The sequence below is a fragment of the Nocardioides aquiterrae genome, assembly GCF_039526625.1.
Taxonomy (GTDB): domain Bacteria; phylum Actinomycetota; class Actinomycetes; order Propionibacteriales; family Nocardioidaceae; genus Nocardioides; species Nocardioides aquiterrae.
The window spans coordinates 1-84,995 of record NZ_BAAAJE010000012.1 but is presented as its reverse complement, the minus strand read 5'-3'; the positions used below and the strand labels follow the sequence as shown (position 1 = coordinate 84,995).

Here is an 84,995-nt window from a genome sequence, read left to right as displayed (position 1 = left end):
GGGGCTCTCACCCATTCAAGCCGACGCGCCCGCTACCAACGTCCTGGCTGGGTACACCTAGGCGGCGGCGTCCTTGCGGCCGCCGACCAGCACCACCCCCTCGACCACGCGCACGTCGTACGCGGGCACCGAGACGTGGTCGTCCTCCAGGCACCTGCCGCTGCGCAGGTCGAACGCGTGCCGGTGCGCGGGCGAGGCCACGAACGGGATCCCGTCGCGGACGCCCACGATCCCGCGGGCCAGCACCGACGCCTTCGCGAACGGGTCGTGGTTCCCGAGCGCGTAGACCCGGTCGTCCTGGGTGCGGAAGATCGCGACCGCCTGTCCGTGCACGAGCGCGGTCGCGCCGCGCTCGACCTCGAGCTCGGCCAGGCGGCACACCGGTTGCCACATGCCCGGAAACCTAGGCGCGCGGTGTGACGGGGCTGTTTCGCCGTGTGACGGCCGTGAAAAACTCGCCGGGTGCCCGCCGCCGTCGTGATCCTCGCCGCGGGCGCCGGCCAGCGGGTCGGCGCCGGCTCCAACAAGGTGCTGCTGCCGCTCGGCGACCGCCCGGTCCTGGCCTGGTCGGTGCAGGACGCGCTCGCGCTCGACGGCGTCCGCCGGGTGCTGGTCGTGGTCCGTCCCGGCGAGCACGACCAGGTCGCCGACGCGCTGGCGCCGTACCTCGGCGACGCGGCGGTCGGCGTGGTCGAGGGCGGCGCGAGCCGGCACGCCTCGGAGTGGAACGCGCTGGTCGCACTGCGCCCCGAGATCGAGGACGGGTCGGTCGACGTCGTGGCGATCCACGACGGGGCGCGGCCGCTCGCGGGCCGGGATTTGTTCGCGGCGACGGTCGACGCGGCCCGCGGGCGCGGTGGGGCGATCCCCTGCGTGCGGCTGCCGGGGCTGCTCGCCCTCGACGGCCGCGAGCTGCCCGCCGAGCTGGACGGCGTGCAGACGCCGCAGGCGTTCCGGGCGGCCGAGCTGCTCGCGGCGTACTCGCGGGCCGAGGCGGACGGCTTCGAGGGCACCGACACCGCGGCCTGCTGGGCGCGCTACACGGACCTGCCGGTGGTGGCGGTGCCGAGCAGCCCGCGCAACCTGAAGATCACGTTCCCGGAGGACCTGGAGCTGGCGCTCAGGCTCGCGTGAGCCCGCCGCGCGCCGGCCGTCACGACACGGACGAGATCCGCCAGATCTCGTCCCTCGCGTCGCGGACCATGGTGAAGGTGGTGGTGGCGCCCGTGCTCGCAGCGCGGTAGCGACACGACCACGCGAAGCGCCAGGGCTCGACGGTCAGGCTGCGGCAACCCGGTGGGGCCAGCACGAGGTCGAGCACCGTGCCGTCCGCCGGCAGCTGCGGATCGCCCTGCCACAACGCGGCCGCTGCTTCGCGATGCCCGAAGTTGACGTCGTCGATGTAGGCCTCGGCGGTCTTCCAGGCGACGTCGCCGGGGACGACCGACGCCGCAGAAGGGAACCCGGCCCGCAGCACGAGGCGGTCGATGATGCCCTGCGCCTCCTCGTCGAGGACCACCTCGTCGTCGCCGTAGCGGGGGACGCCGCACTCGGCCTCGACGATGACGCGGTCGCCCCAGGCGTTCACGCCGGCGAGCTCCCAGCTCGGAGTCACAGGTGAGCAACCCGGACCCTTCGAGGCCGGGTGGTGGGGGTCGGCAGCCCAGGAGACGAGCAGTGCGTCCAGGTCGTCGGCCGGCACCTCGACGCTCGTCTCCCCACTACCCGGCTCCCCGTAGCCCACGCACAGCCGGGCGGCGACGATCTGACCGGGCTCGCCGAGCGGGCTGGTCCCGCCGCCGAACCGGGGACAGGTCGGGGCCGCCACCGGCGCGTCGGGCGGCGCGGTGGTCCGCCGCTGCGCCCGGATGGCGGCAAGGAACGCCTCGTAGGGCCGGTCCGGCCTCCCGAAGGTCGCGCGGCCGATCGTCACCGTCCCGCACGCGGACATGTCGAGGCCGACGTGACGGACCGTGCCGTCGGGGTACCCGACCAGCATCGTGTAGCGGCTGCCCAGGCCACCGATGCACACCGTCGCGGCCGGCAGGTCACGCAGTGAGCCCAGCACGCGGGCGATCCCGCTGGTGAGCACGTCGGTGGGCGCGGGCGCGCCGTGCATCCCGGGCTCGTCGCAGAGGCGTATCGCGACAGCTCCGTCCGGCGGGACTCCGCCACCGCCCCCACGGTTCGAGCGACCGCAGGTCAGGTCTGGCCCGGCACCGGACGTCTGCGCGCCCGTGGGGGACGGGGTCGTCGGACCGCCCTCGTCCGCGGGCGGGCGCAGCGCGAGAGGCACCACCGTCGCCAGCACCACGAGCACCGCACCCGCGACGGTCAGGGCCGTCGTGCGGCGTACCTGCCGTCGGCGGCGGTCTCGGGCGCTCGCCGCCCGACCCGGGACGGACGGGGCATCGGGGACGGCGGCTGCCAGCCGCTCGCGCAGCCAGTGCTCGTCACGCTGGTCGGTCATCACCGGGCTCCTTCGGGTCCAGGAGGCTGCGGAGGGACCTCAGTGCGCGTGCGGACTGGCTCTTCACCGTGCCGACGCTGACGCCGAGGGTCTGCGCGGCCTGGGCCTCGGTGAGGTCCTCGAACCACCGCAGCACGACGACGGCGCGCTGTCCCTTCGGCAGCTGCGCCAGGGCGGCGACCAGGTCGCGGCGGCCGTCGAGATCCGCGACCTCGGCGGAGCGCTCGGGCAGCTCGGCCGTCGGCCGCTCGCCGTTCCACCGACGGCGCCACCACGCGGCGTAGGTCGTGAACATGACCCGGCGCACGTACGCCTCGAAACCCGGACCGGTGCGGTCGAAGTGGGGCCACGCCTTGGCCAGCGCCGCCTGGACGAGGTCCTCGGCCAGGTGGCCGTCGCCGGTGAGCAGCCAGGCGCTGCGCCAGAGGGCGTCCCCGCGCGAGGCGACGAACTCCTCGAACGACGGGGTCCCCGGCGTGCTCACGCCGACATCAGACACCACTGCTGGCACCGCTCGCTTCCTTCCGGTCCCCGCCCCCGCTCGGGAAAGGGGCTGGGCCGGGCGAAAGGTTGTCGCGCAGCGCTCAGGCTCGCGTGAGCGCCTCCAGCACGCGCACGTCCTCCTCGGACCCGACCCGGCGCGCGGCCGGGGGCGCGTCGACCAGCTCGACCGGGTGACGGCGCCGCAGCTCGGCGACCAGCGCCGCGAAGTCGGTGGTCGGGAGCCCGTCGAGCGCCGCGACCACGGCGGGCGGCAGCACCACCGGCGAGACGACCGCGACCAGCCGGCCGCGGTCGAGCGTCTCGCCGACGAGTCCGTCCTCGACGACCTTGACCGTGTCGGTGACGGGGCGGACGCCGACGACGACGCAGTCCTTCTCGGCCGCCTCCTCGACGCAGGCGGCGATGAAGTCGGGCGGGGTCATCGGGCACAGCGGGTCGTGGAGGACGACCGGCTCTCCGGCGGCGACCAGCGCCGCCCACGTCGTACCGGTGTCGACCGGCGTGACACCGGCCTCGCCGAGCGCCCAGGCGGCCGCGGCGACCAGCGCCTCGCCGTGGATGAGCGCGAACGGCAGGTGGCCGCGGTCCTGCTCGAGGACGGTGCCGAGCGCTGGGGTCTCCACGCCCCGACCCTACAAATGCACGCTGCCAGAAAGACGCGAGGCCCCCGGATCGCTCCGGGGGCCTCGTCGACGGTTCGAACGGTGGATCAGGAGGCGAGAACCTCGTCGAGGAGGGCCTCGGCCTTGTCCTCGTTGGTGTGCTCGGCCAGGGCCAGCTCGGAGACGAGGATCTGCCGCGCCTTCGCCAGCATCCGCTTCTCGCCGGCGGACAGGCCGCGGTCGCGCTCCCGGCGCCACAGGTCACGCACGACCTCGGCGACCTTCATGACGTCGCCGCTGTGCAGCTTCTCGAGGTTGGCCTTGTAGCGCCGCGACCAGTTGGTCGGCTCCTCGACCTGGGCCGCACGGAGGACGTCGAACACGCGGTCCAGGCCCTCCTTGTCCACGACGTCGCGAACGCCCACCAGATCGAGGTTGCAGGCCGGGACGCGCACCACCAGGTCCTGCTGGGCGACGATGCGGAGTACCAGGTACTGCCGGTCCTCTCCCTTGATCGTCCGGGTCTCGATGTCCTCGATGACCGCGGCTCCGTGATTCGGGTAAACAACCGTCTCGCCGACAGTGAAAGTCATATGTCAGGTACCCCTTCCTAGGCGTCCAGTTTAACACGCGTTCGAAGGTGCTCCCGGAGCGTTTGCGCAGGTCAGGGGCACAATCCAGGCTTGACAGAACCGTGGTTCGTGTGGTGGCGGCCCTCGCGGCACGGCGTTTCCCGCGCAGTTGACCGGGTCTGAGGGATCTGCGGGTGATACTGCGGGGTATGACGACCGAGCCTCTCGCCCGGCGGGAGCGGCGGCGCGCACTCGCGCACACGACCCCCGTGCTGCTGCTCCGCGCCGCCCACCCGCGCCAGGCGGTGATCACGGCGGGCGGGCTCGCAATCGCCGCCGCGATCAGCGGGCGCCCCGGGCGCGAGGTGGCGCTGGTGCTCGCGACCGTGCTCGTCGGCCAGGCGGTCCTCGGCTGGCACAACGACCTCGTGGACCGGCGCCGCGACGCGTCCCGGCTGCCCAGCGGCAAGCCGCTCGCCGACGGCTACCTCGACCCGGGCACGGCCTGGTTCGCGCTGATCTGCGGCGTGCTCCTCGTCGTACCCCTCTCCATCCAGAACGGCGTGACGGCCGGGGCGGCGTACCTCGCCTCGGTCGGGGTCGGCCTGGTCGGCAACGTGGTGCTGCGCAACGGCTGGCTCTCGTGGCTGCCGTGGGCCGCGGCGTTCGCGCTGTACCCGTTCTTCCTCTCGTACGGCGGCTGGGGCGGCGCCGCCACCGGCGAGCCGCCCGAGCCGGTCCTCGTGGCGCTCGCGGCGCTGCTCGGCGTCGGCGTGCACGTGCTGTGCGCGCTCCCGGGGCTGGTGGCCGACCACGAGGACGGCCGCCGGCACCTGCCGCTGCGGATCGCGCTGCGCATCGGAGCGACCCCGCTGCTGGTGCTGGCGCTGGCGTGGACGGTGCTGGCCGTGGCCGCGATGCTGGTGGTCGGCAACAGCGTCGGGCTGGCTCAGTAGGCCCGTTCCCCGACCGCTAGGCTGTCGCCGCACCCGTCGAGTCGACCCGTGAAGGCCCTGAAGATGCAGCTCCGCATGTCCGCCCGCGTGCTCGCCGCCGCGGGAGCGCTCGCGCTCGCCACCGTCCTCACCTCGTGTGGCTTCGACTACCCGACCGACCGGGTCTACACCCCCGGCGCGGGCACGAACGACCGCGACGCCCAGGTCGACGTCCTCGGCGCGGTGGTCGTGTCCGCGCAGGCCGGCTCCGGCACCTTCATCGCGTCGTTCGCGAACAACGACTCGAAGAACACCGCCACGGTCTCGTCGATCGCCGGCACCGGTGACGACGCCGACCTCCAGGTCACCGACTTCCAGCCGATCCAGGTCGACGCCGGCGGGCTGGTCAACCTGGCCACCGACGGCGGCGTGGTGCTCGAGGGCGACCGGGTCGCCACGGGCGCGTTCCTGGACCTCGAGATCGGCTTCGGCGACGGCTCGAACGTGCAGCTCCACGTGCCGGTCTACCCGCCGTGCCACGAGTACGAGGGCCTGGACACGTCCGGCGACGGCACCGCCACGTCGGACGAGTGCACCGCCGAGTCGCCCGACACCGCCGAGCACTGATCGGAGCCACCCCGATGACCCACACGCTCGTCCTGCTCCGCCACGGCGAGAGCGAGTGGAACGCCAAGAATCTCTTCACCGGCTGGGTCGACGTCCCGCTCAACGAGAAGGGGCGCGGCGAGGCGGTCCGGGGCGGTGAGCTGATCCGCGAGTCCGGCCTGCTGCCGGACGTCGTGCACACCTCGCTGCTGCGGCGGGCGATCAACACCGCGGCGATCTCGCTGGACGTCGCGGACCGGCACTGGATCCCGGTCCGGCGGTCGTGGCGGCTCAACGAGCGGCACTACGGCGCGCTGCAGGGGAAGAACAAGAAGCAGACGCTCGAGGAGTACGGCGAGGAGCAGTTCATGCTCTGGCGCCGGTCCTTCGACGTCCCGCCCCCGCCGATCGAGCCCGGCAGCGAGTGGTCGCAGGACGGCGACCCGCGGTACGCCGACCTCGGCGACGAGATGCCGCGCACCGAGTGCCTCAAGGACGTGATCGAGCGGTTCCTGCCGTACTGGGAGTCCGCGATCGTCCCCGACCTCCGCGCCGGCCTGGTCACGCTGGTGGCCGCGCACGGCAACAGCCTGCGGGCGCTGGTCAAGCACCTCGACGGCATCAGCGACGAGGACATCGCCGGCCTCAACATCCCCACCGGCATGCCGCTGGTCTACGAGCTCGACGACGACCTGGAGCCGACCGTCCCCGGGGGCCGCTACCTCGACCCCGACGCCGCCGCGGCCGCTGCCGCCGCCGTCGCCAACCAGGGTCGCTGAGCAGCGTCGAGCGACGAAGTCGCTCGACGCGTGGGCTCAGCGAGATTGAGCAAGCCCCGCGACCGACGGAGGAGGTCGCGACGGGCGCGTCGAAATCGCTCGGGACTGCAACTGGGACTGCGACTGGGACTGCGACTGGGTCTCGACACGCCGGTCGCGACCTCGTTCCTCGGTCGCGCGGCTCGCTCGACCACCATCAGCGGATCCGCTGACGCGTCTCCGCTCAGGCGCCGACCGAGGCCGGGTTCTCGCCGGTGACGACGAAGACCACCCGGTGGGCGACCGAGACGGCGTGGTCGGCGATCCGCTCGTAGTAGCGGCCGAGCAGGGCCACGTCGATCGCGGCCTCGACGCCGTGCGGCCAGTCCGCGGAGAGCATCTCGGCGAACGTGGTGCGGCGCAGCCGGTCCATCTCCTCGTCGGCGTGCGCCAGCGCGAGCGCCTCCTCGACGTCGCGGTCGGTGATCACCTTCGAGACCCGGCGCACCATCTCCTCGGCGACCTCGGCCATCCGCTCGATGGTCGGTCGCATCGGGGCCGGTACGGCGACGTTCGGCACGCGCAGCCGGGCGATCTTCGCGACGTGCACGGACAGGTCGCCCATCCGCTCCAGGTCGCTCACCATGCGCAGCGCGGCGACCACCGTGCGCAGGTCGCTGGCGACCGGCTGCTGCAGCGAGAGCAGGAGGAACGCGGAGGCCTCGATGTTCTCCCGGGTCCGGTCGATGTCGACGTCGCCGCTGATGACCCGCTCGGCGATGCCGGCGTCGCCGCGGAGCAACGCCTCGGTGGCGAGCCGTACCGACGTCTCGACGTCGCCGCACATGGCGGCGAGGTCGCGGAAGATCCGGTCGAGCTGTTCGTGGAATGCCTCTCGCATGCTCCGCAGCCTAGGTCGGTCAGGTGTCCAGCCCGGGCCGCAGCATGAACGCGGAGTGAACATCTGGTAGGTGCGGGCTCGACGGCGAACTCGGGATGAATTGGCTCGTACGATTGAGAGGTGGATCCGACGACGCAGGCGTTCCTCGCCGCGCTCATCGGAGCCGTTGTCGCCGGCGGCGCCGTGCTCGCGTGGCACGTCAGCGACCGGCAGCAGCACGCGGTCACGCCCGTCGAGGAGCCGGCGGTCCCCGTCGGCGTCGCGACCGTGCTCTCCGTGCTGCGCAGCAGCGCCGTCCTCGTCGACGACAGCGACGTGGTGCTCAAGGCCTCCGCGCCGGCGTACGCGATGGGGCTGGTGCGCGGCACCTCGCTGGCGTCCGCGGAGCTCGCCGAGCTGGTCCGCCAGGTGCGCCGCGACGGCCAGATCCGCGAGACCGAGCTGCTGATGGGACGCTCCGGCGCCCCCGCCCGGCACGTGACCGCCCGGGTCGCCCCGCTCGGCGCGCGGCTGGTGCTGGCGCTGGTGGAGGACCGGACCCGCGAGCGCCGGGTCGAGGCGGTACGCCGCGACTTCGTCGCGAACGTCAGCCACGAGCTCAAGACCCCGGTCGGCGCGATCCGGCTGCTCGCCGAGGCCGTGCACGACGCCGCCGACGACCCCGAGGCCGTGAAGCGCTTCTCCGACCGGATGCTCACCGAGAGCGACCGGCTCTCGCGGCTCGTGCAGCAGGTCATCGAGCTGTCGCGGCTGCAGGGCGACGAGCCGCTGGACGCGCCGATCCCGGTGGACATCGACGAGGTCATCAAGATCGCGGTCGACACCAGCGCGATCGACGCCGACGCCAAGCGGATCTCCGTCGTGACCGGTGGCACGCCCCACCTCGAGGTCTTCGGCAACGAGGAGCAGGTGACCGCCGCCGTCGCCAACCTGGTGGCCAACGCGGTCTCCTACTCCGACTGCGACGCCACCGTGCTGGTCTCCACGAAGGCCGACGACGACATGGTCGAGATCTCGGTCGTCGACCAGGGCATCGGCATCCCGGCGGGCGAGATCGACCGCATCTTCGAGCGGTTCTACCGGGTCGACCCGGCCCGGCACCGCTCCACCGGTGGCACCGGCCTCGGCCTGTCCATCGTCAAGCACGTAGCGGCCACCCACGGCGGAGACGTCCGGGTGTGGTCGGTCGAGGGGCAGGGGTCGACGTTCACGCTGACCCTGCCCCGCCACAGCTCGGCCCCGAGAACACAGGAGGCAGGCCGATGACCCGCGTACTCGTCGTCGAGGACGAAGAGAGCTACAGCGACGCTCTCGCCTACATGCTGCGCAAGGAGGGCTACGAGGTCGCGATCGCGGCGGACGGCAACTCCGCGCTGACCGAGTTCGAGCGCAACGGCGCGGACATCGTGCTGCTCGACCTGATGCTGCCCGGCCTGCCCGGCACCGAGGTGTGCCGGCAGATCCGGCAGACGTCGAGCGTGCCGGTGATCATGGTGAGCGCCAAGGACGACGAGGTCGACAAGGTGGTGGGCCTCGAGCTGGGCGCCGACGACTACGTCACCAAGCCGTACTCGCCGCGCGAGCTGGTCGCCCGGATCCGCGCCGTGCTGCGCCGCGGCCAGGAGCCCGACCTCGCGCCCGCGACCCTCGAGGCCGGCCCGGTGCGGATGGACGTCGAGCGGCACGTCGTGACCGTCGACGGGCAGCAGCAGCGGCTGCCGCTCAAGGAGTTCGAGCTGCTGGAGATGTTCCTCCGCAACCCGGGCCGGGTGCTCACCCGCGGCCAGCTCATCGACCGCGTGTGGGGCTCGGACTACGTCGGCGACACCAAGACGCTCGACGTCCACGTGAAGCGGCTGCGCGCCAAGATCGAGCCGGACCCGAGCGAGCCGAAGTACCTCGTCACGGTCCGCGGGCTGGGCTACAAACTGGATCTCTGAGCCGACTGGCGGCGGATCGCGCATAGACGTCCGAAATCCGCGTGTCGGGCGTCGGTGGCCGTCCCTACGCTTGCCGGGTGACGAGTACGACGACCACGCCCACCGCGCAGACCGCGGCACCCCCGGCCTGGCTGCCGGTCGCGGCCGTGGCGGTGACGCTGGTGTTCTGGGCGTCGGCGTTCGTCGCGATCCGCCACCTCGGCCGCGACTTCTCGCCGGGCTCGTTGACGCTCGGCCGGCTGGTGGTCGGCGCACTCTGCCTGGGCGTCGCCGCGCTGAGCCGCGGCCTGCCCCGCCCGACCGGCCGGCAGTGGCTCTCGATCGTCAGCATCGGCGTGCTGTGGTTCGGCGTCTACAACGTCGCGCTCAACGCCGGCGAGCGCCGGGTCGACGCCGGCACCGCCGCGATGCTGATCCAGGTCTCGCCGGTGCTGATCGCGCTGCTGGCAGCGGTGTTCCTCGACGAGCGGTTCACGCTCTACCTCGGGCTGGGCCTCGCGCTGGCGTTCGGGGGCGTCGGGCTGATCAGCCTGTCGATGTCCCAAGGGTCGGGAGAGGGCGGTGACAACGACGTGGTCGGCGTGCTGCTCTGCCTGCTGTCGGCGGTGGTCTACTCGGTCAGCCTGATCCTCCAGAAGCCGCTGGTCGCCAAGCTCCCCGCGATCCACGTGGTCTGGCTCGCGTGCACGGTGGGCGCGATCGGGTGCCTGCCGTTCGCGCCGACGCTTCTCCACGAGGCGGCCGACGCGCCGGCGTCCTCGAATCTCTGGATCGTCTACCTCGGCGTCTTCCCGACCGCGCTCGCGTTCACCACCTACGCCTACGCGCTGCGGCACATGAGCGCCAGCAGCCTCGGCGTGACCACCTACCTGGTCCCGCCGATCACCATCGTGATGGGCCTGGTCTTCCTCGACGAGGCGCCGCCCGCGATGGCGTACGTCGGCGGCGCGCTCGCCCTGGTCGGCGTGGCCGTCGCCCGCCGCAAGCCGCGCACGGTCGCCGAAGAGGTCAGCCCGCCGGCCTAGGTGGGCGCCCGGCCGCGTCCGGGGCCGGGTCCTCGCCGGCCTCCAGCCAGCCGCGGAACGCGTCGAGGTTCCTGGTCGGCTCGCCGCGCAGGGTGCGCCACTCCCACTCCTTGCGGATGGACGAGGCGAAGCCGAGCTCGAGGATCGAGTTGAACGACTCGTCGGCGTAGGTCAGCACCGAGCCGAGCAGCCGGTCCAGCTCCTCGGGGGTGACGGCCGCGAGCGGCAGCCGGCCGTCGAGGTAGATGTCGCCGAGCGCGTCGAGCGCGAACGCGACGCCGTACATCCGCAGGTTCCGCTCGAGCAGCCAGCGGTAGACCCGCTCGTGGTTCTCGTCGGGCTTGCGGCAGACGAACGCGTGCACGCCGAGGGCGTGCGGCCCGACGTCGAGCCGGACGGCGGTCTGCAGCTTCCGCTCCCCGGGCAGCGAGAACGAGAAGACGCCGTCGGCGACCTCGTCGTACTCCAGCTCGTTCGCCGTGAGGTGGTCGCGGATCACCTGTCGCGGATCCGTCACACCGCCTCCTTGAGGTCGACCTGAGCCTGACCGTAGACGGCGAGGACCCGCTCCGCGGTCCGGTCCCACGAGAACTGCCGCGCCTGCTGGAGTGCGCCGGCCTCGAGCCGGACCCGCAGCGCGTCGTCCACGACCACCCGGCGCAGCGCCTCCGCCCACGCGCCCGGGTCGTGCCCGTCGACCAGCAGCCCGCTGTGGCCGTCGCGGACGGCGGTGGTCAGGCCGCCGACCGCGGCCGCGACGACCGGCGTCCCGGTGGCCTGGGCCTCGACGGCGACCAGGCCGAACGACTCGTTGTACGACGGCACCGCGACCAGGGTCGCCGCGGAGCACCAGCGGGCGAGCTCGTCCTGGGCGACCGGCGGCACGAAGCGGACGACGTCCTCGAGGCGGAGGTCGCTCGCCAGCTGGGCCAGTGACTCGGGGTGCTCGAGCCCGGTGCCCGAGGGTCCTCCGACGATCGGCACCACGAGGCGCGAGCGGAGGGCGGGGTCGCGGTCGAGCAGCTCGGCCACCGCGCGCAGCAGCACGTCGGGCGCCTTGAGCGGCTGGATCCGGCCCGCGAACATCAGCACGGCCGCCTCCGCGGGGAGGCCGAGCTCGCGGCGGACGACCGCCTTGTCGTGCGGACGGAACACGTCGAGGTCGACGCCGGGGTGGACGACCTCGACGCGCGCCGGCTCGGCGTCGTACAGGTTGATCAGCTGCTTGGCCTCGAGGTCGGTGTTCGCGACCAGCATGTCGGCCGCCTCGACGACCTGCTCCTCGCCGATGATCCGGGCCAGCGGCTCGGGGGTGTCGCCGAGCGCGAGCGCCTCGTTCTTGACCTTGGCCATGGTGTGCATCGAGTGCACCAGCGGCACGCCCCAGCGGTCCCGGGCCAGCGCGCCGACCTGCCCGGAGAGCCAGTAGTGGGAGTGCACGACGTCGTAGTGGCCCTCGGGCTGGGCGGCCTCGGCGCGCAGCACCTCGCGCGCGAACGCGCACAGCTGGCCGGGCAGCTCGCCCTTGGTCAGACCCTCGAACGGGCCGGCGTGGACGTGCCGGACGGTCACGCCGTCGAACGCGGGTACGACGGGGTCGGCCGCGGAGCTGGTGGCGCGCGTGAACACGTCCACCTCGATGCCGCGGGCCGCCAGCCGGCGGGACAGCTCGATGACGTAGACGTTCATCCCGCCGGCGTCGCCGGTGCCCGGCTGGTCCAGCGGGGAGGTGTGGAGGCTGATCATCGCCACACGCCGGATCGGGTCCACGTCCACCTCGGGTTCGCTCGCAGTTCTGGTCCAACTACGAAGAACAGGTTCCCGCCCGTGTTGATTCCCAGTCGGCTCAGGCGGCGTGGGAGCCGCGCCGCGCCGGCGGGCGCTCGGGGCGCCGGGCCAGCGCGAGCGCGGCGGCCACGAACGCGACCGCACCGGCCGCCGGGAGCACCGCCCGGTCGTCGAGGCCGTCCCGCAGCACCTGCAGCACCGACGCGACCAGCGCGAGGAAGCAGACCGCGACGAGGACGCGCAGCCAGACGGCGCTCCGGCTGACCAGGCCGGCGCCGGTGCCGAGCACGGCCAGGGCGAGCAGCACCGCGCCGGGCCAGGCCAGGGCGTCCACCCAGAGGACCCCGACCCAGCAGAGCCCGCCGAGCAGTCCGGCCACGGCCGCCACAGCGCGCATCGCACCCACCTCTCCGAGAACGACAGGTCAGTGTGCCACGGCCGCCGGGAGGCGACCAGAATGGCGCCATGGACCAGACCCGCACCGCCGTCGTCACCGGCGCGAGCAGCGGCATCGGCGCCGCGACCGCCCGCCACCTCGCCCGCGAGGGGTTCCACGTGTACTGCGCCGCCCGACGCGCGGACCGGATCGAGGCCCTCGCCGCCGAGATCGGGGGTACGCCGGTCGCGTGCGACGTGACCGACGAGGACTCGGTCGCCGGCCTGGCGAGCGCGGTCGGCGACCGGCTCGACGTACTCGTCAACAACGCCGGCGGCGCGTTCGGCGCCAGCCCGGTCGCCGAGGCGGACAGCGACGACTGGCGGCGGATGTTCGAGGTCAACGTGATCGGCCTGATGCAGGTGACCCGGGCGCTGCTGCCCGCGCTGGTCGCCAGCAGGGACGGCGTGATCCTCAACGTCGGCTCGACCGCGGGCCGGATCGCCTACGAGGGCGGCGCCGGCTACACCGCCGCCAAGCACGGGACCCAGGTCGTCAACGAGACGCTGCGCCTGGAGCTCTACGACCAGCCGGTCCGGGTCATGGAGATCGCGCCCGGGATGGTGAAGACCGAGGAGTTCGGGCTGGTCCGGTTCGGCGGCGACGAGGAGAAGGCGCAGGCGGTGTACGCCGGCGTCGCCGAGCCGCTGGTCGCCGACGACGTCGCCGACGCCATCACCTGGATGGTCACCCGGCCCGCCCACGTCAGCATCGACGAGCTGGTGATCCGTCCCAAGGCGCAAGCCGCCCAGCACAAGGTCCACCGCCAGGGCTGAGCGGAGCGAAGCCCTGACGCGGTGGAGGTCGAGCGAGCGGCACGGCTGAGCTTGCGAGGCCGTGGTCCGCGTGTCGAGACCCACCCGGGTTCTCTGAGAGAGTGGCCCGCATGCAGACCATCGGACTCGTCGGCGGGATGAGCTGGGAGAGCAGCGCGGCCTACTACGAGGCCCTCAACCAGGGGGTCGAGGCGCGGGTCGGCGGGCTGTCGTCGGCGAAGACCGTGCTCGCGTCGGTGGACTTCGCGGAGGTGACCGCCCTCCAGGAGGAGGAGCGCTGGGACGAGGTCGCGGAGATCCTCGCGCGCGCGGCGCGCGGGGTGGAGGCGGCCGGGGCCGACTTCCTGATGCTGTGCACGACGACGTTCCACCGCGTCGCCGACCAGGTCGCGGACGCCGTGCAGATCCCGCTGCTGCACCTCGCCGACGTGGTCGCGGACGCCTGCCGGGCACAGGGCGTGCAGGAGGTCGGGTTCCTCGGCACGACGTTCGCGATGTCGCGGTCGTTCTTCACCGACCGGATCGCCTCGCACGGGCTCACCGTGCACGTGCCGGACGAGCGGCACCACGCGGTCGTGAACCGCGTCATCTACGACGAGCTGGTCCACGGCAAGGTGCTCGACTCCTCGCGCCGCACGATGGTGGGCCTGATCGACGAGCTCTGGGACGCCGGCGCCGGCGGCGTCATCCTCGGCTGCACCGAGCTCGAGCTGCTCGTCCGCCAGGCCGACGCCGACATCCCGGTGTTCCCCTGCACCACCCTCCACGTCGCGGCCGCACTCGACCGGGCGCTCGCCTGAGCGGTAGTCCCTGACCTTCTCGGGGTGTGGGAGCGTTCCCAGACCACATTTTCGTCAGGGACTATCCCTCAGAGCAGCAGCTCGGCGATCCGCGCCAGGTCGGGGGTGAGGTGCTGCTCGGGGACCCGGCAGCGACTTCCGCAGAGGTCGAACTCGTAGACGTAGCGGTCCGGCTGGGGGTCGCCGGCGGACAGGGCCGCGACGTCGACCCGGTCGACCAGGGCGGCCAGCTCGGAGGCCCGCGGGTCGTCGCCGTCGAGGTCCGCCTCGCCGCTGGCCCGCAGGCCCGCGAACCCGCCGGTGCGGCGCACGGCCACCCGCCGGCCGGCGCCGGTGTCGACCGGGACGCCGACGGCCGACCACGCCCGGCGTACGGCGTCCGCGTGCTCGCCGGCCACCGCGACCGTCGCGGCGGCGAAGCCCGCGAAGTCGGTGTCCGCGCGGACCGCGCCGCCGGTGAGCGCGTCGTACCAGACCCGGCCGGCGCCGTCCCACGTCGTGCCGCCGATGCCGGTGGCGGCGAGCTGGAAGGCCCGGTTCGGGATGCCGGAGTTGATGTGCACGCCGCCGTTGTCGTCCTCGGTCTCGACGTAGTCGGCGAGGGTGCCGACCTGCGGGTCGCGGCCCAGGGCCGGGTCGTCGTACGCCGTCCCGGGGTGGGCCATGTCGCGCAGCGCCCGCGCCCGGACGCCGGGCAGGAAGATGCCCTCGCCGATCAGCCAGTCCGCCTCCTCCGCGGACTGGCCCAGCAGCCGCTGCTTGAGGCAGGCGGCGAACACGTCGGAGACCGACTCGTTGAGCGCCCCCGGCTGGTCCTGGTAGCGCAGCCCCGCGGTGTGCTCGGTGACCGCGTGGGTGAGCTCGTGGCCGAGCACGTCCACCGGCGCGGTGAACCGGCCGAAGACCTTGCCGTCCCCGTCGCCGAAGACCAGCTGGGTGCCGTTCCAGAAGGCGTTGTCGTAGTCGCGGCCGTAGTGGACGGTCAGCACGACGCGCGCCCCGCGGCCGTCGTACGACGCGCGGCCGTAGACGTCCGCGAACAGCGCGAGCGCCCCGGTGATGCCGTTCGCGGCCTCGTCGACCGCGACGTCGCCCGTGGCGGGGTCGCCTGCCGAGCGGACGACGGCGCCGGGCAGCGTGGTGTCACCGTCGGCGGTGTGCACCACCCACGCGGGCCCGCCGACGGCGACCAGCGCCCGGCCCTCGAGCTGCAGGGCGGTCCGGCGTCGCCGGTGCGCCTCGTCGACGAGCAGGGTCTCGGGCGCGATCCGGCTGAGCAGGTACGGCGGCACGAACCGGCAGGTCATGCCTCCAGCATGTCACCAGAGGCGGGCTACGGGCCGGGCCGGCTGGTTGACCCGGATCGAGTCGGTCACCGGCGTGCCGGTGCCGTCGAACTGCACGTACACCGACCAAGCCAGCGGCAGCCCCGGGATCGAATTGAGCCGCCAGGGGTAGGTGCAGGTGCCGGACACGGGCACGGACGTCGCTCCGGACATATCCGCGTTGTTGGAGATCAGCAGCGTCGCGGTGCCGGCCGGCGCGTGCACCGACAGCTGGACGTCGGGGCTGACGGTCTCCGCCGCGCCCCCGTTGATCAGGACCCCGACCGGTCCGTTGCACGCGCCGCCACCGACCGGCGCGGACCGCGCCGCGCCCCTGCTCGCGGTGGCGTTCGCCGCCACCACCAGGCAGCGCAGCGTCGTTCCCTGGTCGGCGGCCACCACGACGTGGGTGGCGCCGGGCGCGATCGTCTCCCCGTCCCGCTGCCAGATGGTGGTGAACGTGATCGTCGGGTCGCCGGTCCAGGTGCCGACGTCGCAGGTGAGCGTCTGCCCGAGCGCCGCGGTGCCCGTGATCGCGGGGGCGGTCGCGGGCGTGGGCGCGCCGGTCACGGACGTCGGCACCACCCGCGACGACGTCGACGCGGAGGTGCTGCCGGCGGAGCTGCGCGCGGTCACCGCGCACGACAGCGCGGCGCCCTGGTCCTCCGACAGCACGACGTACCGGTCCGACCCCGTGTCCGCGACCGGGACGCCGTTGCGGACCCAGGCGTAACGGAAGGTGAGGTTCGTGCCGGTCCAGGCGCCCTTCTCGCAGGTGAGCGCGGTGCCGACCGCCCCCGAACCGGTGAGCGACGGCGAGCCGGTGTTCGTCGGCGGGTTGAGGTCCGCGACCACGACCGCGGGCGAGTTCGCGGCGCCGTTGCCGACCGCGTTGGTCGCGATCACCGTGCACACCAGGCTGGCGCCGGCGTCCGCCCCGGCGACGACGTACGTCGTGGTGGTCACGCCGGTGGGCCCGCCGTTGCGTCGCCACAGGTAGGCGAACGTCGGGCTGCCGGTCCACACGCCGGGGTTGCAGGTCAGGGTCTGCCCGACCGTCGGCGTGCCCGTGATCGACGGGGGCGTGGCGTTGGCCGGGGCGACCGGCGGCAGGGCGGGAACGGCGAACGCCGCGCTGGTGACGACGGTGCTGCCGGCGGTGGACGTGGCGGTGACCGTGCAGGTGAGCGACGTGCCCGCGTCGTCGGCCACGAGCGTGTACGTCGGCCCGACGCCCACCGCGGTGGAGCCGCGCTTCCACACGTAGGTGTAGCTGATCCCGGTGCCGGTCCAGGTGCCCGGGTTGCAGGTCAGCACCTGACCGGGGGCCGCGGTGCCGGTGATCGACGGCAGCACCGTGTTGACCGGGCCGGTGCCCGCCGCGCCCACCGTGACGGCGGCGGAGGTCACCGTCCGGTTGCCGGAGGAGTTCGTGGCGGTGACCGCGCAGGTGAGCGCCCGGCCGCTGTCGGCGGCGACCACGGTGTACGTCGGGGAGGTCGCGCCGCCGATCGCCGCTCCGTCGCGCTGCCACTGGTAGCCGTAGCCGATCCCGGTGCCGGTCCAGGTGCCGGCGTTGCAGGTGAGCACCTGGCCGACCGTGGGGGTACCGGTGATCGTCGGCGGGGCGGAGTTCGTCGGCCCCGATCCGCCACCGCCGCCGCCGATGGTGACCGGGTCCGAGCTCTTCTCGGTCGTGCCGTCGGCGTTGGTGGCCCGGACCACGCAGGTGAGGTCGGTCCCGGCGTCGTCGGCCGTCACGACGTACGACGGCGTGGTCGCACCCGTGATCGCGGTGCCGTCGCGCAGCCACCGGTAGGCGTAGAGGACGAGGTTGCCGCCCTCGTCCCACGTGCCCTTGTTGCAGATCAGTCGCTCGCCGACGGCCGGCGTACCGGTGATGCTGGGCGGGGTGATGTTGGCCGGGCCCTCGCCGGTGCCACCGCCACCGCCGCCGCCACCGCCGCCGCCACCGCCGCCGCCACCCCCGCCGCCACCGCCGCCACCGCCGCCGCCACCACCGCCGCCGGAGCCCGGGTGCACGCCCTTGCTCCAGAACGTGTAGCCGGCGGTGTCCCAGCGCTGGACGCGGTTGTTGTCGGTGTCGGCGATGAAGAGGTTGCCGGCGAGGCCGCCGCCGTCCTGCTCGTGCTGGGCGATCGCGGTGGGGTTGTCGAGCCGGCCGGCCGCGCGGCTGGCCCGCGGCGGGTGGCCGAGGGTGCGGTAGAGCGAGAAGTCGTGGTTGGCGTCCAGGAGGTACAGCGCGTTGTTCGCCATGTCGCTGACGGCCAGCTGGCCGTACTTGTCGACGGCGACCCCGCCGGGCACCGGCTTCTTGCCGCCCGCCGGCCTCTTGAGCGTGTAGGTGTGCGCCGGCCTCGACGAGCTCCGCAGCGACGACGCCTTGAACGAGAGGACCTTGCCCTGGTCCGGGAGGGCGACGTACACGAACGCCGGGCGGCCGGCCTGCGGGCCGCCGTACGAGATCCCCCGGGGCCGGCCGGGCAGCTTCACGGTGGCCGTCAGGTCGCCGTTGCGGGCGTAGACCGAGATGCTGTCGTGGCAGCGGTTGGCGATGTAGATCCGGTTGCCGTTGGCGGTGATGCCGCCGTACCGGGAGGCCGGCGTGCTGCTGTCGCACGTCCGGACGGGGTCGTGGTCGTGGTGCGCCTTGACCTTGCCCGTCGGGCCGAGCAGCGAGAACCCGGTCTCGTAGTCGACCCAGACGTCCCCGCGATCGGTGGCGTACAGACCGTCGACGGCCTCGTCCTGGTCGAGCGCGAGGCCACCCTTGAGCTTGCCGCCCGCCGAGATCCGCACCAGCTTGCCGCCGGTCGAGAACCCGACGTACGTCGTGCCGTTCGGCGCGACCGCGATCGCGGTCGGGCTGTCGGAGGTGGCCGCGGCGGCCACCTCCGGGGTCGCCAAGGAGACGGTCCCGAGCCCCGCCACGATCATGGCCATGCCCACGAGGCGGCCCAGGGGGGCTTGGGCGCGCACGTGTCGAGCCTAACCGGACGATCGCCCTCCGCCCGGCGCTCTAGCCCGGCCGCTCTAGTCCGGTACGCGGTCCGCCGGGAACCCGCCGGTGGCGACCGGGCCCCAGCGGTCGACGGTGATCCGGACCAGCGACTTGCCCTGCCGCCGCATCGCCTGGCGGTACTCGTCCCAGTCGGGGTGCTCGCCGGAGATGCACCGGAAGTACTCGACCAGGCCGTCCTCGGCCTCGGGGCTCGGCATGTCCAGCACCTCGGCGGTGCCGTCGACCTGCACCCAGGCGTCGTCCCACTCGTCGGAGAGCACCAGCACGCTGGCGGCCGGGTTGCGGCGCAGGTTGGTCGCCTTGGCGCGGTCGGGGTACGTCGAGATGACGATCCGCCCCTCGGCGTCCACCCCGCCGGTCACCGGCGAGACCTGCGGCCGTCCGTCCGCGCGGGTGGTCACCAGCACCAGGTGGTGCCGGGTGCGGACGAAGTCCAGGAGCTGGTCGCGGTCGACGCGGTCGTTGGTGGCGATCCGGGGCATGGCGCCCAACCTACGTCGGACGTGGGCGTGACCGGATCGTTCAATTGAACGCCCAGCCTCCGTTACTCGCCGGTAGCGGGAGGGTGGTCGTTCAATTGCGCAGGAACGGCGCCTCAGGAGCGCCCTACCGGCGCGGCCGGACCGCCTTCGAGCTCGCGTGGTCGGACCCGGAGGGGTTGGTGCCGGTGACCAGGCAGGTGAGCTGGTGGTGGAGGTCGTCGCCGAGCACCTCGTACCGGTCCTGCTCCGAGCCACCGATCGGGGCGCCGTCGCGCCGCCACACGTAGGTGAAGACCGGTGCGTTGCGCCACCGCCCGGGGTCGCAGTAGAGGACCGAGCCGAGCTTCGCCTTCCCGACGACCCGCGGCCGCGCGGTGTTGCGCGGCGGGCCGACGTGGGAACCACCGCCGCCGTCGTCCACCTCGACCGGGTCGCTGAGCGCGACCTTGCCGGTGCCGTTGCGGTTCACGGCCGCCACCCGGCAGGTCAGCTCGTGGTAGCGGTCGTTGTCGGTGACGAGGTACTCCGGGGCGTTGGTCCCCGGGAGCAGCTGCCCGTCGCGCAGCCAGCCGCGCAGGTAGGACGTCGGGTGCTTGCCGGTCCACGTCCCGTTGCTGCACCGCAGCACCGACCCCGACCGGGCGGTGCCGCGGATCACCGGTCGCTCCAGGACGTAGGGCGGGGAGTGCGGCCCGGGGATCGGGAAGACCTCGCTGGAGATCGGGGCCGAGGCGGCGCCGTCGGCGGCGTGCGCGGTCACCGTGCAGGACAGCTCGGTCGCCACGTCGCGCGAGGTCACCGTGTACTCGAGCTCGTGGGCGCCGGGGATCGGCAGCCCGTCGCGCAGCCAGGCCACGTCGTACGACGCCGGCGCGGCGTCCCACGTCCCGGGGTCGCAGGTGAGGAGCCGGCCGGCGTACGGCGGGCCGCTGATCCGCGGCAGCTGCGAGCTGACCGGCGCACCCGAGTCGCCGGGCGGCACGGCGTCCGCCATCCAGTCGGTGGTGCCGAGGTAGTCCCAGTGCTGGACCCGGCCGTTGCCGGTGTCGGCGATCCAGAAGCCCTGCTTGAAGCTGCCGCGGGCGTAGTCGAACGCCGCCGGCCGGTCGAGGAAGCCGCGGTCGGACGCCGGCTCCGGCGGGTGGCCGAGGGTCCGGTAGTACCAGTACCTCTGGGGGCCGTTGTAGAAGTGCACGGCGTTGTTGGCGACGTCGACGACGGCGAGCTGGCCCTTCTCGTCGGCCGCGAGCGGGCCCGGGGCGGGCCGGTGGTAGCCGAAGAACCGCTTGATCGCCAGCGTCTTCACCGGGCTCGGGTGCGCCGACCGGAGGGCGGAGGTGTTGTAGGCGAAGACCTTGCCGGTGTCCGGTTGCGACACGTAGGTCCGTCCGGGCAGGTCCTTGGCGGCGGGCGCGACCGCGACGTCGCCGGGGTACGCCGAGCCGGGCAGGTCGACGCTGGCCACCAGGTCCCCGTCGTGCCGGTAGATCCCGAGGGTCGCGACGCAGCGGCCGGCGACGTAGACCGCGTCGTCGGTCACCTCGAGGCCGCCGTAGCGCGCGGGGTCGTGGGCGCGGTCCAGCGGGCAGCCGGCGCCCGACCGGACCCCGAAGTGCTCGAGCACGGTCCCGTCCGGCGCGAGCTCGGACACGCTGTCGCCGTAGAAGACCCAGACGTGCTCGTCGGGTCCGACGTCGAGGGCGGTGACCGGCCCGGGCCGGTCCAGCAGCACCGAGCCGACGACGGTGCCGCCGGCGTCCAGGCGGAGCAGCCGGTCGCCGGCGGCGTACCCGACGTACGACGTGCCGTCGCCGGCAGCAGCGACCGCGATCGGCCGCCCGGTGCTCACCGCGGCGGCGGGCCGGGCGGGCAGCGCAGCGAGGCCCCCGACGAGCAGCGTCGTCGCGAGGCCCCCCGTCAACGCACGCCGAAGCGCTCCCCCCACGCCATCGAGGGTAGCCGCGGCTCACTCGTGCGGGTGGTGGTTTGCGCAAGGTCGCGACACGTCGGGTTTCACCGGCTGACCGGAGAAAGCCGACCGACACGCCGCGGAGGCACGGCGTGTCGGTCGGCTTTCGCACGACAAGTCCGGGACCGGCGGCCCGGTTGGTGTCCACAGACCACGCCCCCTGCACGTTCGTCCACAGGTGCGGCTCGGCCCAGCAGAAGCGATGGCCGAACGCGGAATGCGATCGGCCATGATGAAGTCACCCAAGATCGTCCTTCGCGACGACAACCTGATGACCACCGGCGACCTGCTGGCGATGGGCTACCACGACAAGGCGATCACCCGGCTGGTGAAGCGCGGCGAACTCGTGCGGATCCGCCAGGGCGCCTACGTGTTCGCCGAGGCCTGGCGGCGACTCGACGAGGAGGAGCGGCACATCCTGCTCTGCCGTGCGGTGCTCCGGCGAGCACGCAAGCCGACGCTGCTCACCGGCCCGTCGGCAGCGCGCGCCCTGGCGGTTCCGGTGTGGGACCTCGGCGACGACGTCCACGTCAACAGCCTCGATCGCAAGGCAGACCGGCGCAACGCCGGCCGCCGACCGCACCGGGGTGACCTCCTCGTCGAGGACACCACGATCAGGAACGGCCTGCCCATCACCGCGGGCACCCGCACCGCGCTCGAGATCATCGAGATGACCGACGAGGAGCATGCACTCGTGGTGGTCGACGGACTCCTGCACACGCGCGAGACCACGATCCCGTTGCTCGAACGGCGAGCGGCGGGCATGGCTCACGACCCCGGATCGCTCAACGTGCCCGTCGTCCTGATGCATGCCGACGGGCGCCACGAGTCCGCCGGGGAGACCCGCACGTCCTGGATGCTCCGGCGGGCGCTTCTCCCCCGCCCGGAACCGCAGTACGAGATCCGTGACCGGTCCGGCCGGGTTGTGCACCGCGTCGACTTCGCATGGCCGGAACTGCGCGTCTTCCTCGAGTTCGACGGCAAGGAGAAGTACCTCAAGTACCGACGGAAGGGCGAGAGCGTCGCCGACTGCGTGCTGCGCGAGAAGCGTCGCGAGGAGCTCGTCTGTGGCCTGACCGGCTGGCGCTGCATCCGGATCGTCTGGGCCGATCTCTACCGCCCCGAGCTGATCGTCGCCCGGATCGTCGCGACGATGCGTGGCGAGACCTGGGCGGCGTGACGCCGACTTGTCCGCCGAAACCCGACCGACACGCCGACGGCTCACGGCGTGTCGGTCGGGTTTCACCGGCTGACCGGAGAAAACCGACGTGTCGTCAGCCACCCTCGCGACGATGAGGGCGCGACGCGCGGCAACAACTAGACTCGATCCTCGTGCCTACCACCGCTCGAACCGACCTCCGCAACGTGGCGATCGTCGCCCACGTCGACCACGGCAAGACCACCCTGGTCGACGCGATGCTCCGCCAGGCGGGTGCCTTCACCGAGCACCAGGCGGAGAGCGTCGCCGACCGGGTGATGGACTCCGGCGACCTCGAGCGCGAGAAGGGCATCACGATCCTCGCGAAGAACACCGCGATCCACTACACCGGCCCGTCCGCGCGCGAGGCCGGCGTCGACAGCATGACGATCAACATCATCGACACCCCGGGCCACGCGGACTTCGGTGGCGAGGTCGAGCGCGGCCTGTCGATGGTGGACGGGATCGTCCTGCTGGTCGACGCGAGCGAGGGCCCGCTGCCGCAGACCCGCTTCGTGCTGCGCAAGGCGCTGAACGCCGACATGCCGGTCGTGCTCGTCGTCAACAAGGTCGACCGCAGCGACGCCCGCATCGAGGAGGTCGTCGACGAGACCTACGAGCTCTTCATGGACCTGCTCGACGAGCACCACAGCCAGGACGCGCTGGACTTCCCCGTCGTCTACGCCTCCGGCAAGGCCGGCATCGCGTCGCTGGAGCAGCCCGCGAACGGCGAGCTGCCGGACGGCACCGACCTCGAGCCGCTGTTCCGGACGATCCTCGAGACCATCCCGGCGCCGACGTACGACGAGGGCGCGCCGCTGCAGGCGCACGTCACCAACCTCGACGCGTCGCCGTTCCTGGGCCGGCTCGCGCTGCTGCGCATCAAGCAGGGCACGCTGCGCAAGGGCCAGACCGTCGCGTGGATCCGCCGCGACGGCGAGAAGAAGAACGTGCGCATCACCGAGCTGCTGATCACCGAGGGCCTGGAGCGCAAGCCCGGTGAGGAGGCCGGCCCGGGCGACATCGTCGCCGTCGCCGGCATCCCGGACATCACGATCGGCGAGACGCTCGCGGACGCCGAGAACCCGATCGCGCTGCCGCTGATCCACGTCGACGAGCCGGCGATCTCGATGACGATCGGGACCAACACCTCGCCGCTGGTCGGGCGCCTGAAGGGCTCGAAGGTCACCGCCCGGCTGGTCAAGGACCGCCTGGACGCCGAGCTGGTCGGGAACGTGTCGCTGCGGATCCTCCCGACCGAGCGTCCGGACGCGTGGGAGGTGCAGGGCCGCGGCGAGCTGGCGCTCGCGATCCTGGTCGAGCAGATGCGCCGTGAGGGCTACGAGCTGACCGTCGGCAAGCCGCAGGTGGTCACCAAGGAGATCGACGGGAAGGTGCACGAGCCGGTCGAGCGGCTCACGATCGACGCGCCGGAGGAGTACCTCGGCACGATCACCGAGCTGCTCGCCACCCGCAAGGGCCGGATGGAGCAGATGACCAACCACGGCACCGGCTGGGTGCGGATGGAGTTCCTGGTCCCGGCCCGCGGCCTGATCGGGTTCCGGACCGAGTTCCTCACCGACACCCGCGGCACCGGCATCGCCCACCACATCTCCGAGGGCTACGAGCCGTGGGCCGGCGAGATCCGCTCGCGCGCCTCGGGCTCGCTGGTGGCCGACCGGGCGGGTGCGGCGACGGCGTACGCGATGACCTCGCTGCAGGAGCGCGGCGTGATGTTCGTCGAGCCGGCGACCGAGGTCTACGAGGGCATGATCGTCGGCGAGAACTCCCGCGCCGACGACATGGACGTCAACATCACCAAGGAGAAGCAGCAGACCAACATCCGGTCCGCGACCTCCGACAACTTCGAGAAGCTGGTGCCGCCGCGCAAGCTCTCGCTCGAGCAGTGCCTGGAGTTCTGCCGCGAGGACGAGTGCGTCGAGGTCACCCCGGAGACGGTCCGGATCCGCAAGGTCGTGCTCGACCAGAACGAGCGGGCCAAGATCGCCAGCCGGGCGCGCAAGGCGAGCAAGTAGGGCTCAGCCCGCGAGCAACCGCTCCCGCTCGGCCCGCAGGGCGGCCTGCCGGTCGGCGAGCTCGCGCTGACGGCGGTCGAGGCGGACGCGCAGGTCGTGGACGGCCTGCGCGGCCTCGGCGGTACGGCGGGCCGCGTCGCTGATCCGGTTCTTCACCGACCAGTCGGTGAAGATGTTGTCGAACCACACGTCGAAGGCCTGGGTCAGCCCGTCGACGGAGAGCCCCTGGACGGTCGCCTGCAGGCCTACGTCGGCGAGCTCGTGCGCGAACCGGCGCAGGGCCAGGTCGGCGTCGTGCAGCAGCCGCTGCGCCTGGTCCATCCGGTCGTACTTCATCGCGTCGGTGAACATCCCGCCGCCGAGGAACGTGTCGTACGACGCCCAGTCGCCGGCCTTCCCGAGCAGCTCGTCGGCCCGCGCCAGGCAGGTCGCGGCGATCTCCCCGGCTGCGGCGGCCTCCGCGACCTCCGCCGCCTCAGCGTCGGCCGTGCCGAGCTCGCCGGCGATCCGGGTGAGCTCCGCTGCCACCGGGCCGCCGGCCCCGACCAGCGAGTCCTCCTTGGCCTGCAGCGCCCGGTCGCGCCGGCCGGCGACGTCGCCGAGGGCGGCCAGCCCGGTCTCGGCGCGACGCACCTCGTCGCGGGCTGCCTGCAGCACCGCGTCGGCGCGCGCCACGGCGTACTCGGCCGCCTGCTTCTCGGCCTGCTCCCGGTCGAGGTCGGCGTCGCGGCTGCCGCGCAGGGCCGCCCAGACCCGGGTCGGGCTGAACGACTCCAGGGCCTCGACGTCGGCCGTCTCCTCGGCGAGCCGCCCGCGTGCCTGCGACGACGCGGCCGCCGCCTCGGTCTCCGCCGCTCGCGCCCGCTCCAGCCGTGCGGTCAGCCGCGCGTGCTCGGCGACGGCCGCGAGGGCCGCCGCGAGCTCCTCGTGCACGTGGTCGTCCCGATCCCCCGTGGTCATCTGCCGAGCCTAGATGCGGGTAGGGTCGCGAACCGTGAGCCACCCCACCTACGACCAGCTGGCCGCCCTGCCGGCGTACGCCGAGCAGCCGGTGCCGATCGCGTTCGAGGACGTCAACGGGCACCTCAACGTGCGGCACTACACCGGCATCGCGAGCGAAGGCCTCGACGAGGCCCTGGTGCCGCTGGGGATCCCGCAGAACTGGCCGGCCCACGGCCACGCCTGCTTCTCGGCCGAGCACCACGTCACCTACGTGGCCGAGCTGCGCACCGGCGACCGGATGTCGACGCGGGTGCGGCTGCTGGGCCGCTCGGAGCGGGCGGCGCACGCGCTGGTGTACCTGCTCGACGAGACCCACCAGCAGCTCAGCTGCGTGATGGAGGAGATCTTCCTCCACATCGACATGAACACCCGGCGCACTGCTCCGTGGCCGGAGGACGTCGCGGCCGCGCTCGACGGCCGGATCGCCGAGGACGCGGCGCTGCCCTGGGCCCCCGAGACCAAGGGCTGCCTGTCGCTGCGCTGACAGCGCGAGCGGGGTTCCCGAGCGGCTAGGTTGCTCGGGTGCTTCTCGACGTCCAGCTCGACGCGCGGCCTCACGCCGCCGCCGACCGCGCCCGCGAGCTCGTCGGCGCCGGGGTCGCCGGGCTGTTCACGTTCGAGGGGCCGCACGACGTGTTCCTCCCGCTGGCCGCGGCGGCGGGCGCGGTCGAGACCGACCTGCTGACCAACGTCGCGATCGCGATCCCCCGCAGCCCGATGCACCTCGCGCACTCGGCGTACGACCTGCAGCTGCTGTCGCACGGACGCTTCCGCCTGGGCCTGGGCTCGCAGGTCCGGCCGCACATCGAGCACCGGTACGGCGCCACGTGGAGCCGCCCCGCCGCGCGGATGCGCGAGACCGTGCTCGCGGTCAAGGCGATCCTGCGGTCCTGGCAGGACGGCACCCTGCTGGACTTCCGCGGCGAGTTCACGCGGCACACGCTGATGCCGCCGGCGTTCGTGCCCGGCCCGAACCCGTACGGCGTCCCGCCGGTGCTGCTCGGCGCCCTCGGGCCGCTGATGACGCGGACCGCCGCCGAGGTCGCCGACGGCCTGCTGGTGATGCCGTTCCACAGCCACCGGCACTTCCGCGAGCGCACCCTGCCCGCGGTGGACGCCGGCCTGGCGGCGGCCGGCCGCAGCCGCGACGGGTTCGCGATCGTGCCGCAGGCGATCGTCGCGATGGGGCGCACCGGCGACGAGCTGGCCGCCGCGACCACCGGCGTCCGCGGGCTGCTCGCGTTCTACGGCTCGACCCCGGCGTACCGCCCGGTCCTCGAGGTCGAGGGCTGGGCGCACGTCCAGCCCGAGCTCAACCGGCTCGCCAAGGCCGGCGACCGGAGCGCGATGCTCGGCCTGGTCACCGACGAGATGCTCGCGACCCTCGCCGTCCGCGGCACGCCGGAGGAGTGCGCGGCCGAGATCCGGCGCCGGTTCGGCGACGTGGCCGACCGGGTCTGCGCCTACTTCCCGGGGTACGACGCGCCGCTGGACCAGGTGCGCGACCTGGCCCGTGCGCTCAGCTGAGGCGCTGTCGGTTCTGCGGCGAGGTGGCGTGGATGGCGACGCCGGCGAACCCGAGCACCAGCAGCAGCACGGTCGCCTTGGAGAGGTACTCCGGCAGCAGGCCCGAGATCGGGAAGGTCAGCGCGTGGGCGATCAGCGCGATCGGCACCCACCGCGGCACCGTCGCGGCCCGCAGCAGCGCGATCGCGAGCAGCAGCTCGCCCACGTAGAGGCCCGCGATCCACGCGTAGAGGAAGATCGCCAGCCCGGCGTCGGTGGCGACGTCGTCGAGGCCCTGGCTCTTGATCGTCTGGGTGTTCACCAGGGCCCGGAAGAAGCCCATCAGCATCGCGAAGCCGGCGGTGCCGATGAACCCGACCTCGAGCACCACCGCCGCGATCACCCCGACCGTCCAGCCGCGCCGCTGGAACAGCGTCATCACCGCCGGGAGCCCGAGCGAGAGGCAGATGGAGGCGATGAAGAGGACGACGGCCGCCGCCATCCACTGGCCGCCCTGCTCCTGGACGATCCGCAGCGACTCGGCGGAGCTGTCGGACTGGGGCAGCAGGAAGCCGCCGAGGCAGAGCGCGAGCGCCCCGGTCAGCAGCAGTGCCGCCGAGACAGGCAGCCAGTCCATCCTCACCTGCGAAGAGTAGGGCTCCACATGCGTCAGTGACCCGTAAACCCCCCGGTCAATCCATCAGGAGCTCCGCGATCCGGTGGACCTGGTCGACGCCGGAGCTCGTCGGGATCAGCTGGACCTCGTCCGCGCCGAGGTCCGCGACCTGCCGGAGGACGCCGGCCAGCTGCGCGGGCGTCCCCGCGAACCCCGCCGTGGCGGCGAGCGCGTCGACGTACTCGGCCGGGATCCAGTTCATGTAGTGGCGCAGGTGCCGGTGCACCTGGGCGCGCGCCCGGTCCGGCTCGCCGAGCGCGAACCAGAACGACGTGGTCAGCCGCGGCGCCGGGCGGCCGGCCTCCCGCCAGGCGTCGCGGGTCAGCTCGAAGACCTTCGCCATTTCGGCGAGGTCGAGGTCGAGCGACATCCCGGCGAGCCCGTCGGCCCAGGCGGCCGCGGCCCGGATGGTGCGCGGCCCGAGGGTGCCGACCAGCAGCTCGGGTCCGCCCGGCTGCACCGGCGGCGGACCGACCGGGCGGACGGCGTCGGCGACCCGCTCGCCCGCCCAGACCCGGCGCATCGCGGCGACCCGCTCGGCCAGCCCCACGATCGTCCGCGTGCCGAGGTCGGCGTCGGCGGCGCGGTAGTCCTCGTCCCGTCCGCCGTCGCCGAGGCCGACCGTCAGGCGGCCGCCGCTGAGCCGGTCGCCGGTCGCCAGCGCCTTCGCGAGCGGCACCGGGGCGTGCAGCTGCGGTACGACGACCGTCGTCACCAGGCGGACCCGGCTGGTCCACGCGGCGACCGCCCCGAGCAGGGTCAGCGTGTCCGGGTTGTCGAAGGCCATCCGCTCGCCGAAGCAGAGCGACGACCAGGGGCCCTCGTCGACCGCGCGCGACCAGCGCTCGAGCGTGTCGGTCTCGGCCCACAGGTCCGGCTCCATGACGGGCAGCGTCATCCCCACGTCCACCTGCACAGTCTGGCGGTTGGGAGCCGCTAGCGTCGGACCATGTCGTCACGCGTCGGGGGCGTCCTGGTCGCCCTGCTCGCCGTGCTGGTCGTGGTGGCGACGGCCGCGATGTGGGTGGACTTCCGGCACGAGGTGGACCGGACGGCGTCGCGGATCGCGCGGGAGCCCGCCCTGTCCGACCCGCCGAGCCCCACCGCCTCCCCAAGCGAGCGGGCCGGGGTGCGGTCGGTGTGGATCGGCGACGGCTACACCGCCCGGTCGTGCGACGCCGCGACCGCGCTGGGGTGGGAGTGCGCGGTCGACGCCCAGCAGGGCACCGGCTTCCTCAGCGACGGCACGGCGTTCGACCCGGACAACCGGGTGCTCGGCGGTCGCCTCGACGACCTGCCCGCGCAGGAGCCGGACGTCGTGGTGGTCGACGCGGGGCGCAACGACCTCGGGGTGTACGCGACGCCGGCGATCCTCGACGCGATCGAGGTCTACCTGGGGCGGCTGCGGGAGCGGTACCCCGACGCCGTCCTCGTGCAGATCGTGCCGTGGACCCGCGCCGACCCGGACCCCGACCCCGCCGTCGCGCGCGAGATCGCCCGGCTGATGAGGAAGTACGACGGCCACGCCCTCGACCCCGCCGGCCAGATCCTGGACGGCACCACCCTCGCCGACGCGATCCGGGCCCTCGACCTCCCCGTACCTGTGGAAAAGGGATAGTCCCTGACGATCGTGTGGTCAGAACGGCGTTCCGACGACATTTTCGTCAGGGACTATCCCTGTGAAGCGACTGCTACTTGATCGCGAACGGCTTGTCGTTGACGTCGAAGAAGTAGTTGTCGACGGCCAGGATCGCGATCCGTGCCTTCGCGGCCTTCATCGTCGGCATCTTGACGGTGGCCTTGCCGTCGTTCGGAGTCGCGTCCTTCAGGACGGTCGTCCAGGCGTGGCCGTTGTCGGTCGACAGCACGATCCGCACGTTGGGCGCGAGCTTGTGCGTGCCCTTGACCTGCCAGGTGAACGTGGCCGGCTTCCCGCCCTTGACGGACTGCCCCTTCTTGCCGAACGACGTGACCAGGAACGGCCCGGCCGTCGGGTCGACGGTCAGCGTGACGTCGTCGTAGCTGACGCCGCCACCGCCGGGCACCCGGTCCCGCGCGGTGAGCCGGAAGTGCATGGCGTGCGCGGCCATGCCGGGCGTGCCCAGGTAGGCCTCGGTCGGCAGGAACTCCGAGTAGCAGTCCAGCGGCGCCGGCTTCACCGGCACGTACGGGTCCGTGACCTGCTTGACCTCGGCGCAACTGCCGGACTTGGCGTTGGTGTGACCCGCCAGGATCTGCGCCATGTCCGGGAAGGTCCGGGTCCGGGTCTCCTCGGACGCGAGGTTCTCGCCCGGGGAGTTGTACTGGAGGGACGCCGCGTCGGAGACGTCCGCGACCGTCCCGAAGACCCGGAACAGGGGACCGTAGATCTTCTTGTTGCTGATCAGCGCGGTGCCCTTGCGGCCGTGCGCGTCGTCGTTCTGCTCCCACAGGTAGACCAGCGGGTCGCCGTCGGAGTCGGTGCCCGAGCCGGTCAGCGTGAACGGCGTGCGCGCCGGGATCGTCATGTCCGCGGGTGCGGTGACCACCGGGTTGTGGTTGGTCGTGGTGTTCACAGCGAACCCGGTGTTGCTCGTGGGTCCGCCCTTCACCGTCTCACCGACGTGGATGTAGCCGACGTCGCTGGAGGTCACCTGGAGCTCCGGCTCGTCGACGTGGTCGCTGAGCTTGCTGTAGGGCCGCGCGTTGCCGGCGAAGATCACCTGGAAGCCACCGGGCCCGACGCCGGTCAGGGGCGCCGGGAACTCCCCGGTGCTGTAGATCGCCGAGTACGGGTCGTAGCCCCAGCCGGTGACCGTGAGGTCCTTGCCGGTGAGCGCCTCGAGCTGGGTCTCGACGTTCTCCCGCGTGTACGCCGTGTCACCGGTGCTGCCGCGAGTGAAGGTCGCCGAGGCACCCCCACCGGCGTAGCGGACCCGGATCGAGTCGCCGGCGCGGAACCCGTCGGTCGCGACGTCCTGGACCTCGACCATGTCGGGAGCCGGGCTGGCCGTGTAGGCGTTGACCTCGTCCTGCGTCCGCTGGGAGAAGTACGGGTCGGTGTGGAGCTGGAGGTTGTCCTGCCGGCAGATGCCGGCGTAGGCCATCACCGACGACCCGGATCCCGGCTCGACCGAGGCGCCCGGCATCCGGTTGCCCGGGCCGCAGTTCCACTGGGTCCCGTTGAAGGTGTGGGAGCCGTCGAACTGGTGGCCCATCTCGTGGGCGACGTAGTCGATCGCCATGAAGTCGCCGGTGGGGTCGGCCAGGCCGGTGCATCCCCACGCCTTCTGGGTGTTGCCGACCGCCTGCAGCTGGGCGATGCCGCCGCCGTTGACGCCGAGCATGATGTGGCCGATGTCGTAGTTGGAGGCGCCGACGAGCTGGCCGAGCACGATCTGGTTGCGCTCGAGCGTGCCCACGTCGCAGTACGCGATCTGGCCCTGGACGTAGCCGCCGTTGGTGTCGCCGGGGTTCGGCTCGTTGACCCAGCACGGGTTGGCACCGCACGGGCCGCTCGGCTCGACGGCGTCCTCCCAGGTGTTGAACTGGACGTCGGCGGTCAGCTGCAAGTTGATCGCCAGGTCGTCGTTGTAGATCTGGTTGACCCGGTTCATCAGCGTGACCTTCTCGGCCGCCACGTTGGCCGCGCCGAAGTACTCGGCGTACGTCGGGTCGGTGACCAGCGCCAGCCGGTACACCTTCTGCTGGACGACGGCGTCGGGCGCGGGCCCCGAGAAGCGGGACCGCGCGAGCTTCGTGACGACCGGCATGTCGCGCTCGGCGAACTGCACGGCCTGCTTGGCCAGGTCGCCGCCGTAGTAGCTCAGGTGCGTGGTGGTGCCGCGGATGTTGTACGCCGGGTCGACGTACCAGGCGCCCTGGCCGCCGGCCGGCCGGACGCTCGCGTGGAAGCCCATCGGCGTGACGTCGAGGGCGATGCTCGTGCCCTCGTGGTCGGTGGAGTCACCGGCCCAGGTCGAGATCTCCGGGTGGGCGGCGGCGAGCTCCGGCGACAGGATGCTGGTGCGCTGCACCGCGAAGTGCTCGACGCCGCCGTCGGGCGTCGGGATCGCGATCTCGGTGCTGCCGGCGGCGCCGGCGCGCGGCGCGTCGGCGAGGGTCGAGCGGACCTGCGCGATGTCGACGCGGAACGCCCGGTAGTGGTCGGGGCTGACCCGCACGTGCGGGCCGGATGGCCGGAAGCCGTCCAGCGAACGGAACATCGCACCGTCGGGTGCGGCGTTCGCCGTCGTGCCCGCCGGCAGCACCGCGGCGGCGAGTGCGGCGGCGGCCAGGGCGGCCAGTGACCTGAGATGGCGCGGCATGTCTCTCCCTCATGGGCCGGACCCGACCGAGCGGACGGGACTCGCACTCTATCCGTGGCGGTCTTCTCAAACACCCCTTCTTTGGGAGGAGATCGTCCAGCGTCCGAGCAGCGTGCCCTCGGCCTCGAGCAGCAGGTGCAGCCGCAGCGGTACGTCGACCGGCGGGCCCTGCGTGATGCGCGGGTGCTCGCCGCCCACCAGCCGCGGCACGATCGTCGCGCACAGCTCGTCGGCCACGCCGGCCGCGACCAGGTCGCGCAGCAGGTGCGGCCCGCCCTCGCAGAGCAGCTGGGTGAGCCCGCGGGCGACGAGCGCGTCCTTGAGCGCGGCCAGGTCGACCGTGTCCGCGCCGAGGACCAGGACGTGCTCGTCGCCGAGCAGTGCGCGCGCCTCGTCGAGCAGCTCGGCGCCGGCGCAGGTGGCGAGCAGCACGGCGCCCGGCGTACCGCCGCGGAGCAGGTCGGGCACCTGCCCGCGCCGGCTGACGACCACGGTCGGCCGGTCGACCGGTGCGTAGCCCTCGATGCGCGCGGTGCCCGCGCCGACCACGATCGCGTCGGCGAGCGCGCGCAGCTGGTGGTAGACGACCTTGTCGACGGCGTTGTTGATCGACCCGCTGCGGCCGGACTCGCCGGTGGCGGCGCCGTCGAGGGTCTCGACCATGTTCACCCGCAGCCACGGGTCGGCCGGCGCGGCGTACAGCGTCGCGAGGTCGGCCTCCGGGTCCAGGTCGGGCCCGACGAGGACCCTCACCACTCCCACCGCACGACCCAGTACTGGACGCCGTAGGGGTCGTCCTCGTAGTTGACCGTGCACGCACAGCCCGGCGGCAGCACCCCGTCGAGCCGCGCGATCGCCTCGGTGTCGGCCCACAGTTCGCGCGCCAGCGAGGCGTCGATGCCCGACAGCTCCCCGGTGCGCAGCCGGGTGCCGAGGTCCGCGTCGAACGGGATCGCCCGCTCGTCGACGTAGCCGGGCGAGGTGTCGCGGCGCCGGGCCGAGCCGTTGCCCACGACGAGGTACGACGCGCCGTCGACCCGCGTCGGTCGAGCCTCGACCTCCGTTGGTCGAGCTTGTCGAGACCCCAGCAGGCTCTCCGCCGTTGGTCGAGCTTGTCGAGACCCCAGGAGGCTCTCCGCCGTTGGTCGAGCTTGTCGAGACCCCAGGAGGCTCTCCGCGACCTTGCGCCCCTGCGGTCCGGCCAGCACGGTGACGTCCGCGCCCAGCCAGCCGACCGCGTCGAGGCAGGCGGCCCGCAGCTCGGCGACCGGGTCCTCGAGGCCGGCGTACTCGGGCAGCAGCGCGAGCACGCCCGGCACCAGCACCGCCCTCATGCCAGCCCCCGGATCGCGCGCAGCGGCGGCCGGCGGCCGGCGATCGACCAGGCCATGTCGACCAGGTGCCGGGTCTCGCGGACCTGGTGGACCCGGTGGATGCGGGCCCCGGCCATCGCGGTGATCGCGGTCGCGGCGTAGGTGCCGTGCATCCGCTCACCGGCGGGCAGGCCGAGGGTCTCGCCGACGAAGTCCTTGTTGGAGACCGAGACCAGCACCGGGTAGCCGGTGTCCACCATCTCCCCGATCCGGCGGGTGAGCTCGAGGGAGTGGAAGGTGTTCTTCGCGAAGTCGTGCGCGGGGTCGATCACCACGCTGTGCGGGTCGACGCCCGCCGCGACGGCCCGCTCGGCGAGCCCGACCGTGGTCTCGATGCAGGCGGCGACCACGTCGTCGTACTCCTGCCGGAAGGGGTCGGTGCGCGGGCTCAGACCGCCGGCGTGGGTGCAGATCACCGCGGCGTCGTACTCGGCGGCGACCGCGACCAGGTCGGGGTCGTGCCCGCCCCAGGCGTCGTTGATGACGTCGGCGCCCTGCTCGAGCACGGCCCGGGCGACCTCGGCACGCCAGGTGTCGACGCTGATCACCAGGTCCGGGTACGCCGCGCGCACCCGCCCGACGAAGCCCGCCACCCGCTCGATCTCCTCGGCGGCGTCGACCTCGGGGCCGTAGCCGGCACGGACGCCGCCGATGTCGACGATGTCCGCGCCCTCCTCGACGACCGCCCGGACCCGCTGCCACGCCTTGTCCTCGGCGTAGGTCGCACCCTGGTCGAAGAAGGAGTCCGGGGTCCGGTTGACGATCGCCATCACCAGCGGGAGCCCGTCGGTGTAGGTCCGGTGCCCGAGCTTGAGGGGCTGCCACATGGACTGGACATTAGCGATCGTGGCCACACAGTCCGGATTTGTGAGGTTCAATCAGCCATGGCCACCTCACAGGCGGAGCCGCGAAGGGGCCGGGGGCGACCGCGCACGCCCGGTGCCGAGAAGCGGATCATCGACGCCGCGCTCGAGGAGTACGGCGAGCACGGCTGGTCCGGCTTCACGATGGACGGGGTCGCGCGCCGGGCCGGGGTCGGCAAGTCGACGGTGTACCTGCGCTGGCAGGACAAGGACACGCTGCTCAGTGACGCGGTCGGCAGCAGCACCGCCCAGGTCGCCGCGGTGGACACCGGCTCGCTGCGCGGTGACCTGCACCAGGTGGCGACGAACCTGTTCGAGTACTTCCGCGACCCGGCCGGCTGGGCCACGCTGCGGATCACCATCGACACCGCCGGTGCCCAGCAGCGGCTGGGCCGCTTCACCGAGTCGGTCGCCGACGTCCAGGTGGAGCACGTCGACAACATCCTCCAGCGCGCGGTCACCCGCGGCGAGGCCATCGAGGGCATCTCCCCCAACGCCGTCGCCGAGTGCATCTACGGCCCGGTCATCATGCAGACCCTGGGCCTGCGCCTCGACTCCCGCGCGCTCGGCCCCGACGACATCGACGCCCGCGCGACCGAGCTGGTCGACATCGTCCTGAACGGCGTGCTCAGCGGCCCGGCGTACGCGGACCGCTCGAAGCCCTGACCCGTCCCGCCGAGGTCCCGAGCCGGCGGCTCACTGCAGGGCGTTGACCGCGTCGCGCGACCCGGAGGGCGCTACGACGGCAGGTCGATCGCATAGCTGATCAGCGTCTGCCCGCCGGCGACGCTGTTGGTGATGATCACCTGCCGGTCGCCCCGGGTGAGCACCCGCACCGGCGGCGGGTTCCCGCGGCCCGCGGGCTTCGCGTCCCAGCCGGCACCGACCAGCAGCGCCACCGCCTTCGCGACCGCCGCGGGCCGGGACGCGTCGGTGAGGATCGCGACCGCGTAGCCCGGGTCCTTCGGGCCACCCTTCTCCACCGATGCCACGTCGCCCTTGATCAGCGGCACCTCGTCGCGGGGGAAGTCGGCCGGCAGGCCGTCCGCGGCGACCGTCGACAGCGGCGAGCCGGGCCGCGCCGTCGGCTGCGGGTCGGCGGAGCCGCCGTCACTGCCCGAGCACCCGGCCAGAAGCGCGACGCAGAGCACCGAGACAGCCAGCGCTCGTCGCGCGTCCACGCATCTACGGTACTGGCTGGAGGAACCGGCGTACGGCGTCTGCGAGAGCTGCCGCGTACTTCTGGCGCCCCTGCGGGCTGGTCATCCGGTGCGCGTCCGAGGCGTCGCGCATGTTGCCGAGCTCGACCATCACGGTCGGGACGTCGGAGAGGTTCAGCGTGCCGAGGTCGGAGCGGAAGTCGAGGCCGTCGCCGCCGGCGATGTAGTTCGCGACCCGCAGCCCCTTGGCCTTCAGGGCGGCGCGCGTGTCGACGGCCAGCCGCTTCGACGTGCGGTAGATGTCGTGGGTCCACGGCCGACGGTCGGTCGGCGCGATGACGTGGAAGCCGCGGGCGCCGGCGGTGTAGGAGCCGTCACCGTGCACGGAGATCTTGGCGTCGGCGTGCACCTTGTTGCCGGCCCGGCCGCGCTCGTCGACGCACGGGCCCCAGTGCCGCTGGCTGTTGGTAGTGCGGGTCAGCTTCACCGTCGCACCGAGGCGCTCCAGGCGCGCTGCGAGGACCTTCGACACCCGCCAGGCCAGCGTCGCCTCGGGGTAGCCGCCGTTCGTGGCGGTGCCCGTCGTGTTGCACGGCTTGCGGAACCCGCCGGCCGGGACCGGCCGGTTGATCTTGCGCGGGAAGTTGTGGTTGCCGAGCTGGTGCCCGGGGTCGATCACCACGACCCGGCCCGACAACGGTGGTCGAGCTTGTCGAGACCCCCCGGCCTCGACCTGGGCGCCTTGCGCGGGCGACACCGCGCCGCCGGTGGCCACGATGCCGGCGAGCGCGAGCGCTGCGACTGCATACCTCACTCGTAGCCCAGGATCTCCTGGCGCTTCTCGCCCCAGGCCAGCGCGGAGGCGATGGCGTCCTCGAGGGACAGCTCGGTGCGCCAGTCGAGCAGGCGGACCGAGCGGTCGACGTTCGCGAACGCCCCCACCGCGTCGCCCGGTCGCGGCGGCGCCTCCCGGGTCGGCACCTCCTGGCCGTACACGTTCTCGAACGCCGTGAGCAGCTCGCGCACCGTCACGCCCGACCCGGCGCCGACGTTGATCACCACGCTCGGCTCGCCGGCCGCGGCGAGGACCTCATCGAACCGCTCGACGGCCCGCACGTGCGCCCGGGCGAGGTCCCACACGTGGATGTAGTCACGGATGCCGGTGCCGTCGCGGGTCGGCAGGTCGGTGCCGGTGATCGTGAACGCGTCCTTCTGGCCGCGCGCCGCCATCACCAGCTGCCCGAGCACGTGCGACGGCTCCTTGGCGTAGATGCCGCTCTCGAGGTCCGGGTCGGAGCCGATCGGGTTGAAGTAGCGCAGGATGATCGCGCGCAGGCCGGTGGCGACCGCCATGTCCTGGAGGACCTCCTCCATCATCCGCTTGGTACGGGCGTACGGCGAGTTCGGCGCCAGCGGGTCGCTCTCGGTGACCTCGAAGTCGTCCTTGAGGGCGTACAGCGAGGCCGAGGACGAGAACAGCACCCGGCTCTTGCCGAGCGAGTCGAGCTCGTCGAAGAGCTCGAGCGACTTGGCGACGTTGTCGCGGTAGTACTCGTAGGGCAGCTCCACCGACTCCGGCACGACGATCCGCGCGGCCATGTGGATGGTTGCCTCGATGTCGGGGTGCTCGTCGACGATCCGGCGCAGCAGCGCCCGGTCGGCGATGTCGCCCTCGTAGAAGATCCGGTCGCGGACGAAGGCCAGCGGCCCGGTCAGCAGGGAGTCCAGGATCACGGGCGTGTGGCCCGCCTCCTCGAGCGCCTTGGCGGTGACCGACCCGATGTAGCCGGCGCCGCCGGTGACCAGAACCTTCATGCCGGCCACCCTAACCAGTCCGCACTGGTCTGTACCGGTGGGCCTCCGGGCTCAAGTTCCGCCGGCCGCCACCGATGCTCCCGGCATGAAGCGCTCCATTCTCGGGTCGTGGATGTCCGGCCTGTACCGCCAGCCGGTCCACGCCGACGTCCTCGAACCCGCCCGTGGCTGGGAGCCGCTGCCCGACGACGTCTTGGAGTGGATGGGCGCCAGGCCCTACCCGCTCGAGGAGAGCGCGTAGTCAGCGACTGACCCGGAACGTGCGGCTGGTGACCTGGTCGCGCACGTCCGGGCTGCCGCTCACGAAGCGGGCCTGCAGCACGTACTTGCCCGCCTGACCGACCCGGCGGGTGACCAGCACGACGTCCTCGCCGTTCCAGGACTTCGTCTGCCGCGCGGTGTAGCTGCCCGACATCCGCTGCACGACCAGCCGCACCTCACCGCTCGCGGCACCCTCGGGTGGCGCCGGGACGTGGACCTTGACGTGCGGGCGATCCCCCACGGCCACGGGCCGCACCGTCGCGGTCATCGTCGACGGCACGCCGGCATCGGCGCCGGCCGTGCCTCCACACACCGCGAGCGCCAGGGCGACTCCCCCCACGCCGTGCCTGATCATCCCGGTCAGCATAGGCCGGTCGTCGGCCCCCCGGGGCGCGATTGCGAACCTCCGCCGAGGTCCACGGGCCGCTGCTGCTCAGGCCCGGAGCAACCCGGCCGATGGAGCCACCATGCGCAAGACGCTGCCCCTGCTCGCGATCCTCGCGACGCTCGCCTGCACCCTGGTCGCCCCCGCGGCCGGGGCGAGCACCGAGCCGTCGTGGCGGAGTCCGGCGCCGCGGCTGGCGGACACGGGGTGCGGGCAGTCCGCCTGGTCCCAGCTCAACCCCAACGGGTACCCGCTCCCGATGACGTTCGACGGCTGGGGCTGGTGCCCCTCCAGCTCCGGGGCGCTGTGGTGGGCGCGCTGGTCCTACCCGGACTACCCGATCAACCTGGTCCCCGCGGACAGCCCGGAGCCGGCCTTCCAATTCATCTGGGTCACGAACGCGGACGCGCCGAAAACCCCGCTCATCGACTCCTCCCCTGCCCAGGTTCGCAACCAGGTACGCCGGGCGGTCAGCGCGATCGCGGCCAGCAACAACCGCGGCGTGGTCACCGCGGCCGATGCCCAGCGCACGTCGGCGCCGCGGATCGTGTCCTTCCTCGGCACCGGCGCGGACGGCCGGCCCCAGGTGCAGCCGGTCTTCGACAAGGTGAGCGTGCCGCAGGCGGTGCTCCGGCGCGAGCCGTACCAGAACTGGGTCAACCCGGCGACCGGCCAGCTCGAGCAGGGCCTGTGGCCGTACCTCGAGGGCCACGGGTACCCACCGCGAGCGAACCGGCGGTACATCACGGTCACCGACTACTCCGGGGTGTGGAACTACCTGGGCGGCGCCACCGTGGTCCCGTGCTCCGGCAACGGGTACGGCCCGGCCGACACCCAGCCCGGCCCGCAGAACTGCAACAACAGGGGCGGGACCTGGATGACGATCAGCCTCGCCGGCAACGCCTCGCGGGACCTCTCACCGCAGCAGTCCCTCTCGTTCGGGGAGAAGCTGGCGCACGAGTTCGCGCACGCGATGGGCGGGGTCCTACCCGGCAGCCCGCACTACAACACGGACCACCCGTTGCACCCGACCGACTGCGCCGACCTGCTCTGCCTGAACTCCTACGACCAGTCCGGCCAGCACTACACGGCGTGCGGCGGTGGCACGACGGACACGTTCGCGGCGTACACCGGCGGTCTCCTGTCCTCGCCGAGCACCTCGCGACAGGCGTACCGCGCCGACTGCAACCGCGACGACTACTTCGCGCTCAAGCTGGTCGACGGCAAGGTGGTCGAGCAGGACTGGGCCCGGACCCGGTGGGCCGGGGAGAACAACCAGTTCTTCTGGGGCGGCGTGCAGCCGGCCGCCGCGCTCAGCCCGTTCCGCAGCGACCGGTACCCGATCGCGCCGGAGTGCACGTACAACCCCGCCGGATGGTGTCCGCCCGGGGTGCAGCGGACCACCGGCTAGGGCCTCTGGCATCGGTCGCCGAGGGTCGTTGCGGGCGGTCACTGGCACAATCCGTCCATGCCGACCGCGCTCATCACCGGGATCACCGGACAGGACGGGCTGTACCTGGCCGAGCTCCTGCTCGCCAAGGGGTACGACGTGCACGGGGTGATCCGTGGGCAGAACAACCCCAAGCTGGACCTGGTCCAGCGGCTGCTCCCCGACGTGCGCCTCCACAACGGCGACCTGACCGACATGTCCAGCCTGATCCGCGCGCTGCGCGACTCCAGCCCGGACGAGGTCTACAACCTGGGCGCGGTGTCGTTCGTGGCGTACTCGTGGGAGAACGCGCAGCTGACCACCGACGTCACCGCCAAGGGCGTGCTCAACATGCTCGAGGCGGTGCGCCTGCACACCGGCGACCGGCCGGAGGACATCCGCTTCTACCAGGCGTCGAGCTCGGAGATGTTCGGCAAGGTGCAGGAGGCGCCCCAGCACGAGCGCACGCTGCTGTGGCCGCGCTCGCCGTACGGCGTGAGCAAGGTGTTCGGCCACTACATGACGATCAACTACCGCGAGTCGTACGGCATGCACGCCTCCTCCGGCATCCTCTTCAACCACGAGTCGCCGCGCCGCGGGCCCGAGTTCGTGACCCGCAAGATCAGCGAGGCGGTCGCCCGGATCAAGCTCGGACTCCAGGAGGAGCTGGTGCTGGGCAACCTCGACGCCGAGCGGGACTGGGGCTTCGCCGGTGACTACGTCGAGGCGATGTGGCTGATGCTCCAGCAGCCGTACGGCGACGACTACGTGATCGCCACCGGCGAGACGCACTCGATCCGCGACTTCCTGGACGCGGCGTTCCGCCACGTCGGCATCGACGACTGGACGCCGTACGTGCGGCAGGACCCGCGGTTCATGCGGCCGGCCGAGGTCGACCACCTGGTCGGCGACGCGAGCAAGGCCCGCGAGGTGCTGGGCTGGAAGCCCAAGGTGTCGTTCCACGAGCTGGTCGCGCTGATGGTCGACGCGGACCTCGCGGCGACCCGCGGTGGCTGGTGAGATGCGGGCCTTCGTCACCGGGATCAGTGGCCAGGACGGCAGCTACCTCGCGGAGCGGCTGCTCGCCGAGGACGTCGAGGTGCACGCGCTCGCGCACGACGCCGAGCCGCTGCCCGACGTGCCGGACGTGGAGCTGCACCGCGGTGACCTCACCGCGGTGGACGAGGTGCGTGCCCTGCTCGTCGACCTCGCACCCGACGAGGTCTACAACCTCGCCGCGCTGAGCTCGGTGGCGCGGTCGTGGGAGGAGCCCGACCTGACGGCACGCGTGAACGGCGTCGCCGCGGCCGGGCTGCTGGAGTCGGCGCTGCTGGTGCAGGAGAAGCAGGGCCGGCCGGTGCGGTTCGTGCAGGCGTCCAGCGCGGAGATCTTCGGCCAGCCCGACCGTAGCCCGCAGGACGAGTCGACGCCGGTCCGCCCGGTGAACCCGTACGGCGCGGCCAAGGCCTACGCCCACCTGATGGTCGACGTCTACCGTCGCCGCGAGCTGCACGCGGTCAGCGCGATCCTCTACAACCACGAGTCGCCGCGCCGACCCGACCAGTTCGTCACCCGCAAGATCACGTCGACGGTGGCCGCCATCGCGCGGGGCCGCGCCGGCGTGCTGGCGCTGGGCAACCTCGACGCCCGCCGCGACTGGGGCTGGGCACCCGACTACGTCGACGCCATGGTCCGGGCCGCCCGCGCCGACGTCGCCCGCGACTACGTGGTGGCGACCGGCGTCGGCCGCTCGGTGCGCGAGTTCGTCGCGGCGGCGTTCGCCCGCGCCGGGATCAGCGACTGGGAGCCGCTGGTCGTGGTCGACCCGGAGTTCGTGCGGCCGGCCGACCCGACCGAGCTGGTCGGGGACGCGACGCTGGCGCGGACGGAGCTGGGCTGGTCACCGACCGTCGAGTTCGACGAACTGGTCGGACGGATGGTCGACGCGGACCTGGCCGGCCAGTGATTCCAGCGCCGCGCGCACGTCGTCGGCGGCGCCCTGGGTCGGCAGGCCGAGCACCTCGTCGTCGGTGAGCGGCGGCACCGGCACGTGCGAGACCAGCGGGTGGCGGGGCCGGATGTCGCGCGGCTCGTCGTCGGCGAACAGGTCCTCGTGCATCTTCTCGCCCTCGCGCAGGCCGGTGAACTCGATGCGGACCGGCGTCCCGGCCTGCTCCATCAACTGGCGGGCGACGTCGACGATCTTCACGGGCTCACCCATGTCGAGGACGAGCGCCTCGCCCGGCGCGCCGATCGCGGCGGCCTGGATGACCAGCTGGCAGGCCTCCTCGATCGTCATGAAGAACCGGGTGACGTCCGGGTGGGTCACGGTCAGCGGTCCACCCTCGGCGATCTGGCGGGCGAACGACGCGAGCACCGACCCGCGGCTGCCGAGCACGTTGCCGAACCGAACCGACAGATAGACACCGTCGGCGTCCCGCGCACGGTCGGCCGTCATCCGCTCGGCGACGCGCTTGGACCAGCCGAGCACGCTGCAGGGGTTCGCGGCCTTGTCGGTCGAGATGTTCACGAAGCGGTCGACCCCCACCAGGTCGGCGGCCTCGAGCACGATGCGGGTGCCGATCACGTTGGTCTTCACCGCCTCGGCTGGGTACTGCTCCAGCATCGGCAGGTGCTTGAGGGCCGCCGCGTGGAAGACGACGTCCGGTCGCCGGGTCGCGAAGACCCGCCGCACGGCGGTCTCGTCGCGGATGTCGCAGAGGATGACGTCGTCGGAGTCGAGCAGCGCGCGGCCGTGGATCGAGAGCTGGACGGCGTGCAGCGCAGACTCGTCGCGGTCGAGCATCATCAGCTCGGCGGGCCCGTACCGGTGGATCTGCCGGCACAGCTCCGAGCCGATCGACCCGCCGGCGCCGGTCACCAGCACCTTGCGGCCGGCGAGGTAGCTGGCGATCGCCGCCACGTCGGTGTCGAGCTGGTTGCGGCCCAGCACGTCGGTGATGTTGATGTCGCGCAGGTCGCGGATCCCGACCGTGTCGTGGAGCAGCTGGGTCGACGACGGCAGCACCTTGACCGGCACGTCGGCGCGCAGCGCCTCGAGCCGCAGCCGGTTGATCACCTCGGCCGACGCGCTCGGGATCGCGATCACCACGACCTCGGCGTCGAGCCGGGCCACCTGCTTCGCGAGGTCGCGCGTGGTGCCGACGACCGGGACATGGCGGATCCGCAGGTGCCGCTTGCGCGGGTCGTCGTCCAGGAGCGCGATCGGCCGATAGTGACGCTGCGGGTCGCGCAGCATCGAGTTGATCAGTTCCCGGGCGGCCTCGCCAGCGCCGACGACCAGTGCACGCGCGGCGTCGTCACCGGCGCGCTCGTCCCGCTCCTGGAGCATCCGCCAGGTGGCGCGGCCCCAGGCCGCGATCACCAGCGCCCCGAAGGTCGCACCCGCCGGCAGGCTGCGGGGGATCCACTGGATGTAGAGGTTGGCGACGAAGACCGCGAGGCCCGCACCACCCATGAGCGAGCCGAGCAGCACGGCCTCCTCGAGGCTCGCGGTGCGGGCCCGGCCCTGGTGCAGGCGCAACGGCGCCGCGACCGCGACGTACAGGCCGGCGGTCGCCGCGGCGACCGCGAGCAGCTCGCTCCACGGCACCTGGGAGGCGTCGTTGCCGAGCCGCAGCCAGGCGAAGAAGGCGTACGCGAACAGCCACGCACCGACGTCGAAGGCGATCGCCATCGGCGCTCGGTGACGCCTCATACGCGCGACCAGGTCGCTCACAATCCATCCCCCGGACTGTCGGTTGTGCCCACCCCGGCCGTCATCCTGACTCTGCCATGGGGACCCTGTCTGCGGATCCGCGCATGGTCCAGACCAGAACTCGGGCACCGGGCTCGCTCTTGCACGCTAACCCCAACGACCTGTCGTGGGCATGGGTCATAAGGGTGAGATCCGTGGCAGTCTGCCGTTAGTGGCGCAGGGCCTCGGTGCGGCCGTAGTCGTCCTCGAGCCGGCAGATGTCGTCCTCGCCGGTGTAGGAGCCACGCTGCACCTCGATGATCACGAGGTCCTCCTCGTGCAGGTTGCTGATCCGATGGGCGGCGCCGATCGCCACCTCGACCGTCTCGCCTGGCAGCGCGACGATCGTCTCGCCGTCCAGCACGCAGGTGGCGACCCCGGACACCACGATCCAGTGCTCGGAGCGGTGCGCGTGCGTCTGGTACGACAGCCGCTGGCCGGCACGGACCTCGATCCGCTTCACCTTGTACCCGTCGCCCTCGTCGAGCACGTGCCACGTGCCCCACGGGCGAACCTCGAAGTCACCCATCATGGTCAGTCTCCCCCCATGAACGGGGAATGTCACCCGTCCGTACCTCACGGTAGCGGGACTACTCGGCAAACGGAGCGGGAACGCTGGATACTGTTCGCGAAGGCGTCACATGGGGGGCGCCGAGGACGACGGGACTCACGTGGAGCTCAAGGACTACTGGCTGGCAGTTCGACACCGGTGGCGCGTCGTGGTGGCGAGCGTCGCCGTCGCCGTCGCCGTCGCCGCAGCGCTGACCTGGCAGGCGACACCGCAGTACGCCTCAACGGCGAGCATCTTCGTCTCCACGAGCCCGTCGGACGCCGCCGACGCCTACACGGGCAACCTGTTCGCCACCCAGCGGGTGAGCTCGTACGCGGAGCTGGTGGGCAAGCGCAAGCTCGCCGAGCGGGTCGCCGACAACCTCGGCGGCGGGATCGACCCGGCCGAGCTGCAGTCGCAGGTGTCGACCAGCGTCAACCCGGACACGGTGATCCTCGAGATCACCGCGACCGACCCCGACCCGGTCCAGGCGCGCGAGATCGCGCAGGCCTATGCCCAGGCACTCAGTGACGAAGTCGCTGTGCTCGAGACGCCGCAGGGCAAGAACGACGCCCTGGTGCAGGCCTCGATCGTCGACAACGCCCAGGTAACCGACACCCCGGTCAGCCCGCGGCCCGTGCGCAACCTGGGTCTCGCGCTCGTGCTGGGTCTCTTGGTCGGCCTCGGTCTTGCCGTTCTTCGGGAACTCCTCGACACCACCTTGAAGTCCACCGAAGACGTCGCCGCGGTCACCCCGGCACCGATCCTCGGGCGCATCAACGCCGACTCCACGGCGGTCCGCCGCCCACCGGCCGAGGTGCTGGCCTCGGCGACGCCGTGGTCGGAGTCGTTCCGGGTGCTGCGCACCAACATGCAGTACGTCGAGGTCGACCACGACCAGAAGGTCTTCGTGGTCACCAGCGCGCTGCCCGCAGAGGGCAAGTCCACGACCGCGGTGAACCTCGCCGTCACGCTCGCCCAGGCGAACCAGCGGGTCGCGCTCATCGAGTGCGACCTGCGCCGGCCGCTGATCGCGGAGCGGCTGGGCCTGGACGCGGGCGTCGGCACCACCAGCGTGCTGATCGGCAAGGTGCACCTGCGGGACGCTCTCCAGAAGTACGCCGACACCGACCTCTGGGTGCTCGCGAGCGGCCCGATCCCCCCGAACCCGTCGGAGCTGCTCCAGTCGAACGCGATGGAGAAGCTGATCGGCGAGCTGCGCGACGACTTCGACATCGTGATCCTCGACGCCCCGCCGCTGCTGCCGGTCACCGACGCGGCACTGCTCGCGGCTCGCGCTGACGGCGCTCTCATCGTCATCCGGCACGGCAAGACCACCAAGGACCAGCTCACCCACGCGATCGAGCGGGTCGAGGCCGTCGACGCCAAGGTGGTCGGCGTGGTCGTCAACCTCGCCCCTGCCCGGAAGGCGGGTCGCTCCTACGGCTACGGGTACGGGTACGGGTACTACGCGTACGGCTACCCGAGCCGGCCGGCTAGCGACGGGTCAGGGAAGCCAGCGCGGGACGGACGTCGGCGAGGTAGACGAAAGCCGCGATCGTGAACGCCAGGTTCACCAGCCCGATCGGCCCGCCGAAGACCACCTGAGCGACGAGCCCCAGGCCGAGGATGATCGTCCACGCGGCCTTGGTGAGTTTGTTGGCCGCGTGGTAGGCCTCCGCGGAGTACGTCAGCGAGCTGATGAACGCGACGAGCTTCACCACGATCAGCGCGAGCTCGACGACCATCATCACGGTCATCTCCGCCTGGAACACCTGCAGCACGCGCCCAGCCTACGGCCCCGACGGTGGTTGAGGAGGTTGCGCAGCAACCCTCTCGAAACCACCACCCCGGCGGTTGAGGAAGGCACCCGGCTGTCTTGAGGCCCCGGTGCTTGAGGAGGTTGCGCAGCAACCGTCTCGAAGCCACCCCGTTGGTCGAGCCTGTCGAGACCCCCGCACCCAACAAGCCACCCCGTTGGTCGAGCCCGTCGAGACCCCTCCGCTGGTCGAGCCCGTCGAGACCCCTCCGTCGGTCGAGCCTGTCGAGACCCCCGCACCCGACAAGCCACCTCGGGACACACGTCGGGCCCGGGGCTCCGCCCCGGACCCGACACGATGCTGCTCCGTGATGGTCAGAACAGCGTCAGCTGCTCGTCTCTTCAGTCGCCGACCTTCTCGGCGGCGTCGGTGGCCGCGGACGCCGCGTTGGTCGCGGTCTTCTTCGCCGCGGTGGCGGTCGCCTTCGCGCTGCTCTTCGGCGCGGTCGACGACTTCTTCGCGGTGGTGGAGGCCTTCTTGGCGGTCTTCTTGGCCGTGGTCTTCGTGGCCTCGGTCGCCTGGGTCTTCGTGGTCTTCGCCTTCGTCGAGGTCGTCTTGGCCGACCTCACGGTGGCCTTCGTCGACTGCTGGTTGCGGATCCGCTCGACCAGGGTCTCGCCGCGCTTGGCGAGGTCGGCGTAGGCGTCACCCACGGAGGAGACGTTCTCGTTCAGCGCCTTCTGGAGCTCCGCGACCCGCTCCTCGACGGCCGCCCGGCGGGCCTTGGCGTCCTTGGTCAGCGCGTCGACGCGCGCGTTCACGACCGTGGTGGCCTGCTCGCGCAGCACCTTGGGCTCGAGCTCGAAGTCGCTGAACCGCGCCTGCACGTCCTTCTGAACGCCGGCGAAGCGCTTCTGCACATCCGCGACGTACTCGCGCACCAGCTCGACGGCGAGGTCGGTGACGCCGACCCCGGCGTAGAGCGGACGGGTCGCCTCGGTCCTGATGTCGATCTTGGCCTTGGCCATTGTCCTGCTCCTTCTCTTCGGGGGTGGGTCAGTCGCTGCCCTTGTTGAGGGCGAGGAACGACGCGTACACGTCCAGCAGGGACTGCTTCTGCCGCTCGGTGAGCTGGGAGTCGCCGAGGATCGCCAGCTCCACGGAGCCGCCGACCCCGTCCTCGGGGTGGACGATCCCGGCGCGCTGGTAGAGCTGCTCTGCGGAAATCCGCAGCGCCTTGGCGATCTGCTGCAGCACCTCGGCCGACGGTCGGCGCAGTCCACGCTCGATCTGGCTCAGGTACGGGTTGGAGACGCCGGCCTGCTCGGCGAGCTGACGCAGCGTCAGGTGGGCTGCCACCCGCTGCTCCCTCAGGTACTCGCCGAGGGACTCGACGGTCTTGCCGACCTTGCCCTTTGCCATACCCCCATCGTTGCTCGCGTTGCTAGCAATAGCAAGCAAGACGACCTGTGCAACGGTTCACAAGGCAAGAATTTACCTTGAATTCAAAGGGTTTTGCGCCGCTAGCAGAGCAATCAGAGGAGCGCACGAACCTCCCCGACCGGACGTCCGCCACCGAGCAGGACCGCCTCGCCGGTACGCCGCAGCGCGGCGCGATCGACCCCCGGAAGGGCGTCCACGCCGGCGCGCCGCAGGGCGGCGGCCATCAGCACCGGCCGCGCGCGGGCGGCGCCGTCGTCGACCTTCAGCGCGAACGCCCGACCGTCCGGCAGGGCCACGGCGTAGCAAGCCTCGGCGCCGGCCTTGCCGATGGCGTCCGGGATGGCCTCGAGCAGGGCCCGCTCGTCCCGACGGGTCCCGGACACCCACTCCGGGTGCCGACGGATCGCGTCCGCCACGCGGTGCTCCGGGCCGTCCTCCGCGAGCGCCAGGGCGCGGAAGGCACGCGCCAGCCCCAGGAGGGAGGTCGACAGCAGGGGGGCGCCGCAGCCGTCGACGGCGACGACCTCGGCGCGCTCGCCGGTGAGCTCCTCGAAGGTCGCGCGGATGCCCAGCTGCAGGGGGTGGTCCGGCGCCAGGTAGCCGCCGGTGTCCCAGCCGTTGACCACGCACGTCGCCAGCATCGCCGCGTGCTTGCCCGAGCAGTTCATCTGCAGCGCCGTGGGGCCGCCGCCCGCACGGAGCACGGCGTCGCGCTCCTCGTCGTCCAGCGGGTAGTCCGGCGGCGTCTGCAGCGCCGACTCGTCCAGGCCGGCCGAGGACAGGATCTCCCGGACGCCCTCGAGGTGGAACGGCTCACCGGAGTGCGAGGCACAGGCGAGCGCCAGCAGGGTAGGCGGCAGGTCGAGTCCGAGCCGGACCATGCCGAGCGCCTGGATCGGCTTGTTGCACGACCGCGGCAGCATCTGGCGGTCGACCGGGCCGACCGACCAGTCGACCTCCCCGTCGGCGCCGAACGCGACGACCGACCCGTAGTGGTGCCCCTCGACGAAACCGGACCGGACCAGCTCTGCGACGGCGGGGATCGACATGCGTGCAGAGTAACTTCACTGGGATGGCACGATTACTCTGTGCCGATGCCCCCCGTCCCGCAGCACTGTCCGTCGCCGCGCGAGCTCGACGATCTCGAGCTCCTGGTGACGGGTGCGCTGGTGCCGACGGTGGTGTTCAACGAGCCGGGCAGCCCGGTAACGCTCGAGCTCCCACCCGAGGTCGCCGAGGCGGCTCGGGCCGCCGGCGCGGTCGAGCTGGTCGACCCGGAGGGACTGCCGCTGGCGCAGGTCGACGTCCCGGGCGGGACCATCGAGCCGCTCACGCACGCGCAGTTCGGCCCGTTCCGTGACCACTACCTGACGCCGGTCCAGACCCGGGAGCGGTATGCCGGGCGCACCTTCGTGCCGCTCGTCGACGCGCTCACCCAGCCGCAGCTCACGGCGTTGGCGACCGTCGGTCCGGTGGTCCTGTTGCCGCTCGTCGGGCACGGCACCCCCGACCTCTCCCCGGTCGCGCTGATCCGAGCCACGCTCGCGGCCGCCTCCCACCTCGCCGACGCCGTGGTCGTGGCGGTGCCGCTGGCCTCCCACGGCGACCCGGACGTCGACCACGACCTCGGTGTCCAGGTCGTCGCCAACTACGCCGGCGACGACCCCGTCGTCGGGGTCACCGACGACCCGTCCGGCGCCTTCACGCCCGAGATCGCGGCGATCGTCGCCAGCGACCGGCCGGCTCCGGAGGAGCAGGGCCTGGTGCTGTTCTTCACCGGGCTCTCGGGGAGCGGCAAGTCCACGCTCGCCCGGGCCCTGATGGACCGACTGCTCGAGCACGGCGGGCGGACCCTGACCAGCCTCGACGGCGACGTCGTGCGCAGGAACCTCTCCGCCGGCCTCACCTTCTCCAAGGAGGACCGGGAGACGAACATCCGCCGGATCGGCTGGGTCGCCGCCGAGATCTCCCGCCACGGCGGCGTCGCAGTGTGCAGCCCGATCGCGCCGTTCGACGCGACCCGCCAGCAGGTCCGGGCCATGGTCGAGCAGGCCGGCGGCGCGTTCTTCCTCGTGCACGTGGCCACCCCGCTCGAGGAGTGCGAGCGCCGCGACCGCAAGGGCCTCTACGCCAAGGCGCGTCGCGGCGAGATCCCCGAGTTCACCGGCATCTCCTCGCCGTACGAGGAGCCCCAGGACGCCGACGTCCGCGTCGACACGACCGGTCGCACCATCGAGGAAGCGCTCGACGACGTCCTGGTCGCCCTGCGCGACTCCGGCCACCTCGACCTCCTGACCGACCCCACTCCGGTGGTTGAGGAGGTTGCGCAGCAACCGTCATCTCCGGTGGTTGAGGAGGTTGCGCAGCAACCGTCTCGAAACCACCCCGCCCCGGTGGTCGAGGTGCGAGGAGCGCCAGCGACGACCGACCCGGTGGTTGAGGTGCGAGGAGCGCCAGCGACGAGCCTCGAAACCACCCCGGCCGCCGACCCGGTGGTTGAGGAGGTTGCGCAGCAACCGTCTCGAAACCACCCCACCCCGGTGGACGAGCCTGTCGAGACCCCCGCCACCCCGGTGGTCGAGCCTGTCGAGACCCCCGCACCGGCCCACCCGGACCAGCCCGCCGACTCCGGCCTCGACACCCTCGCGGGTCAGGAGCGACAGGAAGAGCAGCCGCAGCCAGTCGAGAAGCCCTCGGCCGGCTTCCAGCCCCGCCTGCGCCCGACTCCCCCGCCGCCCGCACGGACCACCGCCGGCGGCGCCGAGCCCCCCGTGCGCGTCCTCTACATCTGCACGGCGAACATCTGCCGCTCCCCCTTCATGGAGCTCTACTCCCGCCACGTCGCCGGCCCCCATGCCGGGGCCACGTTCGCGAGCGCGGGCACCCGCGGCTTCGACTCCCGGCCGATGCCCCCGGAGATGGCCGCGACGCTGACCGCGCGAGGGGTTCCCGGTGTGGTCCAGTTCCGCAGCCGCGCCTTCGCGAGCGACATGATCGCCCATGCCGACCTGGTGCTGTGCGCCGAGACCGCGCACCGGCAGTTCATCCTCGACGACCACCCGGCGACGTTCCGCAAGGTCTTCACCCTTGGCCAGTTCGCCGAGGCGGTCCGGTCCGCGCCCCCGATGCTGTGGGGCCGGCCCCTGCTCGAGGCGGTGGCCGAGCGGCGCGGCACCGCGAACCCCGACCTCGACGTCCCCGACCCGTTCGGCCAGGGTCCCGAGGCCGCCGGGGCGGCCGCGGCCAAGCTCGAGGAGCTGCTGCGCGTCGCCCTGCCCGCCCTGACCGGATCGAGGAAGATCACCTCATGAGTGACCTGATCACCACCACGTTCTTCTCGATCCTCGCCGCCGGGTTCTTCGTCGGCGTGGTCGTGGGGCTGACGGGGATGGGAGGCGGCGCGCTGATGACGCCGGCGCTGATCTTCCTCGGCGTCGGCGACGCCGCCACGGTGGTCACGGCCGACCTGACGGCCGCTGCCATCTACAAGACCGGCGGCGCGATCGTGCACTCCCGGGAGGGATCGCCCAACTTCTCGCTCGCGAAGTGGCTGGTCCTGGGCTCGGTCCCGCTGGCCCTCCTGGGGCCCTGGCTGGTCCACCAGCTCGCGGGCGAGGAGCCCGAGTCGATCGACACGCTCCTGAAGGAGTGCATCGGCTTCGCCCTGCTGCTCGCGGCCTCGACGTACGCGCTGCGCCTCTGGATCAATCTGCGCCGGGTCCGCAGCGGGGTCGGCGACGCCGACCCGAACCCACGGATCCGGCCGATCGCCACACTGCTCGTCGGCGCCCTGGGCGGCCTCCTGGTCGGTATCACGAGCGTCGGGTCCGGCTCGGTCATCATGATCGCCCTGCTGATGCTCTACCCCGGCCTGGCGGCGGTGAAGCTGGTCGGCACCGACCTGGTCCAGGCCGTCCCGCTCGTGCTCGCCGCAGCCATCTCGAACATCGCCATCAACGGCCTGGACTGGTCGATCCTGATCCCGCTGGTCATCGGCTCGGTCCCCGGCACCCTCCTGGGCAGCCGGATCGCGCCGCGGGTGCCGCAGTCGATCATCCGTCGCGGCATCGTGATCGTGCTGACCATGTCCGGCGTCGCGCTGCTCGACAAGGCCGGCTGGGCGCCGCTCGGCAAGGAGGAGACCCACCCCGGCCTGATCGCCGGCATCGGCATCGCGATGCTGGTGCTGCTGCCGCTGGTGTGGGGCCTGATCCGCAAGACCCAGGGCCTGCCGATGTTCGGCTCCCCCACCGTCGCGGAGCTCGAGGGCGAGGCGCCCCGCACCGACCACAGGACAAGACGGGAAGCGCCGCGGACCTGAGCCCGGCGTACCGTCGGACCCGCGAAGTGAACCACATCACTCCACTTCGCCGGCGCTTCGTGCCCGGAGCAGCCCGACGGCTACGATGACGGCTGCTGTCCCGACGAGAGGTCCTCAAGGCTGTCATGACCGAAACCCACGCCGACTACCGGCTGAGTCAGCTCGACCAGCTGGAGGCGGAGTCGATCCACATCTTCCGTGAGGTCGCCGCCGAGTTCGAGAAGCCCGTCCTGATGTTCTCGGGCGGCAAGGACTCCATCGTGATGATGCGGCTCGCGGAGAAGGCCTTCTACCCGGCCAAGATCCCGTTCCCCGTCCTCCAGGTGGACACCGGCTACGACTTCCCCGAGGTCCTCGCCTGCCGCGACAACTGGGTCAACCGGCTCGGCGCCCGCCTGATCGTGGCGAGCGTCGAGGACGCGATCAAGAACGGCATCGTGGTCGACGACGGCAAGACCAGCCGCAACCGGCTCCAGATCGGCACCCTGCTCAACGCCCTCGAGGAGGGCGGCTTCACCGCCGCCTTCGGCGGCGGCCGCCGCGACGAGGAGAAGGCTCGCGCCAAGGAGCGCGTCTACTCCCACCGCGACGAGTTCGGGCAGTGGGACCCGAAGATGCAGCGCCCCGAGCTGTGGAGCCTCTACAACGGGCGCATCCACGAGGGCGAGCACATGCGGATCTTCCCGATCTCGAACTGGACCGAGCTGGACATCTGGCACTACATCGGCCGCGAGGGGATCGAGATCCCCTCCATCTACTTCTCCCACCGGCGCCGGGTGTTCGAGCGCGACGGCATGCTGCTCACCGAGTCCGAGCACAACCCGCTGCGCTCCGGCGAGACCGCCGAGGAGCGCACGGTCCGGTTCCGCACCGTGGGCGACCTGACGCTCACCGGCTGCGTGGAGTCCGAGGCCGACACCATCGACAAGATCATCGACGAGATCGCCGTCGCGCGCGTGACCGAGCGCGGCGCGACCCGCGGCGACGACCGGTTCTCCGAGGCCGCCATGGAGGACCGGAAGAAGGAAGGCTACTTCTGATGAGCAGTGCTGACACCGAGCTCACCAAGGCCGAGGTGGCCGAGCAGACCCGCGAGATGGACCTGCTGCGGTTCGCGACCGCGGGCTCCGTGGACGACGGCAAGTCGACGCTGATCGGCCGGCTCCTGCTGGACTCGAAGTCGATCTTCGAGGACCAGCTGGAGGCGGTCGAGGCGACCAGCCAGTCCAAGGGCTACGACTACACCGACCTCGCGCTGCTCACCGACGGTCTCCGCTCGGAGCGCGAGCAGGGCATCACGATCGACGTGGCGTACCGCTACTTCGCGACGCCGAACCGCAAGTTCATCATCGCGGACACCCCGGGCCACGTGCAGTACACCCGGAACATGGTCACCGGCGCCTCCACCGCCGACCTCGGCCTGGTGCTCGTCGACGCCCGGCAGGGCCTGACCGAGCAGTCCCGTCGGCACGCGGTGCTGCTGTCCCTGCTGCGGGTCCCCCACCTGGTCCTCGCGATCAACAAGATGGACCTCGTGGACTTCTCGCAGGAGGTCTACGAGAAGATTCACGCCGAGTTCACGACGTTCGCCACGAAGCTGAACATTCCCGACCTCGAGGTCATCCCGATCTCGGCGCTGGCCGGCGACAACGTCGTGAATCGTTCGGAGAACATGCCGTGGTACTCCGGTCCCACGCTCATGCACCACCTCGAGCACGTCCACGTCGCATCCGACCGGGACCTGGTCGACGTGCGCTTCCCGGTCCAGTACGTCGTCCGCCCGAAGTCGGACGAGTACCACGACTACCGCGGCTACGCCGGCATGGTGGCCGGCGGGGTCCTCAAGCCGGGCGACGAGGTCGTCGTCCTGCCGAGCGGCATGACCTCGAAGATCCAGGGGATCGACCTGTTCGACCAGGAGGTCACCGAGGCCTACCCGCCGATGTCGGTCACGGTCCGCCTCGAGGACGACGTCGACGTCTCACGCGGCGACATGATCGCCCGGCCGGCGAACGCGCCGAAGCCGAGCCAGGACATCGACGCGATGATCTGCTGGATGACCACCGAGCCGCTGCGCCCGCGGCAGAAGCTCGCCATCAAGCACACCACGCGCACCGCCCGTGCACTAGTGAAGGACATCCAGTACCGCCTGGACGTCAACACGCTGCACCGCGACCAGGACACCAAGGAGCTCGGCCTCAACGAGATCGGCCGGGTCCAGCTGCGCACCACCGTGCCGCTGCTCTGCGACCCGTACTCGAAGAACCGGACCACCGGCTCGTTCATCCTGATCGACGAGGCCACCGGCGTGACCGTCGGCGCCGGGATGATCAACAGCGGCAGCTGACCAGCAGGACCAACACGAGGGCGCGTCCGGACGGACGCGCCCTCCTGTCTTTGCCGAACACACCGCGGCGCTCGCACCATGTGCGTATCGTGCATGCTGCTAATCGAACGTCATGGGGACTGGGGGAAGTCCATTGACCACGAGCATCGTGGATAGCGCTGACGTGCACGCCAGCGCCCGGATTGGCGACGGTTCCTCGATCTGGCATCTCGCCCAGGTGCGCGAGGGTGCCGAGCTCGGTGCGAACTGCGTGGTCGGCCGGGGAGCGTACGTCGGCATCGGGGTCCAGGTCGGCGACAACTGCAAGATCCAGAACTACGCCCTGGTCTACGAGCCCGCGCGGCTGGCCGACGGTGTCTTCATCGGCCCGGCCGTGGTGCTGACGAACGACACGTACCCCCGCGCCGTGACGCCGGAGGGCACCCTCAAGGCCGCCGACGACTGGCAGCCGGTCGGTGTGACGGTCGAGCGCGGCGCCTCGATCGGCGCCCGGGCGGTGTGCGTGGCGCCGGTGACCATCGGCGAGTGGGCGACGGTCGCCGCCGGCGCCGTCGTGACGAAGGACGTTCCAGCGTTCGCCCTCGTCGCGGGCGTGCCGGCCCGACGCATCGGCTGGGTCGGACGCAGCGGGGAACCCCTTCGCCCCGACGGCGAGGATTCCTGGATCTGCCCCACCACGAACGAGCGATTCCGCGAGAATGGCGGAACCCTGCTCCCCCTCGAGGACTGACATGACTCTCGATTTCATCCCGCCCGCCCGGCCGATCATCGGCGACGACGAGCGCGCGGCCGTCGACCGCGTCATGCGGAGTGGGATGCTCGCCCAAGGACCCGAGGTCGCCTCCTTCGAGCAGGAGTTCGCCGAGCACTTCGGCCTCGGTCGCGCCTGCGTGGCCGTCAACTCGGGCACCTCCGGGTTGCACCTGGGCCTGCTCGCGGCGGGCGTCGGCCCCGGCCAGGAGGTCATCGTGCCCTCGTTCACGTTCGCGGCGACCGCGAACTCGGTGGCCCTCACCGGCGCCACCCCCGTGTTCGCCGACATCGACCCCGTGACGTTCTGCCTGGACCCTGCCAGCGTCGAGGCTGCGATCACCGAGCGGACCGTGGCGATCATGCCGGTCCACCTCTACGGCCATCCTGCGGACATGCCAGCGCTGACGTCGCTCGCCGATCGGCACGGGCTTCGCGTCTTCGAGGACGCCGCCCAGGCCCACGGCGCCAGCCTCCACGGACGGCCGGTCGGCTCGTTCGGCACGTTCGGCATGTTCTCGCTGTACCCGACCAAGAACATGACGTCCGGCGAGGGCGGCATGGTGTCGGTCGAGAACGACGAGCTGGAGCGTCTCGTCCGCCTCTACCGCAACCAGGGGATGCTCCGGCAGTACGAGAACGAGGTCGTGGGGCTCAACAACCGGATGACCGATCTCCACGCCGCCATCGGCAGGGTGCAACTCACCAAGGTCGACGGCTGGACCCGGCAGCGGCAGGAGAATGCCGCATTCCTCACGGCCAACCTCGAGGGCGTCACGACGCCGGCGGTGGCCGACGGCGCCGTGCACGTGTACCACCAGTACACGATCCGCGTGGCGGAGGACCGCGACGGCCTGGCGGCCGCTCTGCGTGAGGAGTACGCGATCGGGTCGGGCATGTTCTACCCGGTGCCCAATCACCAACTGGCCCCGTTCCGCTCTCCGGTCGATCTGCCGGAGACCGAGAGCGCAGCTCGGCACTGTCTGTCGCTCCCCGTGCACCCTTCGCTCTCAGCGGCCGATCTCGAGCGCATCGTCGAGGCCGTGAACAAGATCGCCGCGGCGGGAGCCTGAGATGACACAGCTTCGAGCCGGTCTGGTCGGCATCGGAATGATGGGCCGCAACCACGCCCGTGTCCTTAACTCACTGGACGGCGTCAGGCTCGTCGCCGTAGCAGACCCAGCTGGCGATAAGCATGGTACGGCGGGCAGCGCGCAGGTCGTTCGGACTGTCGCTGAAATGATCGACATCGGCATCGACATGGCCGTCATCGCCACACCGACGATCTACCACCTCGAGGCTGGACTGGAGTTGGCGGCAGCTGGGGTGCCCACCTTGATCGAGAAGCCCCTCGCGACGGACGGCGAGGAGTCTCGACAGTTGGTCGCCGCGTTCGAGGGGGCCGGCGTGGTCAATGCGGTAGGGCACATCGAACGGTTCAATCCCGCCCTGCGCGCTCTCCGGGCGCACCTGGACGCGGGTGACCTCGGTGAGATCTACCAGGTCGCAACCCGTCGCCAGGGCCCGTTCCCCAACCGCATCGCGGACGTCGGCGTGGTCAAGGACCTCGCGACCCATGACATCGACCTCACAGCCTGGGTGATCCGGTCGCCGTACGCGAAGGTTTCAGCCCATACGGCCCACAAGAGCGGCCGCCCGCACGAAGACCTGATCTCGATCACGGCGCAGATGGCGGATGGCACGGTCGCGAACCACCTAGTGAACTGGCTGTCACCCCTCAAGGAGCGCTGCACGGTCGTGACGGGCGAGCGTGGCGCCTTCGTCGCTGACACGCTGCACAGCGACCTCACCTTCCACGAGAACGGCTTAGTGTCGACCGAGTGGGAACAGGTGTCTCGGTTCCGCGGCGTCACCGAGGGGAACAGCATCCGCTTCGCGATCCCGAAACCGGAGCCACTTCGGACTCAGCACGAAAACCTTCGCGACGCCGTGCTCGGCCTTGACTGCGAGATCGTCTCGATGCGCGAAGGCATGCGGACGGTCCAGGTGGCAGATGCGGCCATCCGGGCCGCTCGCACAGGCACAACGATCGATGTAGACGCAGATCGATAAGGACGCACGTGAACATCGCAGTCATCGGCCTCGGCAAGATCGGCCTGCCGCTCGCGGCGCAGTTCGCGAGCAAGGGCCACGAGGTCGTTGGGGTCGACGTCAACCAACTGACGGTCGACACAATCAACTCGGGCTGCGAGCCGTTCCCGGGCGAGGCGAACCTTGCTGAGTACGTCGCTCATCTGGTTCCGGCAGGCGCTCTCACCGCGACCACCGACTATGCCAGCGCCGTGCCCGCCGCTGAGGTCATCGTCGTGGTCGTGCCACTGTTCGTCAATCAGGAGGGCGCGCCGGACTTCGGTTGGATGGACTCCGCGACCAAGGACATCGGTCGCAATCTGACCCGGGGCACGACCGTGATCTACGAGACGACTCTCCCGGTGGGGACGACTCGGGAACGCTGGAAGCCGATGCTCGAGCAGCACAGCGGTCTAACCGAGGGCACCGACTTCCACGTCGTGTTCTCGCCCGAGCGCGTGCTCACCGGCCGCGTGTTCGAGGACCTCCGGAAGTACCCCAAGTTGGTCGGCGGTCTTACCCCGGACGGCGCCCGTACCGCAACAGAGTTCTACCGAGCCGTCCTCGAGTTCGACGATCGAGACGACTTGGCTCGGCCGAACGGCGTTTGGGACCTCGGGTCCGCGGAGGCTGCTGAGCTCGCGAAGCTGGCCGAGACCACCTATCGTGACGTCAACATCGGACTGGCAAATCAGTTTGCGAAGTTCGCCGAGAAGGCCGGCATCGACGTCTACCAAGTGATCGATGCCTGCAACTCGCAGCCCTACAGCCACATCCACCGACCTGGAATCTCGGTCGGCGGCCACTGCATCCCAGTCTATCCACGCCTCTATCTGAGCAACGACCCTGACGCGACCGTGGTGCGGGCTGCTCGCGATGCCAATGCAAGCATGCCGACTCACGCGGTGAGCCTCCTGGAGGATGAGCTCGGCGATCTGTCCGGCATGAGGGTGGCAGTCCTCGGCGTCGCGTACCGTCCCGGCGTCAAGGAGTCTGCCTTCAGCGGCGTCTTCGCCACTGTCGAAGCGTTGCGCTCGCGAGGCGCTTTAGTGATGACCCACGACCCCCTGTACGACGTCGCCGAACTTCTGGAGATGGGTCTTGAGCCGTACCGATGGGGTGATGAGGTCGACGCCCTGATCATCCACACCGACCACGAGTTCTACCGCTCGATCGAGGTCACACCAATCGCGGGAGTCAAGGCGATCATCGACGGGCGCGCCATGCTCGCGACGGCCGGACAGGACGCTCCTCTGATCCGGACACTGGGGAAGGGACGCCTGTGAGAGGAGGCAGGCGACGCGTCGCGCATGTCAGCTCCGCACATCCGTGGTCGGATAATCGAGTACACCTACGTGAAGCGGCATCCTTAGCCTCAGGTGGTTACGAAGTCGTCCTCATTGCTGTCGATGCGGACGTCGATGTCCCTGACACCGGCGTGAAGGTGATCCGTTTACCAGCTCGATCTCGACTCAAACGGCTCACCATCGGCTCGGTCCATGCGGTAGTTGCTGCGCACCTCACGAAAGCAGAAGTCGTCCATTTGCACGACCCAGAACTGATCTGGGCGATTCCCCTCTTCCGACTGACCCGTCGACGTGTCGTCTTCGACGCTCACGAAGACCTCCCATCCCAGGTCATGGACAAGCACTACCTGCCCTCGTGGGCGCGACCGCTCGTCGCATGGTTCGCCAAGTTGCTGGTGTTCTTCGCTGGTCGGACCAGCGACGCGATCATCGCTGCGACCGAGACCATTGCTGAGTCCTTCCCGCGGACGAAGGTGACCATCGTCCACAACTACCCCCGGCTTCGTCTCACTGACTCGGAGATCCCGGGAATTCTCGACCGGCCCTTCGAGGCCGTGTACGTGGGCGGCATGAGCATCGCCCGCGGGGCTCGCGAGATGATCAGCATGTGCAGCTCCTCGAACTTCCCGACGGGGTGGCGGCTCCGCGTGGCGGGATCAACGTCTCCTGCATCGTTACTCGATGAACTGAGCGCGACACCCGGCTGGGAAAAGGTGGACTACATCGGCCAGGTGTCGCCGTCAGACGCCCGAGACATGTTGCAGCGTGGCCGTGTTGGCCTGATCCTCTTCCAGCGCAGCCGCGCTCATCTGGACTCCCTTCCGACGAAGATGTTCGAGTACCTGGCCGCCGGCATTCCGATCATCGCCTCAGACTTCCCCCGATGGCGAGACATCATCGAAAGGCTCGATTGCGGCATCGTCGTTGATGAGACGGATCCGGACGCCGTGGCGCGGGCCGTCGCAACCTACAACCAAGATCCGATCCTGCTCCAGCGCCACAGCGCCAACGCGCGCGCGGCGTCTGCCGGAGTCCTCAACTGGAATCACGAGGAACCAGCGCTCCTGGAACTCTACAGATCGCTCGTACTGCCTCGTCGATGATCAACAACCAGCGGTTCAAGAGCTCAATCGGCGCTGGTCGTGCCAAGCGCGGGTTCGTCGCGCTCTTCGCCGGGACGCTTCTCGCCCAGGCGATCGGCATCGCGGCGTCGCCTTTGCTCACTCGCGTGTTCTCGCCTTTCGAGTTCGGAGCGTTCTCCGTCGTCAACGCCTTCGCGCTCTCGATCTCCGCGGCAGCCGCGTTGCGGCTCGAACGAGCGGTCCCAATCCCTGACGATGACGGAACTGCCCGGCGCATCGCCGTCTTGGGCCTCGCTTCCAGTGTGGTGACGGCAGCGGTCGGACTGATCGTCCTCTTCGTACTCCGAGAACCGATTTCGCGATGGTTCCGAGTCGACGATCTCGAGCCGTTTCTCCTGTGGATCCCAATTCTGTCCTCGACGGTGGCCGCCCAGCAGGTCTTGAGCGCCATCGCGATCCGAGATGCTCGGTTCAAGACCTTGGCGCGCCGGAACCTTGTCGTGGCCGTAACAATCGTCACCGTGCAGATCGGCCTGGGGCTTGCAGGGATGGGCACCCCCGGCCTTCTAATCGGTGCTGCGGCAGGCCAAGCTTTCGGCGCCCTGATCCTCCTGCCGGGGCTAACCCGTATGGAAGCTGGACCCGTTCAGAGCCGATTGGAGTACGCCAAGGTATTAAGCCGGTACCGCAGCTTCCCACTTGTGCTTGCGCCCTCTGGACTTCTCAATGTGCTTGGCCTTCAAGCGCCGGTCCTGCTCGCCGGCGCCTACTACGGCCCTGCGGCGGCCGGTTGGTTCGGCCTGACTCAGCGGGTCATCGGGCTACCGGTCGCGCTCGTCGGACAGGCTGCCGCACAAGTATTCCTGAGTGAGCTCGCTCGCAGTCGCCGTGACCGCGACGGACAGGGTCTCTCTATCTTCTGGTGGACCAGCAATCGCATGGCGCTCGCCGGCAGCGCCTTGGGGGCGGTGCTCTTCTTAGCAGGCCCGTATATGTTCGAGCTGGTCTTTGGAAACGCGTGGGCCGTCTCCGGGGATCTTGCTCGAGCCTTGGCTGTTATGACCGCGTTCCAGCTCATTGGTTCGACGGTCTCCCAAACGCTCATCGTTCATGAGCGACTCGTGACTCAGGCACTATGGGACGTCGTCCGGCTAGCAACGGTAATCCTCTCGTTTACAATCGCGCACCAGGCAGACCTCGACCTTGTCGCAGCCGCGTGGATCATGGGAACCACTTCATCGGCCATGTACGCGATCAGCTGGTTACTGAGCAGGCATGCCGTCGCGAGAGCCGACCATTGATATAACTGCCTCGGAAACGAGGTGCGCCGCGTCGCCCTGACCAAATGGCGAGGGGGGAACGCTCGCTGGGGGCGTCCGCGCAGCAAGGTGGCTCAGTTCTGCCCCGTCCGGATCGAGGACGTTCCAGCCGTCATCCAGCGTCTCGACCCACTCAGTCTCGCTACGCAGCGTGGTGCACACCGTGCCGAGTAGCAGCGCTTCCTTCTGCAGGCCGCCCGAATCGGTCACCACCCCCGAGCTTCGGAGAACAGCGGAGACCATCGTAGGGTAAGCCAACGCATTAACCACTCTCACTGCGCCGCTGTCGAGCTCGATTCCGTATTCGCTTGCCTTGGCCAACAGTCGCGGATGCGCCGCAAGGAGGACGGGAAGCGGCAGGCTTGCGAGGCGACGCAAGAGCATCCTCAGCCGGTCCGGGTTGTCGGTGTTCTCCGCGCGGTGCAGAGTAGCGATAACGAACGGTTCATCGCCGATTTCAGTCAGCTCGATCGGCGAATCACGGACGCGATCTCGGACTTCATGACATATCTCCACCATCACGTCACCAACGAGCATCGATCGATCCGCCAGTCCTTCGGTGGCCAGGTTGGTCATGGCCAAGGCGGTCGGTGCCAAGCACAGATCACTAGCGTGATCCGTGAGAATGCGGTTGTGCTCTTCTGGCATGGCGCGATTGAACGAGCGAAGGCCAGCCTCGACGTGGGCGATCGGAAGCTGCATCTTCGCAGCGCAGACAGCCGCGGCGAGTGTCGAATTAGTGTCGCCATACACCACCACCGCGTCTGGGCACAGATCGACAAGTGCTTGGTCCATAGCGCTGAGAATTGCTCCGGTCTGCACCCCGTGGGTGCCGGAACCAACGCCGAGATGAAGAGCGGGGTTGGGCAGGCCGAGGTCAGCGAAGAAGACGTCGGACAGTTGGCTCGCGTAATGCTGGCCCGTGTGCACCACAGCGTGATCGATCCCCGCTCGCTCGAAGGCTCGGTGCACGGGTGCGAGCTTTACGAACTGAGGCCGCGCACCAACGACGCTCACGACCCTCATCATGCGCTCCTCTTGGTTAGGTAGCTGCCGAGCCAGCTCTGTCACTCGCCAAACTCTTCGGCCTGCGGTCGGTCAGACCAGGCGATAGGCTCTGGCCGTTGCCGCGCCCAGGGCTGGAGAGTGTGCGGCAACCCACGACGGGTGGCGATCATTCTTGGCCCAAGAGTCACCCTATCAACCGAAAGGCTTGGATCGCCGGTGCCATCGCTTTGGATCTTGAATCATTACGCGGGGTTCCCTGAGACGGTGCCGGCGACGCGCACCTTCGAACTCTCGAAGCTTTTGGCATCGGCCGGCTGGGAGGTCACCGTTGTCGCATGTCGCTTCAATCACTACACGTTCGAATACGACACACTGGGCGACGCCGATGAATCGGTAACGGAGGTCCAGCGCGACGGTGTCCGCTGGGTCTTCATCAAAAGCAGCCGATATTCGAAGAACGGTCTATCGCGATTCCGCAATATGCTTGGCTATGCTTGGGTCGCGAGTCGCTGGGCACGCGGGCAGTCCGGTCCTGACATTGTGGTCGGAACCACGGTGCATCCCTTCGCGGCCGAAGCGGCACGACGCCTCGCGCGAAGATTCAATGCGCAGTATTACTACGAGATCACCGACCTTTGGCCGGAAAGCTTGGTCGACTTGGGTCACATCGAGAGAGGGTCGATACTGTATAGACTTATGCGGAGACTAGAACGGTATTCTCTGGAGGACGCCGTCGGCGTCATCGGCATTATGCCGAATGTTCCGCAATACGCCCGAGACTTCCACTCACTTCAAGTCAGCCGGTTTTGTTACGTCCCCAACGGGGTCCATCTCATGGACGTTGACGAAGCCGGCCCATCCAGCCGACGATCACCGATTAGGGGGCAGTTGGCGTACGCCGGAGGTTTCGCACCTGCTCACGGATTGTCCGCAATTCTAGACGCCGCCGACCATTTGAATCAGGTGTGCGCCGGAGAATTTGAGATCGTCCTCTACGGCGATGGGCCCGACCGGAAGAATCTCGAGGCGGAGGTGCTCAAGCGTCACCTGCCCAACGTCCGTTTTGCGGGTCTCGTGCCTAAGGCGGACCTGAGGACTCGTCTGGCCGACGCAGAGATATGCCTGTGCACGGGACAGGCCTTGCCCATCCATCGATACGGGATCAGTTTCAACAAGCTGTTCGACTACTTTGCGGCCGAACGGCCGATCGTATACGCCGTCGACAGCGGCAATGACCCGGTCGCGTCAGCTGACGCCGGCTTGTCGGTTCCCGCCGGGGACGGCGCGGCTATCGCCAGCGCCACACGCGAGATTCATGAAATGGCCGCGGTCGATAGGCAACGACTGGGTACGAACGGCCTGAATTTCGTTCGCTCCCAGCACGCGTTCCCAGTGCTCGCCGAGCGTCTCGACAAGTTCCTCCGCGATGGCTTGGGGAGCACCCACTCGTAAAGAATTCACCGATACTCAGCGCGACGACGAGCGCCTCGTGCCCACCATCACTGTGATCGCGTAGGAGTGAGCCGCCGATAGATGGTCAAGCCGGGACAGACCGTCGAACGCGCGCTCAGGATCGACCTCGATGGATTCGAGAGTGCGCATGTTGCGGAACACGACCGCCTTCAGTTTGGCACGCCCTTCGATCGTCCGCGGAATCAGGTGCATCCTCACGAGGGCTCGTCGCACCAGTTCTTTGGCGGGAGACGATCCCCCAACCGGGCAGGAACCGTAGGCCTCGACGTCGAAGCCTTCTTGATCGAGGAGTTCGTTCAGCTCCGCAGCGGTCAGATACCGCGTGCTGAACGGGCTCGCCTTGAAGGCGGTGCGTTCGGGGCTGGGCATCGACACGAGCAAGTGACCGCCCGGGCGCAACGTGCGCGCTGCTTCCGCGATGAAGACTTCCGGATGTGGCAGGTAGTAGAGCATTTCCAGGCCAACGAGACAGTCGAGTTCAGCGTCGCGGAACGGCATCGCTTCCGCGTCGCCCAGGAGGAAGTCACATTCAGGTGCCCGTTCCCGGGCGATTGCGAGATTCCACTCATCGATATCGATACCGACGGCAGACTTCGTGAACCGGGCGACTTGCGCCAACCCGTACCCAGTCCCACAGCCGACCTCTGCGAGCACCTTGCCTCGCCCGAGCGCGGCGGCAAGGCTGTACCGTTGACGAGCTAGCTCCCACTGTTGCTGATCCGCCTTAGTAGACCAATCTTCGGTGATCTTGAAGAACTCCCGCTTGGCCCTGTCGTCGTCGAACCCGGGGCGTCCGTGCACAGGTTCGTGGCCGAACAGGGCCTTCGCCGTTGCTACGAGGATCGATGCGTCTTGTCGCAGCGATGCGTGGTCGACATACATGAGGCTCAGGCGGATCTTCTCCGGCCTGATCAGACGGTCGTAGGCCTCGTCGGGATCCACCTCATCCTTCAGAATCTCGCCCTCGTCCCTGAACCTGATGGACGCCCAGTCAGTGATGCCCGGCTTCACGCTGAGAAGCCGACGCTCGCCTTCGCTATATCGCGCAACGTCCCAGTCGAGCGTGGGACGGGGGCCCACCAGACTCATGTCGCCGCGGATAACGTTGATGAGCTGAGGGAGCTCGTCGAGTTTCCACCGACGCAAGAAGTGACCGACCGGAGTGATGCGCGGGTCTCTCGCCGAAGTGGATGCGCCGCCGATCGCGTCTGCGTCAGTCACCATGGTCCGGAACTTATACATGGTGAACTCAACGCCCTCGGCACCGACGCGCTTGGCCGGGTATAGCGCCGGACCCTTGTCCTGCCGCTTGATCGCGAGTCCGACCGCCACAGCGAACGGCGAGAGCACCGCCGCAAGCGGAACCGCAATCACCAGATCCATCATCCTCTTGACGAACCGGTACGACCTTCGTCTTGCAGGCGCTACTTCGCGCGTGGGGGCGCTCATGCAGCGAAGAATCGACGCACCGATGCAGCGACGTACTCGACGTCGGATACAGCCAACTCGGCGTTCATGGGCAACGAGAGCACACGACGACTGAGCCGCTCCGTGTTCGGAAGGCTCCAGTGGTCGAGCCCGACCCCGGATTGCTTGTGGAACGGCACCGGCCACGAGACCAACACCTCGATTCCGTCCTCGGTGAGGTGTTGGACCAACTCGTCCCGGCGGTCGGTCATCACGGTGTAGTTCTGGAATACGTCGCGCCGACGCTGATCGGACTCTGGTCCGACCGGAAGATCGAGTTCCTCGATGTCGTTGAGCATCTCGTCGTAGATACCGGCCAGGGTCCGGCGATGTTCGATCCAGCCCGGCAGCTGCGCCAAGCGCCAATCGAGGATGGCCGCGTGCAAGTTGTCCAGCCGGCAGTTGTACCCCCAGCCGTCCACCTCAGTCTTGGTGACCCGGCCGTGGTCACGCAGCCGGCGCACGTCAGCGTCGAGCTGGTCGTCATTGGTGAGCACCGCCCCCGCATCGCCGGGCGCGCCGAGCATCTTCGCCGGGTAGAAGGAGTACGTGCTGGCCAGGCCCATCGTCCCCGCTGTGCGCCCGTCGATCGTGGCGCCGAGCGCCTGCGCGGCGTCCTCGATCACGACCGCGCCGCACGACTCGGCGACTTTGAGCACCTCGGTCATGTCGACGGTACGTCCATTGAGGTGAACAGGAATGATCACCTTGGTGCGCTCCGTCACCGCCGCTTCCAGCTGAGACGTGTCCATCAGCTGGTCGTCCCCAATGTCGACGAAGACGGGCTTGGCACCGCGCATGACGAACGGCGAGATGGTGGCTATGAAGGTATGGGCAACAGTCACCACCTCGTCGCCTGGTCCGATCCCTAGCGAGTGACCGATCAAGCGCAAACCGTCCGTACAGTTGCTCACGCCCACCCCGTGCCGGGTGCCGACGAAGGCAGCGAGATTCCTCTCGAAGTCGGCCAGTTGCTGACGCAGCATCACGTCACCACGAGCAAGCGTATCGTCGATGATCGGAAGCAAGAACTCCCGCTGCTGCTCCCACTGCAGCGGAAAGTCTATGAACTTGACCCGCCATCCCATCAGATGTCCTCCAGTCGCTTGACCACACGTTTCGAGATGCTCTGCCGGGTCAGCCCATGGACCTCGCGGAGATAGCCTTGGTCGCCGACAACGGAGTTGAACTTGTGCGACACTCCGATGCGCATCAGGGGGCAGGCGGATCCGGACTCCGCGAGGACCTCTGCAGCCGCGCCGCCGAGTCCTCCCGTGATCGAGTGCTCCTCGACCGTGACCATGAGGCGGTGGGTCGACGCGAGCCGCCGGACGGTCGATTCGTCGAACGGCGCGATCCACGGGGATGACACCACTGTCGACGAGATGCCGAGCTGGTCGAGATCGTCGGCCGCGTCCACGACGACCGGCAGCATCGCGCCCGTGGAGACGAGCGCGACATCTGTCCCGTTCCGGAGGGTGACTGCCTGGCCGCGGGCGACGTCCGGCCGCGACGCGTGCACCGATCGCTCACCAGCCTTCCCGAGCCGCAGGTACGCGGGCCCGCCGCGCTCGATCAGATCCATCAGAACTGCCCCGGTCTCCTCAGGATCACCGGGCGCCACCACCGCCAGGCCCGGGATAGCTCGCATGACCGCGATGTCTTCGGTGGCGTGATGGGACATTCCCAGGGCTCCATAGGCAAGACCACCACCCACGCCGACGATCACGACGTCGGCACCGTGATAGGCGACGTCGTTGCGGATCTGCTCTAGACACCTCATCGTCGGGAAGTTCGCGATCGAATACGTGAAGACCTTGGCCCCGGCCATAGCCATGCCGGCGGCCATCCCGGTCATGTTCTGCTCGGCCACACCGGCGTTCACGAATTGTGCGGGGCAGGCTTCCACGAACGGCTCGACGACGCCGAACCCAAGGTCACCGGTTATCAATACCAGGTTCGGGTCGCTGCGGGCTGCGGTCAACAGGTCCGCGAAGAATCGAGTCCTCATTCAGACACCTCTGCGAGGGCCAACGCCAGCTCCTCGTCTGACGGCGGGCGATAGTGCCAAAGAACGTTGTTCTCCATGAACGACACGCCCTTCCCCTTGATGGTGTGGGCGATGACGCACCGAGGACGGTCCCGATCACGGGGGTCGATGTCCAATCCCGCGGAAATCTCCTCGATGTCGTGACCATCGACCTCGATCACGTCCCAGCCGAACGCAACCCACTTGTCTGCGAACGGCTCCAACGTGAGCGTCTCGTCAGTGGTCGCCAGCGATTGGTACTTGTTGTAGTCAATGACGGCGATGAGGTTCGACATCCGGTGGTGCCCCGCAAACAGGGCAGCCTCCCACGTGCTCCCCTCATCGCACTCGCCATCACTCAACAACGCGTAAGCCCGCCAACCGGCGCCGACCGCGCGGGCACGCCAAGCCATCCCGGTGGCAATGGACAGACCGTGCCCCAGCGAGCCGGTCGAGACCTCCACACCAGGAACTCCGACGTGACTCACGTGGCCGGAGAAGGTCGAACCGTTCTGATAGTGGGCCGCCAGTGATTCTGGGCTGAAGAACCCAGTCTCCGAGAGCGCCGCGTAGACAGCGGCGCCCGCGTGTCCCTTGCTCATGACAAAACGATCCCGGTCCAGCCAATCCGGGTCTGAAGGGTCCACGCGGAGGACCTCTCCATACAGACTGGCCAAGATGTCGGCGACGGAGAGTCCAGATGCGACGTGGGAGCTGCGACCGTGGTGAGTCATCCTCAACACGTGCTGTCGGATCTTGCGAGAGAGCTCGGATGACGTCAGCTCGGTCATGGTTTTCAGAGCACCGCGTACCCGATGTACGGGTCGAACTCGAAGCGACGAAGCTCGAGTCCGCCCAAGCCGAGCTCCTCCAGGAGAGCCATCGTCTCCCCTGGCCAGATCGGGTTGTCGAGCTCATCGAACGCAAGCACCGACCCCTTCGGCATGCGGGGCAAGAAGTTGCGAAGTGCGGTTACGGTGGGCTCGTGCAGGTCGAGGTCGAGGAACAGCAGACTGACCACCAAGTGCTGGTTCTCCGCGACGAATCGCGGGATCGTCTCGTTGACGTCGCCCTTGACGAGGCTCACCTTTGAGATGTGCCCGAGGAATCTGTCGCTGTCATAGACCTCGAGCAACCGGCAAAGCTCGTCGTACGAGTCCGCCGCAAGATCGCCTGCGCGCGCGCCCGTAGCGGCTGGAAGGTCGGCGTCAGATACGGTCGGGAATCCGCTGAAGGTGTCGAAGCCGTAGATCCGCCGCGTCAGGTTGGTGGGTTCAAGCGCTGCACTGAGCTGCGCGAAGGTCATCAGACTGAAGCCTCGGAAGACTCCACACTCGACCACGGAGCCCTTCACCGGGAGGACGAGTTTGAAGAGCTCGTAGAGCGCCGCGAACCGGGTCACGTGCGCTCGCCGCATGTAGCGAGGAAGGTTCGCGAGGCGGATCTCGAGCTCATCCGGGCTCGACGCGAAGATCTCAGCAATCTTCCCCGGCACCTCGCGCTCTTGCGGTGTCGAAAAGCCGCCGGGCGCGCTCGTCGGCCTGGTACTCAATGCGATCCCCCGTTCACGTTAGAACCGTACCCCGAGGCGGATGCGTCTGGCACGGTTCGGCTCAAACACGAGAGCCGAAGGTGCGCAGACCCCCCGCGAGAGCACGTGGTCTCGGGCGGCAAGCGCGGAACTTGGCGAGAACCGGGATAGCCTTCGATGCCGAATCTTGCGCTGAGCCAGGGGATGTGCCATCAGCACGCTGAGATGAACGCTTGACGATCGGACCCCGGAACGATGCTCGGCGTGGTTCCGAGTATGCCCGTGCCGGTCTGCCCTTGCCCAGTCACGCCCCGCCAGCTCAGCACCACATCGTTGCGCGACGACAACAAGACGTCCACGTTCACGACCGGGCGGCCAGATATCTGGCGAACCTCAAGATCGCGGAGATTCCGCCCGTTCAACTGAACGCGATCTATGGAGCCTCCGTAAGGGCCGTACAGGCGAACCATCACGAACTGCGAGCCAGGGTCGGTGCCGTAGCTCCCGCCTCCCGTCACTGACGTGGGGAGCCTGGCTGCTGCGTTTGGCGAGATGACCTGATTCAGAACGACGGTGCCGGCGAGGTCCTGGGTTTGGTCGTGGCAGTCCATCGCCTCGACGTCCGCGTTGAACCGTAGATAGTAGGACATCTTTGACCCAGTCAGATCGTTGAGACCGACATCGACGTGGGGTATGGAACCGTCGTCGCCCGCCAACGCACCCTCGACCCGGGTGCCGGACAAGTCGGCCTTGATCTTGAGGTCGAAGGATGCGATCAACAACCTGCCCTCAGAAGCGGCACGATTGAGGCCCTCCACGAAGGCAGTGGGCGACGCGAGCGAACTGGTCGCCGCCGAGAGGATGGCCTTGGCCGCCCGAGCGAAGAACTGGTTCTGAGCGGCAGCACCCTTGTCTATGTAGGGCTTGCTGAGCAGTTCTTCAACCGCGTTGTCGCGGGTAAGCGTGACGCCGTCTACGGCAACCGGACCCGTGCCGTCGAGGAGGTAGGACATCCCCACCGGGTCGAGCGCGACGACCCCATCGATTGGGGTGTCCGGGAAGCGCAGATTCCAGTGTGCATGCCACAGTTGGGCAGCCCGAGGGAAGTCGAAGGTCCACCCGGGGTCTTGGAAGTAGATCCCGAGCTCCTTGCCATAGACGGCCTGCTCCTCACGGGTCAGCTGCAGCACTGGCTTTGCGGCGGTGGGAAAGTCGCTGGCACTGCCCTGACGGATCATTTCAATTCTACCGTTGTCCGCGTGTAGCAGCGCCCAAGAGCCGGGCATACCGCCGGTGGCCCGGATCTCGGCGTTGTTCTGGAAGAGCAGCAGGTAGTCGCGAGGACCCTCTGCGCCCGCCATGGCCGGCAGGACCTGCACTGCTTTGTCCGCTGAGGCGAGTCCCGATCGGAGGCCGTGGACCAAGGCGGCATATCGGTCGAAGCGCGTGCGGAGGGTGTCGACATAGCCGCTGCTGTCCAAGCCAGCCACCTGGTCGTCGGCGCGGACCAGCGCCGTGTGAGCGCGGCCGACGGGTTCGCCGAGGTCGGCGACGGCGTCCAGATCGATCTTCCCGTCGGCTACGACCCCGTCCAAGTCATCCACAGTCTGAGAGAGCGGGGTGACAGCGTCCTGGGCGATGACGTCGAGCGAGCTGCTCAACGCCCGGACCCCGGCGGCATCGTCCCCAATCAGCGGGAGGTGGGTAAGCGCAGACCAGGTGGGCCCGCTGGTCCGACTGTCTGCCGAGGCAGCAGAGTCGCGCAGCTCGGTCAGGGCGGCCTCGCGCTGCCGGTCACCCCCGCTTTGGAGGGACGACCGCCATCGTTCTGCGGCACCCTGGGCGTTCTGCAGGTCGCGCGACACGTGCCAGGCCTGCCACCCGACCCAAGCCGCCGCAGCAACAGCCACGGCCAGCAGGATGAGGGCGGGCAGGCGCCAGCGGCGAGAACGCATGGGGAGAACCTAACGGGGGCGGCGCCGCCCCGTCCGCCCCTCGTCCAGGAAACCGCGGAGAACGACGAGTAGGCCCGCCGCCGCGGGTGCGGCGGGCCCGTTCGACGCTGGCAGAGGTTGCCTACTTGCGGACCTTGCAGCGGGTCTTGGCGGAACTCGCCTTGAAGACGGAGTCGTCCGGCGGGATGAAGGTCACCACCACGGCGTAGGTGCCCGGACGCAGATCGTTGAACTTGTACTGTTGAGCGCCGTCGTAACGGCGCGAGAAGCCGTAGGCCTTCCCGGACGTCTTGTGCACGAACGTGAACTCAAGGTGACCCTTCGGTGCCCCGCTGCCGTAGGAGGTGACCTTCACGTAGACCTTGGCCTGTCGCGGCACCGGGGTCGCGATGCCTACCGCGATCGTGCGGGTCTTGACCGTGCCCGGATACGGCGCGGCCGTGCTCGGGGCGCTCGAGGCGCTCACCAAACCGGCCGTGATCAGAGCGGCACCCAGGATGCCAGCAAGAAGTTTCTTCATGGCTCGTCGCTTTCCCCACAAGACGATCCGAGAGCTGATCGATCAAGGGAAGCACACGAGTTCGCCACCCGCTATCCCTCGACCGGGGCATATGGGTGGCAATTTCGATTTGCACGGCCGCCGTCGTGCCGCGGACCGCCCGGTGGTCCAGTCGACCGGACGGACCGCCGAGGCCGGTGGATCAGCCGCGGCGGGTGACGCGGAAGTCCGTGCGCTGGTCGGAGTCCTTGAAGCCGGAGCCGGCCTTGCGGTCGAAGTTCGCCTTGACGACGTACTTGCCGACCTTCGTCAGCTTCGTGGTGCGGAAGCACTCGCGACCGCCGTCGTACGGCTTGGAGTCGACGAAGTGGTAGCCCCCGACACCGCGCGTCACGCGGACGGTGACTCGGCCCTTGGGCTTGCCGTTGCCGCCGGTCGTCACCTTGACGCAGATCTTCGCGGTGCGCCCCTTCTTGACGGTGTCCGGGGCGCTGACCCGGGTGAAGGTGTCGACGCACCCGGTGTACGGGCACGCGGCGTGGGCCGTCTCGGCCGAGACCGCGACGAGTCCGCCGCCCATCAGCGTGGTGGCGGCCAGGCCGATGATCATCCGCTTCATGTCTACGCTTCCCCATTCAGCGCGCGAGCGCATCGCCAGCAAAGTAAAGAACCGATACCCACCCTAGGCCAGATCCATGCCGGCGTCACTTGCCCGATGGGGCAATGGACACCATCCCGAGCGCTTCGCGGGCCTCGGCTCCGCTCATCGGGGACCGTTGGGCGACGGCCGCGGCCGCCACCGCCCGCTCCACGAGCTGCGCGTTGCGCTCCACCGGGACCCCCTTGGCGAGCGTGAGCACGTCCTCCATGCCGACGCGGAGGTGGCCCCCCATCGAGAGCGCGGCGAGCATCACCGGGAGCGTGCTGCGGCCGATGCCGGTCGCCGACCAGCTGGTCACCTCGCCGGGGAGGAGGCCGAGGGCCGCGACCAGTGCGGGGGCGGTTCCGGGCATCCCGCCGGGCACGCCCATCACGAAGTCGCAGTGCACCTTCCCGCCGTACGGCAGGCCGTAGCGGTCGAGGAGGCGGCGCAGCGCGTGCACGTGGCCGAGGTCGAACAGCTCGAACTCGGGGACGACCTGCCGCTCCTGGCTGAGCTGGTAGAGCTCGCACACGAACGGCCACGGGTTGGAGAAGACGTCGTCGCCGAAGTTCGTGGTGCCCATCGTCAGGCTGCACGAGTCCGGGGCGGCGTCCAGGACCTTCAGCCGGTCCTCCAGCGGGTCGCGCACCGACCCGCCGGTCGAGAGCTGGACGACCAGGCCGGTGCTCTCGCGCAGCGCCTGCACGGTGTCGCGCAGGCGGACCTGGTCCAGCGTGGGCCGGTGGTCGGCGTCGCGGATGTGCACGTGGACCATCGCGGCGCCGGCGGCCTCGCACTCCTGCGCGGTCTGAACCAGCTCCTCCAGCGTGGTGGGCAGCTGGGGGCAGTCCGCCTTCGCGGTCTCCGCGCCGGTGGGCGCGACGGTGATGAGGATCTTCTCGGGTGACGTCGTCGGCACGGTGGCATCGTGCCAGAGCGTTCGGGTGGGGTGGTTTCGAGGCTCGCTCCGCTCGCACCTCAACCACCGGAGCAGGGTCGCTCCGCTCGCGCCTCAACCACCGGAGCAGGCTCGCTTTGCTCGCATCACGAGCACCGGGTGGCGGGCAGGCGTCGGGGGTCTCGACAGGCTCGACCACCGGAGCCAACTGGCGCCTTGACAGGCTCGACCACCGGAGCTCGGCCACGGGACCGACAGACTGTGCTCCGTGAGAGCGGTGATCCAGCGGGTGCTGTGGGCCAACGTGACCGTCGGTGGAGAGGTCGTCGGGTCGATCGGCGAACCGGGCCTGCTGGTCTACCTGGGCGTCACCCACGACGACGGACCCGAGGACATCACCTGGACGGCCCGCAAGATCTGGGAGCTCCGGGTGCTCCGTGACGAGAAGTCCGCCTCCGACGTCGGGGCGCCGATCCTGGTCGTGAGCCAGTTCACGCTGTACGGCGACGCGCGCAAGGGCCGCCGCCCGACGTGGCTCGCCGCTGCGCCGGGGGCCGTGAGCGAGCCGGTGTACGACGCCGTCTGCGCCGAGCTGGAGCGCCTCGGTGCTCGGGTCGCGCGAGGGGTCTTCGGCGCGGACATGCGCGTGGAGTCCGTCAACGACGGGCCGGTCACACTGATCCTCGAGCGGTGAGCTACTTCTGCATCGCCAGATAGCTGAGGTAGAGGGCCACGAGCACGGCGATCGCCACCGCAGCCGTCTCGACCAGCTGGCGGCGGCGCCGCTTCTCGGCCGGCGTCAGCCTGCGGCCGCTAGATGCCATGTCGCCACTCCCCCGAGCGATCGCGTGTTGATGGTGTCGTCCCATTCGACCCCGGATCGGGTCGAATTTCGGACGAAATCGGAATCACCCCCGGACCGGTCTGGTCCAGGGGTGATTCCGTGATCAGCTTGGTGGTGGTTTCGAGGCTCGCTTCGCTCGCACCTCAACCACCGAGGGGCGGGCGCTTCGCTCGCACCTCAACTACCGGAGGGGTCAGATCGCGACGACGACCTCGGCGACGGTGCCCACCGAGGCGTGCACCTTCTTGTCCACCGGCTCGGCCTTCGGCGCCAGGGTGCGCAACGTCCACTCCCCGTCGCCGGCGAAGAACCGGAAGTGCCCGGTCGCCGAGGTCGGGACCTCGGCGGTGAACTCCCCGGTCCGGTCCAGCAGTCGCACGTAGGCGTTGCCGACCGGCTCACCGTCGCGCAGCACCTGGCCCTGGACGATCGCCTCCTTCTTGACGTCGACGCCGTCGAGCGACAGCCCGCCCTCGGTCGCGCCGCACATCAGGCCTCCCCGGGCTCGTCGCCGAGGGCGATCGGGACGCCGACCAGGGAGCCGTACTCGGTCCAGGAGCCGTCGTAGTTCTTGACGTTCTCGTGACCGAGCAGCTCCTTGAGCACGAACCACGTGAGCGAGGAGCGCTCGCCGATCCGGCACAGCGCGATGGTGTCCTTGCCGTTGTCGATACCGGCCTCGGCGTAGAGCGCCGTGAGCTCCTCGTCGGACTTGAAGGTGCCGTCGTCGTTGGCGTTCTTGCTCCACGGCACGTTGATCGAGGTCGGGACGTGGCCGGCGCGCTGGGCCTGCTCCTGCGGGAGGTGGGCCGGGGCGAGGAGCCGGCCGGCGTACTCGTCGGGGCTGCGGACGTCGACCAGGTTCTTCACGCCGATCGCGGCGACGGTCTCGTCGCGGAAGGCACGGATGGACTGGTCCTGCTCCTGGGCGGTGTACGACGTCTTCTCCCGGCTGGGCAGCTCGTCGGTGAGCTCGCGGGAGTCGAGCTCCCACTTCTTGCGGCCGCCGTCGAGGAGCTTGACGTCCTGGTGGCCGTACAGCTTGAAGTACCAGTACGCGTAGGCCGCGAACCAGTTGTTGTTGCCGCCGTACAGCACCACGGTGTCGTCGTTCGCGACGCCCCGGTCGGAGAGCAGGGCCTCGAACTGCTGCTTGTTCACGAAGTCGCGGCGCACCTGGTCCTGCAGGTCGGTGGTCCAGTCGAGCTTGATGGCGCCCTTGATGTGGCCCTTGTCGTAGGCCGTGGTGTCCTCGTCGACCTCGATCAGCACCACCTTCGGGTCGTCCAGGTGGTCCTCCACCCACTGGGCGGTGACGAGGGAGTTCTCGCGGCTCATGTGTCTTCTACCTTTCTGTTCGCAGCTGTGCTGCGGGAGTTCTGAGGTTTGTGCGAGTTGGCTTTCGGGTGCGGGGGTCTCGACACTCTCAGGCGCTAGAGCGCCTTCGCTGCTCGACCACCGGCGGCTCGGCGGATCAGGAGGTACATCTCGCAGCCGAGGCAGAACCGGAAGACCGCGTTCAGCAGCGCCGCCACCAGCGCGAAGCCGACGGCGACGAGGCCCACGACGTCGACCCCCGCGAGGAATCCGACGAGGCCGACCACCGCGAACCCGAGGCCGACGGCCTGGGCGAACCGGGGCGGCGCCGGGTCCTCGAGCTCGGCGGGGGCGCCCAGGCGCGGCCGCACGAGGGTGCGGAACAGCCAGGAGTGCGGCGTGTGCTGGACGCCGCGGGTCGCGCCGACCGCGAACACCGCGGCCTGGGCGGCGAGCAGCGCGACGCCGAGCGGGCTCGGCGCCAGCAGCAGGACGGCGACCAGGACGAGCGAGGTCAGGGTGGCGGCGAACTGCGGGCCGCGCGGGTCTATGCCGACGCCGACCTGGGTCGCGGCGGGATGGGTGCTGGTCGTGGACATGTCTCTCCTGCTGACGGATGCGAGTGCCGGATGGTGCAGGTCGCGACGCGCCGAACGGCGCCTTCCGTCCTGAGTTTAGTCGACTAACTCAGTATGGATAGAAGAGAAGTGCGCGACCTGGGGTCAGCGCATTCGACAGAGCGACGAGCGCACGTGGCAGTGGTCGACCGCCCGGCGCTTGGTCAGCAGTGTCGTGGACATGGGGACCACAGTAGGGACACCGAAGGGCCGCCACCCAACCCGTGTCTCACAATTCGGTACAGTCGTCCACATCGTGGACATCACGCCCAGCCCAGCGCGGCCAGGACCTGCTCCTTGCGGGGCGCGCCGGTCGCCCGGGTGACCTCGCGCCCGGCGCTGTCGAGCACCAGCGTGGTGGGCGTGCGCAGGATCCCGAGCGCCCGCACGAGCTCGAGATGGTGCTCGGCGTCGACCTCGACGTGCTCGACGCCCGGGACCAGGCCGGCGACGTCGGCGAGGGTGCGCCGGGTGGCGCGGCAGGGGGCGCAGAACGCGGAGGAGAACTGGAGCAGGGTGGCCCGCTCGCCGAGCGGCGCGTCGGGCAGCGCCGCGGTGACGGCGGCCCACGGCGTGGCCTCGACAGGCTCGTCGGCTCTCGCTGCTCGACCACCGAGCTCGCGCGTCCCGCGGAAGCGACCGTCGGTCAGGAGTCGGTAGAGCCCGAACGCGAGCGCGGCGACGACCGCTGCGACGACGACCCAGGCTCCGGTGCTCACTCCTGCGGAACGCGCGGAACCCGCGCACCATTCCCGCGCGCCTGCGAGGCTGGGCGGGTGCTCCATCCCACTCCACGCTCCACCCGTTGGCTCACGGTGGCACTGGTGGCGTACGGCGCCTTCCTGGCGGTCGTGCTGCTGACACCGACCGCTGGGCCGCAGTCGTCGAGCGTGGGCTGGGTCGACACGCTGGCGCACCGCCTGGGCGCGCCGGCCGCATTCACGGCGCCCGGCCGAGTGGAGTTCGTATGCAACGCGCTGATCCTGATGCCGGTCTCGGCGCTCGGGTCGGTGCGGTGGCCGCGGACCACGTGGCGGGACTGGACGGCGTACGCGTTCGTGATCGCCAGTGGCGTCGAGCTCGTGCAGGGCCTGTTGCTGCCGGGCCGGTCGGCGTCGTTCGCCGACGTGGTCGCCAACACGCTCGGCGGGCTCGGGGGCGCGGTGTTCGTCGCGGTCCTGCGGAGTCGGCGCTCAGCGCCGTAGCCGGTCGACCTCCGACTCGAGCCGTGCAACTGTCTCCTCGAGGTCGAGCACCCGCGCGATCCCGGCCAGATTGAGGCCCTCGGCGAGGAGCTGGCGGATCCGGTGCAGCCGGTCGATGTCGTCGGAGCTGTAGAGCCGGGTGCCGCCGGCGGTCCGGTCCGGCTCCAGCAGGCCGCGGCGCTCGTAGACCCGCAGGTTCTGGATCTCCATCGACACCATCTCGGCGGCGACGGAGATCGCGAAGACGCCCCGGCTTCGTTGGCTCACGGGCTTGATTCTTCCTGATCTTCGGGCTATAAGAAACCTGTAGTAGACATTATAGATCCGGACCCGGTGACGGGTCCCCGGCAGAGAACCAGGAGGACGCGTGATGCTGCTGCGCACCACTGACCCGTTCCGTGACTTCGACCGCCTGACCCAGCAGATCTTCGGCACCACCAACCGTCCCGCGGTGATGCCGATGGACGCGTGGCGCGAGGGCGACCGCTTCGTGATCGAGTTCGACCTGCCCGGGGTGGCCAGGGAGAGCATCGACCTCGACGTCGAGCGCAACGTGCTGACCGTCCGCGCCGAGCGGGTGGCCCGCAACGGCGACTGGGAGGCGCTGGCCTCCGAGCGGCCCAAGGGCGTGTTCAGCCGCCAGCTGGTGCTCGGCGACAACCTCGACCTGGACAAGATCGAGGCGGCGTACGCCGACGGCGTGCTGCGCCTGGTCGTCCCGGTCGCGGAGAAGGCCAAGCCGCGCAAGATCGAGGTGAGCACCGGCTCGACCCAGCCGGAGCGGACGGCGATCGAGGCCTGACGAGGGGGTCAGCCGCCGGCAAACGGCGGCAGGAACTCCACCGAGGACCCGGGCGCGACGAGGACCGCGCCCGGGTCCTCGGCGTTCACGGGCCGGTCCCCGACCAGCGTCGAGCAGATCTGGAGCACCTCCGGCAACCGGGTGCCGGGGTGCAGCGCGAGGGCCCGGCGGACCACCTCGGCGAGCGTGATCGGCCCGTCCACGTCCAGGGCGTCGCTCGCCACCCCGGCGGCCGAGCGGGCCGAGGCCCAGTAGTGGACTTCGATCGGTGCGGCGGCCATGTTGGGTATTCTTCCTGACCACAGACACCGGCCGAAGCCCAGCGTTGCGTTTCGGTCCCCGCCCCGCGAGGGAGGAGACCAGTCAGTGAGCACGCTCCTGCTCCTCACCAGCGCCCTGCAGCCGTCGGCCGAGGTGCTGCCAGGGCTCGCCCTGCTGGGCCACCAGGTCCGGATCCTGCCGGCCGAGGGCAGCGCGCTGCTCGAGGCCCCCGACGCCGACCTGCTGCTGGTCGACGGGCGCCAGGACCTCGCGCACGCCCGCGACCTGTGCCGGCTGATCCGCACCACCGGCACCGACGTGCCCGTCCTCCTGGTCTGCACCGAGGGCGGCCTGGCGGTCGTCCACCACGACTGGGGCATGGACGACGTCGTCCTGCACACGTGCGGCCCGGCCGAGCTCGAGGCGCGGATCAAGCTGGCGATCGGCCGGCTGGCCGCCCGGCGCGAGGCCGACGACCCCGAGTCGCACGTGATCCGCTCCGGCGAGGTGGTGGTCGACGACGCGACGTACACCGCCAAGGTCGGCGGCCGACCGCTCGACCTGACGTTCAAGGAGTTCGAGCTCCTCAAGTTCCTCGCCCAGCACCCGGGCCGGGTGTTCTCCCGCCAGCAGCTGCTGCAGGAGGTCTGGGGCTACGACTACTTCGGCGGCACCCGCACCGTGGACGTGCACGTGCGCCGGCTGCGCGCCAAGCTCGGTCCCGAGAACGAGACGCTGATCGGCACCGTCCGCAACGTCGGGTACCGGTTCGTGCTGCCCACGAAGGACCAGCAGGCGGTCGCCGCCGACGCCCGCGAGGAGGACCAGGTCGCCCCCTAGGGTGGCGACGTGGACTCTTCCCAGCACGTCGACCAAACCGAGCAGATCGCCCGGATCGCGGCCGCCGCCGAGGCGGCCGACGGCGCGGCACCCCTCGACGAGGCGACCTGGCTGGCGCTGCGCCACCACCCGGAGACGGTCCGGTCGTGGGTGCGCGACGACGGGTTCGCGCTGCTGGTCGAAGACGACCTGAGCCTGGTCGTGTCCCCCGACGCGCGCGGCCGCGGCGTGGGCCGGGCACTCCTGGAGGAGGCGCTGCCCGCGTCCGGCCCGGTGCGGGCCTGGTCGCACGGCGACCACCCGGCCGCTGCCGCTCTCGCGCGCAGCCACGGCTTCGAGAGGTTCCGCGAGCTCTGGGTGATGCGGCGGGACATGGGCGATCCGCTGCCGCCGTACGACGCGAGTCGGGTGCGGAGCTACCGGCCCGCGGACGCGGACGAGGTCGTGCGGGTCAACGCCGCGGCGTTCGCCCACCATCCCGAACAGGGCGCGATGGACGCGGCCAACCTGGCCGAGCGGATGGCCGAGCCGTGGTTCGACCCCGCCGGGCTGCTGGTCGCCTCCGAGGGCGACCGGGTGCTGGGGTTCCACTGGACCAAGCAGCACTCCCCCGACCTCGGCGAGGTGTACGTGGTCGGCATCGACCCGTCGGCGCAGGGCCGGGGGCTCGGCAAGCTCCTGACGCTCGCCGGCCTGCACCACCTCGCGGGACTCGGGGTCGCCGAGGTGCTGCTCTACGTGGAGTCGGACAACGCCCCGGCGATCGCGGTGTACTCAGGCCTGGGGTTCCGCCACAACGCCGCGGACACGCACGTGATGTACGGGATCAAGCCGACGACCGCCCGCGTTCGCTGACGCGCTCGCCACCGTCGCCCTCCCGCAACTGGCAATGACGTGCGAAGCCGACTAGCTAGTCAACAGCGAGCTCATTACCACCATCTGATGTTCTCGCCAGATTGAGCGCGGGTCGACGCAAAGATCCCCACGCGAAGCAGGTCCTCCGCCGCTCGAGCCATACAGGTGGAAGCGACCTAGCCGACGGGTCCGCCGCGACAGCGGGAGGACGGGAGGCCGAGGGGTATCGTGGTGCGATGCCTAGCCTCCAGACGCCGGCCTCGGGCCGCTATCGGGAGCGCCTTTACGATCAACTTCTCTCGTGGCTACGAGCCGTCGTGGCAGCAGTCTTCTACTCGTCGGTGCTGTTCTATGCTTACCGGGACTTCGTAAGCCCGACGTTCGCGAGCACCGGGCTCACATTCCGCGCCCCCACCCCAGGCCCCTACGTCCTCTCCGTGTTCCTGGTCGCTTTCGTGACAACCATCCTGCCCCGAAGGCTCCGCCGCCCGTCGGACTTCGTTCTCTGGATGTTCTTCGTCCTCGCCGCGGCGCCAGCCATCTTGCTGTCCCAGTACATGCAAACTCTTCCGACGAGCGAGGCGACCGAGCTCGGCATCGTCATAGCCGCCTGTATGGTTCTCATACGGACCGTCTCCTCGATGCGACCGCGATTGCCCAGAGGCTCCTTGCCGAATATTCCTGAGGGCGTCGTCTGGATTTTCCTCGGCTGGTTTGCCGGAATCACATATATTGCAGTAGTTGCCAGCGTCGGCCTTCGCCTTCAGTGGCTATCATTTGCAGACGTCTACGACGTTCGGAGCGACTTCACCGCGACGTATGCCGCAATACCCGGCCTCGGTTACGCTCTACCCATTGTATTTAATGTAATAAATCCAACCTTTATCGCGCGAGGAATCTATTCTAACCGTTGGCAATGGGTAGTCGCTGGCGCAGCAGGCCAAGTGCTGATTTACACCACCACGGGCTTGAAGAGTGTTCTCTTTTCCATCCTCGCGATCGCCGCGATCGCGTTCCTCTTCCGTCGCAGTCTCCGCCCCCGCGGCATAAAATTGCTTGCGGGTACTTTCTACGTCGTCGTCGTCGCGGTCGCGTTGGACAGCCTGTTCCATACCATCATGTGGAACACTATGCTGATTCGACGTTTCATCGTGATTCCTGGCTCCCTGGTCGTCTCCTACGTCGGCGTCTTCGACGACCGACCCCGGGGCCTGTTCAGGGGCGATGGCGGACCAATATTCTGGCTGGATCCCGTCTATACGCAAGGACCATCACATATCGTCAGCCAGGTGCTAATCGGGAATCCGCTCGGCAACGCCAACGTGAACCTCTTCGGACATGGCTATTTCCAATACGGCTACTTAGGGATATTCATCGAAGGAATAGTTCTTGCCGTGCTGCTCTGGCTCTTGGACGCCGCTAGCCGCGGCCTGCCAACGCCTGTGGTCGCCCTTATCTTGGTCATGCCCGCCTTCGCAATCTCCGGAACGAACATTTTCACGGCAATGACCACGCACGGGCTGCTCGCTGCAGTGCTCATTCTCGCCGTCCTACCGCGCACCGGATGGGGTAAGCAGCTCAATCCCGCATCTTCTAACTCCCGTATGCAGAGCTTCGGTGCACTCACCCCTGACCACCGATGAGCAACTGGCGACGCCGGTCCCGGCTGAGACTCTCAGTCACCACGAGGATGGCCTGAAGCTGCCGATTGCACCTACCTGGTTAGTTGCAGAGTCGGCGACGACACTCAGCGCTGCGGTCGTACGTGCAGCCCAACTTCGGGATCGACAACGACCTCCTGGGCGGCGGGCATCCCCTCGACGGTGAGCTGGGCACCCAACGGGACGTTGCGCTTCACCATCGCCAGCGCGATCGGGCCGAGCTCGTAGTGGCGGGCGGAGGTGCCGACGAAGCCGACCACCTTGTCACCGAGGAGCAGGTCCGCGCCGACGGTCGGGAGACGGTTCTCCGAGCCGTCGAGGTGGAGCAGGGTCAGCCGGCGCGGCGGGCGGCCGAGGGTGTGCACCCGGGCGACGGTCTCCTGGCCGCGGTAGCAGCCCTTGTCCAGGTGGACGGCGGGGCCGATCCAGCCGGCCTCGTTGGGGATCGTGCGGTGGTCGGTGTCGAGGCCGAGGCGCGGCTCGCCGCGCGCGATGCGCAGCGCCTCGAACGCCCACAGGCCGCAGGCCGGACCGGCGGCCTCGGCGTACGCCGGCAGCTGGTCGCGCGGGACGAACTCGTAGTTGGCGTAGGGCCCGCGGTCGGGTGCGGGGGTCTCGACAAGCTCGACCAACGGAGACCGCTCGACCGACGAGAGGCGAGGGCGCCAGGTGGTCGCCAGCTCGGCGGTCACGTCGGCGACCTCGACACGCATCATGAACCGCATCCGGTCCAGGAACTCCACGAGCGCGGCGGCCGCACCGGGCTCGGTGTGGGCGGTGAACGACTCCCCGTCGTCGTACCCGTAGAACGCGTGCTCGACGTGGCCCTGCGGGCTCAGGACGAGGACGCCGGTCCACACGTTCGGCGGCAGCGCCTCGAGGTGCTGGGTGGTCAGCGAGTGCAGCCAGGTCAGCCGGTCCGGGCCCGACACGCGGATCACGTCACGGTGCGAGAGGTCGACGAAGCCGTCGCCCGCCTCGAGCGTCCGCTGCTCGCCGTTGAACGACCCGTAGTGCGCCGCGACGTCGCGGTCCACGCCGTCGGCGGCGACGGCACCCGGCAGGTCCAGCAGGGGGCTAGGCATCGGTCTCCTCGATCGTCGTGGTCTCTTCGCACTCCACGCAGTGGCCGAACACGGCCAGGTGGCCGACGTCCAGCACGAACCCGTGCTCGGCGCGCAGCCGCTCGGCGAGCGGCGTCACCACATCAGGGTCAACCGAGACGACCTTGCGGCAATTCCGGCAGACCAGGTGGAAGTGCTCGTGGTCGGTCACCGAGTGGTACGTCGGGGCGCGGTCCGACAGGTGCGTGTGCCGGACCAGGCCGAGCTCCTCGAGCACCTCGAGGGTGCGGTAGACGGTGGATACGTTGACCGCGCTCGACTGGGACTGCACCTCGGCGAGGATCTCGTCGGGCGTGGCGTGGCCGAGCCTCTCGACCGCCTGGAGGACGAACTGCCGCTGGGGCGTGAGCCGGTACCCCAGGCTGTGCAGCCGCGCCGCCAGGTCCTCGGTCACTGCCGGACCAACCTCGCCCACAGGTGCGGCTGGAGCGGCTGGCCCATGGCGGCCATGTCGAAGGCGTACAGCAGGTCGCCCTCGACGTTGCCGTAGAGCCGCCTGCCGCCGGTGTACTCCTTGGCGGTCTCGGTGCGGACCACGGCGTCGGTGGTGACGTCGAGCTTGCCGTCGCCGGCCTCGCCGTACCAGACCTCGACGAAGCCGGTGTTGTGGGACAGCACCAGCTCGACCTGCCCACCGGGCTTGCAGCGCAGGAAGCCGGCCTCCTGGGCGGCTTCTCGGATCTTCACACCGTTCTCGTCGACGATCCAGGCGCGGGAGAAGTAGTGGAAGAACGGGCGGCCGTCGTGGGTGAACACCAGCTCCTGGCCGTACTCGAACTTGTCGATCGTCGGGTAGTCGCCGTGCCCGCGGCCGCCCCAGCGGCCGAGCAGCCAGGCGACGGGGCCGCAGTCGGGGTGGAGGTTCTCGGGGAGCTCGAACGGCATGCAGCCACTCTAGGACGGGGCGTCGGCCCCGCTGCCGTCGCCGTCGTCACCCGAGCCCGGGTCCTGGCCGTCGTCGTTGCCCGGGTCACCGTCGTCGGACTGGTGGTCCGACGGCTCGTTCGAGGGCTCGTCGGAGGCCTCGTCCGTGGGCTGGTCCGTGGGCTCGTCGGAGACCTCGTCCGTGGGCTCGTCCGTGGGGTCCTCGGACGTATCGCCCTGACCGTCGCCCTGACCGTCGCCCTGGCCGTCACCCTGGCCGTCGTCCTGGCCGGCGTCGTCGCCGGTCGAGTCGTCTCCGCCCGTGTCGTCGTGGCCGGCCGCGGGCTGCGAGCCGGGGGCCGAACCCTGGCCGGAGTGGCCGGAGTGGTCGCCCGCGTAGACCGGGGACCCGGCGGACGGGTGGCCGGGCTGCCCGGCGAGCCCGTCGCCGTTCGTCGCACCCGGGTCGGCGGCGTCGCTCGCCGGGGCGTCGCTGGGCCCCGGCCCGCCCGGGGTGTCGTTCCGGTCGCCGCCCGACGAGCGCGGGTCGGGGGGCGCCGGGTCGGTGCCGTGCTGGTGCCCGAAGTGCTCGGAGAGGAACCGCTCCACCTGGGCCGGGAACAACGACGCGTGGTGCGCCGCGCCGACGCCGCCCACGACGGCGACCGCGGCGCCGGTGCCGAGGGCGATCTTCGCGCCGAGGCCCAGCCCCGCGATCCAGCCGGCCGCCCGGCCGAGCGGCGAGGTCCTGGTGGCCGCGGGGGCGTTGCCGGCGAGCAGCGCCGCCAGCTCCGCCGACGGCTCGGGCGCCGCGAACGCCTCGAGGTCGGCGCGCAGGCCGGCGAGCGCGGCGACCAGGTCGCCGTCCAGGCCCTCGGGCCCGCGCTGCCCGGCGGCTGCCAGCGACAGCAGCTCGTCGGCGCGCTCGGTGGTGATCTGCGGGCGGGTCATGCGGGACTCCCGGAAGTGGTGGTGAGCTGGCGACGGAGGGCGTCGAGGGCGCGGCGCTGCAGTGACTTCACGGCGCCGGGGCGCTTGCCGAGGATCGCGGCGACGGTGGCGATCGGCAGGTCCGCCACCAGCCGCAGCAGGACGACGTCGCGCTGGTCGGGCGGCAGGCCGCGGACCAGCTCGAGCACCTCGGGGGTGTCGGTCGACGTACCGAAGAGCTCGGTCTCGACCGACGGCGCCGTGAGCCGGTCCGTGGCCTGCCAGTCGGTGGTGGGCACCCGCCGCGCGCGGCGCCGGGCCTCGTCGGCGAGCCGGCGGCGGGCGATGGTGAACAACAGCGCCCGGAACCCGCCCTCGTCACCGTGGAACCGAGCGAGCCCGCCGAACGCGCCCAGGAAGACGTCGCTGACCACGGCGTCCGGGTCCTCGGCGCCGGCCCCGCGGACGAACCGGGCGACCGCCGGCGCGTGCCGGCGCCAGAGCTCCGCCAGCGCCGGCCCGTCGCCACGGCGCGCCGGGTCGAGCAGCTCGTCGAACGGCCGCCCCGACGCCACCTGCACGCTCACCTCCCGCGAGTGCCCGTCCTGCCGAGGATCAGCCGACGGTGCGCCAGACCGCCCGCCGGGTGCCGCGGCCGGCCAGCGGCGTCAGCAGGAACGCCGCCGCCCAGGCACCGCCCGAGCGACCGTCCTGATGGGTCTTGCCGCCATTGTCACCGCCGTTGTCACCACCGTTGTCCTGGCCCTGGTCGTCGTTGTCCTCGCCCTGGTCGTTCTCGCACGTGTCGCCAGCGTCGTCGTCGGCGTCCTCGTTGTCCACCCCGTCGCCGTCGGCGTCCTCGTTGCCGTCCTCGACGCCGTCGTCGTCGGAGTCGGCGTCGGTCGGCGAGGTGCCGTCCTCGTTCTCGTCCTCGTCGGCGACCCCGTCACCGTCGGAGTCCTGGTCGTCGGCCGCGCAGGGCTCGGTCGCGTCGTCCTCGTCCTCGTTGTCGACGCCGTCGTGGTCGGCGTCCTCGTCCCCGTCGGGGGTGCCGTCGTCGTCGGTGTCGGCGTCGGTCGGGTCGGTGCTCTGCGTGCCGTCGCCGACCTCGTCGCCGTCGTCCTCACCGTCGCCGTCGGTGTCCTGGACCTGGGGGTCGGTGTGGTGACGGAACTCGCCGATGTTGCGCAGGCCGTCGTGGTCGGCGTCGGCGCGGGCGTTGGCCCGGTGCGGGTTCAGGCCGTTGGCACGCTCCCAGCGGTTCGGCATGCCGTCGTGGTCGCTGTCGGCCGAGGCGGCGGCGGCTGGGCTCGCGACGGCCCCGAGCGCGAGCGGCGCCGCGATCGCGGCGGCGCCGGCGGCCAGCGCGGCGATGCCGCGGCGGCGGAGGAACGGAGTGCTGCTCATCGAGGTCCCTTCCTGGTGGTGCGCGGCCACGGCGGCCGCACTACCAAGCAGATCGACGGGCGGGGGCTCCCGGGATACGGCCCGGAGGTCACGATCCGGTAACGGAGCCCCCACGGCGCGCCTCCTGGTTCGAGGGGGTGAATCGGGGGAACAGTAGGTGGCAGGAGGTGAGGGTGATGACGTCTCCGCACGACCCTGAGGTGGCGGACTGGATGGGGATGGACACCGACCGCGAGGCGGCGATCCTCGCCGCGCCTGCCGCGGCCTCGGCCGCGTAGCCTGGACGCGTGCGCCCACTCGTCGTCAAGGTGACCTGCGGCTCCGACGACCCGGAGCGCTGCAACCAGGGCCTGACCGTGGCCGCGACCGCACTGACGGCGGGCGCCGAGGTCAGCCTGTGGCTGACCGGCGAGGGCTCGTGGCTGGGCGTCGCCGGGCGCGAGACCTTCCACCTCCCGCACGCCGCGTCGCCCGCCGGGCTGGTCGAGAGCGTGCTCGCCGGTGGCCGGGTGACGGTGTGCACCCAGTGCGCGGCCCGGCGCGGGATCACCGAGGGCGACGTGTGGCCCGGCGTACGGATCGCCGGCGCCGCGGCGTTCGCGGAGGAAGTGCTAGCCCCGGACGCGCAGGCGCTCGTCTACTAGCTCCACCCGGGCGCGCGGGATGCGCACGTAGGAGTGGACGGGCAGCGTCTGCTGGGACCGGTGGCAGCGGCGGCACCGGCGTACGTCGGCGAGCAGCGCGGCGTGCTCGGGGGTCCCCGCCCGGCCACGCAGCACCAGCCCGATCATCCGGAGGTTGTGGCGGTAACAGGTCATGCACGCCCAACGCCGCGGGGGCGAGATCGGTTACGGCGCGCGATCGACTGCACACCGGCCGCACCACCCCCTAGGCTCGCGGCTGATGTCCGAGAACGATCCGAGCCCCACCCGGTGGTGGCAGCGCAAGCAGGACCAGCCGGCCGAGCCCGAGGCCCCGGCCGCGAACGTCCCCCCGCCGGCGGTCCGCACGCCCGCCGACCTCCAGGCCGCGATCGAGCGCGCCGCCGAGCTGCGGCGTCGGGCCGAGCAGGCCGCCGCCGAGCAGGCCGCCGAC

General features: G+C 70.5%; 93 protein-coding genes. 39 read left to right on the top strand and 54 right to left on the bottom strand.

Annotated elements, in window-relative coordinates; genetic code table 11:
* Nucleotides 1-57: 57 nt before the first annotated feature.
* Complete coding sequence (gene nirD, locus ABD086_RS13300; protein ID WP_343908037.1) at nucleotides 58-393, bottom strand: nitrite reductase small subunit NirD; 336 nt, start codon at nucleotides 391-393, stop codon at nucleotides 58-60.
* Between the two features lie 69 nt (nucleotides 394-462).
* Between nirD and ABD086_RS13295 the strand changes: the two genes are divergently transcribed.
* Nucleotides 463-1,134: an IspD/TarI family cytidylyltransferase gene (locus tag ABD086_RS13295; RefSeq protein WP_343908036.1), complete on the top strand. Its 672-nt coding sequence runs from the start codon at nucleotides 463-465 to the stop codon at nucleotides 1,132-1,134.
* A 19-nt stretch (nucleotides 1,135-1,153) separates the two neighbouring features.
* On the opposite strand, the gene ABD086_RS13290 is transcribed toward ABD086_RS13295, so the two are convergent.
* From ABD086_RS13290 to ABD086_RS13275, 4 genes are all read right to left on the bottom strand, one after another.
* Nucleotides 1,154-2,470, bottom strand: coding sequence for a hypothetical protein (locus ABD086_RS13290; protein ID WP_343908035.1), 1,317 nt, complete (start codon nucleotides 2,468-2,470; stop codon nucleotides 1,154-1,156).
* Nucleotides 2,454-2,954 carry a SigE family RNA polymerase sigma factor gene (locus ABD086_RS13285; RefSeq protein ID WP_343908034.1) on the bottom strand — a complete coding sequence of 167 codons (501 nt, stop codon included), beginning with the start codon at nucleotides 2,952-2,954 and terminating at the stop codon, nucleotides 2,454-2,456. Before ABD086_RS13285 ends, ABD086_RS13290 begins: the two co-directional genes overlap by 17 nt.
* Before the next feature lie 100 nt (nucleotides 2,955-3,054).
* Entirely contained in the window at nucleotides 3,055-3,597 is a 543-nt protein-coding gene (locus ABD086_RS13280) for a 2-C-methyl-D-erythritol 4-phosphate cytidylyltransferase (protein WP_343908033.1), read from the bottom strand.
* A gap of 86 nt (nucleotides 3,598-3,683) precedes the next feature.
* Nucleotides 3,684-4,169 (bottom strand): CarD family transcriptional regulator, encoded by a 486-nt coding sequence (locus ABD086_RS13275; protein ID WP_343908032.1) that lies wholly within the window; start codon nucleotides 4,167-4,169, stop codon nucleotides 3,684-3,686.
* Between the two features lie 188 nt (nucleotides 4,170-4,357).
* On the opposite strand from ABD086_RS13275, the gene ABD086_RS13270 reads away from it, so the two are divergent.
* The 3 genes from ABD086_RS13270 to ABD086_RS13260 are packed head-to-tail and all read left to right on the top strand — an operon-like array spanning nucleotide 4,358 to nucleotide 6,468.
* On the top strand, nucleotides 4,358-5,104 hold the full coding sequence (locus tag ABD086_RS13270) for a UbiA family prenyltransferase (RefSeq protein WP_343908030.1): 747 nt from the start codon (nucleotides 4,358-4,360) through the stop codon (nucleotides 5,102-5,104).
* 48 nt (nucleotides 5,105-5,152) lie between these two features.
* Entirely contained in the window at nucleotides 5,153-5,710 is a 558-nt protein-coding gene (locus ABD086_RS13265) for a hypothetical protein (protein WP_343908029.1), read from the top strand.
* A 14-nt stretch (nucleotides 5,711-5,724) separates the two neighbouring features.
* On the top strand, nucleotides 5,725-6,468 hold the full coding sequence (locus ABD086_RS13260; protein WP_343908028.1) for a phosphoglyceromutase: 744 nt from the start codon (nucleotides 5,725-5,727) through the stop codon (nucleotides 6,466-6,468).
* Nucleotides 6,469-6,691: 223 nt separating this feature from the next.
* Here the strand turns inward: ABD086_RS13260 and phoU are convergent, their stop codons facing one another.
* Nucleotides 6,692-7,348, bottom strand: coding sequence for a phosphate signaling complex protein PhoU (gene phoU / locus ABD086_RS13255; RefSeq protein WP_343908027.1), 657 nt, complete (start codon nucleotides 7,346-7,348; stop codon nucleotides 6,692-6,694).
* Between the two features lie 120 nt (nucleotides 7,349-7,468).
* On the opposite strand from phoU, the gene ABD086_RS13250 reads away from it, so the two are divergent.
* The 3 genes from ABD086_RS13250 to ABD086_RS13240 all read left to right on the top strand — a co-directional run bounded on the left by ABD086_RS13250 (nucleotide 7,469) and on the right by ABD086_RS13240 (nucleotide 10,313).
* Nucleotides 7,469-8,614 (top strand): sensor histidine kinase, encoded by a 1,146-nt coding sequence (locus ABD086_RS13250; protein ID WP_343908026.1) that lies wholly within the window; start codon nucleotides 7,469-7,471, stop codon nucleotides 8,612-8,614.
* A complete protein-coding gene (locus ABD086_RS13245) occupies nucleotides 8,611-9,288 on the top strand; it encodes a response regulator (RefSeq protein ID WP_343908025.1) in 678 nt (225 codons plus the stop codon). Before ABD086_RS13250 ends, ABD086_RS13245 begins: the two co-directional genes overlap by 4 nt.
* 77 nt (nucleotides 9,289-9,365) lie before the next feature.
* Nucleotides 9,366-10,313: a DMT family transporter gene (locus tag ABD086_RS13240; RefSeq protein ID WP_343908024.1), complete on the top strand. Its 948-nt coding sequence runs from the start codon at nucleotides 9,366-9,368 to the stop codon at nucleotides 10,311-10,313.
* Here ABD086_RS13240 and ABD086_RS13235 read toward each other — a convergent pair.
* From ABD086_RS13235 to ABD086_RS13225, 3 genes are all read right to left on the bottom strand, one after another.
* Complete coding sequence (locus ABD086_RS13235; RefSeq protein WP_343908023.1) at nucleotides 10,297-10,830, bottom strand: type III secretion system chaperone family protein; 534 nt, start codon at nucleotides 10,828-10,830, stop codon at nucleotides 10,297-10,299. The two genes, ABD086_RS13240 and ABD086_RS13235, sit on opposite strands and share 17 nt — an antisense overlap.
* A complete protein-coding gene (mshA, locus tag ABD086_RS13230; protein ID WP_343908022.1) occupies nucleotides 10,827-12,059 on the bottom strand; it encodes a D-inositol-3-phosphate glycosyltransferase in 1,233 nt (410 codons plus the stop codon). The genes ABD086_RS13235 and mshA overlap by 4 nt, the downstream gene beginning before the upstream one ends.
* A gap of 100 nt (nucleotides 12,060-12,159) precedes the next feature.
* Nucleotides 12,160-12,498 carry a hypothetical protein gene (locus tag ABD086_RS13225; protein ID WP_343908021.1) on the bottom strand — a complete coding sequence of 113 codons (339 nt, stop codon included), beginning with the start codon at nucleotides 12,496-12,498 and terminating at the stop codon, nucleotides 12,160-12,162.
* A gap of 68 nt (nucleotides 12,499-12,566) precedes the next feature.
* Between ABD086_RS13225 and ABD086_RS13220 the strand changes: the two genes are divergently transcribed.
* On the top strand, nucleotides 12,567-13,313 hold the full coding sequence (locus ABD086_RS13220; protein ID WP_343908020.1) for an SDR family NAD(P)-dependent oxidoreductase: 747 nt from the start codon (nucleotides 12,567-12,569) through the stop codon (nucleotides 13,311-13,313).
* A gap of 110 nt (nucleotides 13,314-13,423) precedes the next feature.
* The gene (locus ABD086_RS13215; RefSeq protein WP_343908019.1) at nucleotides 13,424-14,113 is read left to right on the top strand and encodes an aspartate/glutamate racemase family protein; all 690 of its coding nucleotides are present in this window, start codon (nucleotides 13,424-13,426) and stop codon (nucleotides 14,111-14,113) included.
* A 68-nt stretch (nucleotides 14,114-14,181) separates the two neighbouring features.
* Here the strand turns inward: ABD086_RS13215 and ABD086_RS13210 are convergent, their stop codons facing one another.
* The 4 genes from ABD086_RS13210 to ABD086_RS13195 all read right to left on the bottom strand — a co-directional run bounded on the left by ABD086_RS13210 (nucleotide 14,182) and on the right by ABD086_RS13195 (nucleotide 20,908).
* Nucleotides 14,182-15,420: a protealysin inhibitor emfourin gene (locus ABD086_RS13210; RefSeq protein WP_343908018.1), complete on the bottom strand. Its 1,239-nt coding sequence runs from the start codon at nucleotides 15,418-15,420 to the stop codon at nucleotides 14,182-14,184.
* A 12-nt stretch (nucleotides 15,421-15,432) separates the two neighbouring features.
* On the bottom strand, nucleotides 15,433-18,438 hold the full coding sequence (locus ABD086_RS13205; protein WP_343908017.1) for a hypothetical protein: 3,006 nt from the start codon (nucleotides 18,436-18,438) through the stop codon (nucleotides 15,433-15,435).
* Nucleotides 18,439-18,492: 54 nt separating this feature from the next.
* Nucleotides 18,493-18,963, bottom strand: coding sequence for a PPOX class F420-dependent oxidoreductase (locus tag ABD086_RS13200; protein ID WP_343908016.1), 471 nt, complete (start codon nucleotides 18,961-18,963; stop codon nucleotides 18,493-18,495).
* A gap of 124 nt (nucleotides 18,964-19,087) precedes the next feature.
* Nucleotides 19,088-20,908, bottom strand: coding sequence for an NHL repeat-containing protein (locus tag ABD086_RS13195; protein WP_343908015.1), 1,821 nt, complete (start codon nucleotides 20,906-20,908; stop codon nucleotides 19,088-19,090).
* Between the two features lie 253 nt (nucleotides 20,909-21,161).
* Here ABD086_RS13195 and ABD086_RS13190 point away from each other — a divergent pair, with 253 nt between their 5' ends.
* Nucleotides 21,162-22,112, top strand: a complete 951-nt coding sequence (locus tag ABD086_RS13190; protein WP_343908014.1) for a type IV toxin-antitoxin system AbiEi family antitoxin domain-containing protein — start codon at nucleotides 21,162-21,164, stop codon at nucleotides 22,110-22,112.
* Nucleotides 22,113-22,264: 152 nt separating this feature from the next.
* The gene (gene typA / locus ABD086_RS13185; protein ID WP_343908013.1) at nucleotides 22,265-24,166 is read left to right on the top strand and encodes a translational GTPase TypA; all 1,902 of its coding nucleotides are present in this window, start codon (nucleotides 22,265-22,267) and stop codon (nucleotides 24,164-24,166) included.
* A 3-nt stretch (nucleotides 24,167-24,169) separates the two neighbouring features.
* On the opposite strand, the gene ABD086_RS13180 is transcribed toward typA, so the two are convergent.
* Complete coding sequence (locus tag ABD086_RS13180) at nucleotides 24,170-25,126, bottom strand: hypothetical protein (RefSeq protein ID WP_343908012.1); 957 nt, start codon at nucleotides 25,124-25,126, stop codon at nucleotides 24,170-24,172.
* Between the two features lie 34 nt (nucleotides 25,127-25,160).
* On the opposite strand from ABD086_RS13180, the gene ABD086_RS13175 reads away from it, so the two are divergent.
* The gene (locus tag ABD086_RS13175; RefSeq protein ID WP_343908011.1) at nucleotides 25,161-25,652 is read left to right on the top strand and encodes a thioesterase family protein; all 492 of its coding nucleotides are present in this window, start codon (nucleotides 25,161-25,163) and stop codon (nucleotides 25,650-25,652) included.
* A gap of 38 nt (nucleotides 25,653-25,690) precedes the next feature.
* Entirely contained in the window at nucleotides 25,691-26,695 is a 1,005-nt protein-coding gene (locus ABD086_RS13170; RefSeq protein WP_343908010.1) for a TIGR03617 family F420-dependent LLM class oxidoreductase, read from the top strand.
* Here ABD086_RS13170 and ABD086_RS13165 read toward each other — a convergent pair.
* Both ABD086_RS13165 and ABD086_RS13160 read right to left on the bottom strand, forming a co-directional pair.
* A complete protein-coding gene (locus tag ABD086_RS13165) occupies nucleotides 26,688-27,317 on the bottom strand; it encodes a hypothetical protein (protein WP_343908009.1) in 630 nt (209 codons plus the stop codon). The genes ABD086_RS13170 and ABD086_RS13165 overlap by 8 nt on opposite strands.
* A 49-nt stretch (nucleotides 27,318-27,366) precedes the next feature.
* Nucleotides 27,367-28,260 carry an LLM class flavin-dependent oxidoreductase gene (locus ABD086_RS13160; RefSeq protein WP_343908008.1) on the bottom strand — a complete coding sequence of 298 codons (894 nt, stop codon included), beginning with the start codon at nucleotides 28,258-28,260 and terminating at the stop codon, nucleotides 27,367-27,369.
* 39 nt (nucleotides 28,261-28,299) lie between these two features.
* On the opposite strand from ABD086_RS13160, the gene ABD086_RS13155 reads away from it, so the two are divergent.
* Nucleotides 28,300-28,968, top strand: coding sequence for an SGNH/GDSL hydrolase family protein (locus tag ABD086_RS13155; RefSeq protein WP_343908007.1), 669 nt, complete (start codon nucleotides 28,300-28,302; stop codon nucleotides 28,966-28,968).
* Nucleotides 28,969-29,041: 73 nt separating this feature from the next.
* Here ABD086_RS13155 and ABD086_RS13150 read toward each other — a convergent pair whose 3' ends face one another.
* From ABD086_RS13150 to folP, 4 genes are all read right to left on the bottom strand, one after another.
* Entirely contained in the window at nucleotides 29,042-31,657 is a 2,616-nt protein-coding gene (locus ABD086_RS13150; protein ID WP_343908006.1) for a reprolysin-like metallopeptidase, read from the bottom strand.
* Between the two features lie 66 nt (nucleotides 31,658-31,723).
* A complete protein-coding gene (locus ABD086_RS13145) occupies nucleotides 31,724-32,410 on the bottom strand; it encodes a dihydrofolate reductase family protein (RefSeq protein WP_343908005.1) in 687 nt (228 codons plus the stop codon).
* Nucleotides 32,407-32,991: a class III extradiol ring-cleavage dioxygenase family protein gene (locus ABD086_RS13140; RefSeq protein ID WP_343908003.1), complete on the bottom strand. Its 585-nt coding sequence runs from the start codon at nucleotides 32,989-32,991 to the stop codon at nucleotides 32,407-32,409. Before ABD086_RS13140 ends, ABD086_RS13145 begins: the two co-directional genes overlap by 4 nt.
* Nucleotides 32,988-33,857 carry a dihydropteroate synthase gene (gene folP, locus ABD086_RS13135; protein WP_343908002.1) on the bottom strand — a complete coding sequence of 290 codons (870 nt, stop codon included), beginning with the start codon at nucleotides 33,855-33,857 and terminating at the stop codon, nucleotides 32,988-32,990. The genes ABD086_RS13140 and folP overlap by 4 nt, the downstream gene beginning before the upstream one ends.
* A 57-nt stretch (nucleotides 33,858-33,914) precedes the next feature.
* On the opposite strand from folP, the gene ABD086_RS13130 reads away from it, so the two are divergent.
* Complete coding sequence (locus ABD086_RS13130; RefSeq protein WP_343908000.1) at nucleotides 33,915-34,559, top strand: TetR/AcrR family transcriptional regulator; 645 nt, start codon at nucleotides 33,915-33,917, stop codon at nucleotides 34,557-34,559.
* A gap of 71 nt (nucleotides 34,560-34,630) precedes the next feature.
* Here ABD086_RS13130 and ABD086_RS13125 read toward each other — a convergent pair whose 3' ends face one another.
* The 3 genes from ABD086_RS13125 to galE are packed head-to-tail and all read right to left on the bottom strand — an operon-like array spanning nucleotide 34,631 to nucleotide 36,868.
* Nucleotides 34,631-35,074, bottom strand: a complete 444-nt coding sequence (locus ABD086_RS13125; protein WP_343907999.1) for a hypothetical protein — start codon at nucleotides 35,072-35,074, stop codon at nucleotides 34,631-34,633.
* A gap of 4 nt (nucleotides 35,075-35,078) precedes the next feature.
* The gene (locus tag ABD086_RS13120; RefSeq protein ID WP_343907998.1) at nucleotides 35,079-35,867 is read right to left on the bottom strand and encodes an N-acetylmuramoyl-L-alanine amidase family protein; all 789 of its coding nucleotides are present in this window, start codon (nucleotides 35,865-35,867) and stop codon (nucleotides 35,079-35,081) included.
* Complete coding sequence (galE, locus tag ABD086_RS13115) at nucleotides 35,864-36,868, bottom strand: UDP-glucose 4-epimerase GalE (protein WP_343907997.1); 1,005 nt, start codon at nucleotides 36,866-36,868, stop codon at nucleotides 35,864-35,866. Before galE ends, ABD086_RS13120 begins: the two co-directional genes overlap by 4 nt.
* An 85-nt stretch (nucleotides 36,869-36,953) precedes the next feature.
* Between galE and ABD086_RS13110 the strand changes: the two genes are divergently transcribed.
* The gene (locus tag ABD086_RS13110; protein WP_343907996.1) at nucleotides 36,954-37,109 is read left to right on the top strand and encodes a hypothetical protein; all 156 of its coding nucleotides are present in this window, start codon (nucleotides 36,954-36,956) and stop codon (nucleotides 37,107-37,109) included.
* Here ABD086_RS13110 and ABD086_RS13105 read toward each other — a convergent pair whose 3' ends face one another.
* The gene (locus ABD086_RS13105; protein WP_343907995.1) at nucleotides 37,110-37,484 is read right to left on the bottom strand and encodes a hypothetical protein; all 375 of its coding nucleotides are present in this window, start codon (nucleotides 37,482-37,484) and stop codon (nucleotides 37,110-37,112) included. It abuts the gene before it with no gap.
* A 112-nt stretch (nucleotides 37,485-37,596) separates the two neighbouring features.
* Here ABD086_RS13105 and ABD086_RS13100 point away from each other — a divergent pair, with 112 nt between their 5' ends.
* Genes ABD086_RS13100 through ABD086_RS13090 form a run of 3 tightly spaced genes read left to right on the top strand, consistent with a single transcriptional unit; the run spans nucleotide 37,597 to nucleotide 40,909 of the window.
* Entirely contained in the window at nucleotides 37,597-38,925 is a 1,329-nt protein-coding gene (locus ABD086_RS13100; RefSeq protein WP_343907994.1) for a hypothetical protein, read from the top strand.
* A 57-nt stretch (nucleotides 38,926-38,982) separates the two neighbouring features.
* A complete protein-coding gene (gene gmd, locus ABD086_RS13095) occupies nucleotides 38,983-39,963 on the top strand; it encodes a GDP-mannose 4,6-dehydratase (RefSeq protein ID WP_343907993.1) in 981 nt (326 codons plus the stop codon).
* 1 nt (nucleotide 39,964) lies between these two features.
* Entirely contained in the window at nucleotides 39,965-40,909 is a 945-nt protein-coding gene (locus ABD086_RS13090; protein ID WP_343907992.1) for a GDP-mannose 4,6-dehydratase, read from the top strand.
* On the opposite strand, the gene ABD086_RS13085 is transcribed toward ABD086_RS13090, so the two are convergent.
* Complete coding sequence (locus ABD086_RS13085; protein WP_343907991.1) at nucleotides 40,844-42,640, bottom strand: polysaccharide biosynthesis protein; 1,797 nt, start codon at nucleotides 42,638-42,640, stop codon at nucleotides 40,844-40,846. The genes ABD086_RS13090 and ABD086_RS13085 overlap by 66 nt on opposite strands.
* Nucleotides 42,641-42,869: 229 nt before the next feature.
* Nucleotides 42,870-43,229 (bottom strand): phosphomannose isomerase type II C-terminal cupin domain, encoded by a 360-nt coding sequence (locus tag ABD086_RS13080; protein WP_343907990.1) that lies wholly within the window; start codon nucleotides 43,227-43,229, stop codon nucleotides 42,870-42,872.
* A gap of 142 nt (nucleotides 43,230-43,371) precedes the next feature.
* On the opposite strand from ABD086_RS13080, the gene ABD086_RS13075 reads away from it, so the two are divergent.
* On the top strand, nucleotides 43,372-44,814 hold the full coding sequence (locus ABD086_RS13075; protein WP_343907989.1) for a tyrosine-protein kinase domain-containing protein: 1,443 nt from the start codon (nucleotides 43,372-43,374) through the stop codon (nucleotides 44,812-44,814).
* Here the strand turns inward: ABD086_RS13075 and ABD086_RS13070 are convergent.
* The 4 genes from ABD086_RS13070 to ABD086_RS13055 form a co-directional block, all read right to left on the bottom strand.
* Complete coding sequence (locus ABD086_RS13070; RefSeq protein WP_343907988.1) at nucleotides 44,747-45,034, bottom strand: DUF2516 family protein; 288 nt, start codon at nucleotides 45,032-45,034, stop codon at nucleotides 44,747-44,749. The genes ABD086_RS13075 and ABD086_RS13070 overlap by 68 nt on opposite strands.
* 377 nt (nucleotides 45,035-45,411) lie before the next feature.
* Nucleotides 45,412-46,038 carry a hypothetical protein gene (locus ABD086_RS13065; protein WP_343907987.1) on the bottom strand — a complete coding sequence of 209 codons (627 nt, stop codon included), beginning with the start codon at nucleotides 46,036-46,038 and terminating at the stop codon, nucleotides 45,412-45,414.
* A 28-nt stretch (nucleotides 46,039-46,066) separates the two neighbouring features.
* A complete protein-coding gene (locus tag ABD086_RS13060; protein ID WP_343907986.1) occupies nucleotides 46,067-46,432 on the bottom strand; it encodes a helix-turn-helix domain-containing protein in 366 nt (121 codons plus the stop codon).
* A 113-nt stretch (nucleotides 46,433-46,545) separates the two neighbouring features.
* Nucleotides 46,546-47,502 (bottom strand): asparaginase, encoded by a 957-nt coding sequence (locus tag ABD086_RS13055; protein ID WP_343907985.1) that lies wholly within the window; start codon nucleotides 47,500-47,502, stop codon nucleotides 46,546-46,548.
* 45 nt (nucleotides 47,503-47,547) lie between these two features.
* Between ABD086_RS13055 and cysC the strand changes: the two genes are divergently transcribed.
* From cysC to ABD086_RS13005, 10 genes are all read left to right on the top strand, one after another.
* A complete protein-coding gene (gene cysC, locus ABD086_RS13050; RefSeq protein ID WP_343907984.1) occupies nucleotides 47,548-49,764 on the top strand; it encodes an adenylyl-sulfate kinase in 2,217 nt (738 codons plus the stop codon).
* Nucleotides 49,761-50,774 carry a sulfite exporter TauE/SafE family protein gene (locus ABD086_RS13045; RefSeq protein ID WP_343907983.1) on the top strand — a complete coding sequence of 338 codons (1,014 nt, stop codon included), beginning with the start codon at nucleotides 49,761-49,763 and terminating at the stop codon, nucleotides 50,772-50,774. Before cysC ends, ABD086_RS13045 begins: the two co-directional genes overlap by 4 nt.
* A gap of 125 nt (nucleotides 50,775-50,899) precedes the next feature.
* Complete coding sequence (gene cysD / locus ABD086_RS13040; RefSeq protein ID WP_343907982.1) at nucleotides 50,900-51,814, top strand: sulfate adenylyltransferase subunit CysD; 915 nt, start codon at nucleotides 50,900-50,902, stop codon at nucleotides 51,812-51,814.
* Nucleotides 51,814-53,121, top strand: coding sequence for a sulfate adenylyltransferase subunit CysN (gene cysN / locus ABD086_RS13035; RefSeq protein ID WP_343907981.1), 1,308 nt, complete (start codon nucleotides 51,814-51,816; stop codon nucleotides 53,119-53,121). Before cysD ends, cysN begins: the two co-directional genes overlap by 1 nt.
* A gap of 112 nt (nucleotides 53,122-53,233) precedes the next feature.
* Nucleotides 53,234-53,851 (top strand): acyltransferase, encoded by a 618-nt coding sequence (locus ABD086_RS13030; RefSeq protein WP_343907980.1) that lies wholly within the window; start codon nucleotides 53,234-53,236, stop codon nucleotides 53,849-53,851.
* A 1-nt stretch (nucleotide 53,852) separates the two neighbouring features.
* On the top strand, nucleotides 53,853-54,944 hold the full coding sequence (locus ABD086_RS13025) for a DegT/DnrJ/EryC1/StrS family aminotransferase (RefSeq protein ID WP_343907979.1): 1,092 nt from the start codon (nucleotides 53,853-53,855) through the stop codon (nucleotides 54,942-54,944).
* 1 nt (nucleotide 54,945) lies between these two features.
* On the top strand, nucleotides 54,946-55,944 hold the full coding sequence (locus ABD086_RS13020; protein ID WP_343907978.1) for a Gfo/Idh/MocA family oxidoreductase: 999 nt from the start codon (nucleotides 54,946-54,948) through the stop codon (nucleotides 55,942-55,944).
* Nucleotides 55,945-55,952: 8 nt separating this feature from the next.
* On the top strand, nucleotides 55,953-57,248 hold the full coding sequence (locus tag ABD086_RS13015; RefSeq protein ID WP_343907977.1) for a nucleotide sugar dehydrogenase: 1,296 nt from the start codon (nucleotides 55,953-55,955) through the stop codon (nucleotides 57,246-57,248).
* Nucleotides 57,245-58,372, top strand: a complete 1,128-nt coding sequence (locus ABD086_RS13010) for a glycosyltransferase (protein ID WP_343907976.1) — start codon at nucleotides 57,245-57,247, stop codon at nucleotides 58,370-58,372. The genes ABD086_RS13015 and ABD086_RS13010 overlap by 4 nt, the downstream gene beginning before the upstream one ends.
* Nucleotides 58,369-59,652, top strand: coding sequence for a lipopolysaccharide biosynthesis protein (locus ABD086_RS13005; protein ID WP_343907975.1), 1,284 nt, complete (start codon nucleotides 58,369-58,371; stop codon nucleotides 59,650-59,652). The genes ABD086_RS13010 and ABD086_RS13005 overlap by 4 nt, the downstream gene beginning before the upstream one ends.
* Here the strand turns inward: ABD086_RS13005 and wecB are convergent.
* The gene (wecB, locus tag ABD086_RS13000) at nucleotides 59,614-60,696 is read right to left on the bottom strand and encodes a non-hydrolyzing UDP-N-acetylglucosamine 2-epimerase (protein WP_343907974.1); all 1,083 of its coding nucleotides are present in this window, start codon (nucleotides 60,694-60,696) and stop codon (nucleotides 59,614-59,616) included. The genes ABD086_RS13005 and wecB overlap by 39 nt on opposite strands.
* 246 nt (nucleotides 60,697-60,942) lie before the next feature.
* Between wecB and ABD086_RS12995 the strand changes: the two genes are divergently transcribed.
* A complete protein-coding gene (locus tag ABD086_RS12995) occupies nucleotides 60,943-62,130 on the top strand; it encodes a glycosyltransferase family 4 protein (protein ID WP_343907973.1) in 1,188 nt (395 codons plus the stop codon).
* 15 nt (nucleotides 62,131-62,145) lie between these two features.
* Here ABD086_RS12995 and ABD086_RS12990 read toward each other — a convergent pair whose 3' ends face one another.
* From ABD086_RS12990 to ABD086_RS12950, 9 genes are all read right to left on the bottom strand, one after another.
* Entirely contained in the window at nucleotides 62,146-63,600 is a 1,455-nt protein-coding gene (locus ABD086_RS12990; protein ID WP_343907972.1) for a sugar transferase, read from the bottom strand.
* Complete coding sequence (locus tag ABD086_RS12985) at nucleotides 63,597-64,706, bottom strand: DegT/DnrJ/EryC1/StrS family aminotransferase (protein ID WP_343907971.1); 1,110 nt, start codon at nucleotides 64,704-64,706, stop codon at nucleotides 63,597-63,599. The genes ABD086_RS12990 and ABD086_RS12985 overlap by 4 nt, the downstream gene beginning before the upstream one ends.
* The gene (locus ABD086_RS12980; RefSeq protein WP_343907970.1) at nucleotides 64,706-65,629 is read right to left on the bottom strand and encodes a transketolase family protein; all 924 of its coding nucleotides are present in this window, start codon (nucleotides 65,627-65,629) and stop codon (nucleotides 64,706-64,708) included. The genes ABD086_RS12985 and ABD086_RS12980 overlap by 1 nt, the downstream gene beginning before the upstream one ends.
* Nucleotides 65,626-66,438, bottom strand: coding sequence for a transketolase (locus tag ABD086_RS12975; protein ID WP_343907969.1), 813 nt, complete (start codon nucleotides 66,436-66,438; stop codon nucleotides 65,626-65,628). Before ABD086_RS12975 ends, ABD086_RS12980 begins: the two co-directional genes overlap by 4 nt.
* Before the next feature lie 5 nt (nucleotides 66,439-66,443).
* A complete protein-coding gene (locus ABD086_RS12970) occupies nucleotides 66,444-67,142 on the bottom strand; it encodes a class I SAM-dependent methyltransferase (protein WP_343907968.1) in 699 nt (232 codons plus the stop codon).
* A gap of 248 nt (nucleotides 67,143-67,390) precedes the next feature.
* Nucleotides 67,391-69,133: a DUF4012 domain-containing protein gene (locus ABD086_RS12965; protein ID WP_343907967.1), complete on the bottom strand. Its 1,743-nt coding sequence runs from the start codon at nucleotides 69,131-69,133 to the stop codon at nucleotides 67,391-67,393.
* A gap of 121 nt (nucleotides 69,134-69,254) precedes the next feature.
* On the bottom strand, nucleotides 69,255-69,653 hold the full coding sequence (locus tag ABD086_RS12960) for a hypothetical protein (protein WP_343907966.1): 399 nt from the start codon (nucleotides 69,651-69,653) through the stop codon (nucleotides 69,255-69,257).
* 181 nt (nucleotides 69,654-69,834) lie between these two features.
* Entirely contained in the window at nucleotides 69,835-70,251 is a 417-nt protein-coding gene (locus ABD086_RS12955; RefSeq protein WP_343907965.1) for a hypothetical protein, read from the bottom strand.
* Nucleotides 70,252-70,336: 85 nt separating this feature from the next.
* On the bottom strand, nucleotides 70,337-71,194 hold the full coding sequence (locus ABD086_RS12950) for a beta-keto acid cleavage family enzyme (RefSeq protein ID WP_343907964.1): 858 nt from the start codon (nucleotides 71,192-71,194) through the stop codon (nucleotides 70,337-70,339).
* A 247-nt stretch (nucleotides 71,195-71,441) separates the two neighbouring features.
* Between ABD086_RS12950 and dtd the strand changes: the two genes are divergently transcribed.
* Complete coding sequence (dtd, locus tag ABD086_RS12945) at nucleotides 71,442-71,867, top strand: D-aminoacyl-tRNA deacylase (RefSeq protein WP_343907963.1); 426 nt, start codon at nucleotides 71,442-71,444, stop codon at nucleotides 71,865-71,867.
* 1 nt (nucleotide 71,868) lies between these two features.
* On the opposite strand, the gene ABD086_RS12940 is transcribed toward dtd, so the two are convergent.
* The 5 genes from ABD086_RS12940 to ABD086_RS12920 form a co-directional block, all read right to left on the bottom strand.
* A complete protein-coding gene (locus tag ABD086_RS12940; protein WP_343907962.1) occupies nucleotides 71,869-71,997 on the bottom strand; it encodes a hypothetical protein in 129 nt (42 codons plus the stop codon).
* Between the two features lie 213 nt (nucleotides 71,998-72,210).
* Entirely contained in the window at nucleotides 72,211-72,507 is a 297-nt protein-coding gene (locus ABD086_RS12935; RefSeq protein ID WP_343907961.1) for a DUF1416 domain-containing protein, read from the bottom strand.
* Complete coding sequence (locus tag ABD086_RS12930; protein WP_343907960.1) at nucleotides 72,507-73,355, bottom strand: sulfurtransferase; 849 nt, start codon at nucleotides 73,353-73,355, stop codon at nucleotides 72,507-72,509. Before ABD086_RS12930 ends, ABD086_RS12935 begins: the two co-directional genes overlap by 1 nt.
* A gap of 95 nt (nucleotides 73,356-73,450) precedes the next feature.
* Nucleotides 73,451-73,933 (bottom strand): DUF4395 domain-containing protein, encoded by a 483-nt coding sequence (locus ABD086_RS12925; protein WP_343907959.1) that lies wholly within the window; start codon nucleotides 73,931-73,933, stop codon nucleotides 73,451-73,453.
* Nucleotides 73,934-74,214: 281 nt separating this feature from the next.
* Nucleotides 74,215-74,670, bottom strand: coding sequence for a thioredoxin family protein (locus ABD086_RS12920; RefSeq protein ID WP_343907958.1), 456 nt, complete (start codon nucleotides 74,668-74,670; stop codon nucleotides 74,215-74,217).
* Nucleotides 74,671-74,727: 57 nt separating this feature from the next.
* On the opposite strand from ABD086_RS12920, the gene ABD086_RS12915 reads away from it, so the two are divergent.
* Nucleotides 74,728-75,156, top strand: coding sequence for a VanZ family protein (locus ABD086_RS12915; protein ID WP_343907957.1), 429 nt, complete (start codon nucleotides 74,728-74,730; stop codon nucleotides 75,154-75,156).
* Here the strand turns inward: ABD086_RS12915 and ABD086_RS12910 are convergent.
* Nucleotides 75,145-75,423, bottom strand: a complete 279-nt coding sequence (locus tag ABD086_RS12910; RefSeq protein ID WP_343907956.1) for a MerR family transcriptional regulator — start codon at nucleotides 75,421-75,423, stop codon at nucleotides 75,145-75,147. The genes ABD086_RS12915 and ABD086_RS12910 overlap by 12 nt on opposite strands.
* Before the next feature lie 106 nt (nucleotides 75,424-75,529).
* On the opposite strand from ABD086_RS12910, the gene ABD086_RS12905 reads away from it, so the two are divergent.
* A complete protein-coding gene (locus ABD086_RS12905; RefSeq protein ID WP_425571615.1) occupies nucleotides 75,530-75,958 on the top strand; it encodes an Hsp20/alpha crystallin family protein in 429 nt (142 codons plus the stop codon).
* Between the two features lie 8 nt (nucleotides 75,959-75,966).
* On the opposite strand, the gene ABD086_RS12900 is transcribed toward ABD086_RS12905, so the two are convergent.
* The gene (locus ABD086_RS12900; RefSeq protein ID WP_343907954.1) at nucleotides 75,967-76,239 is read right to left on the bottom strand and encodes a MoaD/ThiS family protein; all 273 of its coding nucleotides are present in this window, start codon (nucleotides 76,237-76,239) and stop codon (nucleotides 75,967-75,969) included.
* An 85-nt stretch (nucleotides 76,240-76,324) separates the two neighbouring features.
* On the opposite strand from ABD086_RS12900, the gene ABD086_RS12895 reads away from it, so the two are divergent.
* The 3 genes from ABD086_RS12895 to ABD086_RS12885 all read left to right on the top strand — a co-directional run bounded on the left by ABD086_RS12895 (nucleotide 76,325) and on the right by ABD086_RS12885 (nucleotide 79,557).
* Nucleotides 76,325-77,059 carry a winged helix-turn-helix transcriptional regulator gene (locus tag ABD086_RS12895; protein WP_343907953.1) on the top strand — a complete coding sequence of 245 codons (735 nt, stop codon included), beginning with the start codon at nucleotides 76,325-76,327 and terminating at the stop codon, nucleotides 77,057-77,059.
* Nucleotides 77,060-77,068: 9 nt separating this feature from the next.
* The gene (mshD, locus tag ABD086_RS12890) at nucleotides 77,069-77,914 is read left to right on the top strand and encodes a mycothiol synthase (protein WP_343907952.1); all 846 of its coding nucleotides are present in this window, start codon (nucleotides 77,069-77,071) and stop codon (nucleotides 77,912-77,914) included.
* Nucleotides 77,915-78,150: 236 nt separating this feature from the next.
* Nucleotides 78,151-79,557 (top strand): hypothetical protein, encoded by a 1,407-nt coding sequence (locus ABD086_RS12885; RefSeq protein ID WP_343907951.1) that lies wholly within the window; start codon nucleotides 78,151-78,153, stop codon nucleotides 79,555-79,557.
* A gap of 104 nt (nucleotides 79,558-79,661) precedes the next feature.
* On the opposite strand, the gene ygfZ is transcribed toward ABD086_RS12885, so the two are convergent.
* From ygfZ to ABD086_RS12855, 6 genes are read right to left on the bottom strand one after another with little or no spacing between them, the layout of a single operon-like run.
* Nucleotides 79,662-80,660, bottom strand: a complete 999-nt coding sequence (ygfZ, locus tag ABD086_RS12880; protein ID WP_343907950.1) for a CAF17-like 4Fe-4S cluster assembly/insertion protein YgfZ — start codon at nucleotides 80,658-80,660, stop codon at nucleotides 79,662-79,664.
* Entirely contained in the window at nucleotides 80,653-81,093 is a 441-nt protein-coding gene (locus ABD086_RS12875) for a Fur family transcriptional regulator (RefSeq protein WP_343907949.1), read from the bottom strand. The genes ygfZ and ABD086_RS12875 overlap by 8 nt, the downstream gene beginning before the upstream one ends.
* The gene (locus tag ABD086_RS12870) at nucleotides 81,090-81,584 is read right to left on the bottom strand and encodes a heme-binding beta-barrel domain-containing protein (RefSeq protein WP_343907948.1); all 495 of its coding nucleotides are present in this window, start codon (nucleotides 81,582-81,584) and stop codon (nucleotides 81,090-81,092) included. The genes ABD086_RS12875 and ABD086_RS12870 overlap by 4 nt, the downstream gene beginning before the upstream one ends.
* Before the next feature lie 9 nt (nucleotides 81,585-81,593).
* Nucleotides 81,594-82,514, bottom strand: coding sequence for a PT domain-containing protein (locus ABD086_RS12865; RefSeq protein ID WP_343907947.1), 921 nt, complete (start codon nucleotides 82,512-82,514; stop codon nucleotides 81,594-81,596).
* Entirely contained in the window at nucleotides 82,511-83,080 is a 570-nt protein-coding gene (locus tag ABD086_RS12860) for an RNA polymerase sigma factor (protein ID WP_343907946.1), read from the bottom strand. The genes ABD086_RS12865 and ABD086_RS12860 overlap by 4 nt, the downstream gene beginning before the upstream one ends.
* A gap of 28 nt (nucleotides 83,081-83,108) precedes the next feature.
* Nucleotides 83,109-83,900, bottom strand: coding sequence for a hypothetical protein (locus tag ABD086_RS12855; protein WP_343907944.1), 792 nt, complete (start codon nucleotides 83,898-83,900; stop codon nucleotides 83,109-83,111).
* A 287-nt stretch (nucleotides 83,901-84,187) separates the two neighbouring features.
* On the opposite strand from ABD086_RS12855, the gene ABD086_RS12850 reads away from it, so the two are divergent.
* Nucleotides 84,188-84,544: a DsrE family protein gene (locus ABD086_RS12850; RefSeq protein ID WP_343907943.1), complete on the top strand. Its 357-nt coding sequence runs from the start codon at nucleotides 84,188-84,190 to the stop codon at nucleotides 84,542-84,544.
* On the opposite strand, the gene ABD086_RS12845 is transcribed toward ABD086_RS12850, so the two are convergent.
* Entirely contained in the window at nucleotides 84,512-84,718 is a 207-nt protein-coding gene (locus ABD086_RS12845; protein ID WP_343907941.1) for a hypothetical protein, read from the bottom strand. The genes ABD086_RS12850 and ABD086_RS12845 overlap by 33 nt on opposite strands.
* 85 nt (nucleotides 84,719-84,803) lie before the next feature.
* On the opposite strand from ABD086_RS12845, the gene ABD086_RS12840 reads away from it, so the two are divergent.
* The coding region (locus ABD086_RS12840; protein ID WP_343907940.1) for a hypothetical protein at nucleotides 84,804-84,995 on the top strand (192 nt) is incomplete at its 3' end.

Coding starts and splice junctions, on each gene's coding strand:
- nirD (WP_343908037.1), bottom strand. CDS start 393: ATGTGGCAACCGGTGTGCCGCCTGGCCGAGCTCGAGGTCGAGCGCGGC.
- ABD086_RS13290 (WP_343908035.1), bottom strand. CDS start 2,470: ATGACCGACCAGCGTGACGAGCACTGGCTGCGCGAGCGGCTGGCAGCC.
- ABD086_RS13275 (WP_343908032.1), bottom strand. CDS start 4,169: ATGACTTTCACTGTCGGCGAGACGGTTGTTTACCCGAATCACGGAGCC.
- ABD086_RS13270 (WP_343908030.1), top strand. CDS start 4,358: ATGACGACCGAGCCTCTCGCCCGGCGGGAGCGGCGGCGCGCACTCGCG.
- ABD086_RS13260 (WP_343908028.1), top strand. CDS start 5,725: ATGACCCACACGCTCGTCCTGCTCCGCCACGGCGAGAGCGAGTGGAAC.
- phoU (WP_343908027.1), bottom strand. CDS start 7,348: ATGCGAGAGGCATTCCACGAACAGCTCGACCGGATCTTCCGCGACCTC.
- ABD086_RS13245 (WP_343908025.1), top strand. CDS start 8,611: ATGACCCGCGTACTCGTCGTCGAGGACGAAGAGAGCTACAGCGACGCT.
- mshA (WP_343908022.1), bottom strand. CDS start 12,059: ATGATCAGCCTCCACACCTCCCCGCTGGACCAGCCGGGCACCGGCGAC.
- ABD086_RS13225 (WP_343908021.1), bottom strand. CDS start 12,498: ATGCGCGCTGTGGCGGCCGTGGCCGGACTGCTCGGCGGGCTCTGCTGG.
- ABD086_RS13220 (WP_343908020.1), top strand. CDS start 12,567: ATGGACCAGACCCGCACCGCCGTCGTCACCGGCGCGAGCAGCGGCATC.
- ABD086_RS13215 (WP_343908019.1), top strand. CDS start 13,424: ATGCAGACCATCGGACTCGTCGGCGGGATGAGCTGGGAGAGCAGCGCG.
- ABD086_RS13210 (WP_343908018.1), bottom strand. CDS start 15,420: ATGACCTGCCGGTTCGTGCCGCCGTACCTGCTCAGCCGGATCGCGCCC.
- ABD086_RS13200 (WP_343908016.1), bottom strand. CDS start 18,963: ATGCCCCGGATCGCCACCAACGACCGCGTCGACCGCGACCAGCTCCTG.
- ABD086_RS13190 (WP_343908014.1), top strand. CDS start 21,162: ATGATGAAGTCACCCAAGATCGTCCTTCGCGACGACAACCTGATGACC.
- ABD086_RS13180 (WP_343908012.1), bottom strand. CDS start 25,126: ATGACCACGGGGGATCGGGACGACCACGTGCACGAGGAGCTCGCGGCG.
- ABD086_RS13155 (WP_343908007.1), top strand. CDS start 28,300: ATGTCGTCACGCGTCGGGGGCGTCCTGGTCGCCCTGCTCGCCGTGCTG.
- ABD086_RS13150 (WP_343908006.1), bottom strand. CDS start 31,657: ATGCCGCGCCATCTCAGGTCACTGGCCGCCCTGGCCGCCGCCGCACTC.
- ABD086_RS13140 (WP_343908003.1), bottom strand. CDS start 32,991: ATGAGGGCGGTGCTGGTGCCGGGCGTGCTCGCGCTGCTGCCCGAGTAC.
- folP (WP_343908002.1), bottom strand. CDS start 33,857: ATGTGGCAGCCCCTCAAGCTCGGGCACCGGACCTACACCGACGGGCTC.
- ABD086_RS13130 (WP_343908000.1), top strand. CDS start 33,915: ATGGCCACCTCACAGGCGGAGCCGCGAAGGGGCCGGGGGCGACCGCGC.
- galE (WP_343907997.1), bottom strand. CDS start 36,868: ATGAAGGTTCTGGTCACCGGCGGCGCCGGCTACATCGGGTCGGTCACC.
- ABD086_RS13110 (WP_343907996.1), top strand. CDS start 36,954: ATGAAGCGCTCCATTCTCGGGTCGTGGATGTCCGGCCTGTACCGCCAG.
- ABD086_RS13105 (WP_343907995.1), bottom strand. CDS start 37,484: ATGATCAGGCACGGCGTGGGGGGAGTCGCCCTGGCGCTCGCGGTGTGT.
- ABD086_RS13100 (WP_343907994.1), top strand. CDS start 37,597: ATGCGCAAGACGCTGCCCCTGCTCGCGATCCTCGCGACGCTCGCCTGC.
- gmd (WP_343907993.1), top strand. CDS start 38,983: ATGCCGACCGCGCTCATCACCGGGATCACCGGACAGGACGGGCTGTAC.
- ABD086_RS13090 (WP_343907992.1), top strand. CDS start 39,965: ATGCGGGCCTTCGTCACCGGGATCAGTGGCCAGGACGGCAGCTACCTC.
- ABD086_RS13085 (WP_343907991.1), bottom strand. CDS start 42,640: ATGGCGATCGCCTTCGACGTCGGTGCGTGGCTGTTCGCGTACGCCTTC.
- ABD086_RS13080 (WP_343907990.1), bottom strand. CDS start 43,229: ATGGGTGACTTCGAGGTTCGCCCGTGGGGCACGTGGCACGTGCTCGAC.
- ABD086_RS13065 (WP_343907987.1), bottom strand. CDS start 46,038: ATGGCCAAGGCCAAGATCGACATCAGGACCGAGGCGACCCGTCCGCTC.
- ABD086_RS13060 (WP_343907986.1), bottom strand. CDS start 46,432: ATGGCAAAGGGCAAGGTCGGCAAGACCGTCGAGTCCCTCGGCGAGTAC.
- ABD086_RS13055 (WP_343907985.1), bottom strand. CDS start 47,502: ATGTCGATCCCCGCCGTCGCAGAGCTGGTCCGGTCCGGTTTCGTCGAG.
- cysC (WP_343907984.1), top strand. CDS start 47,548: ATGCCCCCCGTCCCGCAGCACTGTCCGTCGCCGCGCGAGCTCGACGAT.
- ABD086_RS13045 (WP_343907983.1), top strand. CDS start 49,761: ATGAGTGACCTGATCACCACCACGTTCTTCTCGATCCTCGCCGCCGGG.
- cysD (WP_343907982.1), top strand. CDS start 50,900: ATGACCGAAACCCACGCCGACTACCGGCTGAGTCAGCTCGACCAGCTG.
- cysN (WP_343907981.1), top strand. CDS start 51,814: ATGAGCAGTGCTGACACCGAGCTCACCAAGGCCGAGGTGGCCGAGCAG.
- ABD086_RS13030 (WP_343907980.1), top strand. CDS start 53,234: ATGGGGACTGGGGGAAGTCCATTGACCACGAGCATCGTGGATAGCGCT.
- ABD086_RS13025 (WP_343907979.1), top strand. CDS start 53,853: ATGACTCTCGATTTCATCCCGCCCGCCCGGCCGATCATCGGCGACGAC.
- ABD086_RS13020 (WP_343907978.1), top strand. CDS start 54,946: ATGACACAGCTTCGAGCCGGTCTGGTCGGCATCGGAATGATGGGCCGC.
- ABD086_RS13005 (WP_343907975.1), top strand. CDS start 58,369: ATGATCAACAACCAGCGGTTCAAGAGCTCAATCGGCGCTGGTCGTGCC.
- wecB (WP_343907974.1), bottom strand. CDS start 60,696: ATGAGGGTCGTGAGCGTCGTTGGTGCGCGGCCTCAGTTCGTAAAGCTC.
- ABD086_RS12990 (WP_343907972.1), bottom strand. CDS start 63,600: ATGAGCGCCCCCACGCGCGAAGTAGCGCCTGCAAGACGAAGGTCGTAC.
- ABD086_RS12985 (WP_343907971.1), bottom strand. CDS start 64,706: ATGGGATGGCGGGTCAAGTTCATAGACTTTCCGCTGCAGTGGGAGCAG.
- ABD086_RS12980 (WP_343907970.1), bottom strand. CDS start 65,629: ATGAGGACTCGATTCTTCGCGGACCTGTTGACCGCAGCCCGCAGCGAC.
- ABD086_RS12975 (WP_343907969.1), bottom strand. CDS start 66,438: ATGACCGAGCTGACGTCATCCGAGCTCTCTCGCAAGATCCGACAGCAC.
- ABD086_RS12965 (WP_343907967.1), bottom strand. CDS start 69,133: ATGCGTTCTCGCCGCTGGCGCCTGCCCGCCCTCATCCTGCTGGCCGTG.
- ABD086_RS12960 (WP_343907966.1), bottom strand. CDS start 69,653: ATGAAGAAACTTCTTGCTGGCATCCTGGGTGCCGCTCTGATCACGGCC.
- ABD086_RS12955 (WP_343907965.1), bottom strand. CDS start 70,251: ATGAAGCGGATGATCATCGGCCTGGCCGCCACCACGCTGATGGGCGGC.
- ABD086_RS12940 (WP_343907962.1), bottom strand. CDS start 71,997: ATGGCATCTAGCGGCCGCAGGCTGACGCCGGCCGAGAAGCGGCGCCGC.
- ABD086_RS12935 (WP_343907961.1), bottom strand. CDS start 72,507: ATGTGCGGCGCGACCGAGGGCGGGCTGTCGCTCGACGGCGTCGACGTC.
- ABD086_RS12930 (WP_343907960.1), bottom strand. CDS start 73,355: ATGAGCCGCGAGAACTCCCTCGTCACCGCCCAGTGGGTGGAGGACCAC.
- ABD086_RS12925 (WP_343907959.1), bottom strand. CDS start 73,933: ATGTCCACGACCAGCACCCATCCCGCCGCGACCCAGGTCGGCGTCGGC.
- ABD086_RS12900 (WP_343907954.1), bottom strand. CDS start 76,239: ATGGCCGCCGCACCGATCGAAGTCCACTACTGGGCCTCGGCCCGCTCG.
- ABD086_RS12885 (WP_343907951.1), top strand. CDS start 78,151: ATGCCTAGCCTCCAGACGCCGGCCTCGGGCCGCTATCGGGAGCGCCTT.
- ygfZ (WP_343907950.1), bottom strand. CDS start 80,660: ATGCCTAGCCCCCTGCTGGACCTGCCGGGTGCCGTCGCCGCCGACGGC.
- ABD086_RS12870 (WP_343907948.1), bottom strand. CDS start 81,584: ATGCCGTTCGAGCTCCCCGAGAACCTCCACCCCGACTGCGGCCCCGTC.
- ABD086_RS12865 (WP_343907947.1), bottom strand. CDS start 82,514: ATGACCCGCCCGCAGATCACCACCGAGCGCGCCGACGAGCTGCTGTCG.
- ABD086_RS12855 (WP_343907944.1), bottom strand. CDS start 83,900: ATGAGCAGCACTCCGTTCCTCCGCCGCCGCGGCATCGCCGCGCTGGCC.
- ABD086_RS12845 (WP_343907941.1), bottom strand. CDS start 84,718: ATGACCTGTTACCGCCACAACCTCCGGATGATCGGGCTGGTGCTGCGT.